The organism is Paraburkholderia sp. J94, from assembly GCF_905220285.1.
Lineage (GTDB): Bacteria > Pseudomonadota > Gammaproteobacteria > Burkholderiales > Burkholderiaceae > Paraburkholderia > Paraburkholderia tropica_A.
In genome coordinates this window covers 57,672-171,484 of record NZ_CAJMZH010000007.1, presented here as the reverse complement: position 1 = coordinate 171,484, position 113,813 = coordinate 57,672, and the positions used below count along the sequence as shown (strand labels likewise).

Annotated in this window: 103 protein-coding genes and 1 riboswitch (2 of these 104 cut by a window edge); of the genes, 27 read left to right on the top strand and 76 right to left on the bottom strand. The window is 64.6% G+C overall.

Features of this window, described 5'->3' with window-relative positions:
- On the bottom strand, positions 1–941 hold the 5' portion of the coding sequence (locus U4Y88_RS16715; RefSeq protein ID WP_321785154.1) for an ABC transporter substrate-binding protein. It extends 295 nt beyond the left edge of the window; only the first 941 of its 1,236 coding nucleotides appear in the window; its start codon is at positions 939–941; the stop codon falls past the left edge of the window.
- A 301-nt stretch (positions 942–1,242) separates the two neighbouring features.
- The gene (locus U4Y88_RS16710; RefSeq protein ID WP_321785152.1) at positions 1,243–1,854 is read right to left on the bottom strand and encodes a hypothetical protein; all 612 of its coding nucleotides are present in this window, start codon (positions 1,852–1,854) and stop codon (positions 1,243–1,245) included.
- A gap of 575 nt (positions 1,855–2,429) precedes the next feature.
- On the opposite strand from U4Y88_RS16710, the gene U4Y88_RS16705 reads away from it, so the two are divergent.
- Positions 2,430–2,618 carry a hypothetical protein gene (locus U4Y88_RS16705; RefSeq protein WP_321785150.1) on the top strand — a complete coding sequence of 63 codons (189 nt, stop codon included), beginning with the start codon at positions 2,430–2,432 and terminating at the stop codon, positions 2,616–2,618.
- 182 nt (positions 2,619–2,800) lie between these two features.
- The gene (locus U4Y88_RS16700) at positions 2,801–3,805 is read left to right on the top strand and encodes an acyl-CoA dehydrogenase family protein (protein WP_321785148.1); all 1,005 of its coding nucleotides are present in this window, start codon (positions 2,801–2,803) and stop codon (positions 3,803–3,805) included.
- A 27-nt stretch (positions 3,806–3,832) separates the two neighbouring features.
- Here U4Y88_RS16700 and U4Y88_RS16695 read toward each other — a convergent pair whose 3' ends face one another.
- The 8 genes from U4Y88_RS16695 to U4Y88_RS16660 all read right to left on the bottom strand — a co-directional run bounded on the left by U4Y88_RS16695 (position 3,833) and on the right by U4Y88_RS16660 (position 10,905).
- Positions 3,833–4,180 (bottom strand): DUF1493 family protein, encoded by a 348-nt coding sequence (locus tag U4Y88_RS16695; RefSeq protein ID WP_321785146.1) that lies wholly within the window; start codon positions 4,178–4,180, stop codon positions 3,833–3,835.
- Positions 4,181–4,193: 13 nt separating this feature from the next.
- The gene (locus tag U4Y88_RS16690) at positions 4,194–4,691 is read right to left on the bottom strand and encodes an STM2901 family protein (protein WP_321785143.1); all 498 of its coding nucleotides are present in this window, start codon (positions 4,689–4,691) and stop codon (positions 4,194–4,196) included.
- Between the two features lie 23 nt (positions 4,692–4,714).
- Positions 4,715–5,191 (bottom strand): type VI secretion system tube protein Hcp, encoded by a 477-nt coding sequence (locus U4Y88_RS16685; protein ID WP_321785142.1) that lies wholly within the window; start codon positions 5,189–5,191, stop codon positions 4,715–4,717.
- Positions 5,192–5,423: 232 nt separating this feature from the next.
- A complete protein-coding gene (locus tag U4Y88_RS16680; protein WP_321785141.1) occupies positions 5,424–7,697 on the bottom strand; it encodes a phosphocholine-specific phospholipase C in 2,274 nt (757 codons plus the stop codon).
- A gap of 36 nt (positions 7,698–7,733) precedes the next feature.
- Positions 7,734–7,907, bottom strand: coding sequence for a hypothetical protein (locus tag U4Y88_RS16675; protein WP_321785139.1), 174 nt, complete (start codon positions 7,905–7,907; stop codon positions 7,734–7,736).
- A 178-nt stretch (positions 7,908–8,085) separates the two neighbouring features.
- Positions 8,086–8,628, bottom strand: a complete 543-nt coding sequence (locus U4Y88_RS16670; RefSeq protein ID WP_415774450.1) for a cysteine hydrolase family protein — start codon at positions 8,626–8,628, stop codon at positions 8,086–8,088.
- A gap of 243 nt (positions 8,629–8,871) precedes the next feature.
- The gene (locus U4Y88_RS16665) at positions 8,872–9,639 is read right to left on the bottom strand and encodes an SDR family NAD(P)-dependent oxidoreductase (RefSeq protein ID WP_310634428.1); all 768 of its coding nucleotides are present in this window, start codon (positions 9,637–9,639) and stop codon (positions 8,872–8,874) included.
- A 63-nt stretch (positions 9,640–9,702) separates the two neighbouring features.
- Positions 9,703–10,905, bottom strand: coding sequence for a thiolase family protein (locus U4Y88_RS16660; RefSeq protein WP_321785481.1), 1,203 nt, complete (start codon positions 10,903–10,905; stop codon positions 9,703–9,705).
- Positions 10,906–11,304: 399 nt separating this feature from the next.
- Between U4Y88_RS16660 and U4Y88_RS16655 the strand changes: the two genes are divergently transcribed.
- From U4Y88_RS16655 to U4Y88_RS16640, 4 genes are read left to right on the top strand one after another with little or no spacing between them, the layout of a single operon-like run.
- Positions 11,305–12,189 carry an IclR family transcriptional regulator gene (locus tag U4Y88_RS16655; protein ID WP_321785138.1) on the top strand — a complete coding sequence of 295 codons (885 nt, stop codon included), beginning with the start codon at positions 11,305–11,307 and terminating at the stop codon, positions 12,187–12,189.
- On the top strand, positions 12,168–13,727 hold the full coding sequence (locus U4Y88_RS16650; protein WP_321785136.1) for an acyl-CoA synthetase: 1,560 nt from the start codon (positions 12,168–12,170) through the stop codon (positions 13,725–13,727). Before U4Y88_RS16655 ends, U4Y88_RS16650 begins: the two co-directional genes overlap by 22 nt.
- A gap of 40 nt (positions 13,728–13,767) precedes the next feature.
- Positions 13,768–14,898 carry an acyl-CoA dehydrogenase family protein gene (locus tag U4Y88_RS16645; protein ID WP_224008866.1) on the top strand — a complete coding sequence of 377 codons (1,131 nt, stop codon included), beginning with the start codon at positions 13,768–13,770 and terminating at the stop codon, positions 14,896–14,898.
- Between the two features lie 31 nt (positions 14,899–14,929).
- A complete protein-coding gene (locus U4Y88_RS16640; RefSeq protein ID WP_321785134.1) occupies positions 14,930–15,940 on the top strand; it encodes a CaiB/BaiF CoA-transferase family protein in 1,011 nt (336 codons plus the stop codon).
- A gap of 30 nt (positions 15,941–15,970) precedes the next feature.
- On the opposite strand, the gene U4Y88_RS16635 is transcribed toward U4Y88_RS16640, so the two are convergent.
- Positions 15,971–18,130, bottom strand: coding sequence for a putative bifunctional diguanylate cyclase/phosphodiesterase (locus U4Y88_RS16635; protein ID WP_321785479.1), 2,160 nt, complete (start codon positions 18,128–18,130; stop codon positions 15,971–15,973).
- A 432-nt stretch (positions 18,131–18,562) separates the two neighbouring features.
- Entirely contained in the window at positions 18,563–19,516 is a 954-nt protein-coding gene (locus U4Y88_RS16630) for a LysR family transcriptional regulator (protein ID WP_321785132.1), read from the bottom strand.
- 161 nt (positions 19,517–19,677) lie between these two features.
- Here U4Y88_RS16630 and U4Y88_RS16625 point away from each other — a divergent pair, with 161 nt between their 5' ends.
- Positions 19,678–21,540, top strand: a complete 1,863-nt coding sequence (locus U4Y88_RS16625; protein WP_321785130.1) for an acyl-CoA dehydrogenase — start codon at positions 19,678–19,680, stop codon at positions 21,538–21,540.
- Between the two features lie 22 nt (positions 21,541–21,562).
- On the opposite strand, the gene U4Y88_RS16620 is transcribed toward U4Y88_RS16625, so the two are convergent.
- Positions 21,563–21,958 (bottom strand): VOC family protein, encoded by a 396-nt coding sequence (locus tag U4Y88_RS16620; RefSeq protein WP_310634434.1) that lies wholly within the window; start codon positions 21,956–21,958, stop codon positions 21,563–21,565.
- Between the two features lie 513 nt (positions 21,959–22,471).
- Here U4Y88_RS16620 and U4Y88_RS16615 point away from each other — a divergent pair.
- A complete protein-coding gene (locus U4Y88_RS16615) occupies positions 22,472–23,164 on the top strand; it encodes a phosphatase PAP2 family protein (protein ID WP_321785128.1) in 693 nt (230 codons plus the stop codon).
- 37 nt (positions 23,165–23,201) lie between these two features.
- Here the strand turns inward: U4Y88_RS16615 and U4Y88_RS16610 are convergent, their stop codons facing one another.
- The 3 genes from U4Y88_RS16610 to U4Y88_RS16600 all read right to left on the bottom strand — a co-directional run bounded on the left by U4Y88_RS16610 (position 23,202) and on the right by U4Y88_RS16600 (position 25,567).
- Positions 23,202–24,746 carry a methyl-accepting chemotaxis protein gene (locus U4Y88_RS16610; protein ID WP_310634436.1) on the bottom strand — a complete coding sequence of 515 codons (1,545 nt, stop codon included), beginning with the start codon at positions 24,744–24,746 and terminating at the stop codon, positions 23,202–23,204.
- A 264-nt stretch (positions 24,747–25,010) separates the two neighbouring features.
- Entirely contained in the window at positions 25,011–25,166 is a 156-nt protein-coding gene (locus tag U4Y88_RS16605) for a hypothetical protein (protein ID WP_167371438.1), read from the bottom strand.
- A 128-nt stretch (positions 25,167–25,294) separates the two neighbouring features.
- Positions 25,295–25,567: a hypothetical protein gene (locus tag U4Y88_RS16600; RefSeq protein ID WP_321785126.1), complete on the bottom strand. Its 273-nt coding sequence runs from the start codon at positions 25,565–25,567 to the stop codon at positions 25,295–25,297.
- Between the two features lie 658 nt (positions 25,568–26,225).
- On the opposite strand from U4Y88_RS16600, the gene U4Y88_RS16595 reads away from it, so the two are divergent.
- On the top strand, positions 26,226–27,398 hold the full coding sequence (locus tag U4Y88_RS16595) for a porin (protein WP_224008880.1): 1,173 nt from the start codon (positions 26,226–26,228) through the stop codon (positions 27,396–27,398).
- A gap of 152 nt (positions 27,399–27,550) precedes the next feature.
- Positions 27,551–27,726, top strand: a riboswitch (yybP-ykoY riboswitch).
- Positions 27,727–27,829: 103 nt separating this feature from the next.
- On the top strand, positions 27,830–28,837 hold the full coding sequence (locus tag U4Y88_RS16590; RefSeq protein ID WP_224008882.1) for a sodium:calcium antiporter: 1,008 nt from the start codon (positions 27,830–27,832) through the stop codon (positions 28,835–28,837).
- Positions 28,838–28,908: 71 nt separating this feature from the next.
- Here the strand turns inward: U4Y88_RS16590 and U4Y88_RS16585 are convergent, their stop codons facing one another.
- On the bottom strand, positions 28,909–30,297 hold the full coding sequence (locus U4Y88_RS16585; RefSeq protein ID WP_321785124.1) for a HAMP domain-containing sensor histidine kinase: 1,389 nt from the start codon (positions 30,295–30,297) through the stop codon (positions 28,909–28,911).
- A gap of 305 nt (positions 30,298–30,602) precedes the next feature.
- Here U4Y88_RS16585 and U4Y88_RS16580 point away from each other — a divergent pair, with 305 nt between their 5' ends.
- The 5 genes from U4Y88_RS16580 to U4Y88_RS16560 all read left to right on the top strand — a co-directional run bounded on the left by U4Y88_RS16580 (position 30,603) and on the right by U4Y88_RS16560 (position 36,314).
- Complete coding sequence (locus U4Y88_RS16580; RefSeq protein WP_224008886.1) at positions 30,603–30,893, top strand: hypothetical protein; 291 nt, start codon at positions 30,603–30,605, stop codon at positions 30,891–30,893.
- Between the two features lie 254 nt (positions 30,894–31,147).
- The gene (locus U4Y88_RS16575) at positions 31,148–32,218 is read left to right on the top strand and encodes an iron ABC transporter permease (RefSeq protein WP_321785122.1); all 1,071 of its coding nucleotides are present in this window, start codon (positions 31,148–31,150) and stop codon (positions 32,216–32,218) included.
- Positions 32,219–32,233: 15 nt separating this feature from the next.
- Entirely contained in the window at positions 32,234–33,100 is an 867-nt protein-coding gene (locus U4Y88_RS16570) for an ABC transporter ATP-binding protein (protein WP_321785120.1), read from the top strand.
- Positions 33,097–35,283 (top strand): TonB-dependent siderophore receptor, encoded by a 2,187-nt coding sequence (locus tag U4Y88_RS16565; RefSeq protein ID WP_321785118.1) that lies wholly within the window; start codon positions 33,097–33,099, stop codon positions 35,281–35,283. The genes U4Y88_RS16570 and U4Y88_RS16565 overlap by 4 nt, the downstream gene beginning before the upstream one ends.
- Positions 35,280–36,314: an ABC transporter substrate-binding protein gene (locus U4Y88_RS16560; RefSeq protein WP_321785116.1), complete on the top strand. Its 1,035-nt coding sequence runs from the start codon at positions 35,280–35,282 to the stop codon at positions 36,312–36,314. The genes U4Y88_RS16565 and U4Y88_RS16560 overlap by 4 nt, the downstream gene beginning before the upstream one ends.
- Positions 36,315–36,383: 69 nt before the next feature.
- On the opposite strand, the gene U4Y88_RS16555 is transcribed toward U4Y88_RS16560, so the two are convergent.
- The 12 genes from U4Y88_RS16555 to gtdA form a co-directional block, all read right to left on the bottom strand.
- Positions 36,384–37,100 (bottom strand): MIP/aquaporin family protein, encoded by a 717-nt coding sequence (locus U4Y88_RS16555; protein WP_065057506.1) that lies wholly within the window; start codon positions 37,098–37,100, stop codon positions 36,384–36,386.
- Between the two features lie 104 nt (positions 37,101–37,204).
- Positions 37,205–38,710: a glycerol kinase GlpK gene (glpK, locus tag U4Y88_RS16550; RefSeq protein WP_224008898.1), complete on the bottom strand. Its 1,506-nt coding sequence runs from the start codon at positions 38,708–38,710 to the stop codon at positions 37,205–37,207.
- Between the two features lie 108 nt (positions 38,711–38,818).
- Entirely contained in the window at positions 38,819–40,381 is a 1,563-nt protein-coding gene (gene glpD / locus U4Y88_RS16545; RefSeq protein WP_321785114.1) for a glycerol-3-phosphate dehydrogenase, read from the bottom strand.
- A 473-nt stretch (positions 40,382–40,854) separates the two neighbouring features.
- Positions 40,855–41,955, bottom strand: a complete 1,101-nt coding sequence (locus tag U4Y88_RS16540) for a porin (RefSeq protein WP_321785112.1) — start codon at positions 41,953–41,955, stop codon at positions 40,855–40,857.
- Between the two features lie 74 nt (positions 41,956–42,029).
- Entirely contained in the window at positions 42,030–42,719 is a 690-nt protein-coding gene (locus U4Y88_RS16535; RefSeq protein ID WP_321785110.1) for a flavin reductase family protein, read from the bottom strand.
- Complete coding sequence (locus U4Y88_RS16530) at positions 42,706–44,283, bottom strand: carboxylesterase/lipase family protein (RefSeq protein ID WP_321785477.1); 1,578 nt, start codon at positions 44,281–44,283, stop codon at positions 42,706–42,708. The genes U4Y88_RS16535 and U4Y88_RS16530 overlap by 14 nt, the downstream gene beginning before the upstream one ends.
- Positions 44,283–45,554, bottom strand: coding sequence for an amidohydrolase family protein (locus U4Y88_RS16525; protein WP_321785108.1), 1,272 nt, complete (start codon positions 45,552–45,554; stop codon positions 44,283–44,285). The genes U4Y88_RS16530 and U4Y88_RS16525 overlap by 1 nt, the downstream gene beginning before the upstream one ends.
- Positions 45,555–45,565: 11 nt before the next feature.
- Complete coding sequence (locus U4Y88_RS16520) at positions 45,566–46,504, bottom strand: VOC family protein (RefSeq protein ID WP_321785106.1); 939 nt, start codon at positions 46,502–46,504, stop codon at positions 45,566–45,568.
- A 10-nt stretch (positions 46,505–46,514) separates the two neighbouring features.
- On the bottom strand, positions 46,515–48,278 hold the full coding sequence (locus tag U4Y88_RS16515; RefSeq protein ID WP_321785104.1) for an FAD-dependent monooxygenase: 1,764 nt from the start codon (positions 48,276–48,278) through the stop codon (positions 46,515–46,517).
- Between the two features lie 109 nt (positions 48,279–48,387).
- Positions 48,388–49,044: a maleylacetoacetate isomerase gene (gene maiA, locus U4Y88_RS16510; protein ID WP_321785102.1), complete on the bottom strand. Its 657-nt coding sequence runs from the start codon at positions 49,042–49,044 to the stop codon at positions 48,388–48,390.
- Positions 49,045–49,053: 9 nt separating this feature from the next.
- Entirely contained in the window at positions 49,054–49,752 is a 699-nt protein-coding gene (locus tag U4Y88_RS16505; protein WP_321785101.1) for a fumarylacetoacetate hydrolase family protein, read from the bottom strand.
- A gap of 71 nt (positions 49,753–49,823) precedes the next feature.
- Positions 49,824–50,864 (bottom strand): gentisate 1,2-dioxygenase, encoded by a 1,041-nt coding sequence (gene gtdA, locus U4Y88_RS16500; protein WP_321785099.1) that lies wholly within the window; start codon positions 50,862–50,864, stop codon positions 49,824–49,826.
- A gap of 134 nt (positions 50,865–50,998) precedes the next feature.
- Here gtdA and U4Y88_RS16495 point away from each other — a divergent pair, with 134 nt between their 5' ends.
- Complete coding sequence (locus U4Y88_RS16495) at positions 50,999–51,901, top strand: LysR family transcriptional regulator (protein WP_321785097.1); 903 nt, start codon at positions 50,999–51,001, stop codon at positions 51,899–51,901.
- 137 nt (positions 51,902–52,038) lie between these two features.
- On the opposite strand, the gene U4Y88_RS16490 is transcribed toward U4Y88_RS16495, so the two are convergent.
- The 10 genes from U4Y88_RS16490 to U4Y88_RS16445 form a co-directional block, all read right to left on the bottom strand.
- On the bottom strand, positions 52,039–53,121 hold the full coding sequence (locus U4Y88_RS16490) for a porin (protein ID WP_321785095.1): 1,083 nt from the start codon (positions 53,119–53,121) through the stop codon (positions 52,039–52,041).
- A 90-nt stretch (positions 53,122–53,211) separates the two neighbouring features.
- Positions 53,212–54,084, bottom strand: coding sequence for an intradiol ring-cleavage dioxygenase (locus U4Y88_RS16485; RefSeq protein ID WP_321785093.1), 873 nt, complete (start codon positions 54,082–54,084; stop codon positions 53,212–53,214).
- A gap of 30 nt (positions 54,085–54,114) precedes the next feature.
- Positions 54,115–55,206, bottom strand: a complete 1,092-nt coding sequence (locus U4Y88_RS16480; protein ID WP_321785091.1) for a maleylacetate reductase — start codon at positions 55,204–55,206, stop codon at positions 54,115–54,117.
- A 12-nt stretch (positions 55,207–55,218) separates the two neighbouring features.
- Positions 55,219–55,818: a nuclear transport factor 2 family protein gene (locus tag U4Y88_RS16475; protein WP_321785089.1), complete on the bottom strand. Its 600-nt coding sequence runs from the start codon at positions 55,816–55,818 to the stop codon at positions 55,219–55,221.
- Positions 55,819–55,873: 55 nt separating this feature from the next.
- Entirely contained in the window at positions 55,874–57,166 is a 1,293-nt protein-coding gene (locus tag U4Y88_RS16470) for an MFS transporter (protein WP_321785087.1), read from the bottom strand.
- A gap of 57 nt (positions 57,167–57,223) precedes the next feature.
- On the bottom strand, positions 57,224–58,078 hold the full coding sequence (locus tag U4Y88_RS16465; protein WP_321785085.1) for a fumarylacetoacetate hydrolase family protein: 855 nt from the start codon (positions 58,076–58,078) through the stop codon (positions 57,224–57,226).
- Entirely contained in the window at positions 58,075–58,494 is a 420-nt protein-coding gene (locus U4Y88_RS16460) for a GlcG/HbpS family heme-binding protein (protein ID WP_224008916.1), read from the bottom strand. The genes U4Y88_RS16465 and U4Y88_RS16460 overlap by 4 nt, the downstream gene beginning before the upstream one ends.
- On the bottom strand, positions 58,488–59,309 hold the full coding sequence (locus U4Y88_RS16455; protein ID WP_321785083.1) for an alpha/beta hydrolase: 822 nt from the start codon (positions 59,307–59,309) through the stop codon (positions 58,488–58,490). The genes U4Y88_RS16460 and U4Y88_RS16455 overlap by 7 nt, the downstream gene beginning before the upstream one ends.
- Before the next feature lie 10 nt (positions 59,310–59,319).
- Positions 59,320–60,486: a VOC family protein gene (locus U4Y88_RS16450; protein ID WP_321785081.1), complete on the bottom strand. Its 1,167-nt coding sequence runs from the start codon at positions 60,484–60,486 to the stop codon at positions 59,320–59,322.
- Between the two features lie 25 nt (positions 60,487–60,511).
- Positions 60,512–62,173 (bottom strand): bifunctional 3-(3-hydroxy-phenyl)propionate/3-hydroxycinnamic acid hydroxylase, encoded by a 1,662-nt coding sequence (locus tag U4Y88_RS16445; RefSeq protein WP_321785079.1) that lies wholly within the window; start codon positions 62,171–62,173, stop codon positions 60,512–60,514.
- A 198-nt stretch (positions 62,174–62,371) separates the two neighbouring features.
- On the opposite strand from U4Y88_RS16445, the gene U4Y88_RS16440 reads away from it, so the two are divergent.
- Positions 62,372–63,277, top strand: coding sequence for a LysR family transcriptional regulator (locus tag U4Y88_RS16440; RefSeq protein ID WP_321785077.1), 906 nt, complete (start codon positions 62,372–62,374; stop codon positions 63,275–63,277).
- 14 nt (positions 63,278–63,291) lie between these two features.
- Here the strand turns inward: U4Y88_RS16440 and U4Y88_RS16435 are convergent, their stop codons facing one another.
- Both U4Y88_RS16435 and U4Y88_RS16430 read right to left on the bottom strand, forming a co-directional pair.
- A complete protein-coding gene (locus tag U4Y88_RS16435; protein ID WP_321785075.1) occupies positions 63,292–64,143 on the bottom strand; it encodes a fumarylacetoacetate hydrolase family protein in 852 nt (283 codons plus the stop codon).
- Between the two features lie 163 nt (positions 64,144–64,306).
- Positions 64,307–65,227: a LysR family transcriptional regulator gene (locus U4Y88_RS16430; RefSeq protein ID WP_310631979.1), complete on the bottom strand. Its 921-nt coding sequence runs from the start codon at positions 65,225–65,227 to the stop codon at positions 64,307–64,309.
- Between the two features lie 237 nt (positions 65,228–65,464).
- Here U4Y88_RS16430 and U4Y88_RS16425 point away from each other — a divergent pair, with 237 nt between their 5' ends.
- Positions 65,465–66,562, top strand: a complete 1,098-nt coding sequence (locus U4Y88_RS16425; protein ID WP_321785073.1) for a porin — start codon at positions 65,465–65,467, stop codon at positions 66,560–66,562.
- Positions 66,563–66,620: 58 nt separating this feature from the next.
- Entirely contained in the window at positions 66,621–66,884 is a 264-nt protein-coding gene (locus U4Y88_RS16420) for a hypothetical protein (protein WP_224008932.1), read from the top strand.
- Positions 66,885–66,968: 84 nt separating this feature from the next.
- On the opposite strand, the gene U4Y88_RS16415 is transcribed toward U4Y88_RS16420, so the two are convergent.
- The 9 genes from U4Y88_RS16415 to U4Y88_RS16375 form a co-directional block, all read right to left on the bottom strand.
- On the bottom strand, positions 66,969–67,310 hold the full coding sequence (locus U4Y88_RS16415) for a cytochrome c (RefSeq protein WP_321785071.1): 342 nt from the start codon (positions 67,308–67,310) through the stop codon (positions 66,969–66,971).
- A 16-nt stretch (positions 67,311–67,326) separates the two neighbouring features.
- Positions 67,327–68,529 carry a hypothetical protein gene (locus U4Y88_RS16410; RefSeq protein WP_321785070.1) on the bottom strand — a complete coding sequence of 401 codons (1,203 nt, stop codon included), beginning with the start codon at positions 68,527–68,529 and terminating at the stop codon, positions 67,327–67,329.
- Between the two features lie 21 nt (positions 68,530–68,550).
- Positions 68,551–69,924, bottom strand: a complete 1,374-nt coding sequence (locus U4Y88_RS16405; RefSeq protein ID WP_321785068.1) for a cytochrome c — start codon at positions 69,922–69,924, stop codon at positions 68,551–68,553.
- A gap of 101 nt (positions 69,925–70,025) precedes the next feature.
- Positions 70,026–71,708, bottom strand: a complete 1,683-nt coding sequence (locus U4Y88_RS16400; RefSeq protein WP_321785066.1) for a GMC family oxidoreductase — start codon at positions 71,706–71,708, stop codon at positions 70,026–70,028.
- Positions 71,709–71,710: 2 nt separating this feature from the next.
- The gene (locus tag U4Y88_RS16395) at positions 71,711–72,259 is read right to left on the bottom strand and encodes a gluconate 2-dehydrogenase subunit 3 family protein (protein ID WP_321785064.1); all 549 of its coding nucleotides are present in this window, start codon (positions 72,257–72,259) and stop codon (positions 71,711–71,713) included.
- A gap of 162 nt (positions 72,260–72,421) precedes the next feature.
- A complete protein-coding gene (locus tag U4Y88_RS16390; protein ID WP_321785062.1) occupies positions 72,422–72,724 on the bottom strand; it encodes a Dabb family protein in 303 nt (100 codons plus the stop codon).
- Between the two features lie 78 nt (positions 72,725–72,802).
- Complete coding sequence (locus U4Y88_RS16385) at positions 72,803–73,861, bottom strand: sugar phosphate isomerase/epimerase (protein WP_321785060.1); 1,059 nt, start codon at positions 73,859–73,861, stop codon at positions 72,803–72,805.
- A 13-nt stretch (positions 73,862–73,874) separates the two neighbouring features.
- On the bottom strand, positions 73,875–75,038 hold the full coding sequence (locus U4Y88_RS16380) for a Gfo/Idh/MocA family oxidoreductase (RefSeq protein WP_321785058.1): 1,164 nt from the start codon (positions 75,036–75,038) through the stop codon (positions 73,875–73,877).
- Entirely contained in the window at positions 75,035–75,277 is a 243-nt protein-coding gene (locus U4Y88_RS16375) for a c-type cytochrome (RefSeq protein WP_253074384.1), read from the bottom strand. The genes U4Y88_RS16380 and U4Y88_RS16375 overlap by 4 nt, the downstream gene beginning before the upstream one ends.
- Before the next feature lie 15 nt (positions 75,278–75,292).
- On the opposite strand from U4Y88_RS16375, the gene U4Y88_RS16370 reads away from it, so the two are divergent.
- Positions 75,293–75,496 carry a hypothetical protein gene (locus tag U4Y88_RS16370; RefSeq protein WP_321785056.1) on the top strand — a complete coding sequence of 68 codons (204 nt, stop codon included), beginning with the start codon at positions 75,293–75,295 and terminating at the stop codon, positions 75,494–75,496.
- Here U4Y88_RS16370 and U4Y88_RS16365 read toward each other — a convergent pair.
- From U4Y88_RS16365 to U4Y88_RS16350, 4 genes are all read right to left on the bottom strand, one after another.
- Positions 75,493–76,512, bottom strand: coding sequence for a sugar phosphate isomerase/epimerase family protein (locus U4Y88_RS16365; protein WP_321785054.1), 1,020 nt, complete (start codon positions 76,510–76,512; stop codon positions 75,493–75,495). The two genes, U4Y88_RS16370 and U4Y88_RS16365, sit on opposite strands and share 4 nt — an antisense overlap.
- A 19-nt stretch (positions 76,513–76,531) precedes the next feature.
- On the bottom strand, positions 76,532–76,909 hold the full coding sequence (locus tag U4Y88_RS16360) for a C-glycoside deglycosidase beta subunit domain-containing protein (protein WP_321785052.1): 378 nt from the start codon (positions 76,907–76,909) through the stop codon (positions 76,532–76,534).
- 28 nt (positions 76,910–76,937) lie between these two features.
- The gene (locus tag U4Y88_RS16355; protein ID WP_321785050.1) at positions 76,938–78,314 is read right to left on the bottom strand and encodes a glycoside-pentoside-hexuronide (GPH):cation symporter; all 1,377 of its coding nucleotides are present in this window, start codon (positions 78,312–78,314) and stop codon (positions 76,938–76,940) included.
- Positions 78,315–78,964: 650 nt separating this feature from the next.
- Positions 78,965–79,882, bottom strand: coding sequence for a class I SAM-dependent methyltransferase (locus tag U4Y88_RS16350; RefSeq protein ID WP_321785048.1), 918 nt, complete (start codon positions 79,880–79,882; stop codon positions 78,965–78,967).
- A gap of 344 nt (positions 79,883–80,226) precedes the next feature.
- Here U4Y88_RS16350 and U4Y88_RS16345 point away from each other — a divergent pair, with 344 nt between their 5' ends.
- Positions 80,227–80,520, top strand: coding sequence for a hypothetical protein (locus U4Y88_RS16345; RefSeq protein ID WP_224008959.1), 294 nt, complete (start codon positions 80,227–80,229; stop codon positions 80,518–80,520).
- A 125-nt stretch (positions 80,521–80,645) separates the two neighbouring features.
- Here U4Y88_RS16345 and U4Y88_RS16340 read toward each other — a convergent pair whose 3' ends face one another.
- From U4Y88_RS16340 to U4Y88_RS16290, 11 genes are all read right to left on the bottom strand, one after another.
- Positions 80,646–82,319 (bottom strand): GMC family oxidoreductase, encoded by a 1,674-nt coding sequence (locus tag U4Y88_RS16340; protein ID WP_224008961.1) that lies wholly within the window; start codon positions 82,317–82,319, stop codon positions 80,646–80,648.
- A gap of 22 nt (positions 82,320–82,341) precedes the next feature.
- A complete protein-coding gene (locus U4Y88_RS16335; protein WP_224008963.1) occupies positions 82,342–83,130 on the bottom strand; it encodes a cyclase family protein in 789 nt (262 codons plus the stop codon).
- Positions 83,131–83,141: 11 nt separating this feature from the next.
- Positions 83,142–84,158, bottom strand: a complete 1,017-nt coding sequence (locus U4Y88_RS16330) for a fumarylacetoacetate hydrolase family protein (RefSeq protein WP_321785475.1) — start codon at positions 84,156–84,158, stop codon at positions 83,142–83,144.
- Between the two features lie 31 nt (positions 84,159–84,189).
- Positions 84,190–85,320 carry an FAD-dependent oxidoreductase gene (locus U4Y88_RS16325; RefSeq protein ID WP_321785046.1) on the bottom strand — a complete coding sequence of 377 codons (1,131 nt, stop codon included), beginning with the start codon at positions 85,318–85,320 and terminating at the stop codon, positions 84,190–84,192.
- Positions 85,313–85,723, bottom strand: coding sequence for a Rieske (2Fe-2S) protein (locus tag U4Y88_RS16320; RefSeq protein WP_321785044.1), 411 nt, complete (start codon positions 85,721–85,723; stop codon positions 85,313–85,315). Before U4Y88_RS16320 ends, U4Y88_RS16325 begins: the two co-directional genes overlap by 8 nt.
- Positions 85,720–86,667, bottom strand: a complete 948-nt coding sequence (locus tag U4Y88_RS16315) for a VOC family protein (protein WP_321785042.1) — start codon at positions 86,665–86,667, stop codon at positions 85,720–85,722. Before U4Y88_RS16315 ends, U4Y88_RS16320 begins: the two co-directional genes overlap by 4 nt.
- A gap of 23 nt (positions 86,668–86,690) precedes the next feature.
- Complete coding sequence (locus U4Y88_RS16310; RefSeq protein ID WP_321785040.1) at positions 86,691–87,854, bottom strand: alpha/beta hydrolase family protein; 1,164 nt, start codon at positions 87,852–87,854, stop codon at positions 86,691–86,693.
- 40 nt (positions 87,855–87,894) lie between these two features.
- Complete coding sequence (locus tag U4Y88_RS16305) at positions 87,895–89,058, bottom strand: Gfo/Idh/MocA family oxidoreductase (RefSeq protein ID WP_321785038.1); 1,164 nt, start codon at positions 89,056–89,058, stop codon at positions 87,895–87,897.
- 51 nt (positions 89,059–89,109) lie between these two features.
- Complete coding sequence (locus U4Y88_RS16300) at positions 89,110–90,165, bottom strand: sugar phosphate isomerase/epimerase family protein (RefSeq protein WP_321785036.1); 1,056 nt, start codon at positions 90,163–90,165, stop codon at positions 89,110–89,112.
- A gap of 72 nt (positions 90,166–90,237) precedes the next feature.
- A complete protein-coding gene (locus U4Y88_RS16295; RefSeq protein ID WP_321785034.1) occupies positions 90,238–90,597 on the bottom strand; it encodes a hypothetical protein in 360 nt (119 codons plus the stop codon).
- A 23-nt stretch (positions 90,598–90,620) separates the two neighbouring features.
- Complete coding sequence (locus U4Y88_RS16290) at positions 90,621–91,763, bottom strand: porin (RefSeq protein WP_321785032.1); 1,143 nt, start codon at positions 91,761–91,763, stop codon at positions 90,621–90,623.
- Positions 91,764–92,098: 335 nt separating this feature from the next.
- Here U4Y88_RS16290 and U4Y88_RS16285 point away from each other — a divergent pair, with 335 nt between their 5' ends.
- Positions 92,099–93,025 carry a LysR family transcriptional regulator gene (locus U4Y88_RS16285; protein WP_224008981.1) on the top strand — a complete coding sequence of 309 codons (927 nt, stop codon included), beginning with the start codon at positions 92,099–92,101 and terminating at the stop codon, positions 93,023–93,025.
- A gap of 37 nt (positions 93,026–93,062) precedes the next feature.
- Positions 93,063–94,001 (top strand): LysR family transcriptional regulator, encoded by a 939-nt coding sequence (locus U4Y88_RS16280; RefSeq protein WP_224008983.1) that lies wholly within the window; start codon positions 93,063–93,065, stop codon positions 93,999–94,001.
- A gap of 104 nt (positions 94,002–94,105) precedes the next feature.
- On the opposite strand, the gene U4Y88_RS16275 is transcribed toward U4Y88_RS16280, so the two are convergent.
- From U4Y88_RS16275 to U4Y88_RS16260, 4 genes are all read right to left on the bottom strand, one after another.
- The gene (locus U4Y88_RS16275) at positions 94,106–95,332 is read right to left on the bottom strand and encodes an MFS transporter (protein WP_321785030.1); all 1,227 of its coding nucleotides are present in this window, start codon (positions 95,330–95,332) and stop codon (positions 94,106–94,108) included.
- A gap of 124 nt (positions 95,333–95,456) precedes the next feature.
- On the bottom strand, positions 95,457–95,843 hold the full coding sequence (locus U4Y88_RS16270; RefSeq protein ID WP_321785029.1) for a C-glycoside deglycosidase beta subunit domain-containing protein: 387 nt from the start codon (positions 95,841–95,843) through the stop codon (positions 95,457–95,459).
- Between the two features lie 49 nt (positions 95,844–95,892).
- Complete coding sequence (locus U4Y88_RS16265; protein WP_321785027.1) at positions 95,893–96,897, bottom strand: sugar phosphate isomerase/epimerase family protein; 1,005 nt, start codon at positions 96,895–96,897, stop codon at positions 95,893–95,895.
- Between the two features lie 114 nt (positions 96,898–97,011).
- Positions 97,012–97,230, bottom strand: coding sequence for a hypothetical protein (locus tag U4Y88_RS16260; protein WP_321785025.1), 219 nt, complete (start codon positions 97,228–97,230; stop codon positions 97,012–97,014).
- Between the two features lie 74 nt (positions 97,231–97,304).
- On the opposite strand from U4Y88_RS16260, the gene U4Y88_RS16255 reads away from it, so the two are divergent.
- Together U4Y88_RS16255 and U4Y88_RS16250 are read left to right on the top strand one after the other, a co-directional pair.
- Positions 97,305–98,612 (top strand): MFS transporter, encoded by a 1,308-nt coding sequence (locus U4Y88_RS16255; protein ID WP_321785023.1) that lies wholly within the window; start codon positions 97,305–97,307, stop codon positions 98,610–98,612.
- Between the two features lie 96 nt (positions 98,613–98,708).
- Entirely contained in the window at positions 98,709–100,469 is a 1,761-nt protein-coding gene (locus U4Y88_RS16250; RefSeq protein ID WP_321785473.1) for an IlvD/Edd family dehydratase, read from the top strand.
- Between the two features lie 27 nt (positions 100,470–100,496).
- Here the strand turns inward: U4Y88_RS16250 and U4Y88_RS16245 are convergent, their stop codons facing one another.
- Both U4Y88_RS16245 and U4Y88_RS16240 read right to left on the bottom strand, forming a co-directional pair.
- Complete coding sequence (locus U4Y88_RS16245; RefSeq protein ID WP_224008994.1) at positions 100,497–101,378, bottom strand: LysR family transcriptional regulator; 882 nt, start codon at positions 101,376–101,378, stop codon at positions 100,497–100,499.
- Between the two features lie 130 nt (positions 101,379–101,508).
- On the bottom strand, positions 101,509–102,288 hold the full coding sequence (locus U4Y88_RS16240; RefSeq protein WP_310632072.1) for a hypothetical protein: 780 nt from the start codon (positions 102,286–102,288) through the stop codon (positions 101,509–101,511).
- Between the two features lie 318 nt (positions 102,289–102,606).
- Between U4Y88_RS16240 and U4Y88_RS16235 the strand changes: the two genes are divergently transcribed.
- Together U4Y88_RS16235 and U4Y88_RS16230 are read left to right on the top strand one after the other, a co-directional pair.
- The gene (locus U4Y88_RS16235; RefSeq protein ID WP_321785021.1) at positions 102,607–104,232 is read left to right on the top strand and encodes a putative bifunctional diguanylate cyclase/phosphodiesterase; all 1,626 of its coding nucleotides are present in this window, start codon (positions 102,607–102,609) and stop codon (positions 104,230–104,232) included.
- A gap of 87 nt (positions 104,233–104,319) precedes the next feature.
- Complete coding sequence (locus tag U4Y88_RS16230; RefSeq protein WP_321785019.1) at positions 104,320–104,874, top strand: lipocalin family protein; 555 nt, start codon at positions 104,320–104,322, stop codon at positions 104,872–104,874.
- Between the two features lie 56 nt (positions 104,875–104,930).
- On the opposite strand, the gene U4Y88_RS16225 is transcribed toward U4Y88_RS16230, so the two are convergent.
- The 5 genes from U4Y88_RS16225 to U4Y88_RS16205 all read right to left on the bottom strand — a co-directional run.
- The gene (locus tag U4Y88_RS16225; protein WP_321785017.1) at positions 104,931–107,327 is read right to left on the bottom strand and encodes a TonB-dependent siderophore receptor; all 2,397 of its coding nucleotides are present in this window, start codon (positions 107,325–107,327) and stop codon (positions 104,931–104,933) included.
- A 150-nt stretch (positions 107,328–107,477) separates the two neighbouring features.
- Positions 107,478–108,260, bottom strand: a complete 783-nt coding sequence (locus tag U4Y88_RS16220; protein ID WP_224009008.1) for a response regulator — start codon at positions 108,258–108,260, stop codon at positions 107,478–107,480.
- Between the two features lie 67 nt (positions 108,261–108,327).
- Positions 108,328–109,761 (bottom strand): efflux transporter outer membrane subunit, encoded by a 1,434-nt coding sequence (locus U4Y88_RS16215; RefSeq protein WP_224009010.1) that lies wholly within the window; start codon positions 109,759–109,761, stop codon positions 108,328–108,330.
- Positions 109,758–113,102, bottom strand: a complete 3,345-nt coding sequence (locus U4Y88_RS16210; protein ID WP_321785015.1) for an efflux RND transporter permease subunit — start codon at positions 113,100–113,102, stop codon at positions 109,758–109,760. Before U4Y88_RS16210 ends, U4Y88_RS16215 begins: the two co-directional genes overlap by 4 nt.
- Positions 113,099–113,813, bottom strand: the final stretch of a protein-coding gene (locus tag U4Y88_RS16205) for a multidrug efflux RND transporter permease subunit (RefSeq protein WP_321785013.1). It continues 2,402 nt past the right edge of the window; only the last 715 of its 3,117 coding nucleotides appear in the window; the start codon falls outside the window, past its right edge — the gene reads right to left on this strand; it ends in the stop codon at positions 113,099–113,101. Before U4Y88_RS16205 ends, U4Y88_RS16210 begins: the two co-directional genes overlap by 4 nt.

Sequence of the window (113,813 nt, the reverse complement as noted above, 5' to 3'; positions counted from 1 at the left end):
AAGAGGCGCTGATACGTCTCCGAGAAATCGCGCTGATCCGCCGAGCGGTAATCGGCCGGCGACGCCAGCACCGTCGCGCCATACACGTTGGGCACGAGATCGGGGAACGACTGCGCCATCTTCGGGCTCGCGAAAGCCCACGGCGCAGCAATCGCCTTGAGGTCGGGCTTGAGCACGCGCGCGGCGCGCAGAATGCCCACGTAGTCGTTCTCGTAGCCGAGCATCGCGAGCGCGTCGGGCTTGTCCTGCAGCTTGACCTTGTTGATGAGCGGCTTGAAGTCGCTGATCGACGGATCGTAGGCGTGCAGATACGTCTTCACGCCCTTCGCCTTGAGCGCGGCATCGAGCTGGCGCGCGAGATCGCTGGTGGCGTCTTTCGTCGAATAGAGAATGGCCACCGACTTCACGCCGAGCGAGTCGAACAGGCCCGTCATGCCCTTCGTGTAGCCCGGCGTGTTGCTCACGCGAAAGAAGTTCTTGAGGCCGCGCGTGACCATGTCGTCGCTGGTGCCGCCCGAGGTCACGTAGACGATGCCCGCCTTGCTCGCCGCTTCGGACGCCGGGCCCGCGCAATTCGAATTGGCCGCGCCCGCAATGGCCACCACATGCTGCGAGGCGAGCTGCTCGACGGCGGCGACGGCCTTGGCGGGATTCGATTCGTCGTCGACGGCGACCAGCGTGATCTTGTCTTGCGGATGGCGGCGGTTGTAGAGGTCGGCGGCCACCTGGATGCCGCGATACATCTCCGTGCCGGCTTGCGCGAGCGGACCGGTCAGCGGCAACTCGACGCCCACTTTCCATTCGGCGGCCTGCGCGGCAGCGGACGCGAACGCGCCGCCGAGCGCCAGGGCGAGCGCACAGCACAGCGCGCGTGCGCGCGGACGCCCGGCGTTCTGGCCGCGGGTTAGCGGCGCGATGGGCCGCTTGATGATGCGAGTCATGTCTCCTCCGTGGCCTTCAGGCTTTTTACGAGGTCTTTCTTGTCTGCCTCGAACAATGATTCGGATGACGAATCAATTGACCGCGATCGGTATCCGGCTGACGCGCCTTGGCGCTGTCGCGGGTCGATCGGACTTATCGGGCAGGTGCCAGTGTGGGTGACTGCCCGAAAGCTAACAATTTGTTTTCGGAGAAGCCAGCGTTCGGCGCGGTGGAAGTCGGCATTTGTCCCTATGCTCGCGCTGGGAGAGCGCGCTCGGGACGGTCTACGGGAAAACCCGCGCCGTGGTGGCGCTTACTCGCTCAGGGCTCGTGCGGACGCCACGCCGAAAACGTGACCGGCCGCTTCGGATCGGCGTTGCTCACGGTGGCGGGATCGGCGATCAGCGCGTCGCCGTCGGGCTTGTCGTTCAGACGCCAGGCCTGCGAGATCTCCTTGTGAAAGATCCAGTCCTGACGCTTCGGATCGAAGCGGAACGTGATGTAGTCGGTCCAGTGCGCGCCGCACGCCACTTCGTTCTGCACCGTGAAGTAACGATCCTTGATGACGAGGCCGTCGGCGCTGTCGTTGAAGGGATCGCACTGGCCGCCGTCGTCGGCGCGCATGATGACGACGTCGTTGCGCGCCGCCAGCCGGTAATGACCGTCAGGCTTCTGGACGAAGATCAGCAGCGGACGCGGCGTCGGTTGCTCGCGCGAATCGCCCGCGCCGTGCACGGCGACGAGATAGTCGGTACGCGGCGAATCGGTGAGCTGGCCGGCCGCATAGGTGATCACGGTCTCGCCCTTCGGCAACTGGCGCGCGATCTCGTCGGGCAACGGCGGTGCGGCGCTCGCGGACGACTCCTGCGCCTGCGCGGCGGCGTGCAACAGACTGGCCGAAACCAGCAGCGACAGGGCGGTAATACGTTTCAACGGACGGCCTCGGAATGCGTGGAGGCATGCAGGGTAACACCGGATTGTGTCGGCCAGGGCGCGAGTCGGGGACGGAACGCCACCGGTGAATCGCGTCGTCGGCATGCCCGCCGTCCAGACGGATGCCGTTCGATACTTGCATACGCAACTGTTCCGCCGTGGCAGCGGCGCGGGCGCTGCGTTTGCGGTGTTCATCGCGATGCAATCGCACCGCGCCTGATCGATGCGTGGCCCGGCATTTCGGTTCCGGCAATGAACTGATTCGCCAAGCGGAACAAAGCGTCCCGCCGCGCGGCGACGCCTGGCGTATACCCCCAAGCCGGCGCGCGAGGCCCACGCCCAGCGGGCGATTTCCCGTTTCGAATCAACGCGGCGAGGCCTGAAAAAAAAGGCGTAAAAAAATCGCCGAGCGAATAAGCGCGTAAATCTCGGGTTTTTTTCGGGTTGCCTCACCTGGAAGGCGCTTCTAGAATCAGAGCGGATTTCGAGCGCGTCTTCGCCATCGGCGCGAAACCGCTCTGCGCAGCCCGCGCTCGCTCGCGTGGCGCGAGACAAAGACTTCAGGAGGACGACACATGAACACCGCGCACGATGCGCAGCAGCCTGGCCGCAACGCGCAGGCGCACGACGCCGACGCAGGCCTGGGCCTACGCACGTTTCGCACGTATTCCACGTGTCGCCGCCCGGATGACGAAGCCTGCCTCGCGCCGACGCGCGCGATGACGCTCGCGCTGCGCCGCCCTTGCGCCCAGGCCCGGCCATGACGCGCCAGTCGCACTCGTCCGGCGTCTTCGATGCGGCGCGCTGCGCCTCTACGTGCTCCAGCACGTCGCGCGCCGCTTTGCCCGGTTCAACAGGTTCGCCCGACAAGCCCGAACGCAGCCGTCACGAGCGCCCGCGTTCGCGCCTCGCGCCGCTCGGCGCGCTCCATGCGGAGGCAAACACCATGAACGACACGCTCACCCGCGCGGCGCAGTCCGTGCTGGCCGATCTCTGCACGCCGCAATTCGTGCGCGGCGTTGAAACGACGCATGACCGCCGCGCCGGTCACGCGCTCTGGCGCCAGCTCGACGAACGCGGCCTGCTCGACGCGCTCGTGCCGCGCGCGCAAGGCGGCGCGGACCTGCCGCTCGCCGCCGCCGCCGGCGTGCTGTTCGCGTTCGGCCAGCATGCGCTGCCGCTGCCCGCCGCGCACACGATGATCGCGCGCCATCTGCTCGCGGCGGCGCGCCTCGACGCGCCACGCGGCCCGATCGCGCTGGCTATCGCCGACGCCTCGCAGTGCACGGCCTTCGTGCCCTACGGACAGGTCGCCGACGCCGTCGTGGTCGAAAACGCCCAGGGCGTCTGGCTCGTCCCGCTCGACACCGCGCGCGTGGAGAAGCACGGCGACGGGCTCGACGCCACCGTCTGCTTCAGCACGCGCTCGGCGCGCGCGCTGCCCGCGTGCAGCATCGCCGAACTGGGCGCGATGATCACGGCCGCCACGATGGCGGGCGCGATGCAGCGCGTGCTCGACGTGACCACCGCGTGGGTGCGCGAGAGCACGCCGTCGTCCGCCGCCCAGGCCGCGCGCGACGCCACCCAACGCCAGCTCGACGCCATCGCCGGACACGTCGCCGCCACGCGCGCCGCCGCGCAGCAGGGCTGCGCCGCGCATCGCAGCGGCGAGCAGCGCCTCGCAAGCGCGATCGCCAAGGCGCGCGCGAGCCGCGCCGCGCCGCTGGTCGCCAACGGCGCGCATGGCCTCGCCGGCGCGCTCGGCATCGTGCCCGCGTTCGATCTGCAATTGTTTACGCGGCGGCTGCACGCGCAGCGTCTGCAATTCGGCTCGGAAACGTTCTGGGACGAAATCGTCTGCACGCACACGCAAGGCCGCTCGCAAGGGATCGCCGAAGACACGAGCGGGATTTTCGATGCGTTGGATGAGGTGGCGACGGCGGCGCATTAGGGGGCTCGCTGGTACGCGCCGTCGGGCTTATTTCGTTTCGCGCCGCGCTTGCGGCTCACGCAGCCGTTCGGTGTCCCAGACGCCAAGCGCGATTGCCCGCTGAAGCATGGCGAGGGTCAGCGGCTCGCGCTTGTCGTATTGCGGGATACCCCAGCGCCGATGCAACCAGTTCGTCAAAATGGAAAACGGCCAGATCGGCAGCCCTTCCATTTCGAAGTAGCGATGAAAATCGAAGTCCCCGGGCTCGACATGAAAGCGCTTCGAAAATGCGTCCATGAAATCGTCGGCATCGTCGCCCGTCACGCCGAGATCGCCTTCGAGCGCATCGGAAGCCTTTAATGGCTTTTTCGGAGACCAGCCGATCTCGCCGCGCACGAACGCTTCCAGCTCAGCCGAAACTTCCCGCGGTTGCATCGTTGATTCGATCCTCTGGATTGACAAGCTGGTTATAGTGAACAAGCGTAAGCACAGCAATTTTGACGACATCATAGGTGGTCATCGACCAGCCGATCAGGGGCGTCCATCGGCCAACGAATACGCCAAGATTATTGACCATGCGAAAGCGCAACTTCAGGATTGACGCATTCGTGAGCGTAGGCAGGATGTTCCGCTCGAAGTCGTAATCGAGCAACGCACGGCTCACGCGGGATGCGATGGACGTTCCTTTTGTGGCGCCACCGAATTTTCCGCGAGTCGGCAGTACCGGCTGGCCCGCGAGTATCGCGATGACCGCCGCAATGTCCTCCACGCCTAACGCCTTGCAGGTTTCCTCGACCATCACGCAGAAAAAGAGCGCCTGTGGCGTCAGGTGATCGTGTTCTTCGTAACGGTAAACGGCCGCGGGTAACCCTGGCGCATTCGCTATGAGGTGCTCGTATTCATTCATCGCAGAACCCCGAATTCGACACGTCAAGCACCGGCCGTATTCTGCTTGACGTCGATTAGCGCGGTCACGGTTCCCTGACTGCCACCCGTTGCGCTTTGCACGACGTACTCCTGCTGCATGCGTGCAAACGACAGCGCAACGTGCTCTAACGCGAAGCCGTTTCCAGCCGCAGGCTCGACGCGCGTCACAATGACGTCGAACATCGTGATCTTCAGATATTCGAGCGGCAAACCTCCTGCTTTGCGCAAGGTTAGCCAAACCCTGGGAATGTGTTTGCCCTGAAAACAATGGCTCGCCAGATTCGGGCTTGCGCGGTCGATCAAATGCGTGAATTGCAGATCCGAGACCGAGGCTTTAGCCGCACCGCCTCCCGAACCCGATTGCATACTCGATAGCTGCGTTACGCTCCAGCTCCAACCTAGAAGCTCGATTTCGTCGGGATGCGTCGCGTCCTGCGACTCGCCAGCAATGCCATCGATCTTGATAAACATATCTGCCATGACGCCTCCAGCCTCGCTCGTGGGATTTTCAGCATAGTCGTGATCGAGCGAGAAGTTTGAAAAGAAGCGTCAAGGTTCAGGCGTCGATTTCACGCATCTAGGCCGTGGTGTCTGCATGAACGAAAAAGCCGCCACATGAGCGGCGGCTTCTTTCAACACATCAACGGGAGACGCTCACAAGGTTTGATCGATGCATCGACAAACTCCCGGTACTTCAATCAATCAGGCTGCCTCAAACCCCCAACCCCATCGCCGGATCCGAAACCGAATCCTTGCCGGTCTCGATCCGTCCCGCGAAGCGGCGCTTGAACGACACCGACGCGCTGCTCGTCACCACGAAGTCATACCAGTTGCCTGCGTCGCTCACGTTCCAGCGCAGCTCGCCGACCGCGCCCGGCTGCACCGTCACGTTCCATGGGCCGTCCGCGCGATACGCCTGCGCGGCCGCCGTGAACGTGCAGGCCTGGCTGCCGCGATTGTGCAGCTTCACGAGCACCGCCGAACTCGCGCAAGGCTCGTAGCACACCTGAATCTCCGGCGCGTTGGCCGCGCCCAGCTCATGCAGATTGCCCGCGAATTCGCGGTGATAACCGTTCGGCCCGAGCACCCAGAAATCGTAATGCCCGTTATCGGCGGACGGCAGCGTCCACACGCCCGCGAGCGTCTTGCCCGCCTCCACCACGTAGCGGCGCGGCACGGCGTCGAGATGCTTGCGATCGTAGACATGGAACACCGCGCCCGCGCCGCTGCTGCTGTCGTTGGCGAATTGCAGCGTGAGCGTGCCCGCGCTGGCGTTCGCCTGCGCCGTCGTGTGCAGCTCGTAGGGCAGCGCGCGCGAGGGCCGCGTGCCGGTCGCCTGCGCGGGCAGCGCGGAACTCGTGGTCGCCGACGGCACGGCAATCGCCGCCGATGCCGCCTGCGCCGCCGCGAAATCGTCGGCGCTCGTCTTGCTCGTGCGGCCCGAGAGCGTCGGCAACGCGGCGCTGTTCGGGTTCACGAAATCGAAGCACGACGTGAGGTCGCCGCACACCGCGCGCCGGTAGTTGCTGATCTGCGGCTCGCTCACGCCGAAGCGCTTTTCGAGGAACATCAGCGTGGACGTGTGATCGAAGACCTGCGAATTCACGAAGCCGCCGCGGCTCCACGGCGAGATCACCCACATCGGCACGCGCGGGCCGGGACCATACGGGCGGCCGTCGATGGCCGGTTGATTCGAAGTCGCCGGCGTGTAGTTGTGATACTCGACGGCCATGTCCGTATCGGCCAGCGTGCTCGCGCCCGCGAGCGTGCCGTCCGCGTTGTGCGACGGCGCCGAAGGCGGCGGCAGGTGATCGAAGAAGCCGTCGTTCTCGTCGTAGTTCACGATCAGCACGGTCTTGCTCCACACCTCGGGATTCGCCGTGAGCGCGTCCAGCACTTCCTGGATGTACCAGCCGCCCTGCGTCGGGCTCGACGGCCCCGGATGCTCGGTGTAGGTCGACGGCGGAATGATCCACGACACCGAGGGCAGCGTGCCGTTCTGGATGTCGTCGCGGAAGGTTTCGAGGAAGCCTTGCGGCATGGTGTTGCCGAAGCCCTTCGCGAGCGGGCTCAGCGCGTCGTCGATCGACGCGTCGTAGAACGGCCCCGCGTTCGTCACGTCCTGCGTGATGCTTTCGGTCGCCACGTAGAGCGGGCGGCGCGCGGCCGGCATCTGCTCGATGGCCTCGCGCCAGTGGCGAAAGCCCATCATCTCGTTGCAGCCGAAGTTGTCGATCAGGCTCTGATAGACCTTCCAGTTCACGCCCGAGGCTTGCAGGCGGTCGGCGTAGGTGGTCCACGTCCAGCCCGCCGTCGAAGGGCCGATGTCGTTGCCGCCGTTGAACTCGTTGTTGAGCGCGGCCACGCCTACGCGGCTGTTGTCGGACGGGCTCAGGCCGTTCGGCCCGTTGGTGCCGGTCCAGTAGAACAGGCGGTTGGCGATGGTGCCCGTGTGCATGCCGCAGTGATACGAATCGCAGATCGTGAAGGCGTCGGCGAGCGCGCGATGGAACGGCACTTCGGCGGTGTTGTAATAGCCCATCGACAAGGGCTTTTTCGACGTGGGCCACGCGTTCATGCGACCGTTGTCCCATGCCGATTGCGCGTCGCTCCACGTGTGCGGCGTGCTGCCCGCGCGCACCGCGTTGCCCTGGGTTTCGTCGAGGTGATACGGAATCAGCGTGCTCGTTGCGCCCGCGTTCGTGTAGCTCTGATAGAAGATGTTCGCGCCGTTCGGCGTGGGAATCGGGAAGCGGTCGCCGTAACCGCGCACGCCCTGGAACGTGCCGAAGTAGCTGTCGAACGAGCGGTTTTCGAGCATCAGCAGCACGACGTGCTGCACGTCCTTGATGGTGCCCGTGACGTTGTTCGCGTCGATGGCGAGCGCGCGGCGAATCGCGGGCGGGAACGTGGACAGCGCGGCCATCGCGGCGGCGCTGCCCAGCGAGGTGCGCAGGAAATTGCGCTTCGAGGGGCTGAAAGTCATGCGGGTCGTGTCGTTCGAGTGAGGGGAAGGAAGGGATCAGGGCGCGGGCGCGCAATGCGCCGTCGTGCAGGCCGCGTTCGCTGCGTCGTTGGCGACGGGCGCCTTGTCGTCGTTGCCGCCGCACGCCGCGATCAGCACCGTGAGACACAGTGCGCCGCCGCCGAGCAGGCATCTTCCCAACCTCGATACATCCGGCAAGATATTTCTCATGGTCCTTGTTTGCTCAAGAGTACGAATCAAATCGATGCGATAAAAAGCCGACACGCAAACGTTGTCGTCACAACGTTCGCGTGGAGATCGGCACAGATTCTCTGCGTAATTCTTTGCAATATTATGAAAGGCGTCAGTCAGGGACCGATGACGACACCTCGATGCACTATGCGAAGCCTTAGAACACGTAGTCGGCGGCGCGTGCCAGCTTGACGAACGGCCCGCTCAGCACGCGGTTGTGATGCGCGACGATGGCCTGCGCGGAAAGCGCGGGCGAGTCCATGGTCGTATGCGCGTCCTCGATCAGCACGGGCCGCCAGCCCAGTTCGCTCGCGGCGCGGCAGGTCGTATCGACGCAATACTCGGTCTTCATGCCGACAATCGCGAGTTCGTCCACCTTCGCGTCGCGCAGCCACTTCGCGAGATCGGTGCCTGCGAAACAACTCGGACGCGTTTTATCGAAGGTGACATCGCGCGCGGCATCCACGTGCAGGTCCGCCAGCAGTTGCGTGAGCGCGCTGCCCGGCTCGATCGGCGAGCCCTTCGGGCCGGTGTGGCGCGCGGCAAAGATCGGCGCGTTCGCAACACGCGCGCGGGCGATCAACAGATTGATGTTGTCGAGCACGCGTGCGCCTTCGTGGGGCGATTCGGCGCCGTTGAACAGGCCGTTCTGCATGTCGATGATCAGCAATGCACGGCGGGATGGGACGAGGTCGGACACAACGTTTCTCCATGTAGAGCCGATGGCGGACGGAGAAACGACAAGGCCCCGTCCGTATTCGGCGGGGCCTTGGGATCGATACGATGATGCTCGGTGACTTGCGCGCGTATCGGCCTCACGACCCGCCAGAGGCGGTCGTGGTCGTCGTCGTGAGCGGGCGCGCGATGAAGTTCATGTGGACGATGATGCAACACGCGCGCGACGCGCGTCAACGCAAAATTCAACGCGCGTGAATCGTGACGTTCAACGCGGCTGCATGCGAATCGCGCCATCGAGACGAATCGTTTCGCCGTTGAGCATCGGATTTTCGAGGATATGCATCGCGAGCGCGGCGAACTCGTCGGGCGCGCCCAGACGCGGCGGGAACGGCACCATCTTGCCGAGCGAGTCGCGAATCTCCTCGGGCAGGCGCGCGAGCATCGGCGTATCGAACAGCCCCGGCGCGATCGTGCAGACGCGAATGCCCTTGCTCGCGAGATCGCGCGCGGCCACCAGCGTCATGCCCACCACGCCCGCCTTCGACGACGCATACGGCACCTGGCCGATCTGCCCTTCGTACGCGGCCACCGACGCGGTCAGCACGCACGCGCCGCGCTCGCCCGCCGCGTTCGGCGCGTTGCGCGCCATCGCCGCCGCCGCGAGACGCAGCACGTTGAAGGTGCCGACGAGGTTCACGCGCACCACGTTTTCATAGGCTTCGAGCGAGCCCGGCGAGCCGTCCTTTTCGATCAGGCGCACCGCGCCGCCGCGTCCCGCGCAATGCACGAGCGCGCGCAGCGTGCCGCGCTGCGTGGCCGCGTCGATCACGGCGGCCATCTCGTCGCCGTTCGTGACGTCGGCGGCCACGAAGCTCGCCGCCGGGCCGAGTTCGTCGGCCACCGCCGCGCCACGCGAACTCGCCAGATCGCAGATCACGACCTGCGCGCCCTTCTCCAGCAACTGCTTCGTGCTCGCGAGGCCCAGCCCCGACGCGCCACCCGTTACGACCGCCACCGCGCCCTTGAGGTCCATTCGTTCGTCTCCTTTCGTATCCAGCTTTCGTTACGTTCGTTGATGCCGTCGTCGATGCCGCGTTCAAAGCCGCTCGATCAGCGTCGCGTTCGCCATGCCGCCCGCCTCGCACATCGTCTGCAAGCCGTAACGGCCGCCGCTGCGTTCGAGCGCGTTGAGCATCGTCGTCATGAGACGCGCGCCCGATGCGCCCAGCGGATGCCCGAGCGCAATCGCGCCGCCCGCCGGATTGAGACGCGCGGCATCGGTACCCAGCGCTTTTTGCCACGCAAGCGGCACCGAAGCGAACGCTTCGTTGACTTCGAAATGCGCAATGTCGTCGATCTTCAGGCCGACCTTGCGCAGCAGATGCTCGGTGGCCGGAATCGGCGCGGTCAGCATCATGAGCGGATCGTCGCCGCGCACGTCGAACGAGACGATGCGCGCGCGCGGCTTCAAGCCGAGTTGGGCTGCCTTCTTCTCGCTCATGACGAGCAGCGCCGCCGCGCCGTCCGAAATCTGCGAAGCGTTGCCCGCCGTCACGTTGAAACGGATGCCCGGAAAGCGCTCGGCCAGCGCGGCGTCTTCGAACGAGGGCGCGAGGCCCGCGAGACGCTCGACCGTGGTGCCCGCGCGGATGGTTTCGTCGGCGTCGATGCGGCGCGTGCCTCCGCGCGTGCCCTGTTCGTCGCGGACCTCGATCGGCACGATCTCGCGCGCGAAGTGACCGGCGGCGCGCGCGGCGTCGGCACGGCGGTGCGACTCGGCCGAATACGCGTCGAGCATCTCGCGCGTGAGCGCCCACTTCTGCGCCACCAGATCGGCGCTCACGCCCTGGCCCACGAGCCCCTGCGGATAGCGCGCATGAAAGCGCGCGCCATATTGATCGCGGTCGAGGCGCGAGCTGCCCATCGGCACGCGGCTCATCGACTCCACGCCGCCCGCCACCACGATCTCGTTGACGCCCGCCATGATGGCCTGCGCCGCGAAATGCACGGCCTGCTGGCTCGATCCGCACTTGCGCTCGACCGTGGTCGACGGCACGTGCTGCGGATAACCGGCCGCGAGCCACGCCACGCGGCCCGGCGTGGTCGCCTGCTCGCCCACCTGGCTCACGCAGCCGATGATCACGTCGTCGACGGTGCCGGGATCGAGGTCGTTGCGCTCGACGAGTTGCTGGATCACCTGCGAAAGCAGGTCGGCCGGATGCAGGTCGACGAAGGCGCCGCCCGCCTTCGTCCGGCCCATGGGACTGCGCACCGCATCGACGATTACCGCGCTCTGGATCATGGTTCGCTCAGTGTTGGAGATGGGTTGATGCTGCCGAATGACGGAAAAATGAATCTCGCGAATCAAAATACACCGCCTCATCTCACAATTTCAATAGTGGTAAACATTTTTCGATCCACCAGGATCATTTAAACCGTTTCATGCGACGATAGCCACATATCGAAAGCGGCCAAGCGAGCCTGAGAGTCCGAATTCCCGAAGTTGCGCGCGGCTGAACGCGTCCACCGAGCCAGCCAGATGGGCCGCGGGCGCGGCAAAGCGTCGCAATTTCACGAAAAATGAGCCAGTCGTCTTGAAAAATTGTTCCGCCACGAAGGGGAAAGCTAGAATGCCGGGTTTGCCAAAAGGCGCCCCGTGTTGACCCGGCGCGCCCATCCCCCGAAGAAGGAATCCGACATGACCGACCAGGCCACCTCACGCACCGACGACGCCGCTGAATCGTCCAGCGACTCGAGCAACGAGTCGACCAACGATTCGCAGCTCGTGAGCGCACTCGCGCGCGGCATCCGGATCCTGCAGTGCTATTCGATGGGCGCGTCCGAGCTGTCGGCGCGCGAGCTGGTGGAACGCACCGGCCTGCCCAAGCCCACGGCGCTGCGGCTCATCAACACGCTGTGCGAGTTCGGCATGCTGCGCTACTCGGAGCGCATTTCGAAATACGTGCTCGGCACCGAGATGCTGAGCCTCGCCGCGCCCGCGCTCGGCCGCATGACGATCCGCCAGATCGCGCGGCCGATGATGCAGGAGCTGGCCGATTACTGTCAGGGCCAGGTGACGCTCGCCGTCGGTTACCGCCTGAACCTCGCCTACGCCGAAGTCGCGCAGGGCGCGGGCAGCGCGGTCTATCGCTCGGAGATCGGCACGCGGCTTTCGCTGTCGCGCACGGCCTCGGGCCGCGCGTATCTGTGGACGGTGCCGGGCGCCGAACGCGAGCGCTATCTGCAGGAAACGCTCACGCGCGATCCGGCCAAGGGCGAGCTGCTCGCGCAGCGCCTCACGCAGGCGCAGCAGGAATTGCGCGAGCAGGGCTGCACGGTGTCGCACGGCGACATGCAGCGCGAGATTCACTCGGTGGCGATTCCGCTGGCGTCGCCCATCGACGACGAGTACTGGGTTTTCAGCTGTTCCATTGCGGTATTCAACATCAGCGGCAACCAGTTGACCGACGACATCGCCCCGCGGCTGATGTCGCTGGTCAGGCGCGTGGAGGCAGCGCTCGGCAGCATGACTGGCGCCGCGCACGATATGGAGACGAGACCGTGGAGCGTGTCCGCGAACTAGCAGCCGCAGCACCCGGCAAGGAAGCCCTGCGCCTTGCCGGCACCGACGAGGTCCTCACCTACGCCACACTGAACGAACGCGCGGACCGGGTCGCGCACTGGCTGATCCAGCTAGGCCTGCAACCCGGCGACGGCATCGCGCTGTTGTTCGAGAATCACCCCGCTCTGGCCATCGCCGCCGTCGGCGCCGAGCGCGCCGGTCTGTATTTCACCCCCATCAGCATCCAGTTGAAAACGCGCGAAGTCGCGCACGTCCTCCAGGACTGCGGCGCGCGCGTGCTGATCGTCTCGCAGACGATGCGCGAACTCGCGCAGACGCTCGCCGACGAAGGCGCGCTGAACGGCGTCGCCTGTTATATGACGGGCGCGGTCACGCCGCCCGGCTTCGCCTCGCTCGACGCCGCGCTCGACGACACCGACACGCGCGCGCCGCTGCCCGAGTGCGATCAGGGCCGCGACTTTCTCTATTCGTCGGGCACCACGGGACTGCCGAAAGGCATCCTCAAGCCGCTCGTGCCGTGGGAGCGCCGCACAATCGACGACACCGAAACGGCCTCATGGCGCAAGAGTTTCGGATTTAATGAGGACTCCGTGTATTTGAGCACGGCGCCGCTCTATCACGCCGCGCCGCTGCGCTATCTCGTGCGCATGCTGCGCACGGGCGGACGCAGCATCGTCATGCAGAAGTTCGATCCCGAGGCCGCGCTCGCCGCCATCGAACGCTATCGCGTCACGCACAGCCAATGGGTGCCGACGATGTTCGTGCGCCTGCTCGCGCTGCCCGACGCGGTGCGCCGACGCTACGACGTGAGCAGCCTGAAAGTGGCGATCCACGCGGCCGCGCCCTGCCCGCCGCTCGTCAAGCAACAGATGATCGACTGGTTCGGCCCGGTGATCTACGAGTATTACGCGGGCTCGGAAGGCGTCGGGCTCACGGCGATCGATTCGCACGAATGGCTCGCGCATCGCGGCTCGGTCGGGCGCGCGAAATTCGGCACGCTGCATATCGTCGACGAGGACGACCGCGATCTGCCCGTGGGCGAGATCGGCCGCGTGTTCTTCGAAGGCGGCCCGCCGTTCGAGTATCACAACGATCCCGCGAAGACCCGGAGCGTGCGCAATCGGCACGACTGGGCCACCTATGGCGATATCGGCCACGTGGACGCGCAAGGCTACCTCTATCTGAGCGACCGCCGCGCGGACCTCATCATCAGCGGCGGCGTGAACGTCTATCCGCAGGAAATCGAGAACGTGCTCAGCGAGCATCCGGCCGTGGCCGACGCCGCCGTGATCGGCGTGCCGCATGCCGAGTTCGGCGAGAGCGTGAAGGCCATCGTGCAACTGCGCGAGCGTGACGCCGCCAGCCCGCAACTCGCCGACGAATTGATGGCGTTCTGCCGCGAACGGCTTTCGCATATCAAGGTGCCGCGCTCCGTCGATTTCGAGGACGCGCTGCCGCGTCACGACAACGGCAAGCTGCTGCGCCGGCTGCTGAAGGAACGCTATCGCAACTCAGAAAATCCTGGCGCCGCAATTTAATTCGGCATCCAGAATATCACCATAAGAAAGGAGACAACCCATGCGTAACGTGTTCCGCGACGACCACGAATTATTCCGCGAGCAGGTCCGCCGTTTCGTCGAGCGCGAGATCGCGCCGTTTCATCAGCAGTGGGAAAAGGACGGCATCGTGCCGAAATCGGTGTGGCGGCGCGCGGGCGAGGAAGGCCTGCTCTGCTGCACGATTCCCGAGGAATACGGCGGCGGCGGCGGCGACTTCGGCCACGCGGCGATCCTCATCGAGGAACTCGCGCGCGTGAATGCGAGCGGCATCGGCTTCCCGCTGCATTCGGACATCGTCGCGCCGTATATCCACGCTTACGGCACCGAGGAGCAAAAGCGCGAGTGGCTGCCGAAGCTCGCGAGCGGCGAGCATATCGGCGCAATCGCGATGACCGAGCCGGGCACCGGCAGCGACCTGAAGTCCGTGCGCACGACCGCGCGCCGCGACGGCAACGACTACGTCATCAACGGTCAGAAGACCTTCATCACGAACGGTCAGAACGCGAGTCTCGTGATCGTGGTCTGCAAGACCGCGCCGGAACTCGGCGGCAAGGGCGTCTCGCTGATTGTGATCGAGGAAGGCACGCCGGGTTTCGAAAAAGGCCGCAAGCTCGAGAAGATCGGCCTGCGCGCGCAGGATACGTCGGAGCTGTTTTTCGAGGACGTGCGCGTGTCCGTCACGCAGCGGCTCGGCGAGGAAAACGCGGGCTTTTCGTATCTGATGCGCGAGCTTGCGCAGGAGCGTCTGGTGATCGCCGTGCGCGCCGTCGCGTCGATCGAAGGCATGCTCGCACGCACGATCGAGTACACGCGCGGGCGCAAGGTGTTCGGCCAGGCGATCTTCGATTTTCAGAACGCGCGCTTCAAGCTCGCGCACGCGCGCGCGAAAGCGGAGATGGTGCGCATCTACGTGGACGACTGCATCGCGCGGCATCTGCGCCGCGAGTTGTCGCCCGTCGACGCGGCCATGGCCAAGCTCAATGCCACCGAACTGCAAAACCAGTTGCTCGACGAATTCCTGCAACTGCACGGCGGCTACGGCTATATGTCGGAGTACGTGATCGGCGGCGCGTGGGTCGATGCGCGCGTGATGCGCATCTACGGCGGCACCGACGAGATCATGAAGGAAATCATCGCGCGCACGCTCTGATGCGCGCGCTCATCTCACGGGGAGACCGCGCATGATCCAGCCGCTGGAAGGCGTGCATATCGTCGAGTTCGCGGGTCTCGGGCCCGCGCCGTTCTGCGGCATGCTGTTCGCGCAGATGGGCGCGCGCGTAACGCGCATCGGCCGCGCGGGCGAGGCGCTGCCCGACGGCCCGCTCGCGCGCGGCCGCGAGCACGTCGCGCTCGATCTCAAACGCGCCGACGACGTTTCGCGCGCGCTCGATCTGATCGCGCAGGCCGACGCGCTGATCGAAGGCTTTCGTCCGGGCGTGATGGAGCGGCTCGGCCTCGGTCCCGAGGCGTGCCGCGCGCGCCATCCGGCGCTCGTCTACGGACGCATGACGGGCTGGGGCCAGCACGGCCCGCTCGCGCATACGGCGGGTCACGACATCAACTACATCGCGATTTCGGGCGCGCTGCACGCGGTCGGCGAAACGGGCGGCGCGCCGGTCGTGCCGCTCAATCTGGTCGGCGACTTCGGCGGCGGCGGCATGGTGCTGGCATTCGGCGTGATCGCGGCGATCCTGCGCGCGCGAGCGAGCGGCAAGGGCTGTGTGGTCGATGCGGCGATGACCGACGGCGCGGCCATGCTGATGAGCATGATGTACGGCTTTCACGCGGCGGGTCAGTGGCGCGACGCGCGCGGCGAGAATCTGCTCGACGGCGGCGCGCCGTTCTATCGGACCTATCGCTGCCGCGACGGCGGCTGGATCGCGGTGGGCTGCATCGAGCCGCCGTTCTATGCCGCGTTTCTGAAGGGGATCGGCGCGGAGGATCTGCTCGATCTGCCGCAGCGAGATAGAGCGCATTGGCCGGCGATCACGGCGCGCATCGAGCGGATCATCGCCACGCGCGAGCGCGATGCGTGGGTCGATGCGTTCGCGGGCAGCGATGCGTGCGTGTCGCCGGTGCTCGGGCTCGCGGAGGCGCCGCATCATCCGCATAACGCGGCGCGCGGCGCATTCACGCACGCGGACGGCGCGTGGATGCCGGAATGCGCGCCGCGTTTTACGGCATTGGATTAGCGGGATGCTCGTGGATCGGGCGGGCGAACCTCAGTTCGCCGGGGCGTAACGGTTGCGCGGCTCCGTCAACTGAATCTGCCCGCTTTCCACCAGTTGCGCGAGCGGCGCGGGGCGGCCGAGCAGGAAGCCCTGCATCTCGTCGCAGCCCTCGCCCGCCAGCAGATCGAACTGATCCTGCGTTTCGATGCCTTCCGCCAGCACCGGAATGCCGAGGCTCTTGCCGAGCGCGAGCACGGCGCGGATGATCGCGGTCGCCTGGCGGCTCGATTCGGCTTCGCTGATGAACGACTGGTCGAGCTTGATCTTGTCGAAGGGAAAACTGCGCAGCGTGTCGAGGGACGAATAACCGGTGCCGAAGTCGTCGAGCGCGAGACTCACGCCCAGCGCCTTGATGTGCTGAAGCACTTCGAGCGAGCGCGCGCGGTCGGCGAAGATCGTCGATTCGGTCAGTTCGAGTTCGAGCCGCTCGGGCGGCAGGCCGGTGTCGGCCAGCACCTCGCGCACGAGCGCGGGCAGGTCGGCGTGCGCGAACTGCACGGGCGAGAGATTCACGGCCACCTTGTACGGCGGCAGCCACGTGACCGCGCGCGTGCACGCCTCGCGCAGCACCCACGCGCCAATGCTCAGGATCAGCCCGTTTTCCTCCGCGAGCGGAATGAACACGCCCGGCGAGACGAAACCGTGGCGCGGATGCTCCCAGCGCAGCAGCGCTTCGTAGCCGCAAATGCCGCCATTCACCGAAGTCTGCACCTGGTAATGCACGCTCAACTGGCCGCGCGCGATGGCGTCGCGCAGGTCGGCCGCGAGCGTGCGGCGCGCGCGCGCCGTCTCGTCCATCGTCGGCTCGTAGAAACACACCGAGCGCGTGAGCGCCGCCTTCGCGCGGTACATCGCGAGGTCGGCGTTATTGATCAGCACGGCCTTGCTGCTGGCGTCGTCGGGATAGATCGCCACGCCGAGGCTCGCGCCCGAGACCACTTCCCAGTCGTCGTAGCGGATCGGGCGGAACAGCGCGTCTTCGAGACGGCCGAGGAAATCGTCGAGCGCCTCGCGGTCGGCGAAACGCTGCAGCGCCACGAACTCGTCGCCGCCCACGCGCGCGACGAACTCGCCCTCGCGCACGAGGCTCGTGAAGCGGCGCGCGAGAATGCGCAGCACCTCGTCGCCCGCGTGATGGCCGCGCAGGTCGTTGATGTCCTTGAAGCGGTTCAGGTCGATGCCGACCAGCGCGAGCTTGCCGTCCTCGGCGGCGGCGCGCGCGATCTCCACGTCGAGCCGCTCGTTGAAGCTCGCGCGGTTCGGCAGGCCCGTGAGCATGTCGCTCATCGCCATGGTGCGCAGATGCTCGACCGATTCGGCGCGCACGGTGTCGTCGAGCAGATAGCTCACGAGCCCCGCGCCCGCGATGATGAACGCCATGCCCGCGACCGACAGCGCGAGCGCCTGCAGCGCGGCCGGATTCGAGAACTCGCCCGCGATGCGCACCGGCGTGACCGTGAAGGCGCACATGCCCGTGAAGTGCAGCGTGGCGATGGCGAGCACGAGCAGCAGCGTGACGCTGGCCACCGAGCCCGTGTCTTTCGGGGCTGAGCTTCCTTGCACATTCGCTTGCACGGTCGCCTGCAGATTCGCCTGAAGGGTCGCGCCGCCTTGCGCCGCATGCCTCGGCTGCTTTGCAGCGGCGTTCGCGCCGCGCGCCGCGCGGTCGAGCGCGAGCGCGCCGAACACGACCGAGAGCACGATCGACGCAATCAGATACGTGTGATTCCACGCGACGATGCCCTGCACGCGATAGGCCATCATGCCCGTGTAGTGCATCAGCGAAATCGACAGCCCGACCAGCGCGCCGCCGATCGCGGGCGCCGCGCGCGTGAAGCCGCTGCCCGCCACGGCGAAGGCGGCGAAGCTGCCGCCGAGCGCGATCAGCAGGGAAACGATAGTGAGGACCGGGTCGAAGCTCACGGGCACGCCGGGCTCGAAGCCGAGCATCGCCACGAAATGCGTGCACCAGATGGCGACGGCGGCCGTGACGGCCGCGAGGAACTGCCAGCCCGCGCGCTGCAGGCCGCGCGTCGCGAACACGCGCCGCACCAGCCTCGCGGTGACCCACGACCCGCCGCAGCAAATCAGCACCGCCACGATCACGAGCCACGGATTGTGCTTGTAGACGATGCAGCCCAGCACATTCATCACAGGTCGGCCTCCTTTGAGCCTGAAATTTGCGCGTCATGCGTAGCGCATGAGGCGGCAGGACAATAGCACGGCTTCAGGCCATGCGCGGCGGTCTCTCAGGGACCGGACGGCGACGCCGTCGCGTTCGGGCGCCGGGCCGCCAGAGCCGCGCCAGCGAACCAGGAGAGTCGGAGCGGGCGGATCGGACCTTCGAAAAACAAAGGAACGCGAAACGTCGCGCGCGTCCCGCGCGCAAGTCTACGGCACAATCGCGCGAAATCCTTATAAACCCCGTTTCTGATCAGCATTTGCAAACGTTTGCTGGCGTTTTGGTCGACGCGCGTGGTTGAGCCGCTCGCCGGGTCGCTCGCTTGATCGCTCGTTTCGGCTGCTTTTTTGCCGTCTTTGCAGAAATCACGCGCATCGGCAATGCCTGGCTCGCCAGGGCGCTCAGACCTGCGCGCCCGCGTCGGAGCCGATGCGCGCCGCCTCGATCCGCGCGCGCAGACGCGGCGTCGCGAAGTCGAGAAACGCGCGCAGCTTGAGCGGCAGCGGCGTCTGCCCGCCGTGCACGAGACTCACCGGCCAGGGCGCGGGCTCGTGCGCTTCGAGCAGCAGGTCGAGCCGTCCCTCGCGCACCGCCTGCGCCACCTGATAAGACAGCACGCGCGTCACGCCCACGCCTTGCAGCGCGGCGTCGATGGCGGCTTCGGCGGTATTGACCGCGAGCCGCGACGTCACCGGTTGCGGCACAAGCGCGTTTTTCGCCGCATCCCTGGACGGCTCCTTTCCATCCCGAAAGGTCCACGTACGCCCCTCGACGCCCTCGAACGTCACGCATTGATGCGCGGCCAGATCGCGCGGCTGGCGCGGCACGCCGTGCGCCAGCAGATAGGCCGGGCTCGCACACACCACGCGGCGGATCGCGCCCACGCCCACGGCGACGAGCGCGCTGTCCGGCAGCGCGCCGATGCGCACGGCCGCGTCCACGCGCTCCTCCATCAGATTGACCACACGGTCCGCCAGCGAGAGCCGCACGTCGATCTCGGGATACTGCGCGAGGAATTCGGTGACGACGGGCAGCACGTGCAGCCGCCCGAACACCACCGGGGCCGTCAGCGCGAGTTCGCCTTTGGGCTGCGCGTACTCGCCAGTCGCGGCACGCTCGGCCTCGCCGACCTCTTCGAGAATGCGCCGGCACGCGGCCACGTAGGACGCGCCCGCCTCGGTCAACGCAAGCTGGCGCGTCGTGCGCGTGAGCAGGCGCGTGCGCAGATGCGCTTCCAGTTCGTTGACCTTGCGGCTGACCGTGGCGAGCGGCATGCCGAGCCGGCGCGCCGCCGCCGAGAGGCTGCCCGCCTCGACCACGGCGACGAGCACGGACATGGCGTCGAGTCGATCCATCGGCATCTCGCATTTCGGGAGGATGAGCGCCGATGATGCCGGATTCTCCCTGTACGCGGAAGCGCCTCCTCTCTATATAGAGAGGCTGGAGAAATCACCAATAGCACGCTCGTTCTATTTTCTGTAGTCTAGGCACCTTCCCAACCGAGGGCCCGCCCGCCATGTCGCTGATCTTCTCCCGCCGTGACCTGAACTTCCTGCTCTACGAATGGCTCGACGTCGAGCGGCTCACTCGTATTGAGCGCTATGCGGATCACTCGCGCGAGACCTTCGACGCCGCGCTCGACACCTGCGAGAAGATCGCCACCGACCTGTTCGCGCCGCACAACAAGAAGAACGATCAGCACGAGCCGCATTTCGACGGCGAGACCGTCACGATCATTCCCGAAGTGAAGACCGCGCTGAAGGCGTTCTGCGAAGCGGGCCTGATGGCGGCGGGTCAGGATTACGAGTACGGCGGCATGCAGTTGCCGCTGGTCGTCGAAAAAGCGGGCTTCGCGTGGTTCAAGGCCGCCAACGTGGGGTCGAGCGCGTATCCGTTCCTCACCATCGGCAACGCGAACCTGCTGCTCGCGCACGGCAGCGAGAAGCAGATCGACACCTTCGTGAAGCCCGAACTCGAAGGCCGCTACTTCGGCACGATGTGTCTTTCGGAACCGCAGGCCGGATCGTCGCTGTCCGACGTGGCCACGCGCGCCGACTTCGAGGGCGACTCGGCGCTCGGCGCGCAGTATCGGCTGCGCGGCAACAAGATGTGGATTTCGGGCGGCGAGCACGAGCTCTCGGAGAACATCGTCCATCTCGTGCTCGCGAAGATTCCGGGCCCGGACGGCAAGCTGATTCCCGGCGTGAAGGGCATCTCGCTCTTTATCGTGCCGAAGTATCTGGTCAACGAAGACGGCTCGCGCGGCGAGCATAACGACGTCGTGCTCGCGGGCCTCAATCACAAGATGGGCTATCGCGGCACCACGAACTGCCTGCTCAATTTCGGCGAAGGCACGAAGTACGCGCCGGGCGGCCGCGCGGGCGCGATCGGCTATCTCGTGGGCGAGCCGCACAAGGGCCTCGCCTATATGTTCCACATGATGAACGAGGCGCGCATCGGCGTCGGTCTGGGCGCGACGATGCTCGGCTACACCGGTTATCTGCATGCGCTCGATTACGCGCGCAATCGTCCGCAGGGACGCGGCATCGGCGCGGCGGGCAAGGACCCGGCGTCGCCGCAGGTGAAGCTCGTCGAGCACGCCGATGTGCGCCGCATGCTGCTCGCGCAAAAGAGCTACGTGGAAGGCGCGCTCGCGCTGAATCTGTGGTGCGCGAAGCTCGTCGACGAAGCGGGCGGCGCCCCCGACGACGCCACGCGCGCGCCGCTCACGCTGCTGCTCGATCTGCTCACGCCGATTGCGAAAAGCTGGCCGTCACAATGGTGTCTCGCCGCCAACGATCTCGCGATCCAGGTGCACGGCGGCTACGGTTATACGCGCGAGTACAACGTCGAGCAGTTCTATCGCGACAACCGGCTCAATCCGATTCACGAAGGCACGCACGGCATTCAGGGCCTCGATCTGCTGGGCCGCAAGGTGGTCATCAAGGACGGCGCGGCGCTCAAGCTGTTCGCGCAGCGCATGCAGACCACGATCGACCGCGCGCATTCGGGCGGCGACGCGCAGGACGCGACGCACGCGCGCGCGCTCGACGCGGCGATGAAGCGCCTCTTCACGGTGACGCAGCAATTGTGGGCCGCGGGCGATGCCAATGTGACGCTCGCGAACGCCTCGGTGTATCTCGAAGCCTTCGGGCATGTGGTGGTGGCGTGGGTGTGGCTCGAACAGGCGCTCGCGGCGCGCGCGGCGCTCAAGCACGCAAACGCGCAGGCACACGGCGACGATGCCGACTTCTATCGCGGCAAGCTCGCGGCGGCGCAGTACTTCTTCGCGTGGGAACTGCCGAAGACGGGCGCGCAATTCGATCTGCTCGCGTCGCTCGACCGGACGACGCTGGATATGCAGGACGCGTGGTTCTGAGGCGCGCGTTGGGTCGGCGGGTTCACGGCGCGGGATCGTGGCAGCAGACGCAGAGTTTGTTGCCGTCGGGGTCGCGGAAGTACGCGCCGTAGTAGTTCGGGTGGTAATGCGGGCGCAGGCCGGGCGCGCCCTCGTCACTGCCGCCGTGCGCGAGCGCCAGCGCGTGCACCGCGTCGACCGCCGCGCGCGTGGGGGCGAGCAGCGCCACCATCTGACCGTTGCCGCTTTCGGCGGGCGCGCCATTGAACGGCGCGCCGACGATAAAGAGCGGACGCGCCACGCCCGGCGTCATCCAGCCCGCCCACGGATGCTCGCGCTCGCAGAACTTGAGTGTCTGGCCGAGCGCCTGCATGATCGGCGCGTAGAAGTCGAAGGCGCGGTCGAAGTCGTTCACGCCAATATAGAGGTGGGAAAGCATCGTGCGGGCGGCTCCTTGTGGGGGGCGTAAGGTGCAAACGGTGCGTGTTGTCACGCGCATCGCCCCGAGTCTGACACGCAGCGCATCGACACACCAGGCCCGCAAAAAAATGCCGTTCGCGAAGCTCGACGCTTCCGACGCGAGGCCTAAAAGTCGTTCCGGCCCAAATTCGCGGCGTCGAATAAACAGCTACGGCCGCCGCCCTTTTCTTCCGACAATTCGCTCGCCACGCATTCGTTCGCAAACGAAACGAACTGTGTCGGTTCGTAACCGACGCGAATTCGCACGCCACCATCACCGCCTTGCGTGACTTAATCGAGCACGCCAACGCCCAATCGATACCACCACGCCACGACTTACATTTGCTTTCGATTCTTTACCGATTCGCTGACGCACGAAATCTACGATGCGAAACGCCCTGCGCTCCAGGCGGAATCCACGCAGAATTCACGCAAAAAAAGCGCTGCATTTCGGGCAAGACGATAAGGAAAACCGCGAGATGGCCCCACAACAATGAACAGTTTCGACACCGTCATTCTGGGTTGGCTCACCCAGATCCATCTCACACCGCTGATGAACCACGCGATCCGCACGATCGCGGGACTCTATACGTTCAAGGGTTTTCTGCTGATTCCCTTGCTGCTGTGGATCTGGTTCGAGCCGGGCGAGCGCCGCGAATGGCGGCGCGAAATGGCAATTGCCACGCTCGCGAGCGGATTGATCGCGCTCGCGGCCGGACGATTGCTCGCGCGCTTTTTACCGTTTCGCGAACGGCCGATTTTCAATTCCGATCTCCATTTGCATTTCGCTTCGTCGTCGTTGCGCGAAGCGGCATTGAGCGACTGGAGTTCGTTTCCGAGCGATCACGCGATGCTGTGGATCGCGATTGCGATGGGGATATTTCTGGTGTGGCGCGGAATCGGCGCGCTCGCGCTGCTTTATGCCGCGCTGTTTATTTGTTTGCCGCGCGCCTATCTCGGCTTTCATTATCCGACCGATCTGCTGGCGGGCGCGGCGATCGGCGTCGCGATCACCTATGCGATGACGCGCGACGCCGTGAGAAAGCGCACTGCCGCGCCGGTGCTCGCGTGGACGATGCGCTTTCCCGGTCCCGCCGCGATGTGCGCGTTTCTCGTCTGCTTCGAGCTCGTCACGCAATTCGACGATCTGCTGCGGCTCGCGCATTCGGTCGCGAAGGCGGTGTGATAACCACCGCGTGATTAAAGCGCGAGCGCGCAGAAACTCACGCCACCTTGAACACGCCCACGGCTTCGCGCAGCGCATCGGTCTGCTCGGTCAGCGACATCGCCGCGGCCGCCGCTTCCTCGACGAGCGCCGCGTTCTGCTGCGAGACCTGATCCATCTGCGAGACGGCCAGATTGACCTGCTCGATGCCGTCACGCTGCTCCTCGGACGCGTGCGCGATCTCGGTCATGATGGTCGTCACGCGGCCGATCGATTCGCCGATCTCGGTCATCGTCATGCCCGCCGAACGCACGTACTGCGCGCCCGTCGCGACGTGCTCCACCGACTCGCCGATCAGCGTCTTGATGTCCTTCGCCGCCGCCGCCGAGCGCTGCGCGAGCGAACGCACCTCGCCCGCGACCACCGCGAAACCGCGACCTTCCTCGCCCGCGCGCGCGGCTTCCACCGCCGCGTTGAGCGCGAGAATATTGGTCTGGAACGCGATGCCTTCGATGATGCCGGTGATCTCCGCGATCTTCTGCGAGCTGCGGTCGATGCGATCCATCGTCTGCACCGCGTCGCCGACCACCAGCGCGCCGCGCTCGACCACTTCCTGCGCGCTGCCCGCGAGCGACTGCGCCGTGCGCGCGTGCTCGGTGTTCTGCTTCACCGTCGCGGTCAGTTGCTCCATGCTGGCCGCGGTCTGCTGGATCGACGCGGCCTGTTCCTCGGTGCGCTGCGAGAGATCGTCGTTGCCCGCCGCGATCTGGCGCGTCGCCGACGCAATCGACGCCGAGCTATGCGAGACCTTGCGCACCGTGCGCGCGAGTTCGTCCTGCATGGTCTGCAAGCCCGCGACGAGGCGGCCCATTTCGTCCTGCGTGCGAACGTCCAGACGCGCGGTCAGGTCGCCCGCCGCGATGCGCTGCAAGGCGCCCAGCAGGTTCGCGAGCGGCACGGCGATCGCGCGATGCAGGCCAATCGCGCACATCAGCGCCACGCCCAGACCGAGCGCGATCAGCGCGATGCTGCCCGCGCGCAGCGCGGCATAGAAGTCCTGCGCGCCGTCGAAGGTCTGCTGGCCGTGTGACTTCTGCCATTGTTCGAGCGTCGACGACGCCTTCGTGAGCGCGACCGAGAGCGGCGGAATGCGCTTCATCGCGATCTCGTCCTGCGCGGCGCGGTCGCCCTGCTTGACCGACGCCATCAGCGGATGAATGCCCTGATCGAACATCGCGCCGAGCGCCGTCTGCACCTGCTCGGCGAGCGCCTGCTCGTCGGCGTCGTGCGGCAGCGCGCGATAGTCCTCCCACGCCTTGTGCGAGGTGTCGAGATAGGTCTGCGCCTTGTCGAGCAATTGCGGCACGTCCGGCGAATCGGGATGCAGCAGAATGCGGTCGAGCGTGGTGCGCGCGATGGTCAGATTGAGATTGGACTTGCCGATGTCGATCGCGGCGGCAAGCTGATTGGAATAGGCATAGCCGAGTGCCGCGTTCGAATGCGACATGCCGATCAGGCCGGCGACGCCGGCCGCCACGATCAGCGCAGCCAGCACGCCGACCGCGATGCGCAGGCGAACCGAAATAGAGAGTCGGGCAAACACTGCGAGAGCTCCAGACGCCTTTGTGGGGCGACGTTTATCGAATAACAGGGATGGGGTAACGGCGCGTGCGCCGCGCCTTCCTGGTTAACGGCCTGCTGGCGACGAACTGAAGCTCGGTGGAAAGGGGGCAGTAAGCGGAGGAACAGTTGGCTGAGCGCGTTATTTGTCCGACGAAACGACGCGCCCAAAACGCGCGCGGCGCGCGGGATTTTTCCCCGCGCGCCGCGTCAGTCATTGAACAGCGATAAAACGGCCGTGACTTCGTTACGAGCCGAAGAACGGCACGCAGTAGTCCGGCGGACCGACGCAATCGCCGGGACCGTTCGGCTGCGGATGCAGGCTGGCGCAGCCCGACATGGCGGCGGCGGCCGCGACGCACAGCGCCGCGCGCACAACATAAGTGACAATGCGTGATTTCATGGGATCGAAACTCGAATTAGTGGCCGCGCTTGCGAATTGCCGTCACGACGCGCGGCCTGGTTTGCCGTGACGCTGCATGAAGTGCGCTCGATCAACGCGCGCTCGATGGCGCGTGTCGGTGGCCCGACTCAGTGATGCGCGTAGAGCGTGCTATTGAGCGTTTTCAGTTCGCCGTCCTGCTGCGCCTGCACGAGTTCGTGACGCACCTGCGCGCGCGTGATGTGCGCCGAGCCGTCGTTATTCCAGGCGGCGTTCGTGCTTGCCGCCTGCGCCTGCTGAACCGGCGCGTTCGCCGCGGCCGGCGCGCTAGCGTCCTGGGCATGCGCAAACGTCGACAACGCCATCGACACAGACAACGACAACATCAGCGCGGCACCCGCGCGACTCCAGCTCTTTTTCATCTCGCACTCCTCTGCGGCATCTCGCCGTCGACATGGATCTGTTCCGCGCGCGTCATGCGCCGGTTCCCGATGCATTGCTTTGCTGCAACGCGATTCATGCGGCAAGGATAGAGGCGCGAACCTGCGCGAATATCCGCAGGAAAATGAAGAAATGTTTAGACACGAAGCCGTATTTCGATAACACCTGGATGAAACTGCGCTAGCACTGCGCTTGCGTCCGGCTTTCAGGCGAAAGCGCGCCGCGCGCGTACCTGGCGATATTCAAAAACGCGATCGAAACATCAACGAAACGTGAACACGTCGCGCTCGCGCATCGTCTCGATTCGCCTCGATGCGTCTTGATCCGTCTCGATCTGTGCGTATGCACCGATCGCCGCCGCACGAACGAGGCTGGAAAAGCAGCATGATTTGCGCGCGAACGCCCTGCAAACAGCCGCAAAAAAACAACACCTGCATGAGTGAATGCCTTGCAACGCCGTGAACACGGCCTCTGCGCGCGGATGCGTTTTCTGAAACTCAGTCTTTCCGTTTTTCAAATTCGTCAAACGGACACGTTACGCATAATCGCCCCTGAATTCGGCGGGATTGCCTGCCCGGCCGTCATTCAAATACATGAAGCACACGCTCTCACACGCAACCTTTTAATGAAGATCCATCAATGAAAAAAACCGCTCTCGCCCTCGCCGCCACGCTGGCTTCGATCGCCGGCGTCGCGCACGCGCAAAGCAGCGTCACGCTCTACGGTGCGCTCGACACGTCCGTCGCCTTCTTCGGCAATCAGAAGGGCACCCATGGATCGGGCAACACCTTCCAGATGATGTCCGGCAACGTGTCGCCGAACCTCTGGGGCTTGAAGGGCACGGAAGATCTGGGTAGCGGCCTCTCCGCGATCTTCAAGATCGAGAGCGGCTTCAATATCGATAACGGCAAGTCGGGCCAGGGCGGCCGTCTGTTCGGCCGGACCGCGATGGTCGGCCTGAATTCGACGCAAGGCGGCACGGTCTCGCTGGGTCGTCAGTACGATCCGCTGATCGACCTGCTGCAGCCGATGACCGACGACGTCACGTTCGGCTCCGCGTTCGCCACGCCGGGCGACATGGACAACTACGACAACAGCTACCGCACCAGCAACTCGATCAAGTACACGAGCCCGAACTTCGCGGGCCTGCAGGTCAGCGCGATGTACGCGTTCGGCGGCCAGGCGGGCAGCATGGGCGCGGGCCAGACGTGGGCCATCGCGGCCGCTTACAACCACGGTCCGTTCGGTTTCGGCGCGGGCTACTTCAAGGCCAACAGCGACAGCGGCACGGCCGCGACCTTCGACGGCCTGAACCCGAACACCGACGTCAACGTCGACTCGCCGGCCATCACGGGCGGTTTCGTGTCGGCCAACTCGCTGCAGATCATCCGCGCGGTGGGCGACTACAGCTACGGCCCGATGACCTTCGGCCTCGCGTACAGCAACGTCGACTACGCGAACTACCAGAGCGCAGCCGGTTCGAACAGCGACACCAAGTTCAACACGGGCCAGTTCTTCGTGAACTACCAGGTTACGCCGATGGCGGTGGTCGGCTTCGGCTACAACTACACGAAGGGTAGCGGCAACGGCGTGACGGCGAGCTACAACCAGTTCAGCCTCGGCGGCGACTACTTCCTCTCGAAGCGCACCGACATCTACGCGCTCGCGGGCTACCAGCAGGCGTCGGGCCGCACGATCGACGCGGACACGGGCGCGCTCGTCGGCGCGACCGCCTCGTTCGGCGACTTCGGCAACGACGCATCGACCAACAAGCAGGCCATGGCGATGGTCGGCATCCGCCACCACTTCTGATCGCGGCTTGCCGCACGCGCCGTCTCGCTGCCCCGCTGCATCAGGCGGGGCGGCGTGGCGCTGCCTTCACGCGCAGTGCGTCACGCGACGCCCTGCGCGTTTTTTCATTCGCAAGCCGCCGACTCGGCACGCGCCTCAACCTCGGTTATAATGCGCGGGTCTTAGGGGAGTAGTCTGCTTTGCGCGCGATGCGCGAAGCGCCGCCGTCAACATAATTGGCACCCAATGCCATGGCGCCGGCAGCCGTTCTTCGGCCTGACGAGACCTATGACGTCTTCCTCCGTACCCGGGCTGGGCGGGAGGATTGCGTCATTGGTCCCAGAAACGTCCGGCCCGTGGAATGTCAAAACAATAATGCCCCCGCATCCCCGCACAATTCACCGTACGAATCGCAGCACGCGCCGCCGCATGTCCGCCTCGGAGCGCACGTCATGATCTGGACGTTCGCCCTGCTCATTGCCGCGGCCGGCATCATCTATCTGTCGTGCGAGACCTTCGTCAACGGTGTCGAATGGCTCGGCCAGAAACTCAACATCACGCAGACCGCCACCGGCACGATCCTCGCTGCGTTCGGCACGGCGCTGCCCGAGAGCGTGGTCACGCTCGTCGCGGTGGCGTTCGGCACCGACGCGGCGCATAAGGAAATCGGCGTCGGCGCGGCCATCGGCGGCCCGCTCGCGCTGAGCACGATCGCCTACGCGGTGGTCGGCTTCGCGCTGCTCGCCACGGCCAAACGCGTGGGCCGCGCGCGCGCCGCCGCCGTCGACGCCGACACCGGCCGCCTGCGCCGCGACCAGCTCTGGTTCCTCGCGATCTTCGTCGTGAAGATCGGCCTCGGCCTCGTGGTGTTCCAGTTCAAGCCGCTGCTCGGCATCGCGTTTCTCGCGGCCTACGCGTTCTATTGCTGGAAGGAGCTGAGCGACGAAGGCGGCGGCGACGAGGACAGCATCGAACTCGAACCGCTCAAGCTGCGCCCGCGCGACGCCAATCCGTCGATGTTCTGGATCGGCGTGCAGGTGATCGGCGCGCTCGCGGTGATTTTCTTCGCCTCGCATCTGTTCGTGCAGCAGATCAGCGCCGTGGGTCCGTGGCTCGGCTTGAGCCCGCAATTGACGGCGCTGCTGTTCAGCCCGATCGCGACCGAACTGCCGGAAATCATGAACGCGATCATCTGGGTGCGTCAGGGCAAGGAGCGGCTCGCGCTCGCCAACATCAGCGGCGCGATGATGATCCAGGCGACCATTCCCACGGCGTTCGGTTTGTTCTTCACGCCCTGGCATCTCGGCTCGCCGTCGATTCTCGCGGCCACCATGACGATGATCGCGATCCTGTTCCTGCAATGGTCGTTCCGCGCGCCGCAGGTCAAGAGCCGCCAGCTCACGTATGTGGGCGCGCTCTATGCGGTGTTCGCGGCGCTGCTGTTCGTGATTCCGCTGTAAAAAAGCGCGCTCTAAAGCACGTTGTAAATGGCACGCGGCAATTAGCCTGCCGATGCGTGCGCCCGCCGCGCTCAGATCGTCTCCTGATCGCGCGGGCGCGCGGCCGCATAGGTCCAGCAATCGAGCGTCACGCGCAGCCCCGGCCGCGCGTGCGCGAGCACGAGGCCGAAGCCGTGCATGCGCATCACGGCCTGCACGAGCGAGAGGCCCAGGCCCGAGCCCGGCGCCTCGCGCGTGCGCTCGCTGCGATAAAAGCGCTGAAATACCGCCGTGCGCTCAGCGTCGGGAATGCCGGGGCCGTCGTCGCTCACGTGCACGCTCGGGCCTTGCGCGCCCATCGCGAGGCGCAATTCCACGCGGCCGCCCGGCGGCGTGAACTTGATGGCATTGTCGAGCAGATTGGCCAGCGCCTCGAACATCAGCGCGTAGTCGGCGCGCACCGCGGGCACCCGCGCCAGTTGCAGCGCAAGATCGACGCCCTTGTCGGCCGCGAGCGGCTGATAAAGATCCGCGACTTCGCGGCACAAGGTGTCGAGCGCGACGTCGCCGAATCCCGCGCGCCGCCGCATTGCTTCGATCTCCGAAATACGCAGCATCGCCGAGAAACGCTTGAGCACGTCGGTCACGCCGTGCGAGGCCTGTTCGATCAGATCCGCGTGCTCGCCGTCGAGCCGTTCGAGCGGCACGCGCGCGAGACGCGTGCGCACATGCACGAGCGGCGTGCGCAGATCGTGCGCGATGCCGTCGCACGCGCCCTTCACTTCGTGCATGAGCCGCGAGACTTCGTCGAGCATGTGATTGACGATCTGCGAGAGCCAGCTGATTTCGTCGCGGCCGCCTGCGGGCAGGCGCGCGTCGAGATCGCCGCCGGCAATCTGCTGGGCGACGCTGCGCACCGCCTTCACGCGCCGCAATTGCGCCGCCGACACCAAAACGCCCACGCCGAGCCCGCCGAGCATGACCACGGCCGCGCTGCCCGCGAGACCGCCGAGCATGGTCTCGCGCAGCCGCGCCATCTCGCCCACGTCGCGCGACACCACCAGCAGATTGCCGTCGGGCAGACGTGTCGCGCGCGTGCGCAGATATTGCGGCCGTCCCGCCGTGGGACCGATCAGCGTGAGCGGGCCCCAGACGCCCACGCCGTTCGAGGCGAGCCGCGACGGAAACGCGCCGATGTCGCCCGCGAGCCAGCGCCGGTCGGGCGAGAACAGGCCGTAGAAGTTCACGGGACGCTGCAACTGGCTGCGGATGTGCGCCTCCAGCTGCGCCACGACCTGCTGCGACGGAATCGCCGAGAAGTAGGCGAACTGCCAGTTGATGTTGTAGTCGGCCTCGCGCGCGGTATAGCTGGCCGACTGCCAGTAATTCAGATAGACGAGCGCGGACATCGACGCCGAGAACACCAGCGCATAGATCGAGAGCAGCCGAAATGTCGTGCTGCGCCAGAGACTCATTTTCATCGTATTTCCCCGCGTGGCTGTCCAGTATCGCAAACCGCACTCGCCAAAACATGAAAAAATATTTAATTTTGGATAATGGCCGTAAATGCCCCGATTTCCGTCGATCGACACAATAAATAAAGTTTAATTCGCAGGCAATGAAGCCGTCGTGACCTGCGCGCAAAATACCGAATCACGAGCCCGGCAATGGGAATTTCGGCACGGATTCCAGACGGTATTCGCACGCGTATTTTCCTGCATCGCGGCTCGTATTTCGTGTCCGGTATTCCGGGCCGTCTTTCTTTTCGATCCACAGGAAACCCGCCATGAAACGATCGCTTCTGCTTTGCCTGCTCTCGCTCGCCACCGCCCTGCCCGCCGTCTCCGCGCTGGCCGCCACGAATCCCGCCGGACGCCACGGCGTCGAGCCCATTCAGGTCAAGGCCCAGCTTTATCGCGCCTGGCTTTCGGGCACGACCGCCGCCGACGAAAAGGATTCGTATCCGAATGCGCCTTCTGACCGCGCGGCCGTATCGGCATCGCGCTGTGGTTATGTGCTCGGTCATCCCTCCGCTTCCGAATTCCCGGCGATCACACGATCGGTATGCGCCCAATAACGGGGCATTATTGAACGTCTTCGATTATTGGCGTGCTAATTTGTCGCACGTCTCGTTTACCGTCATTCGATATATCCGATAAGATATCTCGATTTTCGGCAAGACAGACTTGTCGCCTCAAATAAGCATCGTGGCGCTCGCGCGCCATATCGCCCGCTGCAATGCCGATATCGAAGACGCGTCAATTCTTTCAATTCGCTTTTAGTCCGCTTTATCAATCCGCCCGAATCGGATCGCGATGGGTTTATCGCGTATTGAGCGGATTCGCGTCGGGATTCGGCGCGCGCCCCGCGCTCGCGTTGGGCGTCGCGGCCCTGTGCGTGCCGCTGGCTGCGTTGATCGGTCTGTGCGCGGGACGCTTCCCGCTCGCGCCCGCGCAAGTGGCGCTGACCGTGCTCGCCGCGCTGCATCTGCATGCGTCGCCCGCGCACGCCGCGCTCTTGCACGCGATCGTGCTGGACGCGCGTTTGCCGCGTCTCGCGGCGGCGGCGCTGATCGGCGCGTCGCTCTGCGTCTCGGGCGCGACCTGCCAGGCCGTGTTCCGCAATCCGCTCGTGTCGCCGGGCATGCTCGGCGTGCTCAGCGGCGCGGCCTTCGGCGCGGCGCTCGCGATCGTGCTGGGCGGCGCCGTCGTGCATCGGCTCTGGATCGAAGCGGGCGCGTTCGCGGGCGGCGTGGCCGCGATGGCCGTGGGCGTGACGGCGGCGGCGATGCTCGGCGGCGCGGACGGTGAAGGCGCGCTCTCACGTGGCGGCATCCTCGCGCTGTTGCTCGGCGGCCTCGTCAGCAATGCGCTGTTCTCCGCGCTGGTCTCGCTGCTCAAGTACGTCGCGGACCCGCTCAACCAGTTGCCCGCCATCGTCTACTGGCTGCTCGGCTCGCTCGCGCAAACCGGCTGGGCCGATCTCGCGTGGGCCGCCGCGCCGCTCGCGCTCGGCACGTTGCTGCTATGCCTCGCCGCGCCGCTGATCGACGGCCTCACGCTCAGCGACGACGAAGCCCGCAGCCTCGGCGTGCCCGTGCACGCGATCCGCTTCGCGGTGATGGCGCTGGCCACCTTGATCGCCGCGCTGACCGTCTCACTCGCGGGCATGATCGGCTGGATCGGCCTGCTCGTGCCGAACCTCGTGCGCCCGCTCGTCGGCGCCTCGAATCGCATCGTTTTGCCGATGAGCGCGCTGGTCGGCGCGATCGCGCTGATGCTCGCCGACACCTGCGCGCGCAGCGTCGCGAGCGCGGAAATACCGCTCGGCGTGATCACCGAAATGGGCGGCGCGCTCGCCTTCGTGTTCGTGCTGCGCGCGCTGCGCCGCCGTGCGCGCTGATCGCGAGGCCCCGCGATGAACGCACGCTCCAACAGAGACGCAACGCCCGCCGCGCTCGCCTGCCGCGACGTGATCGTGCGGCGCGCGCACGCCACCGTGCTCGACGGCGTGAGCTTCGCGGTGCGCGCGGGCGAACTCGTCTCGCTGCTCGGCGTGAACGGCGCGGGCAAGAGCACGTTGCTGCGCGTGCTGCTCGGCCTGATCGAACCCGAGGCCGGCGACGTGCTGCTGCACGGCGAGGCGCTGCACCGCCAGCGCCGCCGTGCGATCGCGCGGCAAGTCGCGTGGGTGCCGCAGCATCACGCGCCGCAATTCCCCTACACCGTCGAACAGATCGTGGCGCTCGGCCGCCTGCCGCATCTCGGCACCGGCTTCGCGCTCTGGCGCGCGCCGCGCGCGCACGACCGCGACGCCGTGCACGCGGCACTCGACGCCCTGCAGATCGCGCATCTCGCGCAGCGCGACTACGGCGCGCTCTCGGGCGGCGAACGCCAGCGCACGCTGCTCGCCCGCGCGCTCGCGCAAGGCGCGCGCGTGCTGCTGCTCGACGAGCCGTTCAGCGGTCTCGACTACGGCCACCATCTGCGTCTGCTCGATCGTCTCGCGCGTCTCGCCGCCGACGGCTACGCGATCGTCAACACCACACACCGCCCCGACGATGCCTGCAACGTCTCGACGCGCGTCGCACTGCTCGACGGCGGCCGCCTCGTCGCCGACGGCGCGCCGCGCGACGTGCTCGACGCGCAGGCCGTGAGCGCGCTCTACCGCGCGCGCGTCGAACAGATCGATGTCGACGGCCAGCGCTTCTTTCGCGCGGCATCCGATGCAGCCGATGCGAGCGCCGCCCCCGCTTCTTCCCACCCGCCAGCCTCCACCCGATGAATCACCGTCTCCCTTCCCGCTGCGCCGTCTTCGCGTTCGCGGTCACCTGTGCCTTCTCCGCCGCGCGCAACGCATATGCAGAGGATGCCGAAACAAATACCGCAGCAAAGAGCGCCGCAACGCCCACGCAGAACAAGGCGACCCAGACCGCCACGCTGCCCACCGTCGCCGTGAACGCGAAAGCCGATACCGCCGACACGCCCCGCAGCACGACCGCGAGTCTCGGCCCGCTCGGCAACGTCAAGCGCGTGGACACGCCCTACACGGTCAACGTGGTGACGCAGGAAGTGATCGCCGACCAGCAGCTCAAGAGCATTCCCGACGCGCTGCGCCTGCTGCCTTCGGTACAAGGTGACGGCGCGCGTCCGCAGAGCCGCGGCATTCAGGGCAGCGTGGTGCAGAACAGCCGCATCGACGGGCTCAACGCGGTCTCGACCACCGACTATCCGATGGAAGAGTTCGACCGCATCGAAGTGCTCAACGGCCTCGCGGGCGCGCTCTACGGCCCGGCGAATCCGGCGGGCACGTTCAACTTCATCCAGAAGCGTCCAACCGACGACCGCGAGCTTCACTTCATGCTCGGCTACGGTTCGCAGACGCGCTTTCTGCGCGGGCTCGACGTCTCGGATCGCGTGGGACCGTCGAAGGCCATCGGCTATCGCCTCACGTTGCTCGACGAAACCGGCACGGGCTACACCGATCACAGTTCGCTGCGCCGCCAGCTCGCGAGCGTCGCGTTCGATTTCCATCTCTCGCGCGACACGGTCATCGAGGCCAATTACAGCCACTATCACTACGTGACGAAGGGCTTCCCGGCGACCTTCGCGCTCGCGAGCGGCGTGCACTTCCCGGCCGCGCTCGATCCGACCAACGCGGCCTACGGCTCGTCCAACGGCGGCAACGACGACACGACCGACACCGGCACGCTGCGTCTGCGCCACGACTTCTCGCCGAACTGGCATCTCGAAGCCGCCGTGCTGCGCCAGATCGCCGACCGCGAATCGACCACGCCCACCAACACGCTGATCGACAACGCGGGCGACTACAAGACCACGATTTCCACGTCCACGGCCAGCCGCTTCACCATCACGAGCAACCTGCTCTATCTGCGCGGCCACGTGAACACCGGCGCGATCCAGCACGACGTGAGCATCGGCACGAGCGGCTTTCTGTGGGACAACTTCAATCCGGTCGCGGGCGGCACCGCCACGCTCGGCAGCGCGAGCCTCGCGAATCCGCAGTCGTTCGCCGTCACGGGCGCGCCCGATTTCGAGCATCGCTATCAGTCGGCGCAAAGCTCACAGCAGTCGCTGATCGCAAGCGACGACATCACCTTGTCGCCGCATTGGTCGGTGCTGCTTGCGGGCAGCCAGAGCTGGCTCTCGACGCACAACTACAACGTCTCGGGCGCGCAGACGAGCGAGTCGGCGAATCAGGGTCTCTCGGGCGCGGCGAGCCTGATCTTCAAGCCGCGCGCGAACCAGAGCCTCTACGTGACTTACGCGGACAGTCTCCAGCAAGGCGACACCGCGCCCGCCGGTTCGACCAACGCGGGCAATATTCTCGATCCGTATCGCAGCAAGCAGTGGGAAGTGGGCTACAAGCTCGCGCTCGCGCGACTGAACGCATCGGTGGCGGCGTTCCGCATCACGCGCCCCTACGCGTACACGCTCGCGGACGGCACCTACGGCACTGCGGGCAATCAGGTGAATCGCGGCGTGGAAGTCATGCTCGACGGCAACGCCACGCGCAATCTCTCCGTGTTCGGCGGCTTCACGTGGCTCGATCCGCGCCTGTTCGACACGGGCAGCGCGAGCACCGAAGGCAAGCGCATCGTCGGCCTGCCCGAGTTCGCGCTGAACGTGCTGATGCAATATAAGGTGCCGCAGGTGCCGGGCCTCTTCACGAATATGAACGTGCACTACGTGGGCGCGCGTCCGACCGACAACGCGAACACCTGGTCGGTCGGCTCGTACACGACGCTCGATCTCGGCGTGGGCTATCTCGCCGAAATCCTCGATCGCGCCGTGACGTTCCGCCTGTCCGTCGATAACGTGACGAACCGTCATTACTGGACCAACATCGTGCCGGGCGGCCTGAACGGCTATACAGGATCGGGCAACGCCACGGCGCAGCTCGGTGCGCCGCGCACGGTCACGGCTTCGGTGGAGTTCGATCTGTGATCACGTCTCGCATATTCAATCGTCTCGCGTGCGCAGCGCTCGCGTTCTGCGCCGCCAGCCTCGCGACGACACCCGCATTCGCGCAGCCCAAAACACGCATTGCCGATCTCTGGTTCGCGCACAACGCCGTGGTGACGATGCTCGGCTCCGCGAACGATGTTGTCGCGACGGTCGCGCGTCCGCAGGCCTTGCCGTGGATGTTCCGCGTCGCGCCCGCGCTCGCCCACGCGCAGCCCGTGAATGGCCCGACCGCCAACGCCGAAGACCTGCTGCGCCTGAACGCCGATGTCGTGTTCGCGAGCACCGCCGACCCGACGATCGCCGCGATGCGCCGTCTCGGCCTGAACGTCGTGCCGGTCGGTTTCGACGATTACGCTTCGATGCTCCGCTGCGTCGATCTCACCGCGCAAACGCTCGATACGCCGCTCGCACGTGAACGCGCGCACGACTATCGCGCGTATCTCCAGAGCACGCTCGACGACACGGCGCACGCACTCGCGGCGCACGGCTCGCACGCGCAGCCGCGCGTGCTGCACGTGGCGTCGCTCGCGCCGCTCAAGGTCGACGGCGCGGATACGATCGTCGATCAGTGGATACACGCAGCGGGCGCGCGCAATGCCGCCGACGGCCTCACCGGCAATCTCAAGCCGGTCTCGATCGAGCAGGTGCTCGCGTGGCATCCCGACGTGGTGATCCTCGCGGCCAACGCGGGCTCGATCGAGCAATCGCCGCAACGCGCGCTGTGGGAGACGCTCGACGCGGTGCGCGCGCATCGCGTCTATCGCAATCCGATGGGCGTGTTTCCGTGGGACCGCTACGGTCCCGAAGCCGCCTTGCAGATCCGCTGGGCCGCGCGCACGCTGCATCCCGAAGCGTTCACGGACGCAGGCGCGAGCGATACGCTCGTCGCGCAAACGCAGCGGTTCTACGCGCGATTCTATGGCTATGCGTTGTCTACGCAAGACGCGCAACGAATGCTCGCAGGCGAGCGGCCGCTGCCGCTGACGTCGTCAACGACATCGCCTCAGTAGGCCTCGCGCCGACAAGCAAAAAAGCCCGCAAACGCAGCACGTTTGCGGGCTTTTTCGATCAGGCGACGCTCAATGCATCGCGTGCAGATACAGATACAGCGTTGATGCCGCGACACCGCCGACGAGCGGCCCGAGGACCGGAATCCACGCATAGCGCCAGTCGCTGTCACGCTTGCCCGGAATCGGCAGCAGCGCGTGCATGATGCGCGGCGAGAGATCGCGCGCCGGGCTCATCGCGTAGCCCGTTGGGCCGCCCAGCGAGATGCCGATGCCGAGCACGAGCAGGCCGACCGGCAGCGCGTCGAGTGCGCCGAGGCCCACTTGCGGCGCGGCCAGATAGAGCACGCCGAGAATCAGCACGAAGGTGGCGATCGCTTCCGTGATCACGTTGTGACGCACGCTGCGGATCGCGGGCGCCGTGCAGAACACCGCGAGCTTCAGATCGGCGTCTTCCTCATTGGCGAAATGCTGGCGATACGCGAGCCACACGAGGAACGCGCCCGCCATGCCGCCGAGCATCTGCGCGGCCACGTAGCCGCCCACTTTCGACCACGCGAACTTGCCCGCCAGCGCGAGGCTGATGGTCACGATCGGGTTCAGATGCGCGCCGCTGTACGAGGCCGTCACGTAGACGGCCACGAACACGGCCATCGCCCAGCCCATCACGATCACGATCAGGTCCGCGCCGCGGCCCTTGGTTTTGGCAAGCAGCACGTTGGCGACAGCGCCGTTGCCGAGCAGCACGAGAATCGCTGTGCCGATAAATTCTGCAATATAGGGTGACATTTCGTCTCTCTCTTCCGCGGCGGGCGTCTCCTCGCTCGCGGATGTGATTATTGATTATTTATTTCGGGTTACTGAGCAATGGCGCGCATTGCGCCATGCCGGGTTCACTGCGCGTCGTCGGCCCAGGCCTTGGCGGCGCGCACCGCGCGCTGCCAGCCCGAGCGGCAGGCGTCCACCTGCGAGGCGGCCATCGCGGGCGAGAAGCGCTGATCGACGTGCCACTGGCTCTGCAGCTCGTCCACGTTCTTCCAGTAGCCGATCGCGAGGCCCGCGAGATAGGCGGCGCCCAGCGCCGTGGTCTCGGTGATCTGCGGACGCACCGCATCCACGCCGAGCAGGTCGGCCTGGAACTGCATCAGCAGATTGTTCGCGCTCGCGCCGCCGTCCACGCGCAGCTCGCCCACGCTGATGCCCGAGTCCGCTTCCATCGCGGCCAGCACGTCGAGCGACTGATACGCGATCGAGTCGAGCGCCGCGCGCGCCAGATGCGCCGAGGTCGTGCCGCGCGTCACGCCGAACAGCGAACCGCGCGCGCGGGCATTCCAGTGCGGCGCACCCAGACCCGCGAAGGCGGGCACCAGATAGACGCCGTCGGTATGCGGCACGCTCGCGGCCAGCGCTTCGATTTCCGCCGCGCTCTTGATGATGCCGAGACCGTCGCGCAGCCATTGCACCACCGCGCCCGCGATGAAGATGCTGCCTTCAAGCGCGTAGTTCACCTGGTCGCCGATCTGCCAGGCGATCGTCGTGACCAGATTGTTCTTCGACTCGATGGGCTTGTCGCCCGTGTTCATCATCAGGAAGCAGCCCGTGCCATAGGTGTTCTTCACCATGCCGGTGTGCGTGCACATCTGGCCGAACAGCGCGGCCTGCTGATCGCCCGCGATGCCCGCGAGTGGAATCTTCGAGGCGAACACCGTGGTCTTGGTCGGCCCATAAATTTCGGACGACGAACGGACTTCGGGCAGCATGCTGCGCGGAATATCGAGCGCGTCGAGCAGCTCGCTGTCCCACTGGCGCGTGTGGATGTTGAAGAGCATCGTGCGCGACGCGTTGGTCACATCGGTCACGTGCAGTTCGTGCTTCGTGAAGTTCCAGACCAGCCAGCTGTCGACCGTGCCGAACGCGAGCTTGCCTTGACGCGCCTTTTCGCGCGCGCCTTCGACATTGTCGAGAATCCAGCGGATCTTGGTGCCCGAGAAGTACGAATCGATCGGCAGACCGGTCTTCGCACGCACTTTCTCTTCGAGGCCCTGCGCCTTGAGCTGATCGCAGAAGTCGGCCGTGCGGCGGTCCTGCCAGACGATCGCGTTATAGATCGGATGACCCGTTTCGCGGTCCCACACGATGGTGGTTTCGCGCTGGTTCGTGATGCCGATCGCGGCGATGTTGGTGCCGTTCAGACCCGCACGCGTGACGGCCTCGGCGGCCACGCCAGCCTGCGTCGACCAGATTTCCTGCGGGTCGTGCTCGACCCAGCCCGGTCGCGGATAAATCTGCTCGAATTCCTTCTGGGCGCTCGACACGATGCGGCCCTGGCGGTCGAACAACATGGCGCGGGAACTCGTGGTGCCCTGGTCGAGCGCGAGAATGTACTGTTGATCCTGCATGTCTCTCATCTCCGTCCGTACGTAGTTGTGATTCGCGCCGCGTGGGCGCGGCGCGTTGGGGTACTGCCATGCGGTACTGCCAATGACGGCCGATGCAAAGCCGCCGTATCAGTGCGTGATCGACACCGGCGACACCGGCGACACCGGCTGACGGCTCGCGGCAAACCACGCTTCGAGCGCGGCGGCAACCGCGTCGAGCGTGCCGGACGCGACGTGCAGGCCGAGCTTCGAGCGGCGCCACAGCACGTCCTGCGCACAGGTCGCGAACTCGGTATCGCGCAGATAACGCAGCTCGGCTTCGTAAATGCCGGGAGCGATCTGCGCGCCCAGACCATCGAGCGACGCCGCGCCGCCGATCAGGCGCTCGGCGCGCGTGCCGTAAGCGCGCGCGTAGCGCTGCGCGAGCGGCGCGGGCAGCCAGGCGAAGCGCTTCGCGAACGACTCCGCGAACGCGCCGAAACGCGCATTGGCGATATCGCCGCCCGGCAGCGGCTGGCCCGCCGTCCACGCGCCCGCCGTGCTGCCGAGCGCGCGGCACAGCATGTCGCCGGCCTCTTCCGCGAGCTTGCGGAAGGTCGTGATCTTGCCGCCGAACACCGAGAGCAGCGGCGCGCCTTCGGCCTCGTCGAGTTCGAGACGATAGTCGCGCGTGACCGCCGACGCATTCTTCGCACCTTCTTCTTCGAGCAACGGACGCACGCCCGAATAGGTCCAGTGCACATCGGAGGGCGAGATCTTACGCTTGAAATAGCGATTGATCGACTCGCAGAGGTAACGCGTTTCGTCGCCGTCGATGGCGACCTTCGCCGGATCGTTGCGATATTCCACGTCCGTGGTGCCGATCAGCGTGAAGTCGTGCTCGTACGGAATCGCGAAAATGATGCGCTTGTCGGGGTTCTGAAAGATGTACGCGTGGTCGTGTTCGAACAGCCGCTTCGTCACGATATGGCTGCCCTTCACGAGCCGCACGCTGTGTTGCGCGCCTTGCCCGAGCGCGCCGCGCAGCACCTCGCCCACCCACGGACCGGCCGCGTTGGCGATGGCGCGCGCGCGCACTTCGAAGGTGCTGCCGTCGGCGCGGCGCAGCGTGGCGAGCCATTCGCCGCCTTGCTCGCCCTTCACGCGGCGCGCGTCGACGAGTTGCGTGCGCGTGAGGATGCGTGCGCCGCGTTCCTGCGCGTCGAGCGCGTTGAGCACCACGAGGCGCGCATCGTCGACCCAGCCGTCCGAGTAGACGAAGCCGCGCTTGATCGAGTCGATCAGCGGCGCGCCGGCCGCGTGGCGGCGCATGTCGATGCCGCGCGAACCGGGCAGCAGTTCGCGTTTCGCGAGGTGATCGTAGAGAAAGAGGCCGACGCGGATGAGCCACGCGGGGCGCAGATTCGGCATGTGCGGCATGACGAAGCGCAGCGGCCACATGATATGCGGCGCGGCGCGCAGCAGCGTTTCGCGCTCCTGCAGCGCCTTGCGCACGAGACCGAACTCGCGGTACTCGAGATAGCGCAGGCCGCCGTGAATCAGCTTGGTGCTGGCCGACGAGGTGTGCGAGGCGAGGTCGTCCTGTTCGCAAAGGAGCACGGACAGGCCGCGCCCGGCTGCGTCGCGCGCGATGCCCGCGCCGTTGATCCCGCCGCCCACGACGAGCAGATCGTACCGATTCTCTTGAGTCACCTGCGTTTCCTGATAGTGGCCGATGCGGCACCCGACGCGATGCGGTCATCGCAAGATTGAGTGCCGGATCGCCTTGCGACCCATGTCGCCATGGGCGAACCCGAAATGTTCGAATCCGAAATCTAACGAACAAAATCGAAAAAGTAAAGTTCGTTTTGGCGAGCGCGCGTGAAAAGCGCCAAATGCGGCGGAATCGGCGATAAATCGACGCTAATTTAGGGGTTTTCCCGGAAGAAAGCGGGGAAAGACAGGGTAAGGAAGGGGAGCGAGGCGGGCCGGATCGGTCCGATGCAGGCGATAAAACGAACACGCGAAGCTTTCGAATCTGTTCGTCTGATGTTCGTTTTGGACTGATGTGAGCAACGCGATGGTGCCTGGCGGCACGCGATCGCGTTGCTCGGTTGTGTCTCGATGCGATGGCCCGTCGGCGAGGCAACTGGCGAATCGAATGCGGTTCGGTGCGTCGTTTGCTGCTAGAACAAGTGCGCAATCCCAACGCGCGCAATCGCCTGATTCGAACTCGACGATGCCGCATCCTGACCATAGAGGCCGTTGATCTGCGCGAACGTTGGCGCACTGCCGTTACCGGCGTGCTGATACGCGCCTTCCAGATAGACGTTCGTGCGCTTCGAGAGGCGGTAACTCAGCGTGGCGGTCACCTGTTGCGTCAGGATGCGATCGAGCGTCGCGTTACCCTTCATCAGCTGATAATCCGCGCCGAACGACAGGAACGGTGTGAAGTTATAAAGCGCGCCCACTTGTCCGGCGTACACCCGCGCACCGTTGAACGTGTTCCAGGTTTCAGTGAACAACGCATTGAGCAGCGCCGAACCGATCGCATACGTGCCACCGACACCCCAGTTACGAATACCGTCGTCGCCGTTATTGATCTGCTGGTACTTCACATCCGTATACGCAGCGCCCACATACAGCGGTCCGCCCTGGTAGTTCACACCCACGCTGATCGACCGATCCTTGGCGAAGTTGCCCGCCACGCCGCCAAACCCATACAGCGCGCCGAACGTGAATCCGCCCAGCCTGTCACTGACAAACTTCACCGACGACGGCACGCGGGCCGAACCCGCCACGCGGTCAAAATCAGACGCACCAGTCGGATTGTTCGGAATACCCAGCCCCGCATACGGCCCCGAGCGAAAGTTGTAATACCCGCCGAAGGTCATCGACGCATCGGCCTTCAGCAAGTTCTCCCACATGAAATCGTACTGATTGCCGAAGGTCAGTTGCCCGATGCCGTCCTTCGCCAGACCGACATAGGCCACGCGCCCGAACAACGCCGACGAATCGCCGACCGTCTGCCCGTTCGCGAGATTGAATTGATTTTCCAGCTTGAAGATGGCCCGCGCGCCGCCGCCAAGATCCTCCACACCGCGAAAGCCCAGAATATTCGGGTAATAAATCCCCTGATCCAGAATGGCGTTACCGTGTCCTCCCTGATTGCTCACCCACGTCACGCCTGCGTCCATCAATCCGTAGATCGTCACGCTGCTTTGCGCATGCGCGGACCCAACGGCCAATACCGCCACAATACCGCCTGTCACCCGTCTCCATTCCATTGTGTACTCCTGCTTATTTTGGTGAACTCTGATGCGGAACGAACGCGCAACCGAAGTTGCGCAACGGCCTCCTTCTACTTCTCGTGTCGATAGTCCTCCGGCTTGAACATTGCGAATCGGCTGTCCTCGATAATCTCGAAGAAGTCGGCCAGACCACCGCCACGCAGCACGGGGCGGCCCTTGACGGTGTCGTAGATCCCGTCGACGAGCAGATCCTTCCTGATATGCACGTAGATGACTTCGCCGTAGACGAACCAGGTGTCCACCTCGCGGCCGCACGCGTCCTTGAGTCGCGTGATCCCGGAAAGCCGGCACTCCAGACTGACCGGAGACTCCGCCACACGAGGCGCATGAATCGACTCGCTGCGCGCTTTCGTCAAACCCGCCAGCGCGAATTCATCGACGTCCGCGGGCGCGGAAACACTCGATTGATTCATCTTCGCGGCAAGGTCGCGCGAGACGAGATTCCATGTGAATTCGCCGGTCTGCTCGATGTTCCTGATCGTGTCCTTGTAGCCAATGCTCGCGAAGCCGAGCAACGCCGGATCGTGATTCAGCGCGTTGAAGAAGCTATAGGGCGACAGGTTGGCGACGCCATCGCGTGACTGCGTGCCCATCCAACCGATCGGCCTAGGTCCGACGATCGCCGCAAAGGGATCGAATGGCAGCGTGCTCAAAACCGACTTTTGTTCGTATGAGACAAATGCGTCGTCGTCACGGATTGGGGTTTCCACGCCTGCTTCCAGACTGCTATTGATTTGCACCTCGACTCCTGACCGCTGAAAAATAGAGTTGATCGAATACCTCGAATGCCTGCCGCCTCGGCGTACCGATGGGTTCGGGATGCGCGCCCAGCCGCATGAGATGCTGCTGCTTCGACAAATCGAATGACGGCCACAGCGGCAGCGCTTGCCCGTTGGGATCTCCGCTGACGACGAACCGGGTCCATGTGTCCGCGAGACATCGAGCGACTTCATGATCGGCGTCGCTCCACGCCCAGGGCCGCGCCGCGAGGTTGTCCCACGTATAGGGCAGTTCGGCGGTGTGAAATGCCCCGTACTCGTCGCCGCCGTCGGGCGGCGGAGCAAGGCGATCGGGCAACGGAAGCCGATGGTCGAATTCGTAAGCCCATGTCGGCGCGCCACTCGTCTCGGCATGCGTTCGCGCCCAGCGCCAAACCGGATAGGCGAACCGCCGATCGCCGACCAGACGGCGACGCGCCTCACCCGCCCACTCGCCGTCGACGCCCGCATAAGCCGCTTCCAGCACAGCCCGTGCGTGCGCATCGAGGTGAGCGAGCCGAAGCTCCTGCAAGGCTTGCTGCGTGGCGTACAGACTGCCTTCGTCCGCATTCCAGCCGACGAGCAACGGCACCCGCGCCTGTCGCCCATCCATGAACACGTCGACGGTGTCCTCAGTCAGCAAGCGGCCATCGATGACCACGTTCTGGGGCGGAGTATGAAGAAACGCTGTCGCGGGAAGATCGCGCAGTGCGTCCAGCGATGTCGCCAGCGACGACATCGCGGCAAGGCCCGCCTCGGCGGCCACGTGATGCGGCGTCATGCGCAACTCCGGGCGGAAAATCGCCGACAAGCTCTGGCCGATCGCTGCCCTGAAGTATCCACGCGCTGATGGCGCCGCCATCAGATGCGTGACCATCGCGGCGCCCGCCGAATTGCCTGCAATCGTCACGCGTGAACTGTCGCCGCCGAATGCGGCGATGTTTTCCTGAACCCACTCCAGCGCAGCCACGACGTCCTGCACGCCGTAATTGCCGGAAGCGCCGTGCGCATCTTCTTCGGCCAGTTGCGGCAAGGAGAGAAACCCCAGCGCACCCAGCCGCATATTGACGGTCACGACCACCATGCCGCGCGCGGCGAGACGGCTGCCGTCGAACAGCGCTTGCCCGCCGTGTCCCGTTCGGTTCGCGCCGCCATGAATCCACACCAGTACGGGCAGATTCGTATCCCGCTCGACACTCGGCGTCCAGACGTTGAGATACAGGCAATCCTCGCTCATCACGAGTGCGTTCGCGTCGTCATGGTTGAGGCGGTACATCAGCGACGAGCGTGACGGCAAATGCTGTATCGGCGCAGGACCGAATTCGAGCGCGAGACGCTCGCCCTCCCAGCGCGTCATGCGTTGCGGCGGCCGCCAGCGCAAAACACCCACCGGCGGTTGCGCGTAAGGTATGCCCTTGAACACAGCAACCTCATCGCGCTTCGTGCCGCGCTTCGTGCCGCGCTTTCTACCGATCAACTGCCCGCACGGCGCCGTAACGCGAACGAGCGCATCCAAGCCCTCAGTGCTCGCAACAAACGCGTTCATCACGTCGCCAACTCCGCCGCGCACGCGGCGCGACGATTGAACGCGAGCTTGTGCAACTGGCCGTCTTTCATGATCATCGAAAGACGCGACGCGTCCTGCAAAATCGTGATATCGCGAGTCGGGTCGCCCTCAACGAGAAGCAGGTCCGCCAGGTATCCTTCCCGCACGAGCCCCAGTTCATCACCCATGCCCATCAGATGGCCGCCGGTTTCCGTCGCGCATCGCAGCGCTTCGGCGGGCGTCATGCCGAACCAGTCGACGAACAAGGCCAGATCCGTCGCGTTCAACCCTATCGGATTGAAGCCGAACCCGTAGTCGCTGCCAGGCACCACGCGAATGCCCGCCTTCATGAGCTTGGGCACCACCTTGCGCAGACTCTCGATGGCGACGTCGACTTCCATGCCAGGCGTCGGCGGCTTGCCCATGTTGCCCATCATCCAGAGGCTGCCGGGCGACGGTGCAATGAAGACCGGCTGCGGTGCGTTCGCGATCATGGCGATCGTCTCGTCGTCCATGTACGTCGCGTGGTAGATCGCACGAAAGCCGTGACGCACGGCCATCTGAATGCCTTCGGGCGAATGGGCGTGGGCGGTGAGCCACACGCCGCGCTCGCGCGCCACCTCGCCTGCCGCCGCCACCTCCTCGTCCTTGAACTCAAGAACGCGCGACGTATATTCGATCAACGCGCTTTCCCCGGTGATCGGCATCTTGACGACGTCCACGCCGATATCGGCCATCTCATGCACGAAGCGGCGGACCTGATCCGTGATGGGCGCGCGATCGTTTGCGCCGATATGCCCGGCGGCCGAAACCGGCGTGAGCGTGGCCGAGGGCGACTTCATCGTATCGGCGCTCACTTCCCACGACGACGCGCGCAGACGCGGCCCCGGCATCCATCCTTCGCGGATCGCCTTGCGTAGCGCGACCTCCGCACGCGGTCGCCGATTGCCGCCCGAATAAATGCTGGTGAAGCCGTGGTCCAGCATCACGCGCGCGTTATGGCTGATGATGAGCGCCTGCTCCTCCTCGGGCTCGGTACGCGGCGAGCGATGTTCGACGGTCGAGCCGAGGCCGAGGTGCGTATGCCCGTCGACCATGCCGGGCATCAGCGTCGCGCCGGCTGCATCGATCACGCGAACGTCGCCGTCTTGAGGCCGCTCGATATGCGCGGCGACGCGCATGATGCGGTTGCCGTCCACCAGCACATCGGCCTTGCGTCGCGGCGCGCCGCTGCCGTCGAAGACCTGTGCGTTTGCGATCAGCGTTTTCATGCTTGGGTCCCTCACAGCGGCGGCGCCACGAACAAGCCTTCATCAGGCGTATTGAAGTGATGCCGCATCACATGCTCGCCCCACGCGTTGGACGTGCCCCACGAATCGAGCACCGACGGGTCCGTGAGATCGCCCGCGCTCACCTGCCACGCGTCGTCGAGTTCGCTCATCCCGGCCGTGTATTCGACGGTATTGCCCGCGGCATCGGAGAAATAGCCGTAGGCGTTATCGCCCGTTTGATGACGGCCCGGCCCCCAGATCAGTTCCTTGCCCGCGCGCTGCAATCTGCCGACGCCGCGCAGGAATTCATCGATGCCGCGCATCTCGAAGGACACGTGATGCATCGCCACGTGCGGGGCGTTGCCCACCGCAAACACATGGTGCTGCGGATGGTTGCAGCGCATGAACCACATCAGCGTCCTGTCGTGGATATGCAGCGTTTCCACGACGCGCAGCCCGAGATGCTGCTCGTACCACGCCACGGTGGCCTGCGGGTTCGGCGAGTTGACGACGCAATGCGAGAGCCGCGCGGGAATGGACTCGCCCGGCTGCAATGCGCGAGGTTCGCGCATCGTCACGTCCGCCGACACTTCGATCACGCGGCCATCGATATCGAAGAAACGCACGCCATAACCGCCACCGGGCGTCGCAAGTTCACGCGGCGCGTGAATGAGGCCGACGCCATCGCGCTTCAACTGCTGCGCCAGTTCGTCGACGCTCTCGCGCGTAGCGGCACCGAAGCCGATCACGTCAGCGCGCTTTTTCGCGTCCTGACGCAAACGGATCACGTACGGCTCGGGCGATCCTTCGGCGGCGAAGAAGTGGACACCGTCCACCTCGGCGACTTCGGTCAGTCCCCACTCGTTGCCGTAAAAGGCGCGCTGCTCCGCGAGTTGCGGCATGGCGAAACCCACATGGCGCAAGTGCGTAATGAAACCCGTGCTGTTCATGTTGTCTCCTTTAGTGGGTGTGGGCGGCGCTCGCCCAGCCGAGCAGGTTCGCCATCGCCGAAGCCAGCGCGGCTTGCGGATCGGCAGGCAGCGCTGCGCTACGCCAGCCGACGATCAGATCCGGCCGCACGAGCACGCAACCGCTTTCCTCCGTGCCGCGGGCTTTGAACCAGTCGAGATAGGGATCTTCGTAATCGAGACCGGTGCCCACCAGGGTCACGCCGATATCGACGCCGGTCGCTTCGGCGACCTGTTTTGCGGCCTCTTTCCACGCCTCGCCGCCGTGCGACGAGAACAGATGAAAGCGTCCTTTGCCGGCCAGATCGAGTGTCGAAACCAGCGGACCGGGTTGGCGGCTCACGAGCCAACCATGCGGTAACGCTGAGCCGGGCCGCGTCGAGGGACGGTAGTAAAGCTCGGGTTCATCGTCCGGCGCGGCTTCGGGCGTACCGTCATCGACGATGGCATCCGAACGGTAATGGCGCGCCAGTTCGACGCCATGCGCCTCGCCGTTGTAGCGGGTATCGAGCAGCTGTTGATGCAGCCCCTCGCGTCCCTCGCGCGTCGCGAGCTTCGCATCGACATCGGCCTCGCTGCTCACCGTGAAGAGACACGCGCCAAGGTAGTCCGACAAGCCGTTCGCCTGCCACATACTCAGATTCGCACGCGCGACGATCTGTTTGGCGACCGGCTGACGCTCCGCGTTGAAGCTCTCCAGCAGGCGCGGATGCGCTTGCTCTTTCAGCACGAGCGCGAGCTTCCACGCGAGGTTGAAGCCGTCCTGCACGCAGGTGTTCGAGCCCAGCGCCGCAGCCGGAGGATGACGATGGATCGCGTCGCCCATGCAGTGCACGCGGCCCACTGAAATCTGCTCGGCGTGAACGTCGTTGATCGACCACTTCGACGTGTTCAGGACCTTGATGGGCAAGCTTGCCGCCGCCGGGTCGGCAATCGCGAGACGAATGCGCGCGATGAGTTGCTCGGTGCTTGCATCCGGTCCCGTGTAACCCGGCGGGATATAGATCGAGACCAGCCACTTGTCCCATGCATGAACCATGCGGAACACCACCACGCCCGCCCAATCCGCCACACCGGCTTGCAGGATCATGTAGAGCGAACCCTTGCGATGCGCGGTGTAGGCCGACAGGTCCATCTCGCAGAGCACGTTGTAGGCCGAACCCAAGCCCTCCTTACCGACCAGCGGCAGGCCGAGCTGCTTGACCACCCGGCTGTTCGCGCCATCGGCGCCCACGAGGTATTTCGCGCGAACCATCAGCTCCTGCTGGCTGATCCGGTCCAGCAGCTTCGCCGTCACGCCATCGGCATCCTGCTCGAACGAAAGCAGTTCCGTGTCGTAACGCACGTTCACGCCGAGCCGCGTGGCCTCGGCCACGAGAATCGGCTCCATCTTCGTTTGCGGGAAGTCGACGAAACGGCATGGACTCGCCGTCAACACATCGCCCATGCGTCCAGGAGTATTGCCCCAGGCCCATTGCCGCGCCATTTCCTCACCGGCCATCCCGCGCAGCCAGAACGTATTGGCGATATGCTCCGCGGGCGAAGCGACTGCGAGACAGTCGGACTCAAGGCCCGCATCGCGCAACACTTCCATGGTCCGCTGATTGACGATGTGCGCGCGCGGCGTATCCGCCGTCCCGCGATTTCGGGAAATCATCAGCGTGCGAATACCCTGCCGGCCGAGGAAAACGGCGGTCGTTGCGCCAGCCGGTCCCGCGCCGACAACGAGAACATCTACATTCACGAGTTCTGTCATGACAAGTCTCCCCTTATCTTTTGTGAAAACACCGGGGTAAAAAATCGATATTTACCGTGTACTATTAATCTATTTTTCTGATTCGTCGCTTTGCCGAAGCCAGCGTTATCTATTGCGCTACGAAGTCAGGCTGTTTGTCGGGTGCCGCCGCCACAAAAGCGGAATTCGAAGCGGCATGCTCGAAAATCGACATGGCGATGGGATAGTCCGCGAGGTCACAGCCAAATCGCTTCGCGTTGGCGATCTGCGGGATCAAACAGCAATCCGCCAACGTCGGCTCCTTCCCGAAACACCACGGTCCGCCGTACTGCTGCCTGCCCCGCGACAGCAAGCGCTCAATCCCGCACATCCCCTCCTTGATCCAGTGTCGATACCACGCGTCCTTCTGCTGCGGCGTCGCGTCGAGCTGGCCTTCGAGGTACTTCAGAATCCGCAGGTTGTTCACGGGGTGAATATCGCAAGCAATTGCATAGCTCAGTTCAAGCACGCGAGCGCGCAGCGGCTGCTCCAGCGGAATCAATCGCTGCGTGGGATAGCGCGCGTCCAGCCAGTCGATGATGGCGAGCGACTGGCTCAAACTGAAATCCCCTTCGCGCAAAGCAGGGACGCTCGCCATCGGGCTCAACGCATCCACGAATACGGCTTCACGATGCGCCCCCGTGCGGATATTCACGGAACGCGTATCGAAAGCGATGCCTTTGAGCCCTAGCGCAATGCGTACGCGATACGACGCCGAGCTATTGAAAAAGCTGAAGAGTTCGCTCATGGGCTGGCGTTACGCGACACGCACCGTCAGTTCGCCCAGCCGCTCGACACCGACCTCCATGGTGTCGCCCGACTTCACCGGTCCAACACCTTCCGGCGTACCGGTGTAGATGAGGTCGCCCGGTTCGAGACGGAAGAAGCGCGAGAGATACGAAACGGTTTCCGCCACCGACCAGATCAGATGCGTGACGTTGCTTTTCTGCTTCACCGCGCCATCGACGGTCAGCCAGAGATCGGCGTGATCGAAGTGCCCGACCTTGGCGGCGGGGTGAATCGGCCCGATCGGCGCGGAGCGGTCGAACGACTTGCCGATCTCCCACGGCCGCCCCATCTCGCGCATCTTCATCTGCAGATCGCGGCGCGTCATGTCGAGGCCGACTGCGTATCCCCAGACGTAATCGAGCGCCTGATCGAGCGGGATATCCGCGCCGCTCTTGCCGATCACCGCAACGAGTTCGGCTTCGTATTGATAGTTCTGCGTTTCGGCCGGGTAATCGAGCGTCAGCACCTCGTCGTATGCAACCGGCACGACCGCGTTGTCCGGCTTGCAGAAGAAGAACGGCGGTTCGCGATCGGGATCGAATCCCATCTCGCGCGCATGCGCGGCGTAATTACGGCCAACGCAATAGACACGGCGCACAGCAATCGAATCGTTGCTGTCGACCACGGGTACGGAAACCGCTTCTTCGGGCGGGAAAATAAATGCCATGGTGTTTCTCTATCAGACGGAATGGTGAGTCGAGCCCGCGGAGCAATCCGCGTGACCGTTGTTTGGATTCGTTAAACGCGCGCTTCTCGCAAGAGATCCAGTGCCGAGAGCACCGGGCGATTCGAGTAGCTGAAGAGAACCGCATCTTCGTCGGCTTCAAAACGCAGTGGATGCCACGAAGGCGCGACGAACACATCGCGCGGCGCAAACGGGAAACGCTGTTCGCCAATCTGCACGCCCCCGTGCCCTTCCACCACGCTGAACACCGTCGATTCGGTGCTGCGGTACGGCTCGCCTTGAAACCCCTTCGGCAAGAGTTGCATGAAGGTCGCCATCGTCGGCATCGGATACCCACCGGTCGCCGGGTTCACGTAGCGCAGTTTGAACCCATCCCACGCGTCGCGATCGCTCGTTCGGCTCATCAGGTCGAGCGCTTCGCGGCTGCGGCTATAGGGGTAATTGAAGATCGGCGAATTACCGCTTTTGACCTCGTGCCGGACCGGCAGCATGTTGTAACCGTAACGTGCCGCGCTATCCCCTTCCGGGCGAGTGACGGGCTGCGTGTCTTCCGGATAGGATTCCGCAAAACCCGCATCGAGTTGAAGCACGAGCGGAATATCGAGTCCATCGAGCCACACGACCGGTTCGCCGCCGGCATCGACCGCGGGATTGCCATGATCGTGCCAGGTCCAGGAAGGCGTGATGATGAAGTCGCCCGGATGCATCGTCGTGCGCTCACCATCGACGGCAGTCCATGCGCCCTCGCCTTCAACGATGAAACGCAGCGCCGATTGCGTGTGACGATGGCTCGGCGCAACCTCGCCCGGCAGAATCAGTTGCAGCCCGGCGTAGAGATTGGAAGCAATGCTCGCTTTGCCGGGTATGCCCGGATTCTCCAGAATCAGCACGCGACGAATCGCTTCTGCCGCACTGATCAACTCGCCCGACGCCATCAACAGTTCGCGTAGCTGAGCGTATTTCCAGATTGCGGGGACCGCTTGAGGACGCGGCGCTTTGGGCACAAGCGAGTGCAGCGACTCCCAAAGCGGCGACATATGATGTTTCGCGATAGCGCCGTAATAGGCATCGCGGGAAGCGGATGGATTGGACATTCAGGCCTCTTGTACAGGAATCGTCTCCTCGTTTTTCTTATAATGCCCGCACACATAACATTTATGAACGAGAGTAGCGTGATACGAAATATCACTAACGTTGATATTGCTGACGCCCTCGCGGAGACACCCTCATGGAACTGAAGGACATCGATCTCAACCTTCTCGTGGTTTTCCACGAGCTGCTGCGCGAACGCCGCGTTTCCGCCGTGGCCGAGAAGCTCGACATCTCCCAGCCGGCAATCAGCAACGCTCTGAACCGGTTAAGGAAAGTTCTTGGCGACGATCTATTTCTCAGGACATCGAAGGGAATGGTGCCGACGCCTTACGCGGAAACACTCGCCGAGCCCATCAGTACGGCGTTGTCCGCCATCCACGACTCGCTGAATGTCGCCGCGCGATTCGACCCGACGACGAGTACCCGCACGTTCACGATTGCGACGACCGATCTCGGTGAGATCTACTTCCTGCCCACCATCATGAAGCAGCTCGCCCGGCTGGCGCCAGGCGTCGTCGTGAACTCCATTCATAACCAGTCGCCCAGCCTGCTTGACGAACTGGAGCGCGGTCAGGTGGATCTTGCGATCGGCTATTTCCCGGAACTGAAGACCGGCCTCTATCAGCGCCGTCTGTTCCGGCAGCGATACGTTTGCCTGTTCAGAAAGGGACATCCGCTCGAACGAACGGGCGTGACGATGAAGTCGTTCATCAACGCCGAACACGTTTCGATTCTCGCGGAAGGAAGCGGACACGATATGGTCGATATGGCCATACAGCGCGCAGGGGTGAAGCGCAAAGTGCATTTGCGCATTCCGCAGTTCGTTTCCGTCGGACACATTCTTCAGTCGACCGATCTGGTTGCGGTCGTACCGGAAGCCTATGTTGCCCGATCGCTGATTCCGTTTGGCCTGCAGAGCGCGCCTTGCCCGGTGAAAGTCCCGGAGATCACCATCAACGTCCTGTGGCACGGGCGAAATCACCGGGATGCGGGAAACCAGTGGTTGCGACAACTGGTATTCGACGAATTTGTACAGTAATCGGCGACTGAATGGGATCGAGGTGCATCGGTCATCGCTCGTGACACACCTCGATACCCGTCTGAATCCATCGTCAGCTTCGGCGCGTATGAAGCATCCGATCAATGAACGTGCCGCCCCGGGATTGCTCGTCCAGCTTAGAACAAGTGCGCAATCCCAACGCGCGCAATCGCCTGATTCGAACTCGACGATGCCGCATCCTGACCATAGAGGCCGTTGATCTGCGCGAACGTTGGCGCACTGCCGTTACCGGCGTGCTGATACGCGCCTTCCAGATAGACGTTCGTGCGCTTCGAGAGGCGGTAACTCAGCGTGGCGGTCACCTGTTGCGTCAGGATGCGATCGAGCGTCGCGTTACCCTTCATCAGCTGATAATCCGCGCCGAACGACAGGAACGGTGTGAAGTTATAAAGCGCGCCCACTTGTCCGGCGTACACCCGCGCACCGTTGAACGTGTTCCAGGTTTCAGTGAACAACGCATTGAGCAGCGCCGAACCGATCGCATACGTGCCACCGACACCCCAGTTACGAATACCGTCGTCGCCGTTATTGATCTGCTGGTACTTCACATCCGTATACGCAGCGCCCACATACAGCGGTCCGCCCTGGTAGTTCACACCCACGCTGATCGACCGGTCCTTGGCGAAGTTACCCGCCACGCCGCCAAACCCATACAGCGCACCGAACGTGAATCCGCCCAGCCGGTCACTGACAAATTTCACCGACGACGGCACGCGGGCCGAACCCGCCACGCGGTCAAAATCAGACGCACCAGTCGGATTGTTCGGGATTCCGAGCCCCGCATACGGCCCCGAGCGGAAGTTGTAATACCCGCCGAAAGTCATCGACGCATCGGCCTTCAGCAAGTTCTCCCACATGAAATCGTACTGATTGCCGAAGGTCAGTTGCCCGATCCCGTCCTTCGCCAGCCCAACATAGGCCACACGCCCGAACAGCGCCGACGAATCGCCGACCGTCTGCCCGTTCGCGAGATTGAATTGATTCTCCAGCTTGAAGATGGCCCGCGCACCGCCGCCAAGATCCTCGACACCGCGAAAGCCCAGAATATTCGGGTAATAAATCCCCTGATCCAGAATGGCGTTACCGTGTCCTCCTTGATTGCTCACCCACGTCACGCCCGCGTCCATCAATCCGTAGATCGTCACGCTGCTTTGTGCATGTGCAACGCCCGACGTCACCAACGTCATCATGGCCGCCATACTATTTGCTGCTTGTCTCCGATTCATTTTGTAATCCTTATTGTTATGTCGTCATGCCAGAAATCCGGCTTCTGGCTCAGCGGATTCCGGCTATTCCCGCTGTTGCCTCACCGGTGCGAGAACAAACTCACGCCTCATGGCCGGCACCGTCATCTCCACGTCGGCGCCATAAGGCGTTTTTCCCGGTCCTACTTCAATGACCGGTTCAATCAGCGAATCCTTCACGCCGAACACCACGTCAGAATCCAGATAGTCGCTCGACGCCAGGAACAGATGCGTCACCAGCGTCTCGCATCCCTCGGCGGCGATCATGAAGTGCACATGAGCAGGCCGATACGGATGACGCCCCTGCAAGCCCAGCATCTCGCCCACGGGGCCATCGTCGGGAATCGGATACGCAGCGGGCACGCTGCCCCAGAGCCAGAAATTGCCCTGCGCGTCGGTTCGCACGCGGCCTCGTCCGCTATACGACTGCGCGTCCTTCTGAACGTCGTAATAGCCATCGGCATCCGCGTGCCAGATATCGACGATCGCGTCGGCAATGGGCTTGCCTGCGGTGTCGAGCACCCGGCCTTCGATCAGCATGGCCGGCCCGTCTTCCGGTTTGCCGATGGTTTGTCCCGACGACACTTCCGGCGCATCCGCCACATAAAACGGCCCGAGCACGGTGGTTTCCGTTGCGCCGCCCGGCAACGCATGATTGATCGCGTCGACCAGCATCGAGACGCCGAGCGCGTCGGACAGCAGAATGAATTCCTGTCGCGTGTCCGAGCAGATCTGCCCCGTGCGCGTCAGAAAGGTGATCGCCTGCTGCCACTCGTCCTGAGACGGCCGGACCTCGCGCACGAAGGCATGCAGATGCCGAACCAGCGCAGCGCTGATTTCGTGGACGCGCGGCGAGCCGCTCGCTTCGAGCCGCGCGAGCACGGCGTCGGTGATGTTGTGTTCGTTGAAGTTGCGCATGGTGTGTCCCGGGGTGTCCTCGTGTGTCCTTTACGTCGACAGATCAGCGGAAGGCTGTGTACCAGCGAAAGCGGCTTCGAGCATCCGCATCAGCGAGGCACGCTCGACAGGCCGCGGATTCCAGTAGGCCTGCTGCATGACGAGGTCCGCCACGACATCCAGCTTCCCCGCCGGCATGCCGAGCGCGGCCAGCGAAGACGGCAGACCCAGTTGTTCGAGCATGCCGTGAAGATAGCGCGAAGCATCGGCATCGGCAGCGGAATGAGGATCGCAAGCGAGCGCGCGGCCGATCCGCGTGACCGCATCGCTCGCCGCCCTTGCGTTATACGCCAGCACATAGGGCAGCACGACCGCGTGCGTCGGCGCATGAGGCAGATCGAACGTCCCGCCGAGCACATGACAGATCTTGTGATGCAACGCCATCCCGACCGCGCCGAGGCACGTGCCGCACAGCCAGGCACCATATTGCGCCTTTGCGCGCGCCTCCAGGTTAGCCGGATCGCTCGCGATCGCGCCGAGGCTGCCGCCGAGCGCACGAATGCCCTCTTCGGCCATCATCGACGTGATGGGATTGCAATCCTTCGCATAGAGCGCTTCCGCTGCGTGGGCAATCGCGTTGAGCCCGCTGCTCGCCGAGAGCGTCGGCGGCAGCGAGAGCGTCAGATTCACGTCGTAGATCACGACGCGCGGAAGAATCTCCGGCGCGCGGCGCGTGGTCTTTCGTCCGTCTTCGGTCTCGCCGAGAATCGGCGTGACTTCCGAACCGGCGTAAGTCGTCGGAATCGCGATCTGCGGCAGACCGGTTCGCACGGCCAGCGCTTTCGACAAGCCGATCGCGGAGCCGCCGCCGCCCGCCACGATGCAATCGACGCCGCTGTTGCGCAGCGTGTCCATCGCGCGCGCGGTCACGTCGGTGGGCGTGTGCATCGTCGCGCCGTCGAAGTATCCGGCGCAAAGCTCGCCGAGCAGATCGACCAGTTGCGCACCGAGATCGCGCTGCTCCGGCGTCGTGACGACGAGCGCGCGGCGGCCCAGCCGCCGCACTTCATCCGCCAGATCGGCCATGCGGCCCGCGCCGAAGAGAATGCGCGCGGGCGCGCTCGAATAAGTGAACGTGTGCATGGCCGCTCCGCGTTACAGCGCCTCGCCGGCGAGCCAGCGCGCGCCGCGTGCGTACAGCGCGTCGACTTCCCGCCCCGTGAGTTGTGGCATGTCGCGCTTCACGGTGTAGCCGATCTGCGTCTGGATATACGCGAGGTGACGATAGCCCGTCGGAAATTCGGCGAGCGCCTGCTGATCGAGTTCGAGCCGCGCCGCCGGATCGACCGTATCCACGCGGTCCTTTTCGTAGATCGGCTGACGCAGCACCACGCCCCAGCGCCCATTGCGCTTTTCGACGAAGTCGTAGAAGCGGCCCGTGCAGACGACATCGCACAGCACGCCCTGCACATCGCCGCGCTGCGAGATCGTCATCTTGGTCTGCACGATCGCGCGGTCGCCCGCGAGATCGATCGACGTGCCGCCGAGGAAGTGCAGAATGCTCACGCCCTTCTTCCAGCCCTCCTGCGTCACGCGGATGAAATCGCGCGCGGGGCCCTGGAACCACGTCGCCATCATCACGCCGTCGTCGTGCCAGACGGTCGCGAAGCGTTCCCAATCGCCCGCGTCGCGCCATACCGCCCAGTTTTCGATGAGATCGCGAATGGCGAGTCGTTCGACGAGTTCCTTTTCCATGCTGTTTTCCTGAATAGGGATTGCATCTTCGCGAGCGGAATCCGCTCGCTTCCTGTTACGAGATTCCCGATACCGTCGGCGCGGATTGCGCGCCTTCGGCCGATGCGCCCGATGCGCGCTCGTGCCCAATACGTCCCACGCGTCCCACGCGTCCCGGCGCGGTTTCGCGCAGCGCGGCCACGAGCAAGGCCGCCAGCAGCGCCGATACGATGCCGATCACGAACGGCGCACGCGCGCCGAGATGATCGGCAGCCGCGCCGCACACAATCGGCGCCACGCAGCCGCCCACGACTTCGCTGATGCCGATCACCCAACCGATCGCGCGATTGGCGAACGCGCCTTCGACCGACTCGGCGGGCACCGTCGCGAGCATCACGGGCATCACGCCCATGCCGAGCCACGCGACGAAAATGCCCGCGCAGAGGACCGCGAAATCGGCCTGCGCGAAGGCCACGACGGCGGGCGCGGCGCTGGCGAGAAGAAAGCCCAGCAGCAAGGTCGGCTTGCGGCCGAGACGGTCGGAAAGCGCGGGCATCAACGCGCCGCCGACCACCGCGGCCAACCCGAGCGCGATCATGAAGCCGCTCATCTGGCCGTCGCTATAGCCGCGGCCCACAACGAGGTGCAGCGGGCCGAACACCATCACGCTGTAGAACGTGGTGAGAAAGAGGCAGGCCATCGCTGCGCACACCAGCACGTTGCGATTGGCGAGCGGGCGCTGCGCGCCGTCCGGCGTTGCGTCCGCGTCCGTGCGATGGAGTGCGCCCGACACGCGCTCCAGCGTCGGCTCCTTGACGTAGCGCCAGAGCACGAGCGCGAGTATCAGCCCCGGCACGCCCGTGAGATAGAACGCGGCGCGCCAGCCGTGTTCGTGCGCGAGCGGAATGATGAGCGCCGGTCCCAGCAGCGAGCCGAATACACCGGCGGCGACCGCCTGAATGAAGCCCATATTGAAGCCACGACGGCGCGGCGTGGATTCGACCATCATGAGCGTCTGCACCACGGGCAGGACCGGGCCTTCGGCCACGCCCATCACGCAGCGCGCGACGAGCAGCGAGAGAAAGCCCGCCGCCAGCCCCGAACTCACCGAGCTCAGCGAAAAGACAACGATGGCGACGACGAGCACGAGCTTCTTGATCGCATGACGATCGGCGAGCCGGCTGACCACGATGCCCGAGGTCGCCCACGTCAACGACAGCGCCGCAGTCAGCGCGCCGATCTGCAAGCCGCTCAAGCCGAATTCGGCATGCAGCCAGGGCGTGAGGAAGTTGATCGCCAGCCGGTCAAAGAACAGCAGGCCATTGGTGACGAACAGCATCACCAGCAGCCGGTTTTCGTATCGTTGCATCGTTGTCTCCGCGTCTTGTGTTTTATGGCCGGATCGCGGGCGCTCGCCCGCGCCGGCTTAAACTGCCTCGTTGCGCACGGGATGCCGCAGCACGCCCACGCCGCCGACTTCCACTTCCAGCACGTCGCCGTCCTTCATCCACAGTGGCGGATTGCGCTTGCCGCCGATGCCGCCGGGCGTGCCCGTCGCGATCACGTCGCCCGGCTCCAGTTCGGTGAAGATCGAGCAATAGGCGATCATTTCAGGAATACTGAAGATCAGCAGATCGGTGCTCGAGCGCTGGACTTCCGCGCCGTTGAGCCGCGTCACGAGGCTGATATCGCTGCCGTCGGCGATCTCGTCGCGCGTGACCATCCACGGACCGAAGCCGCCCGAGGCCATGAAGTTCTTGCCGGGCGTCCATTGCTGCGTATGACGCTGCCAGTCGCGAATCGTCGCGTCGCAATAGGCCGAGTAACCGGCCACGTGCTCCCACGCATCTTCCACCGCAATACGGCGGCCGCGCTTGCCGATCACCACCGCCACCTCGCCTTCGAAGTCCAGTTGCTCCGACTCGGGCGGACGCAGCAGCGCCTGGCCGTGACCGATCTGCGAGTTCGCGAAGCGGCCGAACACCATCGGCTTGGCGGTCACGTCGCGGCCCGTTTCCAGACGATGCTCGTGATACGCCACGCCGATACACAGAATCTTCGGCGGATTCGGAATGACCGGTTCGAACGTCACGTCGTCGAGTTTGAGCGTGGGCGTCGCGCCCTTCGCGAATTCCTCGACCTGCGCAAGCGCACCGGCGTCGAGCGCGTCGCGCAGCGTCGGCCAGCGATTGCCGCTCAGCGCGCGGACATCGACGATGCCCTGTTCGGTGACGACACCCCAGCTCGAACGGCCTGCATGGGAAAAGCTCGACAGTTTCATCGTTGTTCCTTCAGAGTGCTCAAAAACGCCGCGATTGCGTGCTCGGCGAGTTGCGAATCGATATGCGGCGGCGCGCCCGCGACACCCACGGCGCCCACGCACAGACCGTCCACGAATACCGGCACGCCGCCTTCGATCGGCGTATGCGGCAGCTTCACCATCGAGAAACGCCCTTCATTCAGGGGCTTTTCGAAGAAAGTCGTCGGGTGACCGCCTTCCGCCGCGCTGCGGGCCTTGTCGAGCGCGCCTTCCGCGCTCATCAGCGGCGCGCCGTCCATGCGCGCGCCCGCTTGCAGATAGGTGGTGACGTCTACGACCATCACCGAAACCGGCATCGACATGTCCGCGGCGCGCGCGCAGGCATGATCGACGAGTTGCTGCGCGTCCTTGAGACTCAGCGAGGGCTTGTTCAGCATGCGCGTTGCTCCTTGTCAGCCGATGTCGGCTCGTGCCGGAGCTCTTCGAAAAAGCCTTCGACCACGCGGTTGTAGTGATCGGGTTCCTCGAAATACGACGAGTGGCCCGACTCCGTGAACGTGTACGTGCGCGCGCCGGGAATGCAGCGCGCCGCCGCGAGGTGCGTTTCGCCGCCGATCAGGCGGTTCTGCACGCCGCCCATCACGAGCGTCGGCAAGCGATAGTCCGCGAAGTGCTCCGGCATAAGGCGCAGTTCTTCATCGGTGATAGTCGCGAGATTCACCTTCTGGTTCATGCGCGCGAGCATCTGGTAGAGCGCAATCAACTCGGCGTGCCGCGCGACGAAGCGCTCGCTGAAACCGAGGTCCTGCGGCGGCACGGCCTCACCGGCCGCCACGCGGCGGAAGCGCTCCGACACCTGTTCGAGCACCTTGTGATGCGGACCGTAAGCGGGCGTCGGAGAGCCCGAAAGTACGAGGCCGACGAAACGCTGCGGCTCGCGCACCGCGAGCGGCAGGCCCGACCACGCGCCCATCGACTGGCACACGACTTCGGCGGGCTCGGTCAATTCGGCGTCCATGAGGCGCGCGAGATCTTCGCTGAACTGGCGCGGATGAAACGTCGACGCGTCGCAGATCGAGCCGCCGAAGCCGCGCATGTCGAGACAAATCACGCGGCGCGTGTGCTGAAAATACGCGACCTGCTGAAAGAACACCGTCGAGTTCGCGCCAGCGCCGTGAACGAAAATCATCGGCGGCCCGTCGCCGACAACGTCATAGCGCAAACGCGCACCGGGTACATCAAGAAAAGGCATGATTCGATCCTCAGGCAAGCGGGCCCATGAAAGGCGGTTCGTACCAGGCCGCGCCACCGTGAACGATGGTTTGCGGCCACTGGTCGGGCGTAGCGGGAAATACAGGCGGTTGCGGCGCGAGCCCCGAACGGTCGACGCGATCCATGCCGTAGAAAATCTGGATCGCGACCTGGTCGGGGCCCTGGACCCAGAAGCCGTAGTGAATGCCGGGCGTGAGTTCGCGCGGCAGATCGAGAATGCGCGCGCCACGTTCCTGCAGGAAGCGTCGCGCTTCGACGAGCTGCTGATAACTCGCCACCGCGAAGCCGCAACCGGCGGCGAAGCCGTAAAGCTCGCGCAATTCACGCGGATAAAGCGCGAGCGTATGGTGTTCGTCGTCGGCGCGCAGGAACACGCACTCCTTGCCGTGAACCTTCACGCGCTCGCTCACCTTGAGCCCGAGAATATCGCGGTAAAACGCGAGCGACGCTTCCATGTCCGCGACGTAAAGCGTGATGCGCGCGAGACGCGTCAGCTTGAACGGTTGCGGCATCAGCACGCCTTCGACTTCGTATCGCGCTTCGCGTTGTTCGACGTTGCGATAGCCGTCGAGCGTGTCGCCGCGCGCGAGCGCCGTATCGACTTCCTGATACTCGGCGATCTGCGGCAGCGGCGGCGTGGTCGTGAAGGCGCGGTCGTACATCGACTCGGGCTTGCTGCGGCCGTCCCAGCCCACCTGCTCCATGCCGTAGAAGATCTCGTTGATATAGCCATCGGGATCGTAGGCATAGGCGTGCCAGTTCGAGCCGGGCGCATCGCGGCCGACGCGGCGCAGCTTCGCGTTCTTGTCGAGGAAATTCAGCCCTTCGACGACTTCGCGCAGACTGCCGACCTGCCAGGAAATCTGCCCGACGACCGAGCCCTTGCGATTCGGCTCGCGCGTGTCGACAAGCATCTGGCTGCCGACCACCACCGTGTGATGATCGGCATTGCAGCGCAGGAAATAGCCGGTCGCGTGTTCTTTCGGCAGGCCGGGCACGCGCGACGAAAAGTCGTCCACATCGCTGATCGAGAGGCCGAGGCTGCGTGACAGAAACGCGACCGTGCCTTCGATGTCCGGCGAGTGATAACCGAAGTGCCCGATGCGCCGAATGCGGAAGGGTTGTTCGAGCGTCAGGCCGCCCACGTTGTAACTCATGCTGTGTTCCTCTTCATTAGCGTGTTCATGCAGCCGATGCGACTGCGCCCACGGCCTGATCAGCGTTCGTGCTGTGCAGGCGCACGCCGAGATCGGCCACGAGCGCGTTCAACGCTTGCGCCTTCACCGCGCCAAATACATAGAAGTCCGGACGAATGATCGCGACTTCGGCATTCAGGTTGTCGAGGAACGCGCGATACGTGCCGTCGATATCTTCGAACGCATGCGTGGAGGCCGCGTCGTCGAACACGCCCACCTTGCAGCCAAGGCGATCGAGCGTCGCGCGTGCTTCGTCGCTGAGATGCGCGGCCGGGTCCTTGAGGCACCAGAGCTGGAAGCCGCCGCCGAGGAACTCGTCGCCGCGGTCCTCGATGCCGTCGCGACCCAAGCGCCCTTGCGGCGTGAAGAGACCGCTGCCTGCCACTACGTTGCCGTGCGCGTCGCGATGCAGCACGCCACCGAGCAGCGCAGGCAGTTCGGGCGGATGCCCTTCGCCCTTCTCGCGCATGCCCTGATCGCGGGCGGCGGCCTGCGCCGCGTCCACGAGATTGACGACGCGCGAGAGACGATCCGAGGCCATGACCAGCGTGGTCACGTGCGGCTCGCGTTCGACGCCGTAGTCGTCGAGCAACGTGTCGCTGCTGCGGCCCGCGAGCACTTCGACGAGTTTCCAGCCGAGATTGCGCCCGTCACGAATCGCCGCGCAACCGCCCTGGCCCATGTACGGCGGCATCGTGTGCGCCGCGTCGCCCGCGAGAAACACGCGGCCCGTGCGCCATTGCGAAGTGACGCGCGTGTGATAGTGATACACCACCTGACGCATGATGCGCACGTCGTCGGCGCCGAGTCCGTGCTGACGCGAAAGGAAGTCCCACGCGATGTCGGGCTGCGTCATCGCTTCGTCGGTCTCGCCTTCCATCACGCGGAATTCCAGCCGCAGGCGCCGCTTGCCGATCGGCATGTACATATGCGGGCGCGCCGGGTCCATATAGATCTTCAGCTTCGAGAATTCCTCGGGAATCGGGCGCAGGATTTCCGCGTCGAAGTTGAGCCAGCGTTCGTGCAGATCGTAGTCGCGCATCTCGATGCCGAGCGCGCTGCGCACGAAACTGCGCGCGCCATCGGTGCCGACCAGATACTTCGCGCGCACCGTGCGCGCGGCGTCGTGCTGCGCGCCGGACTCCTGCGTGAACGGCGCGATCGTCAGCGTGACGGCCTCGTCGTCTTGCGAGAGCGCGGTGGCTTCCCAGCCGCGCAGCACCTCGACGTTGAGCATCGTCGCGACCTTCGCGGCGATCGAACGCTCGAAATCCGGCTGAAACACCGACACCCGCGACGGCCATCCGCCCAGCAGGCCCGGATATTTCACGACCATCAGCGGCTCGCCCGCTGCATCGACAAAATGGCAGGCGTCCTGAACCGAGGTCTCGGCGAAGGCCATGTCCGTATCGATGCCGGTCGCCTGCACGACGCGGCAGACTTCGCCATCGAGCGTCGTGAGACGCGGCAGCGGATACGGCTGCGGCCAGCGCTCGATCACCAGCACGCGTGCGCCCGCTGCACCGAGCGTCGACGCGAGCACCTCACCCGCCGGCCCGTAGCCGACGACAGCAACGTCATAGTCGTCCGACCGGACATCGCTTTGGATCGCCTCAAGGTTGGCGACCGTCTCCTTGCTTTGATTCACTTACCTTCACCCTTCGTGTGTGACGACGAGTACGAAGGATATTTACGTCAACGACATTGATCAAAGCGGTTAGCAATATAATCATCATCGTTTGAAATGATGATCGGAGACACAAACATGACGATGCCACCGGCGACCAGGGTTAGTCCGCAGTCCGCGAGTGTGGACCCGGCGCGCATGCGCCTGGACCTGAATTTGATGCGAGTATTCGACGTCGTCATGACGGAGCGGCACGTCACGCGGGCCGCCGAAAGGCTGGAAATCACGCAGTCCTCCGTGAGCAACGCGCTGAACCGGCTGCGCGAACTGTTTCAGGACCAGCTGTTCGTGAAGTCGGCGCGCGGCGTCAATCCCACGCCGCGCGCGCTCACGCTATGGCCCGCGATTCATCAGTCGATTGAGGACATTTACGATACGGTGCTGCCCACGGACTTCGATGCGCCGCATACCGCGCAGCGATTCCGCCTCTCGATGGGCGATCTTTCGGCGTCGCTGCTGTTGCCGCATCTCTATCGCGGCATCCACGAACTCGCGCCGGACGCGAGCGTGTTTGTGATCCCGCATGATCCGGCGACCGCCGGCCCTCGGCTGATGCGAGGCGAGATCGATTTCATCGTGAGCATCGAGCCGCCGAAAACGGCCGTGATTCACTCGATGCCGCTTTGGTCGGAGTCCTATGTAGTGGCGGGACGGCGAGGTCATCCGCTGCTCAAGCAGCGCATTTCGCTCGCGCAATTCTGCGAAGCGCCGCAATTGACGATCAATCTGCCAGGCGACGACGATTACCCGAGCCCGATCGACGACGCGCTCGCGAACCAGGACCTCACGCGCAATGTCTGCATGACGGTCAATCAGTTTTCGGTCGCCACGTCGATTCTGCTCGATTCGAATCTGATCGCCGCGCTGCCCGCGCGTTTCGCCATGACGGCGCGGGCGCGCGAACAGATCGATGTGTGTCCCTTGCCGTTCAAGGTGCCCGACATCGTGCTGAACCTGAGCTGGCATCAGCGCAGCAATACGCTGCCCGCGCATCAGTGGTTCAAGCAGCGGCTGATCGAATCGGTCACGCAACTGAATGTGGACGCGGACCGCGGGCCCGCCTGATACGGCGAAACCAGCTAGCGCACTTCGTCGATCACCGGGTGATAAAGCGTGCCGACGTTCGCGACTTCCACTTCGATGGAATCGCCCGGTTTCAGCGTGTTTTCGCTCGCTTCGAGACTCGCGCGCGGCCGCCCGCCGACGACCAGAATATCGCCGGGCGCAAGCGGCGTGAATGCGGAACAGAAGGCGATCGTGTCGGCGATATCGCGTCGTAGATCGGCGCCCGGTTGGCAGTCGATTTCCGCGCCGTTCACGCGCGTCGTGAGATGAAAATCCGCCTCGTCGCCCGACGCGTCGCGCGTCGACATCCACGGACCGATTCCACAGGTCATGGGGAAATTCATCGCGATCGTCGATGGGCGACCGGCGCGCCGCCATTCCTGCACCGTGGTGTCGCAGAACGGCGCGTAGCCCGCCACATACTCGCGCGCCAGCTCGCGCGGAATGCGCCGCCCCGCGCGCCCGATGATCACGGCCAGCCTGCCGCGCAATTCGAACTGGTCGGTATCCGCGGGCCGCACGATGGGTTCGCCGTGTCCGACCAGCGTGCCGGACAAGCGGATAAACACATCGCGTCGGGACATCAGCGGAAAGCGCTGCACGCCGATGGAATCGCTATCGCCGCATTCGGCGCACAGGATTTTGACTGCGTCGGGAATGACCGTTTGCAGCACGACGTCCTGCAACTGGAGCGACGGCGCGCCCGCCTCGACAAGCTGACTCAACTGCGCCCCGGCCTGCACCGCAAGCGCGTGGCGCAGCGTCGGCCACTCGCCGCCCGATAGCCGTTTGAAGTCGTAGATCCCCGCATCCGTCAGCGCGCCCCAACTGCTCTCGCCCTTGTGTGTAAAGCTCACCAGCTTCATGCCGCCTGATCTCCCTGACCTCGGTGATGTCGGCTGGCGCGGCCGCGCGCTACACGTGGGACCGCGCCGACAGACTTTCGCTAGCGCAGCCTATTCGTGCGGGATGCGCCGGGCAACATAGTCAGGAATATGACGGTTATTAGCGGCAGAAATAATTCACTCTTTAGTCTTTCCGCAATTCCCTTTCCGCTTCGATATTCAATTGCGTTGCGGCTTCGATCAATCGCTGCTTCAACCACTGATGCGACGGCAAGGTATTGCTGCGCTGATGCCACGTGAGATAGAGCACGGCGTCGGGAATCGAAAACGGCAAAGGACGCGTTTCAATGATGCCGCGCGCGGAATACGTGAGCGCGAGTCGCGCGGGCAGCACGGCGATGAGATCCGATTCACGCAAGATGGGCGCGGCCACCGAAAACTGATTCACGGAGAAACGCACATCGCGCTTGAGGCCGCGATTCGCCAGCGCATCGTCGACGGGACTGGGCGCATCGTCCTCGCCGAGCACGTTCACCGCAAGCTGCGGACTTTCGCAAAACGACGCGAGCGAAATGGGCCGCTCGAATAGCGGATGGCCCTTGCGACCCGCGATCAGATAAGACGTCGACCACAGCGGCATGCCCTGCACCACCGCCGCGCGAGGCGGCTCCAGCCCGATGGCGAAGTCGACTTCGCCGCGCATGAGCCGCGCGCCAGCCATCGCCGGATCGTGGGGCACGAAAGAAAGCCGCGTGTGCGCCGCATGCGAAGCCAGCACCCGGTAAAGGTGCGGAGCCAGCAACGCCGCGGACAGATCGCCGAGTGAAATGCGAAACCGCAGATCGGATTCGCTGACGTCCATATCGTCCATATGCGTGGCCGCGTGCAGTTCCTCCATCGCCTGATGCACGCGGGGCCACATGGCGAGCGCGCGCGGCGTGGGCATGACGCCCTTCGGCGACTTGACGAACAACTGATCCTTGAACTGCGTGCGCAGCCGGTTCAGCGCATTGCTCACCGCCGACTGCGTCATCTCCAGGCGCTCGGCCGCGCGCGTGACGTGCCGCTCGGTCATCACCACGTCGAAGACGTTCAGCAGATTCAAATCGATTCGCTCCGCGGCGGCAGGCTCGCTGGAACGGGCCGCCCGCGCTTTCGTCTCCTTCACATCTTTCATTTCTATTCCTTAGTGATCACTTCGCGTGATGATATTAATATCGCGCACCGCTTTGATCAATGTCCACTCCACCTTCTACGCTTGCGTCATTCCAGCCACACAGGCGGAAGAAAACGCCCCTGAACGAGGGCGTAACGACATCACAAGAAAGGAGATGGAGACAGCATGAAGAAGTCTGCTGCGCGTTTGCGCGCGTATCCGCGTTGCCGCCTCAATACGATGCTGATGACGGGCACACTCGCCCTCGCAGCGAGCGATGCCTGCCATGCGCAGGTCACGCTTTACGGCACGATCGACAATGGCATCACCTATATCTCGAACGTCGCCGGCGGCAAACAAATCGAAATGCAGCCCGGCATCATGTGGAAAAGCGGCTTCGGCGTCAGAGGCACGGAAGACCTCGGCGGCGGAAGCAGTTTTTTCTTCGACGTGTCGCACAGTTTCAATGCGTCGAATGGCGCCGATTACGGTTACGGGCCGCAAATCGGCGTGCGTAACGACACCTGGGGCACGCTGACCATCGGCCAGTTGAACGACTTCATGTTTCAGTCGCTCACTCTCTCGCGCTGGGGCCCGGAACTCTATGCCATGCCGCCGTACAACAGTTCGGCCGGCCCCTTTTCCGGCTTCAATCTCGCGATGGGTTCGCTGGACTTCAACGGCGTGATCGGCTGGTATCTGTTCAATAACGCCGTCTCGTACCGTACGCCCGCCATTTACGGCCTTTCGCTCGGCGCGATGTATGCGTTCGGCGGCGAGCCGGGTCATGCGGGACGAGGCAATACGCAGAGTTTCGGTGCCGATTACTCGTGCGGTCCGCTGCAACTCGACGCCGCCTATACCTACACGCGCAATACCGACATCGTGAACGACGGCCAGGCATTGCGAAACTTCGGCTTCGGTGGACGACTCGCTGTCGGCATCGGTTTTATCGACGCGCTTTATACCAACTCGCGCAATCCGAACAATGGCGCGGGCGCGCAGGTCGTGAGCGTCGGCGGCTTTTATCCGGCCACGCAAAACGTGACCTTGTCGCTGCACTACCAGTACAACTGGGGTAATGCCGTGCTGAACAGCAATCACGATCACCAGATTTCCGTCGGCGCGTTTTACGGGCTTTCTAAGCGCACCGATATCTATGCGATCGCGGTGTATCAGCGTGCAAGCGGTGTCGATGCGGTCGCGCGCATTGGCTTTCTGCCGGAGTCTTCATCGACCGACACGCAATCGCTGCTGCGTATCGGCATCACTCATCGCTTCTGAGCGCCAACACGTCAACACGCGCCATCGACGCGACACACTATTCGCAAAGAGATTACTCATGAAAAACGTACTGCGTTTCTCGCTCCTGTGTTTGAGCCTCGGCATCGGCCTGCTGGCCGCCGACGCTGCACAGGCTCAACCGAAGAAGATCTGCAAAGTCGGCTGGCATCTCGATCCGAAGTCGGACCGCTGCCGTCCGCCGCGTCGCGGCCCCGCGCCGCCCGCACGCATTCCGAGCCCGCCTGGGCCGCCGCGCGGGCGCGGCGCGAGTGAACCTGCCGCGCCAGCGGCGTCGGCTCCGCAGGTTTCTTCAAGACAGTGATGCGATGCTGATTTGAACCGCGGTCACTTTTCATCCGCCGGAACGTTGGTCTACTGATCCGGCGGAGAAAGATTACCGCGCCATTCATTTCATTTGCGGATGAAGCAGACTGAAGTAAGCCGAAATGTTCGCAATATCTCCGTCACTCAACGGCGACGCCATCGCATTCATGATGACATTCTGGCGAGTATGACCGTCGCGATACGCCCTAAGCGCATCTTCGAGGTAATCGCTATTTTGGCCCGCGAGATTCGGCACACCGGGTATCTGCGCCATCCCATTCGTATTGTGGCAAGCAAAGCAAACCGCCGCGCGTTGCTTTCCTGCATTCGCATCGATACCGGGATTTTTCGCGTGGGCGTTCGTGGCAGCAAGCGCCGCGACGCCCGCAAACCAGGCCGCGAAATAAAGGGTTTTCGTATTCAAACGCTGATTACCTGATTTAATTAAAGCTGTCGCGCAGTGAAATCACCACACCGTAGGCGAGGAATGCCGTGATCCACACACCGAGCACGGACAACGCGCCGCGCGCGAGGTAGCGCACGAGCGGTTCGGCGGTATAACGCCCGGCCACGCGTCTCGATCGATACAGCAGCGTCAGATAAAAACCGCCCACCACGCCACCGATCCCTGCGAGCGTCAAAAAGAACAACAGCATCGACGGAGCGTCGGGATGAACCGTATAGCTGTGAATGTCGTAACCCAATGGCTTTAAATAGCGCATGCGGATGACTTCCCGCCAGACGGCGAGCAGCGAGACGATTCCGAAATTGGCCGTCATCGGCAGATAACCCTGCACGCTCGAACCAGGAAGCCGCATCCATGCGCCCATGATTGCGAGAGCGCCCACGATCGACCATCCGAGCGGCAGCAGTTCGAGACCCGACGCGGGCGGCAGGTCGAACTGCCAGGCCAGCATGGGCACGATCGAAAACAGAAAACCCCACTGAGCAATTTGCCGCCCGAGTTCCCGCGCGAAAACCAGATAGCGCGCATCACGATCGCCGCGCACGGAAAAGTAATGGGCGTAAGCAATCAGGAATACGCCGACGGCAGGCACGGAAATCCCCATGATCAAGACATAGCGCGCCCATTCGATCGCATGCAGGGCCGCGCCACGCGTGTCCACGACACCACCGGGCGCGTACCAGCTCATCCACTTTTCCGGCAACAACGCCTGATACGAGAGCGCGTGCATGATGAGCCCGTCGATGCAAAATAACAGCAACGCGATCCATGCATAGCATCCCGCACGGCGTTTCGCGTGCTCATGATTCGATACGTAAAACACGTACCACAGGCAATAGGCCACGAGCAGCGTGAAAATAAACGCCAGCGCCCAACGCCCGGACAAGACGTTCGACGTGTACCACTGCGGATCGTAGATGACCTGCGTGAACAAGAGCGGCGCGACCCCGAGCACAATCAGCAGCGACACACCGACCTTCGCCACTTTGGTCATCGCCATCGAGAGACGCGTCCAATGTTCTCCGCGCGAACGCGAATGAAACGCGTAAATGGCGAGACCCGCCGCGCCCATCGACAGATGAACAAAGGCAATATGGAGCGCCCATGTAATCACCATCAGCGCCTGAAAGACGAACGGCGGCGCGGGAATCCCGGCGGGATCGCGCATCGCGTTCATGACTGCACCTATTTCCATGTTCTAGCGGCCGTTTTTATGATGTTGATCGATCAGGCGGTCGACATCTTTTCCTGCGTCGACAGCGGCGAGGTAGTGAGCGATGGCGCGAACCTCGGCATCCGGCAAGTCGATGCGCGGCATGTACGGTTGCGTGCCGTGTCCGAGCGGCCCACGCAGGAATGCGGCAATCAGATCTTCGTCGGTCGCGCGATGGAGTTTGTCGGGCAAGCTGCGCAATAGCCCGCCCGGCTCCAGCGAATGGCAATTCGCACAGGCGAGCCGCGTCAGCAGACGCCCGGCTTCGAGCCGGTTCGCGTCGTCGATCACGCGCAGGCGTTCCGGTATGAAGGGATGCAGCGAGAGCAGTCCATGCGCCGCGATTCGATCGACTTCATCGCGAATGCCTCTTCCGGGCACGTTCCGCGCGATCACCTGATTGCCATAGATATATTGGCCCGCCACGAAAGGCTTGCGCATCGATTCCCGCATGCGCTCCTCAGGCCACACGCCGGCCACCGCGATCAGCACGAACAGCGGCACAGCAAGCGAGGTGGATACGTGCTGCGGAAACATCCAGCAGAACATCAGCCAGCTCGCCGTAACGATAAACACGGCGAGCATTTCCCGACCATAGACAGGCAACAGATGCGTGTTGAGCATCACGATCGCGTTCTGCGGCAGCGTATGCAGATACGCGAAGAACATGAGCACGGCGATGGCGCCGCCACTCAGTCCCACCGGCGCCACGAGGCGAATGATTTCGCGCCGCTGCGCGCGGTCGCGCACGCGGCTCGCGAGCACCAGGCCGACAATCGCCGCCATGACCAGCATCCCGCCCGTCCGCACGCCGAGCTGCGCGAAGAAGTTCGGGCTGAAGAACGCGTCGGCGGCCTGGCCGGTCTCGTACCAAGCCGCATTGCCCGGCCACATCATGAAGGACAGAATGCCGACGATCAGCAGCATCGTCGCCCACGACGCCATCGCGAACGTCCACGTGAGCATGAGGTGCGTTCGCGCATCCACCTTGTCGATCAGATAGACGAGCGCATACACACCAATCACCTCGACGGTGAAATAGACCCATTCGCTGGCCCACACCCAGACGAAATTGTGGATGAGACCGCTGACGCCGCGCGGACTCGCGACTGTGATGGCGTACCAGATCCCCGGCCCCGTAATCGAGCCGATGATGTACGAGAAGACCAGCAGAAAAGCGCCATAGCGCTTGATGAACGCCAGCAGCTCCGGCTTGTTTTGTCGGAATGCGCGTGTTTCCAGTAAGGCAAACAGAAACGACGCGCCCACGGACGTATGCGAAGCGACAACGTGAACGACACCAATGATGCCCATCATCCAGGCGGTGCCAATGCCTGGAATATAAAAAGTCGGATACATGCCCAGCATGCGGATCAGCTCTCAGCGTTTCAGAATGGCGTCAGAAAACCAACGACGCGGTACGACGTGCGTCCGCACACGCACTCATCGATGACTCGATTTCAAATGGCACCGGCCTTCATTTGTTTGACGGCGTAATCCGCCGCGCGCGCCGTCAACGCCATATAGGTCAGCGACGGATTGACCGAACCCGACGAAGCCATCGCCGCCCCGTCGGTGACGAACAGATTCGGAATGTCGTGGCTCTGATTGAATCCGTTGAGAAACGACGTTCGCGGATCGCGTCCCATGCGCGCGCCGCCCATTTCGTGAATCGAACTGCCGGGCCGCCCCAGTTCCGGCGACGCGAACAACACGTCCCAGCCCATGAGGCCCGCAAACTGCCGGGCTTCGTTCGTCGCGTGTTCCGCGAGCCGGTGTTCGTTTTCGGAGAATTCGAAATTAATATGAAGTTGCGCCATACCGTAGGCATCTTTTGCCGAACGCGACAAAGTCACGGCATTCGATTCGCGCGGCAGCGTTTCGATGAATCCGCCCATGAATATGATCCAGTCGCCCACGCCTTTCAGGTCTTTCTTCAACGCGATACCCAAACCCGGGCCATCGGCACCGCGCGTATAACCGCGCCGTGACACGCCACCCTGGAATGCATAGCCGCGCAGCAGACCGGCCTGTTTTTCAGTGACGTTCAGATAGCGCGGGATGATGAACGCGGCGGGACGGTTGATCGCGTAAGTTCGATCGTCGAAACCCTTGATGCGCGCGACGAAAGTCGTGGAGCCGTGGTCCATGATGTACTTCCCGAGCACGCCGCTGGAATTGCCCAGACCATTCGGAAAAGAATCACAGGCGGAGCGCAGCAAAATCCCGACCGAGTTGAACGCTGATGCATTGAGAAATACCGCGCGCGCCGTGAGCTTTTTGCGCGAGCCATCGACCGCATTCAACAGGCTCACACCAGTCACGCGTTTCGACGTGGCATCGTAATCGACGCGTTCGACAATCTGGTCGGTCAGCAGCGTGAGATTGCCCGTGGCGCGCGCCGCCGGCAGCGTCGAACTCTGCGTGCTGAAGTACGCGCCATACGAACAGCCGCGCGAACAGATGAGGCGCGCCTGGCACGGCGCACGACCTTCCTTCGCTTCGCGCAGGTGCGCGATGCGGCCGATGATCAGTTGACGCCGCCCGTCGTAGTGTTCGGCCAGACGCTGTTTCAGCGCCAGTTCGGGCGCGGTCAGTCCGAACGGTGCCTGAAAGACGCCATTCGGCAAGCCCTCGACCTTGTCGTTCGCGTCGCCCGACACGCCGATAAACGACTCGACATACGCATACCAGCGTTCGATGTCGCGATAACGAATGGGCCAGTCGCTGCCGTTGCCATCCTTGAGATTGGCTTCGAAATCGTGGTCGTCGCGGCGAAAGACATGACGTCCCCACGTCAGCGAACGGCCGCCAAGCTGATAGCCGCGTCGCCACTGAAACGGCACGGGGCCGCTCGATTCATACGGATTCTGCCGGTCGTTGACCCAATGATCCTGGGTCCATTCGTTGAAGAAAAGCCCTTGCTGCTGCGGGTAATCGGCATTGAAGAGATTCTGATCGCCCATGCCCCGGAACGGCATCTCCCAGGGGGCCTTCATTTCATTGTGATAGTCGGCCTGATGCTCGATCATCTTGCCGCGCTCGATCAGCGCGACCTTGAGACCTTTTTCAGTCAGTTCCTTCGCGGCCCAACCACCGGAGATGCCCGATCCCACCACAATCACATCGAAGTCGTCACGCATGATCAAATCGTCCCAAACCAGTCGTTCAAATAGGCGCGGTCGCCCGCCTTATACGGAAGATCGGGCTGGAAGCCACCGGGGTCCAGCTCATAGCGCAGTTCATGCGAGCCGCCGATCTCAGAGGTGTAGTAGCCGATCAGAATCAGGCGCTTCACAGTGGGCCATGCCTGCGCGCCGCTCGGTCGTCCGCCCTTGAAGCAGGCCTCGTCGTGGCGCGTGAGTACCTTGAGCTTTTCCTCAGTGGATAGCGCGTCATAGCGGCCGCCCGCGGCGTGATCGAGTTCCGATGCCAGTTGCTCAAGCAGATCGGGCTTTGCGCCCGCGAGTCCGTGCTGGACCGCCAGACGCAGGAACTGGGGCACACCTGCGGACAACGCACCCGGCGTATCCGTCTGCGGCAGGGTCTGGTCGCAAACGAAGTCGACCAGCGAAGAAGCCGCTTCGGCGGGACGAACCGTGCCGACCAGCGTCCAGATGCCCGCCGCCGCTGCGGCAGCGCTGGCGCCGACAATGAGCCGCCGGCGTTTGGGATTGATGCTGCGTGTCTCCATCTCTTCCTTCGTTATCGTAGTTGCCTGCATTGCGCGGCGAGGCGCTCAGCCGCGTCGCACTTCGAATTGGCTGTCAAGCGCCGCGCGAGTCCATTAAGCAAGATGGCCCATACGCCTGCTTCGAATCGGGCTTCGAATCGTCTTCGAATCCGCCTGCGCGCATCAGGCGTAGTCGACCTGATGGCGGCTCACGCGCACACCGGTCAGCTCGTCGCGTACGCGCAGGTGCTCCGGATGCGTGGCATACGCCCGCAGTGCCTCCCGGCTATCGAACTCCGAATACAGCACGACATCGCAGGCGTAATCGACGCCGCTGAAATCGATGCCGATTTCGAGCTTGAGCAGACCCGGAATTTTTCCGTTGAGACCTTCAAATGCGAGCTTGACCCGCTTGGCGGCCGTCGCCTTCTCTTCGGGAGATTCGCCTTTCAGGTCCCACATCACGATGTGTTTAATTGCGCTCATACCTCGAATCGCCCATCAAGAATGGCTGCAGCAACGACGCTGCGCCGTGAGGGCAGCGTGCGCGTCGCGACAGCAGGTTTAGGCCACGAGTCCGAGAATCCGCCGATTTCGCGCGCTATCCGCGTCGGCGCCAGCGAAGTCGTCGAACGCGCGTTCCGTGACGCGAATGAGATGCTCGCGCACGAACGATGCGCCTTCGGCCGCGCCCGCTTCGGGATGCTTCAAACAGCATTCCCATTCGACGACCGCCCATCCGTCGTACCCGTGTTGAGTCAGGCTCGAAAAGATCGCCTTGAAGTCGATCGACCCATCGCCGAGCGAGCGAAAACGGCCCGGCCTGGACAACCACGGCTGATAACCGCCATAGACACCGCTGCGCCCGTTCGGCCGATATTCGGCATCTTTCACATGGAACGCGCGAATACGGCTGTGGTAAATATCGATGAACGCGAGATAGTCCATCTGCTGAAGCAGCAGGTGGCTCGGATCGAACAGGATATTCGCGCGCGCATGCGCGCCGGTTGCATCCAGAAAGCGCTCGAACGTCACGCCGTCGTGCAGATCCTCGCCGGGATGGATCTCGAAACAGACGTCCACGCCCGCTTCATCGAAGGCATTCAGGATCGGAAGCCACCGCTTGCCGAGTTCCGCGAAGGCTTCTTCGACGAGACCTGCGGGTCGTTGCGGCCACGGGTAAAACAAATGCCACGCCAGCGCGCCGGAGAAGGTCGCGTGCGCTTTCAGTTGAAGCTTGCGGCTTGCGGATGCGGCCAGCCGTAACTGTCGCTGCGCCCATTCACGCCGTTCCTGCGGCCGCCCACGCAGCTCCGCAGGCGCGAAGTTGTCGAACAGCGCGTCATACGCCGGATGCGTGGCAATGAGTTGTCCCTGCAGATGCGTCGACAGTTCGCTGATCTGAAGCTTGTGCTGCGCGAGCGTCCCGCGGACTTCGTCGCAGTAATCCTGGCTCGTGCCCGCGAGTTCGAGATCGAATAGCCGACGGTCCCAGGTGGGAATCTGCACGGCCACGTATCCGAGCCCGCTCGCCCAGCGAGCCAATGATTCCAGCGAGTTGTACGGCGGCGTATCGCCCGCGAACTGCGCCAGAAAAATGCCCGGTCCCTTGATGGTTTGCATGCACGCTCCTCGTTTAATCCATCGCGACCCAGCCGCGTCCGGCGCGGCTCGCCGCCACTGCGACTTCCACGAAACGCATGCTGCGAACGCCCGCCTCGATGCCGTTGACGAGCCCACATTCATCGCTCGCGCCCGATGCTCGCGCACGTATCGACGCTGCGAAGTCGCGATAGAGATTCGCGAACGCCTCCAGATAGCCTTCGGGGTGCCCCGGCGGCAAGCGGCACGCACTCACGGCGGATGCAGCCAGATACGACGCGCCCGCATGGAAAATTTGCGTCGGCCGATCGGGCCAGGAAACGCGCAGCCGATTCGGCTCCTCCTGCTCCCAGGCCAGCGAACCCTTTTCGCCAAAGACACGAATCGCGAGTCCGTTACGCTCGCCAGCCGCGATCTGCGTCGTATGGATCACGCCGGGCGCACCGCCTGCGAGGCGAACCAGGAGATTGCAGTCGTCGTCGAGACGGCGGCCTTCCACGATCGCCGAGAGGTCCGCACAAAGCTTCACGACACGCTCGCCCGTGACAAACTCGACGAGATTGAAAGCGTGCACGCCGATATCGCCGATACAGCCGCCCATACCGGCGCGCGCCGGATCGGTGCGCCATGCCGCCTGCTTCTGCTCATCGGCTTCGATGGGCTGACTGAGCCACCCCTGCACATACTCGACAACGACCTTGCGGATGCGCCCCAGTTCGCCCGACGCGCACATCGCGCGCGCCTGCCGGATCATCGGATAGCCCGTGTACGTATAGGTCAGCGCGTAAAGCCCATCGCTATCCGCCACGTGTGCGGCCAGCGCCTGCGCCTCGTCGAGCGTGGCGGTCGCGGGCTTGTCGCTGATGACGTGATAACCGCACGCGAGTGCGGCCGCCGCAACCGGAAAATGCAGGTGATTCGGCGTGACGATCGCAACGAGGTCGGCCGGGTCCGTGCGCTCTCGCTCGCGGTCGAGCAATGTTTCGTAATCCGAATAAGCGCGTGACGGATCGATGCCGTATTGCGCGGCGGCCTGCGCCGAACGTTGAGCGTTGCTGCTGAACGCGCCGGCGACCAGCTCGATCTGTCCATCGAGTTCCGCCGCGATCCGATGAACGGGACCGATGAACGAACCGGGACCGCCGCCGACCATCGCGAAGCGCAATTTGCGCGTGTTTCCCGCCGATGCGAAGCTCATTTTGCGGCGGTCAATGTCGAGAGATAGGCGACCAGATCGCGGCGCGTTTTCTCGTCCGACACGGCGAAAGGCATCCGGTTGCCCGGATAAACCTTTGCGGGGTCGGCGAGCCATGCGGCGAGCCGCTCCGGCGTCCACGTATCGTGAGACGCGGCGAGCGCGTTCGAATAGCGGAAGCCCGCCACGGAGCCGACGCGTCGGCCCGCGACGCCCGACAGCGACGGCCCCATGAGCGTCACGCCCGGCGCGACCGAGTGGCAGGCCGCACAGCGCGCAAATGCCGATTTGCCCGCCGCAACATCGCCCGGCTCGGCCTTCGCGGCTCCAGCCGCCAAAGCAACAACACACAGTACAACAGCCCGCAAACGCATAATTCCTCTCACTTCGGCATCCTGATTGAAAGCCCGCTATCGATCCGCACCGTGCACGCGATCAACCAACAATTAACTGACGATTAACCTGCGTGTTCGACTTCGTTCAGTCTGCCGAGTACACGCCGTGCAAGCGCGTGGTGGCGGCGCAGCTTGTCGAAGCCGTCCGAATCGGTCCACATATGGCCTTCATACTCACTCGACATGAAGCCGTTGTAACCGGCCTTGACGAAGATCGGCAGAATGCGGTCGTAGTCCACCGAGACTTCCGAACCGTCGTCGGCGAAATCGAAAAACTTCCCGTGAATATGCACGACCTGCGGCATGATCTCGAGCCACGCCTCGGGGTTCTGGCGTGAAAACAGCCCGAAAATAATGCTGATCTCGGTGATGAAGCGTTCGTTGGCACCGAGCGCCCGAGCCTCGGCCTGGAAACGGTCACGACGCGGATAGGCCTCGCCTTCGCCATTCCAGTGTTCGAGCGCAAGCTGGATCAGCGACTCGGGAATCTCCAGTTCGCGGAAATACTCGATGAAACTCGGCGGCACCGCACGCGCCGACGCGCCGAAGTCCGGGATAAAGCCGAGATACGGCGAGCCCACGCGCGCATACATTTCGCGGAACGCCAGCACATCGGGATGCTGCACATGATGCGGCGCGTGCAGTTCGAGACCCAGCTTGATGCCGAGTTTTTCCGCGAGCGGAACGAGCCGTTCGATGGCCTCGGGACCCGCGGGGTACTGATAGCGCACCACGGGGAAGCCGAGCTTCGCCGCCGCGTGAAGTTGACGCTCGTGGTACGTCACGAGTTCGTCAAGGGAGAGATCGCGATCGCGCGACATGCGGAAGTCGGCGTTGATGCCGAGGCAGGACGGCTCAAGGCCCGTTTCTTCGATCAGCCCACGGAAGTGATCCGCAAATTCATCGCTGACATTCGGGAAACCGCGGATGCTTTGAAAGCCGACGACTTCGAGCCCCGGACCGAGGTTCTCGGCCGCGACTTTGCGCACGAGTTCGTCGAACGTGTATTCGCGCCCGTGAAACTGCGTGGTGAGGCTATAGAGTGTCGTACCCAGTCGCAAACCGGTATTCTTGCTGCTCATCGTTTTCTCCTGCTGTCGATTAGTTCGCGACCAGGCGCTTTTCGGTTTTCGTGAGGCGGACCAGTCCCTTGATATAGGGCGGACGCACCGCGAGCGTGACGGCGACATCGTGCGCGCTGCCCTTCGCGAGCGGCGCATGCTTGACGTTCAGCCACGCCGAGTCGAGCACGTACCACCACTGGTCGGTCAACGCACGGAGATCGTCGGGGCGCAGCGTCTGGCCTTCGAGTTCAAACGTCACATCGGCGAGATCAATCGTTTCGCCATCCAGAATAATTTCCGCAATGTCGACCGTGGACAGCGGCAACGAGCGATACCACGGCAAGCGCACATCGATTGCAAAGCCGCTCTCCGTCGCGCGCAGACCGTTGTCGCTCACTACTCGGTTTTTCATCATGTTCGAAACTTTCCATTTACAGGTTGGGTTAGAGCGCCTTGGGCGCGCCCTCGCCGTGGATCGCGCGGCTTTCGCGCGATGCCGACTTCTCGTCGTAGCGATAAAAGGACAGGCAAATGACCTGCAGAACCATCAGCACGACCGGCGTGGCGTAGAACAGCCATCCCACCACCGATGCCGCCTTCGCCGTGATGTCCGCGGGCTTGTATCCCGCCCAGCCCAATGCAAACGCGGTCAATGCCGTGCCCACCGCCATCCCGACCTTGATGCCAAAGCTGACGCTGGAGACGATGAGGCCGTCTGCGCGATTGCCGAACGCCGTTTCGTGCACCTCGACCGCGTCGGCCATCATCACGAAGGTGGTCGCCGCCTGAATGCCGGTCACGATGTTCGAGAGCACGAATAGCGTGACGAACACGGTGGTGTGCGACTGGAACAGCGGCATGGCGAGCGTCAGCGCAATGGAGACGCCAATGGCGGCGATGTTGCCGATGCGCTTGCTGAAGCGCTTGAAATACAGGCCCGCGAAGAATCCGCCGATCAGGATCGCCACGGAAAGCAGCGGCAGCAGCACGGAGATCATCCAGGGCGCGCGCAGCACGTCCTTCGTGAAGTACGCGACGCTCGACACGAGCACGCCCAGCTTGATGAAGATGAGCAGCGCCATCACGAACACGATGCGCCAGACCGGGTTGCGCAGCATCTGCGCGAGACTGAGCCTGACCGCGACGTGCTGAACCGGCGCCGCGGCCTGCGTGCGCTCCTTGCATTTGAAGAACACCAGAAAATACAGCGCAACGCTCAGCACGGCCATGATGACGGCTGCCACGGTGAAACCGTGTTGACGGTCGGCGCCGCCGATATAACCGACGATCGGCATCGTCAGGCCATAGACGAAGATCGAGGCAATCGACGTTCCCATCGATCGAAAACTGCCGAGCTGATTCTTTTCAGCGGGATTGCGCGTCATCAGCGGCAACAACGCGCTATAGGGAATGTAAAGCAGCGAATAGAGCAGGCCGAGCAGCGTGAGCGTGACATACGCGTAAGCCAGTTTCCCGAACGGCGAAAAGTCCGGCACCGTGAACGTGGCAATACAGAGGATGCCGAACGGAATCGTCGCGTAGAGCAGATACGGACGCGCCCTGCCGAAGCGGCTCGATGTCCGGTCCACGGTGAGACCCACCAGCGGATCGAAAATAGCGTCGAGCACGCGTGTGACGAGCATCAGTCCGCCGAGCGCGGCGACGGGCAGCATGGCGACGTCGCTGTAATAGAAAAGCAGAAAGCCCGTGACCATGTTCCAGGCGAGATTCGACGCGATCTCGCCCGCGCCGTAGCTCAGCTTCTCGCCCATGGAGAGGGTCGGCCGTCCGGCCGTCGTATTGGGAAGGGACAGATCCATGGTCGAAGGGCGCAGGTGCCTGAGCTCCCGCCGCGCCGTGTCTCCTGAGTGTTGTTGGGTATGGCAGGAGTCTACGGGCCGCCCTTTTCGTTGATCAACGAAGCGGGGGATATGACCGTCATCACCTGATGTGATGACGGCGGCATTCGTCTGGGGTTTGGTGCCGTGGGCGCGTAGTCGAATGCAGCGTTTCGCGAGTCCCCAATCCGCCCTAAACTGAATGGAGGAAAGCCGCCGACGCGATAAAGGGGGCAATCATGAACCGAACGTTTTGCGCCTTATTGGCGGCCGTTCTGCTTGGCGCGAGTCTGAACGCATTGGCGTCCCCGATCCGTATCGAATCGGGGACTTACGGTGCGAACTGCGGCGCGCGTCACGGCAATTCAACGCGCACGCTCGCGCTCCACTGTAACGCTCGCGAGACCTGCCGTTATCCGGTCGCTTCGCCTGAGCACGCTTTCGACGCAAAAGCGTGCCGATCGGATTTTGTCGCTGAATGGTATTGCGGATCGGGCGAATTCCACCGCGCCGTCGTGAGGGCCGTGGCGAACGACGCAGGCACACTCGTGATGAGTTGCGAACAGCCCACCGGCGCGGGGAAGTGACGGCGGCTTATCAGCCGCCCTTCTTGAACGCCAGGCGTCCGCTATTTACGGCCTTTTCGCCGTCAGGTACGCAATGCGTTCCGCGCCAAGCTGCTTGCCGCTTTCAAAAATCGCCCGCATCCGCACTTCGAGATACTCGCGCTCGCTCTGGGTAAATTCCGTCTTGAGGATCTCTTCCAGCGGCGGCGCCAAAGGATGCGGCGAGGTGCGGATAAACATGTCCCACGGAAGACTGTCCTCGGTCCGCACATCGATATGCAGTTCCAGATGAATGTCCGTGAATCCCGCATCCATCGCAAAGCGAACCAGATCGCGCTCCCCATAGTTCGTTATGGGCAGCGATCGCAGCTTGTCTTCCGTGTCGGGGAATTGTGCGGCCCGGCATCGGAGCAAAAGCGGAAAGAACGGATCGCCGGCCTCGAACGCGCCTTCATCGACCAATCGCTTGAGCATGCAAACCTCAAGCGCTTCGTCACGCAGAATCGGCTCTGCCATGGCGAAACGGCCACCCGGTTTGAGAATGCGATAAAGCTCGCGCATTGCCGCGGGCTTGTCCGGCACATAGGCGAGCACGGCCCGCATCGTGGCCGCATCGACGGATGCATTGGCGATACCGTCCAGCTGCTCGGCGGACCCCTGAACGAATGCACACTGCCCGCTGACACCGAGCTTTCGGGCGGTCTCTTCAGCGTGCTCCAGCAACGGCGGTGAAATATCCGTCATGATCACGCTGATCGAAGCACCGGCGCGCTCGATCGCCCGAAATCCCACGAGACCATCCCCGGTGCCGATGTCGGCCAATGTCATACCGGATTGGAGTCGAACGGAATCCAGCACACGGTCGGCGTATTTCGTAATCTCGACGCGAACGTTGCGCGCCTGCGCGCGATCGTCGCCGTGACGTTGCCGGAGAATCCAGGTGGACCAGTTATCGTGAGTGACGTTATTCGTGCGCGATGACAAGATTGATTTCCACGGGCAACCTGAGCGATCGGCGAGATACTAGCGACGTATCCTGATGTACGCCTTAACAAACCAGACTTTCGGTCTGGATCGTTTTTTTAAAAGAAAGCCGTTCCGTGCGCTTGCAGGTTGAATAAAAGACATTTTCATTCCAGCCATTTCATCCACGATTTCGATGGACTGGCACGCGGCTATTGTGAGTCGGCGTAGTGGAAATCAAACCGCAGCTTATGCAAGCCTTAAGGCCGCTCATTACCTGAAAATAAATACTTCTTAAGTATTGGAAAGGATGCTCCGATAAACCGTGCGCTGTTCACGGTTCATTCACCTTTTGGAGACCTTTCATGAGCATTGCCGCCATTTCCAGTCAACCCGCGTCCGTCGCGACGAGTACCGGAACGCAGCAGCAACAGGCGACGGCCGCCGCGCAACCGGCCAGCGCATCGCAGACGCAATCCAGCACGACGACGCAAAGTTCGACGCCATCGGCTTCCTATACGGTCAATATCAGCAGCATGGCGCGCGCAGCCTTTGCGGAAGCCACCGAATCCTCGGTGCAAACCGCACAGGAAGCCAACCATGGGGATCGCCAGGCGCAACGTCTGCTCGCAAAAGAGCAGGCCAACAAGATAGGTTGACGATCGACGCGCGTCCCGGGCGGCTATTCCAGCGACCGTGACGCCTACGTGATCAGCTTGCACGTTGCGCGCAAACCGCAACGTGCAAGCCACCAAAAACACTCAACAAAACACTCAACAAAGCACTACGCGAACACGGCAGTCCCCGCACACCGTTCTTCAACGCGCCGATCGCGATCCTCGAGAATCAACTCCGCCGCACGATAACCGAGCATCATCGCCGGACCGTTGGTGTTGCCCGAAGGCGGCGTCGGCATCGACGAGCAATCGACCACGCGCAGCCCGTCAACGCCATGCACGCGCAAGCGCGAATCGAGCACCGAATCTTCCGGCGCGCCCATGCGGCACGTGCCGGTCGCGTGCACGCCGGGACTCACGAGCCACTGCAATGCCTGGAAGATCTCGTCGTCGCTCTGATACTGCGGGCCGGGCGTAACCTCGCGCACGATATACGGCGCGAGCGCGGATTGGGCCGCGAACTTGCGCATGAGACGCAGCATGTCGATCAGCAGTTTGCGGTCCTCAGGATCGCCCCACCAGTTCGCATCGACGAGCACCGGCTGCGCGATATCCGCCGATTGGATCGCCACGCTGCCACGGCTTTTCGGCCGCAAATAATAGCCATTGAGCGTGATTCCCGGCTGATCCTCCAACGCGCCACGGCCCGGATCGGCCTTGATTTCCTCGGACGAACGCATCGAAAACGGCCCCACGCCGAACTGCACGTCGGGCCAATGCGGCTCGGATCGCATCGACACCAGCGCGGTCAGTTCCGGCGACGTATAGGCCATGAGCCCGGTGCGCGTCGTGTAGTACTGAAGCACATGCCGCATCAAGCGCCAGCCGTGGAATTCGCGATTGAAACCCGGATCGTTGCGCATGCGAAACGAAATCGAGAACATCGCGTGATCGACGAGATTGCGCCCGACGGCGGGCAGATCTTTCACGACGTCGACGCCCGCCTTCGCAAGCACATCCGCAGGACCGACGCCGGAGATCTGCAAGAGCTTCGGGCTCTGCAACACGCCCGCGCAGAGAATCACTTCGCGTCGCGCGCGCGCGAAGCCTGCTGTTTCGCCGACGCGATAACGCACGCCCGTTGCCCGCGTGCCCTCGAACACGATGCGCTCCGCAAGCGCGCCCGTGATCACCGTGAGATTGCGCCGGCGCATCGCAGGCTTGAGAAACGCGCGATACGCCGACGCGCGGCGGCCGCGCCGATCGACCGTCGCCTGCGTGTAGCCGATGCCCTGCGTATTCGGCGTGTTGATGTCGTCGAGCACGGGCAGGCCCATCTGGCGGCCCGCCTCGCGCGCGGCGTCGATCACCGGCGAGCGGAACGGCAACTCCGTCACCTGAAGCGGCCCGTTGCGGCCGCGCGAGCGATGACCGTGCCGGTAGCGGTAGTTTTCCATTTCGCCGAAACAGCGCTCGACTTCGCTCCACGACCACTCGCGCAAACCCATTGCGTGCCACGCGTCGTAGTCGGCGGGCATGCCGCGCAGATACCACGTGCCGTTGGTCGAACTCGATCCGCCGAGCCCGCGTCCATAAACCCACGTTTCATTCGCCGGGCGGTCCTTCTGCGCCTTCACGGGAAATTGCCAGAAGTATTGCGGATTGCCCCACATTTTCATGAACGCGCGCGGCATGCGCACGAGTTCGGATTCGTTATCGCCGCCCGCTTCGAGCAGCAGCACGCGGCTCTTGCCGTCGCGGCTCAGGCGGTCGGCGAGCACGCTGCCCGACGATCCCGCGCCGACGATCACATAATCGAATTCACTGCTTTCGTTGCTCATCGACATTCTCTCGATACCGGATTCAAAGGATCGCGACGGCGCGCGTCCAGCCCGCCGACGCGCCGCGAATCTTGTGGGGGAAGCACGACACCGTGAAGCCGTGGTCGGGCAGCGCTTCGAGGTTGTGCAGCTTTTCAAGGTGGCAGTAGCCGATATCGCGGCCCGCCTTGTGCCCTTCCCAGATCAGCGCCTTGTTGCCGGTCTCGGCCACGCGCTTCGCGGTATAGGAAAACGGCGCGTCCCAGCTCCAGGCGTCGGTGCCGGTCAGACGCACGCCGCGTTCGAGCAGATACATGGTCGCTTCGTAGCCCATGCCGCAGCCGGCGCTGACATAGTCGTTGTGGCCGTAGCGCGAGCCCGCGCGCGTGTTCACGAGCACGATGTCGAGCGGTTCGAGCGTGTAGCCGATTCGTTTCAGTTCGGCTTCGACATCGGCTGCGCTCACGACATAGCCATCGGGGAAATGACGGAAATCGAGCTTCACGCCAGGCTGAAAGCACCATTCGAGCGGCACGTGATCGATCGTCGTGGAAGGTTTCGGCTCGCCGAAACTTGCATCCATCGTCGAATGGAAGTGATATGGCGCGTCCAGATGCGTGCCCGAATGCGTCGTGAGCGTGACCCATTCGGCGGCGGCCGCCTCGCCATCGGGGAAGTCTTGAGGCTGCACACCCGGCAGCATCGCGAGAAATTCGGGCACGGTATCGGCGTGACGCTGATAGGTGATCTTCGGCGCGAGCGGCGGCGGGTCGGAGAGCACGTCGTTCTCCAGATAGATCGACAGGTCGATGAACGTTCGCGGGGTTTTCATAGGGTTCCTGATTAATTATTCGAGTGATCGTGCGACACGTTGTCGATGCGAACCACGCGCTGATCGATGACGCCGAACGGCGCCTGCGTCCCGTCGATGCTGCGCGCTTCCATTCGCACGCGGTCGCCGAAGCGCATGAACGGCGTGCGCGGCTGGCCCGCTTCGAGCAGTTCGAGCACGCGCCGCTCCGCGATACACGCCGAGCCCGCGGGCGCGCCTTCGTTCGAGACCGTGCCCGAGCCGATCAAGGTGCCCGCGCTCAGCGCGCGCGTGCGCGCGGCGTGTGCGATCAACTCGCCGAAGTGGAAGTGCATCGCGCGGCCATCGGGCTCGCCGAACCACGCGCCGTCGCGCTCGACATGCAGCTTCAGCGCGAGCCGGCCATCGCGCCACGCGTCGCCGAGCGCGGCAGGCGTCACGGCAATCGGCGCGAAGCTCGTCGATGGTTTCGCGTGCAGAAAGCCGAAGCCGGTCTTCATCTCGCGCGGGCCGAACGCGCGCAGGCTCCAGTCGTTGAGCTGCACGACGAGCCGGATAAAGCCGAGCGCCTCGCGAGGCGAAACGCCCATCGGCGTCGCGCCGACGATCACGCCGAACTCGCCTTCGAAGTCGATCTGATGCGCCTCATCGGGCAACGCGACATCGTCGCGCGGACCCAGAAAGTCGTCGCTCGCCCCTTGATACATGAGCGGCACCTCACGCGCATCGGGCATCGGCTCCGTGTTGAACGCGCGCTCCATCAGCGCACCGTGCGCCAGAAACGCCGATCCATCGCACCACTGAAACGTCCGGGGCAACGGCGCGCGCAGGCGGGCCTGATCGAGCACGAAGCTCTCGCTCTCGATCAACGCGCCCGCATCGAGCGCGACGCGATGCGCGTCGAGCGCGGGCGCCACGGCGTCCCATTGCTCGATCGCGCACAGCAGGTTCGGCGCGATCTGCGTGGCGAGCGCGCCGCGCGTGCCGTCCGTCGACACGACGCAGAGCGCGCCGTCGGCGCTGCCGTCGTCGAGCGTGGCGAGCTTCAGTTTCATCGCTGTCTCCTTCATGCCGTCGCGCTCAGATCGGCTGCGCCAGCGCCGCAAGCGTTTCGCGCATGATGCCCGCGTGCTCCATGCGGTCGCCGCCCGCGATCTCGATCTCGCCGAGCCGCGCCGAGTTCTCCACCACCATGCGGCAGCGTTCCCAGCGGCGCGCCTCGAAACGCGCGAGCCGCTGCGTGAGCGCGCCTTCGCCCATGCATTCCTGCGCGAGCACGATGGCGTCTTCGATGCCGATGCACGCGCCCGACGCCATATGCGGCGTCGTGGCATGCACCGCGTCGCCGATCAGCACCACGCGGCCCGTGTACCAGGGGCGCGGCAGCAGCAGGCTTTCGAGCGGGCGATAGACGATCTGCGAGTGCTCGCCGAGTTGATCGCGCAAGGCCCGGACTTCCGGCGCGCCGAACGTGTCGAGCAGATCGCGCAATTGCGTGACGAATTGCGCGGGATCGACGAACTCGTTCGACGGACGGTTCTCCGTGAGAAAGAGGTACATCGCCTCGCGCGAAACGGGATTGACGCCCGCCTTCAGGCGCTCGCCGACCCACATCGACGCCGTGCTCACCTGCTCGGGCCGCTCGAACACGGCGCGCCACACGCCCTGGCCGCTATAGGCCGGTGCGGGCGCGTGCGGGAACGCCTGCTTGCGCAGCGTCGAGTAAAGACCGTCCGCGCCGATCACGAGGTCATAGTGCCGCGTCGATTCATCGGAGAACGTCACCTCGACGCCCTCGCCGTCTTCGCGCCACGCGCTCACGGTGCAGCCGAGGCGCACATCGGCGCCGCTCTCGCGCGTCGCCTGCGCGAGAATCGCGGCCAACGCGGGCCGCATGATCGCGCCGCCGCCCGGCACATCGTCGCCTGCGATGCGCGGCGTGGGCAGCGTGCCGATGGGCGTGCCGTCCGCGAGCGCGACGTTCACGCCGTCGGCGGCATAACCGGTGGCGAGGAACGCGTCGAGCACGCCGAGCGTGCGGAACGCGCGCAGCGTCGCGCCGCCGAGGCTGATGCCCGCGCCATACGAACGCCAGCCCGGATCGATCTCGACGAGATCGACCGCCACGCCGCGCTTGCGAAACTCAATGGCGGCCGACATGCCGGAAAAGCCGCCGCCCACTACCAGCACACGAGAAATGCCTTCAGGCATGGTCCCACTCCACAAAATCGTTATCGGAATCGTTATTGCTCAACCACAGTTCGCCGCCCTCGGTCAGCGTGAGCGCGATGCGTTGCAGACGCGCGCCTTCGCACGGCCCGCGCACGCACACGCCGCTCGCGAGGTCGAACAGCGCGCCGTGCCCCGCGCAGACGATGTGACGTCCGTCCGCGCTCAGATAGCGGTCCTTGCGCCACGCGAGCGGCACCGCGTCGCCGGGCGGGTAATGCGGACACGCGTTGCGCCAGGCATCGACGCTTGCTGTGTGGTCCGCACGGCGAATCACGAACAGCGTGTCGCGCCCGCTGCCGTGCGGATCGAACCCGCGCGACGCGCCGGGTGCGAGGTCGTCGAGATGGCAGAGCCGCACGGCGCGCGACGTCGCTGCGTTCACGCGGCTGCGCCCTTCGGCGGCGGACCGCCCGGCATCCAGCGCTCGCGATGCTGGAACAGGAAGAGTTGCGACGCGTCCGCGCTCATCGGCGCTTCGCGCGCGATCCACTCGGCGTCGTGCAGATCCATGTCGGCGTCGTATTCGACGTGACAGCCGAGCGGGCTGTTGAAGTACCAGAACCAGTTCGAACCGAAGCGATGACGCCCCGGTCCCCAGAACGACTGATAGCCCTTCTCGACGAGGCGCGTGCCCGCCTGCATCAGTTCGCTCGGGCCGCCGAGGTGGAACGTGAAGTGCTCGCAGCCCTTCATGAACGGCGGCGTCTGGATCAGGAACAGCGTGTGGTGATCGTGCGTGCCCGCGGGGCGCAGGAACGGTCCCACGCCCGTGAAGCGGTCCGAGCAGACGAAGCCCAGACGCTCGACGTAAAACGCTTCGGCGGCTTGCGCGTCCGGCACGAAATAGACCACGTGCGAAAGCGAGCGCGGACGCACCGGCGCATCGGGATTCACCGCCGGCACGTTGACGCCGCGTGCGCGTTCTGCGCCCGGCGCGTTGCTCGCTTCGGCGGGCAACGCGAGCGGCTTGCGCACCGTGACCTGAAACGCGAGCGCGAAGCCCGCGTCGTCCACGCTGGCGATCGAGCCGTCCGCGCGGCGCGTCACTTCGCGGTCGCGGCCGAGTTCCTGCGCGATGGCGTCGAGCGTCGCGGCATCGGCCACACCGTAGACGGTTTCGCGCAGCAGGTTCGCCGTGGCCATCGGCGGCGGCAGGCCTGCGTCGTCCTTGCGGCGAATCACGATGGCGGTGCCGTCGAGCGCCTCGAAGCGGCCGCCTTCGGCGCTCACGTCGACAGGGGAGAGACCGTAGTCGGTCAGATATTGCGCGCAGGCCGCGACGTCGTCGACGCCGAACACCAGCGCATCCGGTCCAATGATATTCATCTGGATTCCTCTTTAAATTCTATTCAGGCCAGTGCGATGCGTGCGCCGAGGGTTTCGGCCACCCAGTCGGCGATATACGCGCCCGCGTTCGCGGAGTTGTCGAAGCTGCTGTGCTGCACGCCGCCCTCGCGCTCCGTGAAGATCTTCAGTTCGCGCTTCGGGCTGTTGACGAGTTGCTCGTAGGTGCGCTGCGCCCACTGCAGCGGGATCTGCGAGTCCTGCTCGCCGTGTGTGACGAGGAACGGCACCTTCACGCGGTCGAGCACGCCGTCGAGATGCACGTGCTCGGCGATCTGCATAAACTCGTCCATGTCGCGCGCGCCCCAGACCCAGCGCACGTGTTCCCAGTAATGCGGCACCGGGAAATTGCCTTCGCGCTGAAGGCGGCGCTTCTGCACTTCGCGCCAGTCGTGATTCGCGCCCCACACCACGCCGCACGCGAAGCGCGGCTCGAACGCCACGGCGCGCGGGCAGAAGTAACCGCCGAGCGACACGCCTTCGAGGCCGATGCGCGCGGCGTCGATATCCGCGCGCTGTTCGAGCCAGTCGACGACCGGCGTCGCCCAATGCTCGCTGTCATGACGCGCGTGCAGGCCATGCAGACGCAGCGCCTCGCCGCTGCCGGGCTGATCGACCACGAGCGAGGCCACGCCGCGTTTCGCGAGCCATTGCGGCAAGCCCACGCGGTACTTGAGTTCCTTGGTCGAATCGAGACCGTTCACCTGCACGAGCACGGGCGTGCGGCCCGATACGCCCTCGGCGCGCACGTAGAGCGCGGACAGTTCGCTGTCGCCATAGGGGATCGTCACGCGTTCGCAGTTTTCGCCGGAGAGCGCGAGGCCGCGCGCGAACACGTCGAGAAAGCGGCGATACAGTTCGACGCGCCCCGGCGCGCCATGCGCCTGCAAGCGCTCGCAGGTCAGCAGATAGATCGCGGCGCGGTTGTATTTGTCGCCCGCCGAGATCAGCCTGCCCTTCGCTTCGTCTTCGGCGGCGAGCACGCAGAGGCGTTCCGCCGTTTGCGACCACGCGTCGCGAAACGCGGCGGTGCCGACGGCGTCGCGGTCCTTCGAGGCGTCGATGAGCGGGGCGCACATCGCTTCGATTTCGCCGATGCGGCCGCCCATTTCGAGCGCGAGATCGACGGCGAGATTCCAGCCGTAATTAGTCGGGAAATATTTGAACATGGTTGCCCTTGCCATTAAGCCAATAAAGCCGGTGAAAGAATCAGTTGATCGCGGGATCGCGCAGCGGCAGCCAGATGCCGCCTTCGCGCGACGACGCTAGCGCGGCGTGCACGAAGCGCATGCCTTCGAGGCCATCATCGAGCGTCGGAAACGCGCTCGCCTGCGCGGCGCGCTGCGGATCGTCGCGATGGGCGCGGACTGCGTCGGCAAAATCGCCGTATAGATTCGCGAAGGCTTCGAGGTAGCCTTCGGGATGTCCCATCGGAACGCGCGTGGCCGCCATCGCTGCGGCGCTCAGGCTCGCGTCGCCACGGCGGATCGTGCGCGGACTCTCGTTGAGCGGCGCGAAGCGCAGTTCGTCGGGCGCTTCCTGGCGCCAGCTCAGCCCGCCGCGCGAGCCGTACACCGCGAGTTCGAGATTGTTAGCATTGCCAGGCGCCGTCTGGCTCGCCCACAACAGGCCGCGTGCGCCGTTGGTGAAGCGCAGCATGACCTGGGCGTTGTCGTCGAGACGGCGGCCCGGTACGGCGCTCGTGAGATCCGCGAGCAGGAGGTGCGGCGTGAGACCGGTGACGAAGCGCGCGAGGTGATACGCGTGCGTGCCGATATCGGCGATGCAGCCGCCCTCGCCCGCGAGCGCGGGATCGCTGCGCCACGCCGCCTGCTTGTTGCCCGTGGTTTCCAGCGCTTCGCTGAGCCAGTCCTGCGCGTAACGCACCTGCACCGAGCGGATCTCGCCCAGCGCGCCCGCCTTCACCATCTCGCGCGCGTGGCGCACGAGCGGATAACCGCTATACGTGTAGGTCACGCCGAACAGACGGCCGGAGATGCGCGCGACATCGGCCAGCGCGCGCGCCTCGGCGAGCGTGGTCGCGAGCGGCTTGTCGCAGACCACGTGCAGGCCCGCCGCGAGGCAGTCGCGCGCGACGCGCGCATGCAGATGATTGGGCGTGACGATCACGACCGCTTCGATGCCGTCCTCGCGTTCGCGCTCGGCGCTCAGCATCGCCTGCCAGCTGGCATACGCACGCGAGGCATCGACGCCAATCGCCTCGCCCGACGCGCGCGAGCGCGCCGCGTCCGACGAGAACGCACCCGCCACCAGCCGGTAACGGCCATCGAGACGCGCGGCCATGCGATGCACCGCGCCGATGAACGCGCCCTCGCCGCCGCCCACCATGCCGATCCTGATTTCATCCTTCATGCTTCGGTATCCTTTCTATTTCTGCGTGTCCATCCGCTACTTCGCCTGCGATCAATCGAGTCCGAGCAGACGCCGGTTCGCGGCTTCGTCCACGCCCGACGCGGCGAAGTCGTCGAACGCGCGCTGCGTGACCTCGATGATGTGATCGGCGATAAAACGCGCCCCTTCGCGCGCGCCCGCCGCCGCGTCCTTGAGCGCGCATTCCCACTCAAGCACGGCCCAGCCCGCGAAGTCGTATTGCGCGAGCTTCGAGAAGATCGCGCGAAAGTCGATCTGGCCGTCGCCGAGCGAGCGGAAGCGTCCGGCGCGTTCGAGCCACGATCCATAGCCGCCGTACACGCCGCGCCGTCCATCGGGGCGGAACTCCGCGTCTTTCACGTGAAAGGCCTTGATGCGTTCGTGATAGAGGTCGATGAACGCGAGATAGTCCATGCACTGCAGATGCAGATGGCTCGGGTCGTACAGCAGGTTCGCGCGCGCGTGGCCGCCGAGCGCGTCCAGAAAGCGCTCGAAGCTCGCGCCGTCGTGCAAGTCTTCGCCGGGATGAATCTCGTAGCAGACGTCGACGCCCACGGCGTCGAACGCATCGAGAATCGGCCGCCAGCGGCGCGCCAGTTCCGCGAACGCCATGTCCACGAGACCGGCCGGACGCTGCGGCCACGGATAGAGAAACGGCCAGGCGAGCGCGCCCGAAAACGTGGCGTGCGCGTCGAGTCCAAGACGGCGGCTCGCCTGCGCCGCCAGCATCAACTGCTCGACGGCCCATTGCTGACGCGCACGCGGCTGGCCGCGCAAGGCCTGCGGACAGAAGCCATCGAACGCGGCGTCGTAGGCGGGATGCACGGCCACGAGTTGACCTTGCAGATGCGTGGACAACTCGGTCACGGCGAGGCCGTGTTCGGCGAGCGTGCCGCGCACTTCGTCGGCATAAGTCTGGCTCGTGGCCGCGCGCTCCAGATCGATCAGACGCGCATCCCACGACGGAATCTGCACGCCCCGATAGCCGAGCGCCGACGCCCAGCGCGCGATCGAATCGAGCGAGTTGAACGGCGCTTCGTCGCTCGCGAACTGGGCGAGAAAGAGCGCGGGGCCGCGAAGGGTCTTCATGATGGGCGTGCTTCCAGTCGTGGGAGTTCAGGCAAAACGTGAGGCAAATTCGAAGCCGATATCAAGCCAGGCTTACTCGGCGTCCTTGCGCGTGGCGCTCACCGGCCTCACGTCGCTCGTGCCGTGCGGATGCCTGGGCGCGCGGCTCTGCGGGCCGTCCTTGCGCGAGTTCGGCGGCGAAGGCGGCTGGTCGATGCGCGGCGCAGGCGGCGGCCCGCGCCGGATCGTGCGGCACTTTTCCTCGTAGTGATCGTGCTTCCAGACCTGGCGGCACACGCGCTTGACCTGTTCCGCCGAGCTGGCTGCGCTCGCGGGCGGCGCAGTGCTCTGCGCCGTGCTCTGTGCAGTGCTCTGTGCACCGTTCTCCGCCGCGCAAACATTCAGGATTCCCGATAAAGCGAGCAAGACGCTCAAGATAATGCGTAGATACATGGTCGATCTCCGGTCGGCGTGGATCAGAAGCGGTGGGTGATACCCACACGCGCCACGGTTTGCGTGGCGCTGCTCGAGCCGACCATCGCATAGTTGATTTCGGCGGTCGCGCCTTCGCCACTCGCGTGCTGCCACGTCACGGTCGCGTAGATGTCCGAGCGTTTGGACAGGCCGTAGAAAATGCCCGCGCCCAGCTGATTGGCGTGATAGCGGTTCTGCGCGGCGTTCGCCCAGTCGTAGTGGTAATTCACCGACAGGACCGTATTACGCGTGACCGGATACTGGCCGCCCACGCCCACCACCTGCACGCCCGTGCCGAGCGCCGTATTGCGCGTGTTCGTGTAGACCGCATCCACGGTGCCCGCGCCCACGGCGAGGCGGCCGCCGAAGCCCCAGTTGCGCAGCGCCTGGCCCGACTCGACGATGTCCGCCGAGCGCGTGAAGGTGTACGCCGCATCGAGTTGCAGCGGGCCGACGCTATAGTCGAGGCCGAAGCTGTTCGAATCGCCGCTGCCCATATGGCCCGCGACATTGCCGAACGCGTACATCGCGCCGAACGTGAGGCCGTTGATCGTCGGGGACCGGTAGCTCACCGCGTTATTGAAGGTGTACCAGCCGGCCTGGCCGTTGAAGTCCATCGAGCCGTATTTCAGGCCCAGTTTGCTGAACGGTCCGGCCGAGGTGTAGTACGGCGGCGCCGAATACAGTTGCGGGCCCCAGCGCGCGACGGTCAGCGAGAGGAACATGAAGTCGTTCAGCTGGCCCATTGTGAGCGTGCCCCACCGGTCGTTGCTGACGCCGAACGAAGGACCGAAGCCGTAGTTCGCGCCGGTCGAGGTATTGAAGGTATTGCTCACGTCGAAGATCACCTTCGTGCCGCCGCCGATGTCTTCGCTGCCGCGGAACCCGTACGCGCTTTTCCACATGATGTTCGGCTGCATCTCGACGAGCGACTTGCCGCCCGCGTTCGAGATGTACGTGATACCCGTGTCGATCGTGCCGTACAGCGTGACCTGCTGCGCGCTCGCGGCGGTGCCGGCGAGGCACAGGCCGAGTGGAATGCCGAAGCGGCCGAGGCGGGTCCAGCGGCTTGCTCGTTCCTGCTGCCTCCAGCGGCTGCGCTTGCCGGCCGCGCTGCGCGCGTGCCAGTCGCATTGGGGGTTCATCGTGATCGTCTCCTGACCTGTCTGCGTCGTTATCGTGCGGCTCGCGCGGGTGGCGGGCCGTGCTGCGCCGCGCTGTCGTTCGCAGCGCGTGGATCGAATTATTGACAGGCGCCGGCATCACGAAAAATGAAAAATATCGCGCACACTGTATTGATTGCCGTGATACCTCGGCGAAACATTGAAGGCCGCGTCCAGACTGGCTTCCGGCGCGATTTGGCAGCGCTCTAGCCTGGGGAAATCACTAACAGCCGAACCGAACTATTGTTCCGCACAATTCGTCCCACTACGCCTCACACGGCGCCTCCGCCACGCCTCCTTCAGCCCCACGCCTGCGCATGCGCCTCAAAGGACTCGATCTCAATCTGCTCGTCGTGCTCGACGCGCTGCTCACCGAGCGCAGCGTCTCGCGCGCGGCGTTGCGCATCGGTCTGAAGCAGTCGGCGGTCAGTTCGGCGCTCGGCCGTCTGCGCGAGCATTTCGACGACGCGCTGCTCGAATGGCGCAACCGGCAGATGACGCCGACCACGCTCGGCTACGAACTGCAATCGACGCTGCGCACGCTATTGCAGCGCGCGGATGTGATCGCCAACGCCAATCACGCGTTCGTGCCCGCCGACGCGCAGCAGGAGTTCGTGGTGCTGTGTTCCGATTACGTCGCGCAGGTGTTCATGCCGCGCGTGATCGCGCGGCTGATGGAGGCCGCGCCGCACGTGTCGCTGTCGATCCGTCCGCTGATCAGCCTGCTGCCGCGCGCGCGCAATCTGATGGGCGATGAAATCGAACGGCGCGGCGCGCATCTCGCGATCGCGCCGAAGGAGTTCACGTCGGCGGATCAGCCTTCCATCGATCTCTTTCACGAAACGTTCACCTGCATCGTCTCGCGCGACAACGCGCTGGTCGGCAAGACGCTGAGCACGAAGCAGTATTCGACGCTGCCGCACGTCATCGCGACGTTCATGGATTCGGCCGCGAACACGGTCGAAGGCCGCCGCCTCGAACGCGCGGGCGTGGCGCGCAAGGTCGATGTGATCGTGCCCAACTTTCTGCTGGTACCCGAATTCGTGATCGGCACCGAGCGCATCGGCACGGTGCCGTCGCGTCTCGCGCTCGACTGGGAGCGCACGATGCCGTTGCGCGTGGTGCCCGCGCCGTTCGCGGCGATCGACGTCTGGGAGACACTGCAAGTGAGCGCGGCGCACGCGGGCGATCCCGCGGTGGAATGGCTCGCGCGCACGATCGTCGACTGCGCGAGCGGCTTTTGATGCGGCTTTTGATGCGGCTTTTGAAGGACCTCGCGCCATGCGTTATCGCTCGATCGATCTGAACCTGCTCGTGGTGCTCGACGCGCTGCTCGACGACCCGAGCGTCACGCGCGTGGCCGACCGGCTCAACGTGGGGCAGCCCGCGATCAGCGCCATGCTCGCGCGCCTGCGCGAACATTTCGGCGATCCGCTGCTCGTGCAGCAGGGCCGCACGCTCACGCTCAGTCCCGTTGCGCTCGAACTCAAACCCGCCGTGCACGGCTGGCTCGAACGCGCGCGCGTGCTGACGTCCGCGAAGCCCGGCTTCGATCCCTCGCGCGCGGAGCGGCGCTTTTCGATTGCCTGTTCGGAGATCGTCGCGGGCTTCGTGCTGCCGCTGATGAGCGCGCGTCTCGCGCGGACCGCGCCCGGCGTCAGCCTGAACGTGCGGACCTTCAGCGCGTTTCGTTCAGCGCGCGCGCCCGCCGTCGAAGTGCTCGAACGCCAGGGCGTGGACTTCGTGGTGCTGCCGTCGCTGTTCACGTCGGCGGATCATCCGCGCCGTCCGCTGCTCACGGCGCCGTATCGCTGTCTCGTGTGGCGCGGCAACGAAGCCGCGCGCGGCCCGCTCGACGAAGCGGCGTTCTACGCGCTGCCGCATATCGTGCCGACGCTGCTCGACGGCAGCGTGGCGACCATCGAGTCCGACGATGCGCTGATCCATCGCGCGCAGCGCGAGCGCGTCGTGCGCACCGAGCATCTGCTCGCGATTCCGTTCGCGATTCCCGGCACGCCGCTGATCGCCACGTTGCCGTCGTTCGTCGCCGAGCGCTTCGCGGCCCGGCAGCGCGAACTGCGCGTCGTCGATTGTCCGATCCCGTTGCCGCCGCTCGCCGAAGTCGTGCAGTGGCAGCAGACGCGCGAAAACGATCCCGCCTATGCGTGGTTCAAGGACACGCTGATCGACTGCGCGCGCGAGATCGCGCCGGTTGCCTGACGCGCGCGGCGCCGTCTGCAAAGCGTGAAAATCTGAAAGCCTGAAAAGCAAAACGCCATGCCGGTATGCGCGGCATGGCGTCAATCAAGCGTCGAATCACAATCTCACTGACCGGCGGTCGTCCCTTGCGGCACGCCCCAGCCTTCGCGGCGCGCACGCGGCACGGCGGCGAGCACGAGCAGCGCAAACACCACGAGACTCATGCCGCCGAGCCAGCCGAGCGACACGCCGATGCTGCCCGCCGCCTTCATCGCGCCGATGGCGACCGGCGCGCTGATGAACTGGCCGAGGAAGAACGCGCACATCCAGATGCCGGTGCCGCGTCCGCGCAGTTCGAACGGCAGGCGCTGCAGCGCCATCGTCAGCAGCACGGGCAGCACGAAACCGCCGCCGAGCTGATGCACCGTGGCAGCCACGACGTCCATATGCGGATCGCCGGTGCGGCCGAGCGCGACGAGCCCCGCGCCCATCAGCAGGAACGGCAGGCACACGATCACGTCGAGGCGGATGCGCAGCGCCGCGCGGCGGAACAGGAACGCGCCGATCGGAATCGCAATGCTCGCAATCGAAATCAGCACGCCGATGCTCGCGGGCGAGGTCACGCCGTGGCTCGCGAGCACGGCGCCCATCTGCACGGGAATCAGGTAGAACAGCAGCGAGCCGATCACCGTGAGCACGCCGTTGCCGAGCAGCATGCCCCACGGGAAGCGCGTCGTCTGCGAGGCTTCGCGCTCGCGCGGCGCGGGCTCCCAGGTCCAGAGCAGCGTGGCGGCGAACAGCACGAGACTGAGCGCGTACATCGCGAACGGAATGCGCCAGTTGTCGCGCCCGAGCACGCCGCCGAGCATGATGAACGCGATGCCCGAGACGGACGCGATGCCCGACTGCGCCGACAGCCATTTCACGCGTTCGGAGCCGGTGAAGTAGTCGCCGAGCAAGGTCGTGCTGCAGACCATGATGACGGCCTCCGCGACGCCCACGCCGAGGCGGCTCACGAGGATTTGCGGCAGCGTATGCAGATAGAGCGGCGCGGTCCCGCACAGCACATAGAACAGCAGCGCGAAGAGATAGGCGCGGCGCCGCCCGATACGGTCCGCCGCCAGCCCGATCACGGGCGCGAGCAGCGCCACGCACAGCGAGGGCACGGTCAGCGCCATCGGCACCAGGAAATCGACGCCGGGCGTCGCCGCGAATTCGGCGTGCAGGCTCGGCAGCAGCGGCGCCATCACGACCGCGCCCATCACCGACATCGTCGATGCCACGCTCAGCACGAGGCCTTGCGCCGTGCCGGCCTGCCGTTGCGGGCCGCCGGCTTGTGCTCTATTTGTCATACGCGTCTCCTTGCGGCCGTCGTGGCGGCCGTTGTCTCATAGGTGTGTCGCTACATCGGTTCGAGCCGGGCGCGCGAGCGCATGCTACCAGCATTCGCGCGCCCGGCGCCCGATTTCCCTCGGATCAGCCCAGCGTCAGGCGCTTGCGATCCTTCCCCACCAGCGTGAACGGCAGGTAGGAAATGCGCAGATGCTGCTCGATCTGCACGTCGTGCTCGCCCGTCGCGGGCAGCGCGCCGTCCACTTCGAGCCGCGCGACTTCGCCGAAGCCCCAGCGCGCGTCGTGCGCCGCGCCGAGCTGCGCGAGCGCGAAGCTGCCGTCGGCGACGCACAGCGTCATGCGCTCGGGCGCGACCGCCTCGCCGTCGATCGTCAGCGCGATCTGCTCGACCATCGAAAGACCGAGCGCGCGGTAATAAGGCAGCCGCACGTCGACCGAGAAGCCGTTCGGCTCGCCCGCTTCGAGACGCGGGCGCAGGCTGTTTTCACAAAGGATGTATTTATCGAACATGGTGTGTGTCTCCGCGAATGGATGCTGTGAGCGTTCGCCGCAATTTGCCTTATGCCGCCACCGGCGCGTATTGCTCCAGCAGACGCTCGAACATCGCATGCTGCCGGCGTACCTGCTCGACGCTGTCGACTTCGAAGGCGTCCTGCACGTGCCGATTGCCTTCGTATTCGCTCGACAGATAGCCGTCGTAGCCGCCCTCCACGAGCACCGGCAGGATTTCGTCGTACGGGATGCTCGGCTCGATGCACTCGGCCGTCATCTCGTAGAACTTCGCGTGAATATGGTGAATGCGCGGCATGAATTCGAGCAGCCGCTTCGGGCTCGACCAGATCGTGTGGCGCACGGTTTCGGCCATCGCCAGCTCGACGCCCGTGCCGCCCATCTGGCGCACGTCCTGCAGCAGATACTCGGAGAGCGTGCGATCGTCGTAGGCGGCGCAGATGAAATCGGCGACCTGCTCGCGCGCGCCCATGCGCACGAAGCGGTCGCGCATGACGCGCGGATAGTGCTTCACGAAAATGCCCATGTCGGGCATGAAGCCGATGTGCTGCGTGCCGAGCCGTTCCATCGACTCCGCGTGACGCATGATCCACGGATGGTCGAAATGCAGCGGCGAATGCACTTCGAGCAGCATCTTCACGTCGTAGCGTTCGGCCGCGCTCACGCAGCGCGCGAGGATGTGCGGCGAGACGCTCACGAGCACGCGCACGAAGCGGCAGCCGAGGCGATGCGCGTGGCGCAGGTCGGCTTCGATCGAGGCGACGCATTCGTCGTCGGTCAGGCGGCGGTCCGGGTAACGCTTGGTATCGAGAAAAAGGTCGTGGCAGACCGGCGTCGTGCCGTACTGCGCCATCCAGTCGTGCCACTGCGCGTAAAAGTCGTCGGATGCGTGCGGGGCGCGAGGAATCATCTGCTCGCTCACGATCTCGATGCCGTTCGCACCGATTTTCGCCGCCTCGGCGATGCAGCCTTCGAGATCCAGCTTGCGCAGGAAAAATTCCTCCTGATAGCTGTAGAGGCTGATTCCGCGCTGGATGCGGGCGGGTTTGGACATGCTGTCTCCGTCTTTGTGGTGAGCCTGAGACGGATTATTCGGCGGCCGCGACGCAATGAAAATTGATAGTTTTCGCGTGTGAACTATTGAATTTCGTGATTCGACGGTTCGTCCTCAAAACCGCACACCGAAAAATCTTTTCGTTCTGAACCCAATGCCGTCGCCTTCTTCGCCGGAAGGCGCGCCTGCATAGTCTCGCCATGGATCGCCGAACGCCGGGCCGAGCGCCCGGGCGCCGTCCGGTGCGATTCGCGCAATCCGGAAGCAATCCGGCAGCAATACCGGGGCAATAACCCACGCAATACCCTGGCAATACGAAGCGCGACCGTTCATGCACAGGCCTCCAGCCACGAGAGGCCGCATGGCGCCGTCGAACGCTCGTCACGACCATCCATCAGGAGACAACGATGTCCTCACAGCCCGCCCTGCCCGCGGATATCCATCGCGCGTCCGCGGATGCCACGTTCCGCAAGGCCGCCTGGCGCTTCATGCCGCTGCTGTTCGTCTGTTATGTGGTCGCTTACCTCGACCGCGTAAACGTCGGCTTCGCCAAGCTCCAGATGCTCAACGACCTGAACTTCAGCGAGGCCGTCTACGGCCTGGGCGCGGGTCTGTTTTTCGTCGGCTACTTTCTGTTCGAAGTGCCCAGCAACCTGCTGCTGCATCGCGTCGGCGCGCGCCGCTGGATCGCGCGCATCATGGTGACCTGGGCGCTGCTCTCGCTCGCCACCGCGTGGGTCACCACGCCGACGATGTTCTACGTCGTGCGCTTCCTGCTCGGCGTGGCCGAAGCGGGGTTTTATCCGGGCATGATCCTGTACTTGACCTACTGGTTTCCGTCGCAGCGGCGCGGCAAGATGATGGCCGTGCTGACCGCGGGCAATCCCGTGTCGGGCATGCTCGGCGGGCCGCTTTCCGGTTACATCATGCATGCCTTCGCGGGCGTCGCCGGTCATGCGGGATGGCAGTGGCTGTTCATCATCGAGTCGGTGCCGGCGATCGCGCTCGGCATCATCGTCTTCTTCTTTCTGGACGACCGCGTGAAAGACGCCCACTGGCTCAGCGACGAAGAAAAGGCGCACATCCTCCAGGAAGTCGAGGGCGACGCGGCCGGGCGCACGCATGGCTCGTTCAAGGACGCCGTGTCCTCCGCCTGGGTCTGGCTGCTGGGTCTGATCCTGTTCGGCATCATCATGGGATCGTATGCCATCGGCTTCTGGCAGCCGACCATCATCAAGGCCTCGGGCGTCAACGACCCGCTGACCGTCGGGCTGCTCTCGACGATTCCCTACACGTGCGCGCTGATCGCCATGATGCTGGTAGGCCGCAGCGCCGACCGCCTGCGCGAGCGCCGCTGGCACGTCAGCGCCCCCGCGCTCGTGGCCGCGCTGGGCTTCTGTCTCTGCGCGTTGAGCGGCAATCAGATCGTGCCCGCGATGATCGGACTCTCGCTCGCCGCGGCGGGCATCATTTCCGCGCTGCCGATGTTCTGGGCGCTGCCCACCTCGTTCCTGGGCGGCACCGCCGCCGCGGCGGGCATCGCGCTGATCAATTCGACCGGCAATCTCGCCGGCTTCGTCAGCCCGTCCGTCATGGGCTGGCTCAAAACCGAAACGCATTCCCTGACCTCGGGGCTCTACCTCGTCGCGGGCTGTCTCACGCTCTCGGCGATCCTGATTCTGGTGTTCCTGCCAGCGCGGGTCGTCAACCGCTGAGGCGCGCGCCCGCCGCCGCCACCGGACGCATCGAACGAACGAGCGCCCAGGCACACCTGCAAGCGAAATTTTTGGAGAAACGTCATGGCTGACAAGATGGATAAGGCTGAAAACGCGGACAAGTCTGCCCCGCACAACACCGCAGAAACGACCGGCATGAAGCGCGGATTGACCTCTTACGGCGATCAGGGCTTTTCGCTGTTCCTGCGCAAAGCGTTCATCAAAGGCGCGGGTTACACGGACCAGGCGCTCGACCGCCCGGTCATCGGCATCGTGAATACGGGCAGCGGCTTCAATGCGTGCCATGGCAACATGCCGCAACTCGTCGAGGCCGTGAAGCGCGGTGTCATGCTCGCAGGCGGTCTGCCGATCGACTTTCCGACCATCTCGATTCACGAGAGCTTCTCGTCGCCGACCTCGATGTATCTGCGCAATCTGATGTCGATGGACACCGAGGAGATGATCCGCGCGCAGCCGATGGACGCCGTCGTGCTGATCGGCGGTTGCGACAAGACCGTGCCGGCCCAGTTGATGGGCGCCGCCTCGGCGGGCATGCCCGCGATCCAGCTCGTGACCGGCGCGATGCTCACGGGTTCGCATCGCAGCGAGCGCGTGGGCGCGTGCACCGACTGCCGCCGCTACTGGGGCAAGTTCCGCGCGAACGAAATCGATCAGCAGGAAATCGACGACGTGAACAACCAGCTCGTCGCGAGCGTGGGAACGTGCTCGGTGATGGGCACGGCGAGCACGATGGCCTGCATCGCCGAAGCGCTCGGCATGACGGTGCCCGGCGGCGCGACCCCGCCCGCGGTGACGGCGGACCGTATCCGTGTCGCGGAGCAAACCGGCACGACAGCCGTCAAGCTGGCCAGCGAGCGGCTGACCATCGACCGGATCCTCACGCCCAAGGCGTTCGAGAACGCGATGCGCGTGCTGCTGGCGATCGGCGGATCGACCAACGCCATCGTGCACCTGAGCGCCATCGCGGGCCGTCTCGGCCACACCATCGATCTCGATACGCTCGACCGCATGGGCAAGGAAACGCCCGTGCTGCTCGACCTCAAGCCGACCGGCCAGCACTATATGGAGGATTTTCACAAGGCGGGCGGCGTCGCCACGCTGCTGCGCGAACTGAAGCCGCTGCTGCATCTCGATGCGCTGACCGTGAGCGGCCAGACGCTCGGCGAGCAGATCGAGGCGAGCGGCGCGGGCTTCAAGCAGGACGTGGTGCGTTCGTTTGCGCAGCCGATCTATCCGCAGGGCGGCCTCGCGGTGCTGCGCGGCAATCTCGCGCCGGGCGGCGCGATCATCAAGCAATCGGCCGCCGACGCGAAGCTGATGGAACACGAGGGCCGCGCCGTGGTGTTCGAAAACGTCGAAGACCTCATCGCGCGCGTCGACGACGACGCCCTGGACGTGAATGCCGACGATGTCCTCGTGCTCAAGAACATCGGCCCGGTTGGCGCGCCCGGCATGCCCGAAGCCGGCTACATCCCCATTCCGCGCAAGCTCGCGCGGGCCGGCGTGAAAGATATGGTCCGCATCTCCGACGGGCGGATGAGCGGCACCGCGTTCGGCACGATCGTCCTGCACGTGACGCCCGAGGCGGCCGTCGGCGGCGCGTTGGCCTACGTTCGAAACGGCGACCGGATTCGGCTCAGCGTCGTGAATCGCGAGATCGCGCTGCTTGTTTCCGACGACGAACTGCAGCGCCGCGCGCAAGCCACGCCGATCAAGCGGCCGACGGCCGAACGTGGCTATCGCAAGCTGTTTCTGCAGACCGTCACGCAAGCCGACGAAGGCGTGGATTTCGACTTCCTGCGCGCCGCCAGCCTTCAAAAAGACAAGCCGGATTGACCGGCGCGGGCAAGGCCGCGCGGCGCGTCACAACGGCCGGTTGAAAGTGACCGCGGCGGCCTGCGCGAACAGCTTCACCAACGCGAAGCGCGGCGAGTGCCGCGCGATCGCGAGCCCGATGCGGCGCACCGGCGCGCGTTCGGGCAGCGCAATCCGGGTAATCGCGAGACCGCTCGTCCACAGCGACGGCCAGTCGGGCACCAGCGAGACGCCGAGCCCTTTGTCGACGAGCGTCGCGATGGCGAGCAAGCCGTCGATTTCGAGCCGCTGCCTCGGGTGCAGATCGTTGTCCCGCAGGTAGCGGTCGGCCAGTTGCCCGCCGAACACGGAGCGCGCGTAGCGCACGAAGGGCTCGGACGTCAGCAGTTCGTGCGCGTCGCGTCCTTGCATCGAGGCGTGCGCCACCACGACGAGCGGCTCCTCAGTCAGCGGATGCCATTCGCACGTCTTGGGCATCGCGAACTGCGGCTCGACGACGATCGCGACATCGAGTTCGCCGGAGCAGACTTTCTTGCAGAGATCGACCGAGCTTCCCGTATCGACGAAAATCTTGAGGTCGGGATACGTGGCATAAACGCCCTGCAAAACGGACGGCAGGATGCTGACCATGGCCGACTGGAACACGCCGACCCTCAGCTCGCCGACCTGCATCTGGCCGTCCTGCGCGATGGCCTGCATGTCGCGCACGGCACGCAGCAGCGCATGCGCGCTGTCCAGCACCTTCACACCTTCCGCGGTAGGTCCGACGTTGCGCCCCGAGCGTTGAATCAGCGTGGTGCCCAGGCTTTCTTCGAGTGAGCGAATGCGCGCGGCAACCGCGGTTGCCGTCAGCCCAAGACGTCGCGCGGCTTCAGCGATAGAACCGCTCTCCACCACCGCGACAAAACTCTGCACATAACGAATGTCCATGACCTATTTTATGACACGGACGGGCGGCTTTGGTAGCCGCTTTCGCGTATGCGCTCGCGCAGTGGAAAGATAACGTTAGGATCACAGAATAATATCGACCGACCTGCGGGCGGCGGAATGGCGTCAGCCCTTAATCCCTCGCCATGCGCCGCAGCCGGCGCGCGTGCAATTGCTGCGAAAACCCTTTGAACCGGCTGCGCTCGTGCGGATCGCCGAAATGCATGAGCACCGTGCAGCGCACGCTCGCGGGCAGACAGGCCTGATTCGCATGCAGCGAGCGCATGCCCCAGAAGAAGTAGAGATTGCCCGGCGTCAGCGGCACGATCTTCGCCGACAACCAATGCTGCACGCGCTCTTTACGCCAGAGCCGTTTCAGCAATTTCTCCATCACGAGCTTCTCAAGAATATTCACGACCGCGGATCGCCGCGCGTCGCGTAGATTCGGAAACATCAGCAAATGACCCGGCGGCTCACCCGGCGCGTTGGGTATCAAAACCGGCAGCAGCACCGTGACGACATAGGAGTCGTAGTGAAAGTTGAGCGCATGTCGGAGTCCATGCGAGCCGGTCAGCACGCGCAACACCGGAAAAATCCGCTCGCTCGGCGGCGGCGTGCGCATTTTCCCTTCGTAGAGCGATCGCAACAGCGCGTGCAAACCCGCGTCCTCGATCAGCGGACGCAGACAGGTGTCCGCGGTCCACGCCGTGCCCTCGCAACTGAAATACTGACCGCCGCGCCGCGCGATCTGATCGCCGACGAAGCCTCGCATTCGCGCAATGATCTCGTCGGGCACGACGTCATGCAGCACCGCGACGCCGGTTTCGTCCATCGACTCGGCCAGGCTTTGCGCGCTGGCCGCGCTGACCCTGGCGTATCCGTCGATCGACTTACCGTGGTTGAAAGCACTCATCGAAATCCCCCAGCGTGGTTTCGGAATGAAATGCAAATGCAATCTTAGCCAACGACGGATCGTGACCGAAATCGGTACTCCGTTACGTGCGGATTCGTACAGATAGGCGGCGTTGGCGCTTAAGCACGCCTTGTGGTCGCTTTGTGTGCGCTTCGTGTGCGCTTTATGTGCGCCCTTTGCGTGTGCCCTTCCCGGGTCGTCGGGTCAGATCGGCTTATTTGTACAGCGCGCGAGGCTCGCCGCAGGAACGACGGTCCGATCTTCAGTTCGCCGCATCGCTGCCGATAACGCATGAAGACTACTCATGCTTTATCCGTAATGCGCGCTTCTACCTGTCAGATACTCCGGCACGTTCTGGGCCTCGCGGCCACCGTGCTTGCGACGGTGTTCGCGCTATCCTGTCTGTGGGAGTTCAAGCTCGAACGCTGGGCCATGCACGCGCTCGGATTCACCTACGAACCGTCATTCGAGTTTTCCGAACGCTGGCGTTTCATCCTCACGTCGTCGAGCTTTGCAATCGTCGCGCTCATCGCTCCCTCAATCTGGCTGAGCCGGTCGTTGCGTACGCAGAAAGACGGCTATAGCGCGCTGCGGCGCGCGCAGGTGCAGAGCGAAAAGCTCGCGCGCCACGATCCGCTCACGGGGCTGTTCAACCGTCGCGTCTTCAACGAGCACCTCGCGGCGGCATTCGACCACGCGCGAGGCGCGGCCGTCTTTCTCATCGATCTCGACGACTTCAAGCGCATCAACGACGGCCATGGTCACGCAATGGGCGACAAGGTGCTGTGCGAACTCGCCGGGCGGCTGCACCAGATCGCCAGGCACTCGGAGGCCTGCGTCGCGCGTATCGGCGGCGACGAATTCGCCATGATCGTCAACGACATCGACAAGACGCGCCTCGCCGCGCTGGCAATCGACATCCTGGCCCATCTCGGCGCGCCGCTCGCTTCGCTCGATGACGCCACCACGGTGAGCGCGACCGTCGGCATCAGCATCGCGCATCTCGACGCGGACTTGCCGGATGCGCTGCTCCATTGCGCGGACCATGCCATGTATCGCGGCAAGAGCGCGGGCCGCGCGACGTTCCATTTCTACGAGCCGAGCTACGAAAAGGCGCAGCAACTCGCCAGCCAGTTCGAATCCGATCTCGCGCTCGCGATCGAACACGATCAGATCGAGCCGTTTTTTCAGCCGATCGTGAGCTTGCCCGAGCAGCACGTCGTCGGATTCGAAATCCTCGCGCGCTGGCGCTGCCCGCAGCGCGGCTTGCAGGCACCGGTGAATTTCGTGCCTGTCGCGGATCGCCTCGGGCTGATTCCGAAAATGACGTTCTCGCTGCTGGCCAGATCGATCGATTGCGCGCGGGACTGGCCCGATCATCTGACGCTCGCGATCAACGTGACGACTTCGATGCTCGAAGAAACAGGCTTCGCGGACCGGCTGCACGCTGCCATCACCGAACAGGGATGGTCGGCGCACCGGCTCGAAATCGAAATTACCGAGCAGGCGCTGGTCTCGGACATCGCGGCCGTGCGGGAAAACCTCTCTAAACTGCAGTCGCGCGGGATCACCGTTGCGCTCGACGATTTCGGCACCGGCTACTCCGGGATCTATCACCTGACTCACCTCTCGATCGACAAGATCAAGATCGACCGGTCCTTTCTCAACACGCGGATCCAGGAACACGAGAAGGTCGTGGCCGCCGTGCTCGGGCTCGCACGCAGTCTGCGCATCAAGGCGACCGCCGAAGGCGTCGAAGACGAGGACGTCGTGCTGTGGCTTTCGACGCAGCCTTGCGATTTCGCGCAGGGTTATCTGTTCGGCAAGCCGATGCCGGCGCAGCAGGTCTCGCAACTCGTTGAGGCGCTGCGCGAGCGGCCGCGTCCGCTGCGGTCCGATTGCGGCACGGAGCCGATGCCGGGCATCGCGGCGAGCGAGGCCTAGAAACGGCGGCGGGCCTGTCGCTTGCTACGGATTTCGACATCGTCGAATCTGCCGGTTCGGCGCAACTCGTAGCGGGAGACGGCCACCATGCAAAAGAAAATGCTCGTCGCGGCGCTCGCCGGCGCCGCGCTGCTCGTGGGCGCCTGCGCCACGATTGCGCGTCCGGGTCCGGTTGGCAATCGCGCGGTCCCCGAGCCCGCGAGGCCCGTGGACCTGACGCAATACATGGGCCGCTGGTACGAGCAGTTGCGCTACGAGGCGTCGTTCGAAAAGGACATGGACGAGGTCATGGCCGATTATTCGCTCAATCCCGACGGCAGCGTGAAGGTCGTCAATCGCGGCCGTCGCGCCGGGGCGAAAGCGTTCAGCGAATCGGCCGGAAAAGCGAAAGTCGCGGACCCGGCGACGAACGCCAAACTCAAGGTCTCGTTCTTCGGGCCGTTCTACGGCGATTACTGGATTCTCGATCACGCCGACAATTACGACTGGTCGATCGTGGGCGAGCCCTCGGGCCGTTATCTGTGGGTGTTGACGCGCGCGGCGCGCCCGTCGCCTGACGTGCTCGACCGTCTGCGCAAACGCGTCGAGGCGCTGGGCTATGACGGGTCGCTCATCAGGGTGACCCGTCATAACGCGGATTGATCGTGTGATCGCCGCTATAAAACCGGCGCGCGTCAGCACGCGCGCCGCCCTCGTCGTCAATAGCGCCAGGTGAGATTCACGCTGCCATTGAGCGGCGCCGCATACGTGCTGTAGCTGTATTCCATCGACGACCAATACTTCTTGTCGAGCGCGTTGTTCAGCGTGCCGGTGATCGTGAAGTGCTTGTTCACGTCGTAGCGCGCCATGAAATCCAGCACCGTGTACGCGCCCTGACGCGCCATGCCCACGCCTTCGTCGACGTAGCTCGTGGCGCTCTGCCAGCGCACGCTCGTGCCCACGGTCAGCTTGTGATCGAAGTACGGCAGGCGATACGTCGTCGACAGATGCGCCGATTTGCGCGGCACGAACAGTTGTGTCGCCTGGCCGTTGTCGTCGGTCACGCGCAGGATCGTCGCGCCCGCACTCACGTTCCAGTCGTTCGTGATCTGCCCGGACACTTCGGCCTCGATGCCTTCGGACGTGGCGTCGCCGCCCGAGTAATAGTATTGGCCCGTGTCTTCGTTGAAGCCCGCCTCGGTGGCGATATTCGACTGGTGAATGCGATACACCGTGAACGAGGTATTGAGCCGGTTATCGAAGAACGCGCCCTTGATGCCCGCTTCAGCGCTGCGGCCGCGCGCGGGTCCGAGCAATTGATTGTCGACGTTGAGCTGATACTGCGGATTGAAAATCTTGGTGAAGCTCGCGTACGCGGTGATCTGGTTCGTCAGATCGTAAGTCAGACCGATATACGGCGCCGACCCGGCCGATTGCTGGTTATAGCTCGTGCCCGCGGAGTCGCCGCTGCTGGCCGCCTGCGTATAGTTGATGCCCAGCAGCAGATGCGCGCGATCGGTCAGGCTCCAGCGCGACGACGCGTAAAGCGAGCGCCGCACATCGAGATAATGCACGCGCGTGGCGTTCTCGCCCCACGACGTCGGCTCGGGATACGATCCCGCCAGCAGTTCGGCATAGCTGACCGGCACGCCGTCGCCCACGCCTTCCGACGACGGATTCGTGAATTCCGAACGCGAGAAATTCGCGCCGAAAGTCAGGTCGTGCGTGCGGCCGAACAGGTCGATCTTGCCGCTCAAGCTGGAATCCAGCACGATCTGCCGGTTCGATGATTCGTAGGCCGAAGTATAGGAATTGACGCCCGAGCCATCCGATTCGAGCGATCCATACGGATAAAAGAACTTGGCGTTATTGTAAATATCGCTCCAGTTGGCCGAGGTTTTCCACGTCCAGCGCTGGCCGAGCTGCTGCTTCACTTCCGCGAACGCGCGTTGTTCCTGCGTGTTGAAGAACGCCCATTTCGGCGCCATGCTCGCGTGCACGTCGTAGTTGAGCGCATTGCCCGACGCGTCGAGCAAGGGCAGGCCGCCCCAGCTTGCGCCGTCGAGCCGGTTGTACTCGTAGCTGAAGCCCGCGGTGGCCAGCGTGCTCGGCGTGAGGTTCGCCTCGACCACGCCGTAGATGCCGTCCTTGCTCGGCTTCAGGCGGTCGGTATAGGAGTTGCCGTCTTCATGAAACGCGACCAGCCGCCCCGCCACCGTCCCGGCCTTGTTCAGCGGCCCGGAAATATCGACATCGACGCGCTTCGTATCCCACGAGCCATACGAAATGCCGGCCTTGGCCTGGAAATCGTAGGTCGGACGCTTGCGGATGAAATTCACTGTCGCGGACGGATTGCCGGTTTCGGCGTTCAATCCGTCCGCGCCTCGCAGCACTTCGACGCGGTCGTAAAACGCCATGTCGATGTCGCCGTATTGCGAGGTGTAGACGAGCGGAATGCCGATGCCGTCGAACTGCAGATTGGTGATCTGGAAGCCGCGCGAGGTGAAATCGGTCGCGTACGAATCGTACGGTTCGACGGTCACGCCCGTGATATGGCGCAGCGCGTCGTTCACGCCGTTGAGCTGGAAGTCGTCCATCTCCTGGCGCGTGAGCACGGACACCGATTGCGGCGTTTCCTTCGGCGATAAGGCGATCTTGCTGCCCGCCGTCGTCGACTTGATCGTGTACGAGTGGGTCTGCTCGGTGGGCCGCTGCTCACCGCCTTCGGCCGCGACCACGACCGCCGGCAGCGTGTTGTCCGTCTCGCTGACCTCGGCGGGCGCCGGCGCGATCGTCACCGTGCCGCCCTGGGTATCGGCGGCCAGTCCGCTGCCCTTGAGCACCTGGCCGAGCGCCGCGCCCGCCGTCATGCGCCCGGACACCGCGGGCGACGTCTTGCCCGCCACCAGCGACGACTTGACCAGCAATTGAAGATTGGCCTGGCGCGCGACTTCCTTGAGCGCGTCGCCGAGCGGCTGCGCCGGGATCGAGAAGTCGGTCAGCGCGGCGGCCGAGGCCGAGGGAGTTTGCGCGCAGGCAGCGGGCGCCTCGAACACGGCCACGGCGAGGATGACCGAGGCCGCCAGCGTGGCGAGCGGGAAACGGGGGTACATCATCAGGGACATCTCCAACGGGTAACGTAATAAGAACCATTACCAATGAAGACGCACGACCCGCTCAAACCCTGACATTGTTAATAAACATTTTTTAAGCGGTCGCGGAAACCCGCCATTACAAAGTATTTCCGGCGCCGCCGGGGCCACGGCTCAGCCCTGCCCTTCCGGGTCGGGCACGAAGCAATAGCCTTCGCCGCGCACGGTCCGTATCCAGCGTGGCCGCGTGGGCACGTCTTCCAGCAGCGCGCGCAGGCGCGCGACCGCCACGGTGATGCTGTCGTCGCGGACGCAACCGCGCATGAGCGTCACGAGGCGGCTGCGCGAGAGCGTTTCCATGGGCCGCTGCGCGAAGACCGTGAGTAGCGCGAACTGGCTGTCGGTCATCGCTTGCGGCTCGCCGTCGCGCAGCAGCGTGCGCGACGAGAACACGATCCGAAACGGGCCGAAGCGCAGATCGCGCAGCCCGCGCGCCTCGTTCCCGATCGCGGCCGCCGACGCGCCTGGTGCGCTCAGCGCGCCAGCGGGCGCGCGGCGCAGCACGGCGCGGATGCGCGCGAGCAGTTCGGAGGGGACGAAGGGCTTCGCGAGGTAATCGTCGGCGCCGAGTTCGAGGCCGATCACGCGGTCGATCGCATCGGCCAGCGACGAGAGCACGATGACCGGCGTGGCGTCGCCATGTCCGCGCAGATCCTTGAGCGACGCGAAGCCGTCGCCGTTCGGAAAGCTGCGCTCCATCAGCACGAGATCGGGCGACGCCGCGCGGATGTCGTGCGGCAACTGCGCGGGTGTGTGCAGCAGCGAGACGTCGAAACCCGCCTCGCCGAGAAAATGCGCGAGCAGCGCGCATAGCGTGTGGTCGGGATCGACCACGAGAATATGGGCCGACGCTGGTTTCATCTGCGGCTTGATCTGCGGCTTGATCTGCGGCTTCATCTGCACCTCTGTCGCCGCCCTCGCGCCGATGCTGCCCGCGCCGACGCCGTGCGTGTCGCGTCCGTCATCAACGTTGCGTCTCTTGCAGACCTTGCAGCCGCGACGCGTCCCAGCCGCCGCCCAGCGCCTCGATCAGACTCGCGCTCGCGATCAGGCGATTGGAGCGCACCTGCAACGCGGTCTGCTCGTTCGACAGCGCCGTGGCCTGCGCGGTCACGACCGTCGTGTACGTGACGGTGCCCGCCTCGTATTCGTCGAGCGAGATCTGCACCGACTGGCGCGCGAGCTTCACAGCCTCGTCCTGCGCGACGGCCTGCTGGCCGAGCACGCGCAGATTCGAGAGTTCATCTTCGACGTCGTGGAACGCCGTGAGCACCGTCTGCCGGTAATTCGCCACGCTCTGGTCGTACGTCGCGCGCGCCGCGTCGACGGCCGCCGAACGCGCGCCGCCGTCGATCAGCGTTTCGCTGCCGCTCGCCGCGATCGACCAGAGCGTGTTGGCCGCGCTCAGCAGCGGCAGCACGCCCGAGTAGCCCGCCGCGCCCGAGAGCGAGATGGTCGGATAGTACGCGGCCACGGCCACGCCGATCAGCGCGTTTTCCTGCGCCATCGTGCGCTCGGCCTCGGCGATATCGGGGCGGCGTTCGAGCAGCGCGGACGGCACCACGAGCGGAATCTCCGGCACGTCGTTCGCGAGTTCGGCGGGCGCGATCGTCAGCCCCGAAGGCGGACGGCCGATCAGCAGCGCGATCGCGTGTTCGTACTGGTCGCGCAACTCCTCGGCGGCGATCGCCGACGCGCGCGTGGTCGCGAGCGTGGTCTGCGCCGTCACGACATCGGAGCGCGCGGCCACACCGGCTTCGTATTGATTGCGCGTGATCTCCAGGCTGCGCTCGTAGGCTTTCACGGTGTCGTTCAGCAAGCGCGTGAGCGAATCCTGGTAACGCATCGAGAAGTAATCCGAAACAAGCGATTCCTGGGCCGAGAGCGTGAGGCTCGCGAGTTCCGCTGCACTCGCCTGCGCGCTCGCCTTGTCGCTTTCGACCTGGCGGCGCACCTTGCCCCACAGATCGAGATCCCACGACGCGCTCGCCTCCAGCGAACCGGTCGTCGAGACCGCGTTGCTGCTGCGCGCGCGCGTGACGCCCGGCGAAACCGACACGGTCGGCGACAGATTCGCGCGCGCCTCGCGCACGACCGCGAGCGCCTGGCGATAAGCGGCCTCGTAGGCCTTCAGGTTCTGGTTGTTGATCGCCACTTGCGGCACCAGCGAGTCGAGCACGGGATCGTGATAGACATTCCACCAGTCGCCGCGCGCGTCGCCGTCGGCGGGCGCGGCGCTTTTCCAGCCCTTGGGCGCTTCCTTGAATGCGACGGGCGTGACGACGTCGGGACGCCGGTAATCGGGGCCGACCGTGCAGCCTTGCAGCGCGAGCAGGGCCGCGCCGACGGCGAGGGTCGTGCAAAGGGAATGGCGGATACGGAAAGGAGCGAGCTTCATGCGGAGGTGTCCGTCATCGCGCCACCGGACGAACCGGGACGCACGCGCCGCCAGAGGGCGCGCGCGCGATGGCGCAGGCGATCGAGATAGAGATAGACGACGGGCGTCGTGTAGAGCGTGAGCAACTGGCTGACGATCAGGCCGCCGATGATGGCGATGCCGAGCGGGCGGCGCAGTTCCGCGCCCATGCCCTGATCGAGCACGAGCGGCACCGCGCCGAACAGCGCGGCGCAGGTCGTCATCATGATCGGGCGAAAGCGCATCACGCAGGCCGCGCGGATCGCATCGGCGGGCGCGAGATTCTGCGTGCGCTGCGCGTCGAGCGCGAAATCGACCATCATGATGGCGTTTTTCTTGACGATGCCGATCAGCAGAAACACGCCGATCAGCGCGATCACCGAGAACTCCGTGTTGGTCGCGAGCAGCGCGAGCACGGCGCCCACGCCCGCCGAGGGCAGCGTCGAGAGAATCGTGAGCGGATGCACGTAGCTCTCGTAGAGCATGCCGAGCACCGCATAGACCGCCAGCAGCGCCGCGCCGATCAGCAAGGGCATCGCCGAGGCCGCCGCGAGCGCACTGCCCGCCGTGCCCGCGAACGCGCCATGCACCGCGTTCGGCATGTTCAGGTCCTTGACGGCCTGATCGACGGCGGCGGTCGCGTCGGCGAGTTGATGGCCGGGCGCGAGGTTGAACGAGATCGTCACGGCCACGGCCTGGCCCTGGTGATTGACCGAAACCGGCGTGTGCGCCTGCACGAGCTTCGAGAACGCGGAGAGCGGCACCATCGTGCTGCTCGACGTGCTCACGGCCGCGCCCGTCGAGACGCTGCCGCCGGTGCTCGTGGCGATCGAATTGGTGGCGGCGTTGGTGGCCGAACTGGACGATGTGCTGCTGCTCGACGTGCTGCTCGATGAGGACGAAGACGACGAAGCGCTGGTCACCGTGCCCGACACCGCATTCGTCGACGACGTACCGCTCGCCGCCGCGCCCGAGGTGCTCACATAGATATCGTTCAGCGACGACGGGTCCTGCAACCACTTCGGCGCGATCTCCATCACCACGTGATACTGGTTCTGCGCCTTGTAGATCGTCGACACCTCGCGCTCGCCGAAGGCATCGTAGAGCGTCGCGTCGATCGTGTCGGGCGTGAGGCCGAAACGCATCGCCGTCGCGCGATCCACCACGACTTTCGCGGACAGCCCGCCGTTCTGCTGATCGGAGCTGACATCGGCGAGCGCGGGCACGCGCTTGAGCGCCTCGGTCAGACGCGTGGCCCATTGCTGGACCTGCGCCGTGTCGTCGCCCTGCAGCGTGTACTGGAACTGCGCGAAGCTCTGCCGCCCGCCCACCATCAGATCCTGGCGCGGGAACATCATCAGCTGCGCGCCGGGAATCGACGCGAGCTTCTGGCGCAGCCGCGCCATCACCGTGAACGCCGAGACCTTGCGTTCGTCGAGCGGCTTGAGCGTGATGCTCGTGAACGCCTGATTGGTGCCGTGGCCGCCCGTGAAACCCACCACGGTCTGCACGGCCGGATCGGCCTTGACAATGGCGAGCGCCTGCTTGACCTTCACGCTCATCGCCTGGAACGAAATGCTCTGGTCGGCCATCATGCCGCCGCCCATCAGGCCGCTGTCCTGCTGCGGAAACAGGCTTTTCGGCACCACGGCGTAGAGCATGACGTTGAGCGCGATCGTGGCGATCAAGGTGCACAGCACGAGCAGCGGATGACGCAGCGCCGCGCCCAGCGTGCGCGCATAAACGCGTTCCGCCGCGTCGAATGTCCGGCCCAGCGCGTCGCTCACACGCGCAAAGAAACGCGTGAATCGATTATCGCGGCGCGGCTTCGCCGCTTCGTCCTCGGCGCTGCGCAACAGCAGCGCGCACAGCGTGGGCGTGGTCGTGAGCGCAAGCACCATCGACACGGCAATCGCAATCGAAAGCACGATCGCGAACTCGCGAAAGAGCCGCCCGACGAGTCCGCCCATCAGCAGGATCGGCAGGAACACGGCGATCAGCGAGACGCTCATAGAGATCACCGTGAAGCTCACTTCCTTCGCGCCCGCGAACGCGGCTTCGAGACGCGAGGCGCCGCGCTCGCGATGGCGCTCGATGTTCTCCAGCACCACGATGGCATCGTCGACGACAAAACCGGTCGCGATGGTCAGCGCCATCAGCGAGAGATTGTCGAGGCTGTAGCCGAACAGCTTCATCGCGCCGAAGGTGCCGAGGATCGACACGGGCACGGTCACGGCGGGTATCAGCGTCGCGCGCACGTTGCGCAGGAACGCGAGCACCACGAGCACGACCAGCACCACCGCGATGATCAGCGTGCGCTCGGTATGCGAGAGCGAGGCGCGGATCGTGCTGCTGCGGTCGTCGGAGAGCGTGACTTCGGTGCCCGGCGGCAGCGCGGCCTGCAATTGCGGCAGCACGGCTTTCACGCGGTCGACCACGTCGACGATATTGCCGCCCGGCTGCTTGAAGATCCACAGCATCACGGCGGGCTTGCCGTTCACATAACCCGCGTTGCGCAGGCTCTCGACCGAGTCGTTGACCTCGGCGACATCGCGCAGGAACACGGGCCGGCTGTTGCGCCACGCGACCACGAGATTGCGGTATTCGTCGGCGCGTTCGGCCTGGTCGTTCGCGTAAAGCTGCCAGCGCAGCGCGCCGTCGCTGACCATGCCCTTCGCGCTGTCCGCGTTCGCAGCCGAGAGCGCGGCACGCACGTCTTCGAGACCGATGCCGTATTTGAACAGCGCGCCCGCGTTCAGTTCGACGCGCACGGCGGGCAGCGAACTGCCGTTCAGATCGACGTTGCCGATGCCGTCGATCTGCATGAGCCGCTGTTGCAGCACCGTCGCAGCGCTGTCGTAAAGCTGGCCCGGCGTGAGCGTCTTCGAGGTGAGCGAGACGATCAGGATCGGCGCGTCGGCGGGATTGAACTTGCGATAGCTCGGGTTCGACTTGAGCGCGCTCGGCAGATCGGCGCGGGCGGCGTTGATCGCGGCCTGCACGTCGCGCGCCGCGCCGTTGATGTCGCGGTCGAGACCGAATTGCAGAATCACGTCGGTCGAACCGACGCTGCTCTGCGAGGTCATTTCCGTCACATCGGCGATCTGGCCCAGGTGGCGTTCGAGCGGCGCGGCCACGGTGGCCGCCATCGTCTCGGGGCTCGCGCCCGACATCTGCGCCTGCACGCGGATGGTCGGAAAATCCACGGCGGGCAGCGGCGCGACCGGCAGATGGCCGAACGCGAGCGCGCCCGCCACGGCAATCGCGATCGTCACCAGAATGGTCGCGACCGGCCGCCGGATAAACACGGCGCTCAGGTTCATGACGCGCCTCGCTGCGCGCCGTTGAGCGTCCAGCCGCGCGCGCGCATCCATGCCGCCATGCGTTCCATCGCCAGATAGACGGCGGGCGTGGTGAACAGCGTGAGCGCCTGGCTGAACACGAGCCCGCCGATCATCGCGATGCCGAGCGGATGACGCAATTCGGAGCCGCTGCCGGTGCCGAGCGCGAGCGGCACGGCGGCGATCAGCGCGGCCATCGTCGTCATCAGAATCGGGCGCAGGCGCAGCAGGCACGCGCGATGAATCGCCTCGCGCGGCGTGAGGCCTTCGTCGCGTTCGGCGACGAGCGCGAAGTCGATCATCATGATCGCGTTCTTCTTGACGATGCCGATCAGCAGCACGATGCCGATCACGCCGATGATGTCGAGATCCGCGCCCGTGAGCACCATCGCCAGCAGCGCGCCGACGCCCGCCGAAGGCAGCGTCGAAAGAATCGTGAGCGGATGCACGAAGCTCTCGTAGAGCACGCCGAGCACCACGTACATCACGAGCACCGCCGCGAGCACAAGATACAGCTCGCTCGACAGCGACGACTGGAACGCGTCCGTCGCGCCCTGGAAGCGCGTTTCGAAACTGTCCGGCATCGCGAGCGCCGCTTCCGCGCGCTTGACGGCCTTGACCGCCGCGCCGAGCGACGCGCCCTTCGCGAGATTGAACGAGATCGTCGTGGCCGGGAACTGGCCGAGGTGCGAA

What these genes read in the sequence shown, in the direction of transcription:
- U4Y88_RS16705 (WP_321785150.1), top strand. Translation starts at nt 2,430, where the DNA reads ATGAACACCGCGCACGATGCGCAGCAGCCTGGCCGCAACGCGCAGGCG.
- U4Y88_RS16700 (WP_321785148.1), top strand. Translation starts at nt 2,801, where the DNA reads ATGAACGACACGCTCACCCGCGCGGCGCAGTCCGTGCTGGCCGATCTC.
- U4Y88_RS16690 (WP_321785143.1), bottom strand. Translation starts at nt 4,691, where the DNA reads ATGAATGAATACGAGCACCTCATAGCGAATGCGCCAGGGTTACCCGCG.
- U4Y88_RS16685 (WP_321785142.1), bottom strand. Translation starts at nt 5,191, where the DNA reads ATGGCAGATATGTTTATCAAGATCGATGGCATTGCTGGCGAGTCGCAG.
- U4Y88_RS16680 (WP_321785141.1), bottom strand. Translation starts at nt 7,697, where the DNA reads ATGACTTTCAGCCCCTCGAAGCGCAATTTCCTGCGCACCTCGCTGGGC.
- U4Y88_RS16675 (WP_321785139.1), bottom strand. Translation starts at nt 7,907, where the DNA reads ATGAGAAATATCTTGCCGGATGTATCGAGGTTGGGAAGATGCCTGCTC.
- U4Y88_RS16665 (WP_310634428.1), bottom strand. Translation starts at nt 9,639, where the DNA reads ATGGACCTCAAGGGCGCGGTGGCGGTCGTAACGGGTGGCGCGTCGGGG.
- U4Y88_RS16655 (WP_321785138.1), top strand. Translation starts at nt 11,305, where the DNA reads ATGACCGACCAGGCCACCTCACGCACCGACGACGCCGCTGAATCGTCC.
- U4Y88_RS16645 (WP_224008866.1), top strand. Translation starts at nt 13,768, where the DNA reads ATGCGTAACGTGTTCCGCGACGACCACGAATTATTCCGCGAGCAGGTC.
- U4Y88_RS16640 (WP_321785134.1), top strand. Translation starts at nt 14,930, where the DNA reads ATGATCCAGCCGCTGGAAGGCGTGCATATCGTCGAGTTCGCGGGTCTC.
- U4Y88_RS16635 (WP_321785479.1), bottom strand. Translation starts at nt 18,130, where the DNA reads ATGAATGTGCTGGGCTGCATCGTCTACAAGCACAATCCGTGGCTCGTG.
- U4Y88_RS16630 (WP_321785132.1), bottom strand. Translation starts at nt 19,516, where the DNA reads ATGGATCGACTCGACGCCATGTCCGTGCTCGTCGCCGTGGTCGAGGCG.
- U4Y88_RS16625 (WP_321785130.1), top strand. Translation starts at nt 19,678, where the DNA reads ATGTCGCTGATCTTCTCCCGCCGTGACCTGAACTTCCTGCTCTACGAA.
- U4Y88_RS16620 (WP_310634434.1), bottom strand. Translation starts at nt 21,958, where the DNA reads ATGCTTTCCCACCTCTATATTGGCGTGAACGACTTCGACCGCGCCTTC.
- U4Y88_RS16615 (WP_321785128.1), top strand. Translation starts at nt 22,472, where the DNA reads ATGAACAGTTTCGACACCGTCATTCTGGGTTGGCTCACCCAGATCCAT.
- U4Y88_RS16605 (WP_167371438.1), bottom strand. Translation starts at nt 25,166, where the DNA reads ATGAAATCACGCATTGTCACTTATGTTGTGCGCGCGGCGCTGTGCGTC.
- U4Y88_RS16600 (WP_321785126.1), bottom strand. Translation starts at nt 25,567, where the DNA reads ATGAAAAAGAGCTGGAGTCGCGCGGGTGCCGCGCTGATGTTGTCGTTG.
- U4Y88_RS16595 (WP_224008880.1), top strand. Translation starts at nt 26,226, where the DNA reads ATGAAAAAAACCGCTCTCGCCCTCGCCGCCACGCTGGCTTCGATCGCC.
- U4Y88_RS16590 (WP_224008882.1), top strand. Translation starts at nt 27,830, where the DNA reads ATGATCTGGACGTTCGCCCTGCTCATTGCCGCGGCCGGCATCATCTAT.
- U4Y88_RS16585 (WP_321785124.1), bottom strand. Translation starts at nt 30,297, where the DNA reads ATGAAAATGAGTCTCTGGCGCAGCACGACATTTCGGCTGCTCTCGATC.
- U4Y88_RS16580 (WP_224008886.1), top strand. Translation starts at nt 30,603, where the DNA reads ATGAAACGATCGCTTCTGCTTTGCCTGCTCTCGCTCGCCACCGCCCTG.
- U4Y88_RS16570 (WP_321785120.1), top strand. Translation starts at nt 32,234, where the DNA reads ATGAACGCACGCTCCAACAGAGACGCAACGCCCGCCGCGCTCGCCTGC.
- U4Y88_RS16565 (WP_321785118.1), top strand. Translation starts at nt 33,097, where the DNA reads ATGAATCACCGTCTCCCTTCCCGCTGCGCCGTCTTCGCGTTCGCGGTC.
- U4Y88_RS16555 (WP_065057506.1), bottom strand. Translation starts at nt 37,100, where the DNA reads ATGTCACCCTATATTGCAGAATTTATCGGCACAGCGATTCTCGTGCTG.
- glpK (WP_224008898.1), bottom strand. Translation starts at nt 38,710, where the DNA reads ATGCAGGATCAACAGTACATTCTCGCGCTCGACCAGGGCACCACGAGT.
- U4Y88_RS16540 (WP_321785112.1), bottom strand. Translation starts at nt 41,955, where the DNA reads ATGGAATGGAGACGGGTGACAGGCGGTATTGTGGCGGTATTGGCCGTT.
- U4Y88_RS16530 (WP_321785477.1), bottom strand. Translation starts at nt 44,283, where the DNA reads ATGAACGCGTTTGTTGCGAGCACTGAGGGCTTGGATGCGCTCGTTCGC.
- U4Y88_RS16525 (WP_321785108.1), bottom strand. Translation starts at nt 45,554, where the DNA reads ATGAAAACGCTGATCGCAAACGCACAGGTCTTCGACGGCAGCGGCGCG.
- U4Y88_RS16520 (WP_321785106.1), bottom strand. Translation starts at nt 46,504, where the DNA reads ATGAACAGCACGGGTTTCATTACGCACTTGCGCCATGTGGGTTTCGCC.
- U4Y88_RS16515 (WP_321785104.1), bottom strand. Translation starts at nt 48,278, where the DNA reads ATGACAGAACTCGTGAATGTAGATGTTCTCGTTGTCGGCGCGGGACCG.
- maiA (WP_321785102.1), bottom strand. Translation starts at nt 49,044, where the DNA reads ATGAGCGAACTCTTCAGCTTTTTCAATAGCTCGGCGTCGTATCGCGTA.
- U4Y88_RS16505 (WP_321785101.1), bottom strand. Translation starts at nt 49,752, where the DNA reads ATGGCATTTATTTTCCCGCCCGAAGAAGCGGTTTCCGTACCCGTGGTC.
- gtdA (WP_321785099.1), bottom strand. Translation starts at nt 50,864, where the DNA reads ATGTCCAATCCATCCGCTTCCCGCGATGCCTATTACGGCGCTATCGCG.
- U4Y88_RS16495 (WP_321785097.1), top strand. Translation starts at nt 50,999, where the DNA reads ATGGAACTGAAGGACATCGATCTCAACCTTCTCGTGGTTTTCCACGAG.
- U4Y88_RS16490 (WP_321785095.1), bottom strand. Translation starts at nt 53,121, where the DNA reads ATGGCGGCCATGATGACGTTGGTGACGTCGGGCGTTGCACATGCACAA.
- U4Y88_RS16485 (WP_321785093.1), bottom strand. Translation starts at nt 54,084, where the DNA reads ATGCGCAACTTCAACGAACACAACATCACCGACGCCGTGCTCGCGCGG.
- U4Y88_RS16480 (WP_321785091.1), bottom strand. Translation starts at nt 55,206, where the DNA reads ATGCACACGTTCACTTATTCGAGCGCGCCCGCGCGCATTCTCTTCGGC.
- U4Y88_RS16475 (WP_321785089.1), bottom strand. Translation starts at nt 55,818, where the DNA reads ATGGAAAAGGAACTCGTCGAACGACTCGCCATTCGCGATCTCATCGAA.
- U4Y88_RS16470 (WP_321785087.1), bottom strand. Translation starts at nt 57,166, where the DNA reads ATGCAACGATACGAAAACCGGCTGCTGGTGATGCTGTTCGTCACCAAT.
- U4Y88_RS16465 (WP_321785085.1), bottom strand. Translation starts at nt 58,078, where the DNA reads ATGAAACTGTCGAGCTTTTCCCATGCAGGCCGTTCGAGCTGGGGTGTC.
- U4Y88_RS16460 (WP_224008916.1), bottom strand. Translation starts at nt 58,494, where the DNA reads ATGCTGAACAAGCCCTCGCTGAGTCTCAAGGACGCGCAGCAACTCGTC.
- U4Y88_RS16455 (WP_321785083.1), bottom strand. Translation starts at nt 59,309, where the DNA reads ATGCCTTTTCTTGATGTACCCGGTGCGCGTTTGCGCTATGACGTTGTC.
- U4Y88_RS16450 (WP_321785081.1), bottom strand. Translation starts at nt 60,486, where the DNA reads ATGAGTTACAACGTGGGCGGCCTGACGCTCGAACAACCCTTCCGCATT.
- U4Y88_RS16440 (WP_321785077.1), top strand. Translation starts at nt 62,372, where the DNA reads ATGCGAGTATTCGACGTCGTCATGACGGAGCGGCACGTCACGCGGGCC.
- U4Y88_RS16435 (WP_321785075.1), bottom strand. Translation starts at nt 64,143, where the DNA reads ATGAAGCTGGTGAGCTTTACACACAAGGGCGAGAGCAGTTGGGGCGCG.
- U4Y88_RS16425 (WP_321785073.1), top strand. Translation starts at nt 65,465, where the DNA reads ATGAAGAAGTCTGCTGCGCGTTTGCGCGCGTATCCGCGTTGCCGCCTC.
- U4Y88_RS16420 (WP_224008932.1), top strand. Translation starts at nt 66,621, where the DNA reads ATGAAAAACGTACTGCGTTTCTCGCTCCTGTGTTTGAGCCTCGGCATC.
- U4Y88_RS16410 (WP_321785070.1), bottom strand. Translation starts at nt 68,529, where the DNA reads ATGAACGCGATGCGCGATCCCGCCGGGATTCCCGCGCCGCCGTTCGTC.
- U4Y88_RS16405 (WP_321785068.1), bottom strand. Translation starts at nt 69,924, where the DNA reads ATGTATCCGACTTTTTATATTCCAGGCATTGGCACCGCCTGGATGATG.
- U4Y88_RS16400 (WP_321785066.1), bottom strand. Translation starts at nt 71,708, where the DNA reads ATGCGTGACGACTTCGATGTGATTGTGGTGGGATCGGGCATCTCCGGT.
- U4Y88_RS16395 (WP_321785064.1), bottom strand. Translation starts at nt 72,259, where the DNA reads ATGGAGACACGCAGCATCAATCCCAAACGCCGGCGGCTCATTGTCGGC.
- U4Y88_RS16390 (WP_321785062.1), bottom strand. Translation starts at nt 72,724, where the DNA reads ATGAGCGCAATTAAACACATCGTGATGTGGGACCTGAAAGGCGAATCT.
- U4Y88_RS16385 (WP_321785060.1), bottom strand. Translation starts at nt 73,861, where the DNA reads ATGCAAACCATCAAGGGACCGGGCATTTTTCTGGCGCAGTTCGCGGGC.
- U4Y88_RS16380 (WP_321785058.1), bottom strand. Translation starts at nt 75,038, where the DNA reads ATGAGCTTCGCATCGGCGGGAAACACGCGCAAATTGCGCTTCGCGATG.
- U4Y88_RS16365 (WP_321785054.1), bottom strand. Translation starts at nt 76,512, where the DNA reads ATGAGCAGCAAGAATACCGGTTTGCGACTGGGTACGACACTCTATAGC.
- U4Y88_RS16360 (WP_321785052.1), bottom strand. Translation starts at nt 76,909, where the DNA reads ATGATGAAAAACCGAGTAGTGAGCGACAACGGTCTGCGCGCGACGGAG.
- U4Y88_RS16355 (WP_321785050.1), bottom strand. Translation starts at nt 78,314, where the DNA reads ATGGATCTGTCCCTTCCCAATACGACGGCCGGACGGCCGACCCTCTCC.
- U4Y88_RS16345 (WP_224008959.1), top strand. Translation starts at nt 80,227, where the DNA reads ATGAGCATTGCCGCCATTTCCAGTCAACCCGCGTCCGTCGCGACGAGT.
- U4Y88_RS16340 (WP_224008961.1), bottom strand. Translation starts at nt 82,319, where the DNA reads ATGAGCAACGAAAGCAGTGAATTCGATTATGTGATCGTCGGCGCGGGA.
- U4Y88_RS16335 (WP_224008963.1), bottom strand. Translation starts at nt 83,130, where the DNA reads ATGAAAACCCCGCGAACGTTCATCGACCTGTCGATCTATCTGGAGAAC.
- U4Y88_RS16325 (WP_321785046.1), bottom strand. Translation starts at nt 85,320, where the DNA reads ATGCCTGAAGGCATTTCTCGTGTGCTGGTAGTGGGCGGCGGCTTTTCC.
- U4Y88_RS16315 (WP_321785042.1), bottom strand. Translation starts at nt 86,667, where the DNA reads ATGAATATCATTGGACCGGATGCGCTGGTGTTCGGCGTCGACGACGTC.
- U4Y88_RS16310 (WP_321785040.1), bottom strand. Translation starts at nt 87,854, where the DNA reads ATGTTCAAATATTTCCCGACTAATTACGGCTGGAATCTCGCCGTCGAT.
- U4Y88_RS16305 (WP_321785038.1), bottom strand. Translation starts at nt 89,058, where the DNA reads ATGAAGGATGAAATCAGGATCGGCATGGTGGGCGGCGGCGAGGGCGCG.
- U4Y88_RS16300 (WP_321785036.1), bottom strand. Translation starts at nt 90,165, where the DNA reads ATGAAGACCCTTCGCGGCCCCGCGCTCTTTCTCGCCCAGTTCGCGAGC.
- U4Y88_RS16295 (WP_321785034.1), bottom strand. Translation starts at nt 90,597, where the DNA reads ATGTATCTACGCATTATCTTGAGCGTCTTGCTCGCTTTATCGGGAATC.
- U4Y88_RS16290 (WP_321785032.1), bottom strand. Translation starts at nt 91,763, where the DNA reads ATGAACCCCCAATGCGACTGGCACGCGCGCAGCGCGGCCGGCAAGCGC.
- U4Y88_RS16285 (WP_224008981.1), top strand. Translation starts at nt 92,099, where the DNA reads ATGCGCCTCAAAGGACTCGATCTCAATCTGCTCGTCGTGCTCGACGCG.
- U4Y88_RS16280 (WP_224008983.1), top strand. Translation starts at nt 93,063, where the DNA reads ATGCGTTATCGCTCGATCGATCTGAACCTGCTCGTGGTGCTCGACGCG.
- U4Y88_RS16275 (WP_321785030.1), bottom strand. Translation starts at nt 95,332, where the DNA reads ATGACAAATAGAGCACAAGCCGGCGGCCCGCAACGGCAGGCCGGCACG.
- U4Y88_RS16270 (WP_321785029.1), bottom strand. Translation starts at nt 95,843, where the DNA reads ATGTTCGATAAATACATCCTTTGTGAAAACAGCCTGCGCCCGCGTCTC.
- U4Y88_RS16265 (WP_321785027.1), bottom strand. Translation starts at nt 96,897, where the DNA reads ATGTCCAAACCCGCCCGCATCCAGCGCGGAATCAGCCTCTACAGCTAT.
- U4Y88_RS16260 (WP_321785025.1), bottom strand. Translation starts at nt 97,230, where the DNA reads ATGAACGGTCGCGCTTCGTATTGCCAGGGTATTGCGTGGGTTATTGCC.
- U4Y88_RS16255 (WP_321785023.1), top strand. Translation starts at nt 97,305, where the DNA reads ATGTCCTCACAGCCCGCCCTGCCCGCGGATATCCATCGCGCGTCCGCG.
- U4Y88_RS16250 (WP_321785473.1), top strand. Translation starts at nt 98,709, where the DNA reads ATGGATAAGGCTGAAAACGCGGACAAGTCTGCCCCGCACAACACCGCA.
- U4Y88_RS16245 (WP_224008994.1), bottom strand. Translation starts at nt 101,378, where the DNA reads ATGGACATTCGTTATGTGCAGAGTTTTGTCGCGGTGGTGGAGAGCGGT.
- U4Y88_RS16240 (WP_310632072.1), bottom strand. Translation starts at nt 102,288, where the DNA reads ATGAGTGCTTTCAACCACGGTAAGTCGATCGACGGATACGCCAGGGTC.
- U4Y88_RS16235 (WP_321785021.1), top strand. Translation starts at nt 102,607, where the DNA reads ATGCGCGCTTCTACCTGTCAGATACTCCGGCACGTTCTGGGCCTCGCG.
- U4Y88_RS16230 (WP_321785019.1), top strand. Translation starts at nt 104,320, where the DNA reads ATGCAAAAGAAAATGCTCGTCGCGGCGCTCGCCGGCGCCGCGCTGCTC.
- U4Y88_RS16225 (WP_321785017.1), bottom strand. Translation starts at nt 107,327, where the DNA reads ATGATGTACCCCCGTTTCCCGCTCGCCACGCTGGCGGCCTCGGTCATC.
- U4Y88_RS16220 (WP_224009008.1), bottom strand. Translation starts at nt 108,260, where the DNA reads ATGAAGCCGCAGATCAAGCCGCAGATCAAGCCGCAGATGAAACCAGCG.
- U4Y88_RS16215 (WP_224009010.1), bottom strand. Translation starts at nt 109,761, where the DNA reads ATGAAGCTCGCTCCTTTCCGTATCCGCCATTCCCTTTGCACGACCCTC.
- U4Y88_RS16210 (WP_321785015.1), bottom strand. Translation starts at nt 113,102, where the DNA reads ATGAACCTGAGCGCCGTGTTTATCCGGCGGCCGGTCGCGACCATTCTG.